The organism is Streptomyces smaragdinus (genome assembly GCF_009604385.1).
GTDB classification, from domain to species: Bacteria; Actinomycetota; Actinomycetes; order Streptomycetales; family Streptomycetaceae; genus Streptomyces; species Streptomyces smaragdinus.
The window spans coordinates 1-82278 of the sequence record NZ_WEGJ01000032.1 but is presented as its reverse complement, the minus strand read 5'-3'; the positions used below and the strand labels follow the sequence as shown (position 1 = coordinate 82278).

Sequence of the window (82278 nt, the reverse complement as noted above, 5' to 3'; positions counted from 1 at the left end):
GCGATTGGGAAACGCCCGGTTACATTCCGAACCCGGAAGCTAAGCCTTTCCGCGCCGATGGTACTGCAGGGGGGACCCTGTGGGAGAGTAGGTCGCCGCCGAACAATTTTTAGCCTCAACCCCCGGCCGTAGGTCGGGGGTTGAGGCATTTTTGCTTTCAGGTCAGTGAGGCGGTCCCAACCACATTGCACTTGGGGTATGATCAATCCCGCTGGCGCAGCGCCCCAATAGCTCAGTCGGCAGAGCGTCTCCATGGTAAGGAGAAGGTCAACGGTTCGATTCCGTTTTGGGGCTCAGAGAAACGAAGGCCCCCCGCCGTCCGGCGGGGGGCCTTCGTCATGTGCCGGGACGGCGTCAGCCGTTGCGCTGGGCCGGAACGCGCATCGCCAGGATCGCCATGTCGTCCGACGCCGGTTCGGCCGCGAAGCGTTCCACCGCGCGCATGATGCGGGCCGCGACCGCTCCGGCCGTCAGGCCCGTGCAGGTGGCCAGGACGTCGGTGAGGCCCTCGTCGCCCAGCATGCGCGTGCCCTCGCGGCGTTCGGTGACGCCGTCCGTGACGCACAGGAGGACGTCGCCCGGGTCGAGGGTGATGCGCTCCTCGTACAGCTCGAGGTCCTCGATCACGCCCAGCAGCGGCTGGGGTTCGGCGGCCGGGGTGACCGTGCCGTCGGGGCGCAGGCGCAGGGGGAGGGGGTGGCCGGCGCAGACGACCTTCAGGACCGCGCTGCCGTCCGGCTGGGGCCACAGCTCGCCGTACAGCAGGGTGAGGAAGCGGCTGCGGGAGCCCTCGTCGAGGATCGCGGAGTTCAGGCGCTCCAGGACCGCGGGGCCGCCGAAGCCCTCGCGGGCGAGCAGGCGCAGGGCGTGGCGGGCGAGGCCCGTCACGGCGGCGGCCTCGGGGCCGGTGCCGCAGACGTCGCCGATGGCGAAGCCGTACGCGCCGTCGCGGATGGGGAAGAGGTCGTAGAAGTCGCCGCCGACCTCGTTGCCCTCGCCGGCCGCGCGGTAGATGACGTCCACCTCGACGCCGTCGACCGTGGGCAGGCCCGGGGGGAGGAGGCTGCGCTGGAGGGACTGGCTGATCGCCGTGCGCTCGGAGTACAGGCGGGCGTTGTCCAGGGCCAGGGCGGCCCGGCGGGACATGTCCTCGGCCAGCTCCAGGATCTCCTGGCGGAAGTGCTCGTCCGCCGCCTTGCCGAGGACCAGCAGGCCGATGACGCGGTTGCGGGCGACCAGCGGGAGGACGACCGTCTCGCCGCCGACGGCCGCGGCCGTGGCGAGGGAGGGGACAGTCTCCGCGGCTGTGCCGAGGCTGAGGCTGCGGAACGAGGTGCGCAGGGCGGCGGCGTGGGCCGTGTCGGCGGGGGCGCTCCACTGGCGGGCGCCGGGGGACAGGACGGGCTCCGGCGGGGCGATGCGGGCGAGGAGGGCGCGCAGGTCGTCGATGCGGTCCTCGTCCTCGTGGAGTACGTACGACAGCTCGGGGTCCGCTCCCTCGGCCAGGGTGTAGACGGCGCACCAGCCGGCCAGTGTGGGCACCGTCATCTGGGCCATGAGGGCCAGCGTCTGATCGCGGTCCAGGGTGCCGGCGAGGAGGTCGGAGGCCTCGACGAGGAAGGAGAGGGAGCCGCGGCGCAGCCGCTCCAGCTCGCCCAGGCGGGCCGATTCGACGGCCAGGGCGATGCGGTCGGCGGCGAACTGCAGGCGCAGGGCCTCCTCGTTCGTGTAGCGGCCCGGGGACTCGGCGGCGACGCCCAGGGAGCCGGTGAGGCGGCCCTCGACCTTCAGCGGGACCGTGACGGCGGAGCGCATGCCGGTGGCGGCCAGCAGGGGGACGGCCATCGGGTCGGCGGTCAGGTCCTCGTGGACGGCGGGCATGCGGGCGGAGCCGTAGCGGCCGGTGCCGGTCTCGACGGGGACGCGGGCGAAGCGCTGGCGGGCGGAGGGGAGGCCGGTGGAGGCGCGGACCTCGAGCTCGGTCTCGTCGTCGGTGGCCAGCAGCAGGTAGGCGGCGTCGCCGTCCAGTATGTCGCGGGCGCGCTCCACCGTGCGCTGGAGGAGGCCGTCGAGGTCGTCGGGCGCGGGGGAGCCGATGAAGGCGTCGAACGGGTCGGCGCCGGCGCGGCCGCCCTCGCCCTGCGCCGGGGCGGCCGGGTCCTGGGCGGCGGGGCGGTTCGGGGTCTGGAGTACGGCGCGCTCGCGGTCGCGGACGAGCAGGCAGACGGTGGTGGGGTCACCGGCGGAGTCGCGCAGGCGCAGGTGGGAGGCGTACACGGGGATGACGCGGCCGTCGGAGCCGCGGATGCCGTACGAGCCCTCCCAGCGGGAGTGGCGCAGGGCGTCGGCCAGTCCGGTGCCCGTGCCGGGGGTGTGCGGCCAGGCGGCGAGTTCGCCCAGGGGCTTGCCGAGGACCTTCTCCGGGTCGTACCCGAACATCTCGCGGGCGTCGTCGTTCCAGCCGCTGACCGAGCCGCCGCGGTCGATCTGGACGACGGCGACGCGGACCTTGGACTCGGCGGCCAGCGGCAGGTCGTCGACCGGGAGGACGGGGCCCGCGGTGCGGGTGCCGGCCAGGGGCTCGTCGACGTCGAGCTGGAACCAGACCTGCTTGGCCGTCGAGGTGTACTCCACGCCCCAGCGGGACGCCAGCGCCGCGCACAGCATGAGACCGCGGCCGCCCTCGCGCTCGGGGGAGGAGGGGGCGTGCTCGGATTCGTCGAGCGGGAGTTCGCGTTCCGGATAGCGGTCGGACACCTCGACGCGTACGGCCGCGTCCGTACGCAGACAGCTGACCCGCACGGACGTGCCGGCGTGCACCACCGCGTTGGTGACCAGCTCGCTGGTCAGCACCACCGCGTCGTCCGTGATCTCCGTGGAACCCCAGCCCTGCAGGGTGTCCCGGACGAAGGCGCGCGCGGAGGCGACCGATCGTCCTACCGGCTCGAAGGTGGCCGTCGCCCGCGCCGCCAGCCTTGTTGTCACAGCACAGGACTCCTCTGGACGTCTCAACGGTCGGCCACCGGGTAGGTGCCCGATTCCGGCGGGGGCAACGCATCGGACACGGATCCGGCCGAAGCCGGTCCGACGGCCGGTGATCCCGGTGGGAAAAGGGCGGAGATGACAGGGTAACCGGGTGGTGCCTCCGTGAGAGGTGACTATGGGTCAACGAGCGAGGCTTTCGCCGGTCACGTGGCCCGTACCGGCCCTCGCGGTGCGCGGGGGTGAAAGACTGGGAAGGCTACGAGGGACCGTCAGGGGTCCGCCTCGGGCCGACGAAACCCGCGGGAGGGACAAGTGGACGCAGGCGCACCGGCGCGGGTGAGCAGCACGCGCACGAGGGGCGGCGCCCCCGCCCGAGGCTCCCGCAACGCGGGCACCACCGAGGTGGATACGGCGGCCCTGCACAAGCTGCTGACCTCGCTCGAAGCGATGCGGGACGGCAATTTCCGCCGGCGCGTACCGCCGGTGGGCGAAGGTGTCGTGGCGCAGATCGCGGTGGTGCTGAACGAGGTCGCCGAGCGCAATCTGCATCTGACGGGTGAGCTCGCGCGGGTCCGCCGGATGGTCGGGCGTGAGGGAAAACTCACAGAGCGGCTGGAGCTCGGTGCCTGCGAGGGTTCGTGGGCCGCGGCCATCGAAGGCTCCAACGCGCTGGTGGATGATCTCGTGCGCCCCCTGGCCGATGTGGGCCGGGTGCTGACGGCCGTCGCCGACGGTGATCTGGACCAGCGGATGGATCTGCGGCCGCAGGGCTCCGACGGGGTGCCCAGGCCCCTGCGCGGCGACTTCCTGCGGGTGGGCCGGACGGTGAACTCGCTGGTCGACCAGTTGTCGGCGTTCACGGACGAGGTGACGCGGGTCGCCAGCGAGGTGGGCACCGAGGGCAAGCTCGGCGGTCAGGCCAAGGTGCGCGGTATGTCCGGTTCGTGGAAGGACCTCACGGACTCCGTGAACACCATGGCGTCGCGGCTGACGGCGCAGGTGCGGGATATCGCGCTGGTGACGACGGCGGTGGCCGAGGGCGATCTGACGCGTAAGGTCACGGTCCATGTCGAGGGCGAGATGGCGGCGTTGAAGAACACCGTCAACACGATGGTCGACCAGTTGTCCGCGTTCTCCTTCGAGGTCACCCGCGTCGCCCGCGAGGTCGGTACGGAGGGGGAGCTCGGCGGCCAGGCCCGGGTGCCGGGCGCGGCGGGCACCTGGCGGGATCTCACGGACAACGTCAATCTGATGGCGTCGAACCTGACCTCGCAGGTCCGTAACATCGCGCAGGTCACGACGGCCGTGGCGAACGGCGACCTGTCGCAGAAGGTCACGGTCAGCGCGCGCGGCGAGGTCGCGCAGCTCGCGGACACGATCAACACGATGACGGAGACGCTGCGCACCTTCGCCGACGAGGTGACCCGGGTCGCCAGCGAGGTCGGTGCGGAGGGGCGGCTCGGCGGTCAGGCGCAGGTGCCCGGGGCGGCCGGGATCTGGAAGGACCTGACGGACTCCGTGAACACGGCGTTCCGTAACCTCACCGGGCAGGTGCGGGACATCGCGCAGGTGACGACGGCGGTGGCGAACGGCGATCTGTCGCAGAAGGTCACCGTGGACGTCGCCGGTGAGATGGCGGAGCTGAAGTACACCGTCAACACGATGGTGGACCAGCTCTCGGCGTTCGGTGCCGAAGTCACCCGCGTCGCCCGGGAGATCGGCGTGGAGGGCGAGCTCGGCGGACAGGCGCAGGTGTCGGGCGCCGCCGGTACGTGGAAGGACCTGACGGACTCCGTGAACACGGCGTTCCGTAACCTCACCGGGCAGGTCCGCAACATCGCGCAGGTGACGACGGCGGTGGCGAACGGCGATCTGTCGCAGAAGGTCACCGTGGACGTCTCGGGCGAGATGCTCCAGCTGAAGAACACCGTGAACACGATGGTGGACCAGCTGAGTTCCTTCGCCGACCAGGTGACCCGGATGGCCCGCGACGTGGGCACCGAGGGCCGCCTCGGTGGTCAGGCGCGGGTCGACGGGGTGTCGGGGACGTGGAAGGACCTCACGGACTCCGTGAACTTCATGGCGTCCAACCTGACCCTCCAGGTCCGCAACATCGCCGACGTGACCACCGCCGTCGCCAAGGGCGATCTGTCCAAGAAGATCGAGGTCGACGCCCGCGGCGAGATCCTCGAGCTGAAGAACACCATCAACACGATGGTCGACCAGCTGTCCGCCTTCGCCGAGCAGGTCACCCGCGTCGCCCGCGACGTGGGCACCGAGGGCCGCCTCGGCGGTCAGGCTCAGGTGCAGGGTGTTTCCGGGGTGTGGCGCGACCTCACCGACTCCGTGAACGGCATGGCGGGCAATCTCACCGCCCAGGTCCGCAATATCGCGCAGGTGGCGACGGCCGTGGCGCGCGGCGATCTGTCGCAGAAGATCGATGTGGCCGCCCGGGGCGAGATCCTCGAGTTGAAGAACACCCTGAACACGATGGTGGACCAGCTGTCGTCGTTCGCCGAGCAGGTCACCCGGGTTGCCCGCGAGGTGGGCACGGAGGGTCAGCTGGGCGGCCAGGCCGAGGTGCAGGGTGTGTCGGGTACCTGGAAGGACCTGACGCAGTCGGTGAACTTCATGGCGAACAACCTGACCATCCAGGTCCGCAACATCGCCGAGGTCACGACCGCGGTCGCCAACGGCGACCTGTCCAAGAAGATCACCGTCGACGCGCGCGGCGAGATCCTCGAGCTGGTCACCACGGTCAACACGATGGTGGACCAGCTGTCGTCGTTCGCCGAGCAGGTCACCCGGGTCGCCCGCGAGGTCGGTACGGAGGGTCAGCTGGGCGGCCAGGCGCAGGTGCGCGGCGTCTCGGGCATCTGGAAGGACCTCACGGAGAACGTGAACCTGATGGCGGTCAATCTGACCTCCCAGGTCCGCAACATCTCCCAGGTCGCCACCGCCGTCGCCAACGGCGACCTGACGAAGAAGGTCACCGTCGAGGCCCGCGGCGAGGTCGCCCAGCTGGCCGACACGGTCAACGCGATGGTGACGACGCTGTCGTCGTTCGCCGACGAGGTCACCCGGGTCGCCCGCGAGGTCGGCACCGAGGGTGTCCTGGGCGGCCAGGCGCGCGTCCCCGGGGTGTCGGGGACGTGGAAGGACCTGACGGAGTCCGTGAACTACATGGCCTCCAACCTCACCAACCAGGTCCGCAACATCGCGCAGGTGACCACGGCGGTCGCCAACGGCGACCTGACGAAGAAGATCGACGTCGCCGCGCAGGGCGAGATCCTGGAGCTGAAGAACACCATCAACACGATGGTCACCCAGCTCTCCGCCTTCGGTGACGAGGTGACCCGGGTCGCCCGCGAGGTGGGCACGGAGGGCCGCCTCGGCGGTCAGGCCCGGGTGCCCGGGGTCTCGGGCATCTGGAAGGACCTCACCGAGTCGGTGAACCTGATGGCGAACAACCTGACTTCCCAGGTGCGCAACATCGCCCAGGTCGCCACCGCCGTGACCCGCGGCGACCTCAGCCTCAAGATCGACGCGGACGCCGCGGGCGAGATCCTGGGGCTGCAGGAGTACATCAACACGATGATCGTGAAGCTCCGCGAGACGACCCTGGCCAACAAGGAGCAGGACTGGCTGAAGGGCAATCTGGCCCGGATCTCCGGTCTGCTGCAGGGCCGTCGCGATCTGGAGGATGTGGCCCGGCTCATCATGAGCGAGCTCACCCCGGTCGTCGCCGCCCAGCACGGCGCGTTCTTCATCGCCCGGCCCGTCGGCCCCCGCCCCGGTCCCGCCGGGGAGGGCGATCGGGAGGACTCGTACGAGCTGCGGATGATCGGTTCGTACGGGCATCAGCGCGGCGCCATGCCGACCGTGCTGCGGCCCGGGGAGACGCTCATCGGGACGGCGGCGCAGGAGAAGCGGACGATCCTGGTCGAGAATGTGCCGGAGGGCTATCTGAAGATCGCCTCCGGGCTCGGCGAGGCGCCGCCGGCGCATGTCATCGTCGTTCCGCTGGTCTTCGAGGACAAGGTCCTCGGGGTGGTGGAGCTGGCCGCGTTCCAGACGTTCACCCAGATCCAGAAGGACTTCCTGAGTCAGCTCGCCGAGATGATCGCGACGAGCGTCAACACCATCTCCGTCAACTCCAAGACCGAGATGCTGCTCGAGCAGTCGCAGGAGCTCGCCGCGCAGCTGCGGGACCGCTCGCAGGAGCTGGAGAACCGGCAGAAGGCGCTGGAGGACTCCAACACGGAGCTGGAGGAGAAGGCCGAGCTGCTGGCCCGGCAGAACCGCGACATCGAGATCAAGAACGTCGAGATCGAGGACGCCCGGCAGGGGTTGGAGGAGCGCGCCGAGCAGCTCGCCGTCTCCATGCGCTACAAGTCGGAGTTCCTGGCGAACATGTCGCACGAGCTGCGCACCCCGCTCAACTCGCTGCTGATCCTCGCAAAGCTGCTCGCCGACAACGCGGAGTCCAACCTCACGCCCAAGCAGGTCGAGTTCGCGGAGACCATCCACGGCGCCGGCTCGGACCTGCTCCAGCTCATCAACGACATCCTCGACCTGTCGAAGGTCGAGGCGGGCAAGATGGACGTCAGCCCGACGAAGATCGCGCTGGTGCAGCTGGTGGACTATGTGGAGGCGACGTTCCGGCCGCTGACCGCGGAGAAGGGGCTCGACTTCTCCGTGACGGTCTCGCCGGATCTGCCGGCCACGCTCAACACCGACGAGCAGCGGCTGCTGCAGGTGCTGCGCAATCTGCTGTCGAACGCGGTGAAGTTCACCGACAGCGGGGCGGTGGAGCTGGTGATCCGGTCCGCCGGGAGCGAGGTGCCGGTGGCGATCAAGGAGCAGTTGCTGGAGAACGGCTCGCTGCGCGATCCCGACGGGGCGATGATGGCGTTCTCGGTGACGGACACCGGGATCGGGATCGCGTCGTCGAAGATGCGGGTGATCTTCGAGGCGTTCAAGCAGGCCGACGGGACGACGAGCCGGAAGTACGGCGGTACGGGGCTGGGGCTGTCGATCAGCCGGGAGATCGCGCGGCTGCTGGGCGGGGAGATCCACGCCGACAGCGAGCCGGGGCGCGGGTCCACGTTCACGCTGTATCTGCCGTTGCAGCCCGTGGAGCTGACGCCCGGTCAGCTGATGGCCGAGGCCGCGCATCCGGGAGCGGCCGCGGCCGCTGCTTCCGCCGCCTCCCTCTCCGCCGAGCAGGCGGTGGCCGGGACGGACGCGGACGGGGCGGCGTCGGGTGAGGGTGACGGGGCGCATGTCCTGGTGCCCGGGCAGCCGATCGCGTACGGCGGGCGGCGGGAGCAGCGGGGCGAGGCCGTGCCGCAGTTCAGGGGTGGGTTCAAGGGCGACAAGGTGCTGATCGTCGACGACGACATCCGTAACGTCTTCGCGCTCACCAGCGTGCTGGAGCAGCACGGGCTGGCCGTGCTGTACGCGGAGAACGGGCGGGAGGGCGTCGAGGTGCTCGAGCAGCACGACGACGTCGCCGTGGTGCTGATGGACATCATGATGCCGGAGATGGACGGGTACGCCACGACGTCGGCGATCCGGCGGATGCCGCAGTTCACCGGGCTGCCGATCATCGCGCTCACCGCGAAGGCGATGAAGGGGGACCGGGAGAAGGCCATCGAGTCCGGGGCTTCCGACTATGTCACCAAGCCGGTTGATACTGATCACTTGCTGACCGTCATGCGTCAGTGGATGCACGGAGAGCGATAGCCCGCGGTAGCAATTTCGTACGAACGATGACTCAGTGTGGTCAAGTTGGTGTGAGGACACGAGAAACCGGGAACCTTCTGGTCCCGGAAGGCGTTCCTGCATCATGCACCGTGTCAATCCGGTGACAGGGTGTATCGATGCGGTGGGGTGCGGCTACCATGACGGCCACAAGGGCGGGCGGCGCTACGGGGACGTCCCCAGGGGCGACACCCGGCAGGCTGCCGGGGCGAGGAGGACGGGCCATGGTGCAGAAGGCCAAGATTCTCCTGGTCGACGACCGGCCGGAGAATCTGCTGGCGCTGGAGGCCATCCTTTCCGCGCTCGATCAGACGCTGGTGCGGGCGTCGTCCGGGGAAGAGGCGCTGAAGGCGCTGCTCACGGATGATTTCGCGGTGATCCTCCTCGATGTGCAGATGCCGGGGATGGACGGGTTCGAGACCGCCGCGCACATCAAGCGGCGGGAGCGGACGCGGGACATCCCGATCATCTTCCTGACGGCGATCAACCACGGGCCGCATCACACCTTCCGGGGGTATGCGGCGGGGGCGGTCGACTACATCTCCAAGCCCTTCGATCCGTGGGTGCTGCGGGCCAAGGTGTCTGTTTTCGTCGAGCTGTACATGAAGAACGTGCAGCTTCGGGAGCAGGCGGGACTGCTGCGGATGCAGCTCGAGGGGACCCGGGCCGGGCACAACGGGGGGCGGGCCAAGGACGCCGTCGGGGTGCTGGCCGAGCTGTCGGCCCGGCTGGCCGCGGCCGAGGAGCAGGCCGAGGCGTTGTCGAAGCAGCTGGACGAGTCCGCGGACGCGGCGGCGGTCGCCACGGCGGCCCATCTCGAGCGGAAGCTGTCGGCGTTGCGCAAGGCCCTCGACGCGCTGGAGCCCGGGGCTCCGGGGGTCTGACCCTCCGGTGCGGGAACGGGGCTCCCCGCGCTGTCGGATGTCGGGTGGTCGTGAGCGGAAGCTGCAGGTCCTCCGTGTGATGGACGCGCGCGGACGGTAACCTCGCTCCCATGGCCTCTCGTACCTCTGGCAACGGCAACTCCCGGCAGCGAGCCGGGGGTAGTGGTGCGGGCAAGAAGGCCGTGAAGAAGGCGCCCGCCAAGAAGGCCGCCGCCAAGAAGGCTCCCGCGAAGAAGGCCGCTCCCGCCAAGAAAGCCGCGCCCAAGGCCGCGCCCAATCCGACGCGGCCCGTGCTGCGGGGCGTGCGGGTGCTGGGCGTGGGGGGCGCTCGCGCCGTGGGGGTGCTCTTCCGGGGAATAGGGCGGGGGGCCAAGGGGCTTGATCCCGCGCATCGCAAGGACGGGGTGGCGCTGCTGCTGCTCGGTCTGGCGCTGGTGGTCGCCGCCGGGACCTGGTCCAGTCTGCAGGGGCCGGTCGGGGGACTGGTCGACATGCTCGTCACCGGGGCCTTCGGGCGGCTCGATCTGCTGGTGCCGATTCTGCTGGGCGTCGTCGCCGTACGGCTCTTCCGGCACCCCGATCGGGCCGAGGCCAACGGGCGTATCGTCATCGGGCTTTCGGCCCTCGTGGTCGGCGTCCTCGGCCTCGTCCACGTCGGGTGCGGCGCGCCCGGGCGCGAGGAGGGCACCGAGGCCATAAGCGATGCCGGGGGGCTGATCGGGTGGGCCGCGTCGCGGCCGCTCGTCGTCACCGTCGGGGACGTGCTCGCCGTACCGCTGCTGCTGCTCGTCACCGTCTTCGGGCTGCTCGTCGTGACCGCCACACCCGTGAACGCCGTGCCGCAGCGCCTGCGGCTGCTCGGCGTGCGGCTGGGCGTCGTGCACGAGGGCGGGGCGGAGCCCCCGGAGGACGGGGCGTACGAGGACGACGGCGTCGACAAGGAGGACTTCGCCGAGGACTGGCGCGGCGGCCTCGTCCGCATCGCCGAGGACGCCGACGAGGCCCGCCGCACCCGCCGCCGGCGCACGCCCGCCGGGGACCCCGTGGACATCGCCGCCGCGGCCGCCGCGGACCTCGACGGGGCCGTGCTGCACGGCGTCCAGCCGACCCCGCTGCTCGCCGACCTCGGCAGCGAGGTGACCGAGAAGACCGGCAACGTACCCGTGGCGCGCGGCGGCGAGCGGTCGCTGACCGCGTCGAAGCTCCCCGACCTCCAGCCCTCCGTCCCGGACCTCACGCGCAGCGCCCCCGAGCCCGGGGAGGCCGGCGCCCTGCCGGCCCGGGCCGAGCAGCTCCAGCTCTCCGGGGACATCACCTACGCCCTGCCCTCCCTCGACCTGCTCGAGCGCGGCGGGCCGGGCCGTACCCGCAGCGCCGCCAACGACGCCGTGGTGGCCTCCCTGACCAACGTCTTCACCGAGTTCAAGGTGGACGCCGCCGTCACCGGCTTCACCCGCGGCCCGACGGTCACCCGCTACGAGGTGGAGCTCGGCGCCGCCGTGAAGGTCGAGCGGATCACGGCGCTGGCCAAGAACATCGCGTACGCCGTGGCCAGCCCCGACGTCCGGATCATCAGCCCCATTCCCGGCAAGTCGGCCATCGGCATCGAGATCCCCAACAGCGACCGCGAGATGGTCAACCTCGGCGACGTGCTGCGCCTCGCCGGCGCGGCGGGAGACGACCACCCGATGCTCGTGGGCCTCGGCAAGGACGTCGAGGGCGGCTACGTGATGGCCAACCTGGCCAAGATGCCGCACATCCTGGTCGCCGGCGCCACCGGCTCCGGCAAGTCGTCGAACATCAACTGTCTGATCACGTCGGTCATGATGCGCGCGACCCCCGAGGACGTACGCCTGGTGCTGGTCGACCCCAAGCGCGTCGAGCTGACCGCGTACGAGGGCATCCCGCACCTCATCACCCCGATCATCACCAACCCCAAGCGCGCCGCCGAGGCGCTGCAGTGGGTCGTACGCGAGATGGACCTGCGCTACGACGACCTGGCCGCGTACGGCTTCCGGCACATCGACGACTTCAACGAGGCCGTACGCGGCGGCAAGGTCGAGGCGCCGGCCGGCAGCGAGCGGGAGCTGACCCCGTACCCGTATCTGCTGGTGATCGTCGACGAGCTGGCCGACCTGATGATGGTCGCGCCGCGCGACGTCGAGGACTCGATCGTACGCATCACCCAGCTGGCGCGGGCCGCCGGCATCCATCTGGTGCTGGCCACCCAGCGGCCCAGCGTCGACGTGGTCACCGGTCTGATCAAGGCGAACGTGCCGTCGCGGCTGGCGTTCGCCACCTCGTCCCTGGCCGACAGCCGGGTCATCCTCGACCAGCCCGGCGCCGAGAAGCTGATCGGCAAGGGCGACGGGCTGTTCCTGCCGATGGGGGCGAACAAGCCCGTCCGGATGCAGGGCGCGTTCGTCACCGAGCAGGAGGTCCAGGCGATCGTCCGGCACTGCAAGGAGCAGATGGCGCCGGTCTTCCGCGACGACGTGACCGTCGGGTCGGGGAAGAAGAAGGAGATCGACGAGGAGATCGGCGACGACCTCGAGCTGCTGCTCGCGGCGGCGGAGCTGGTCGTGAGCACCCAGTTCGGCTCGACGTCGATGCTCCAGCGCAAGCTGCGCGTGGGCTTCGCCAAGGCCGGCCGGCTGATGGACCTGATGGAGTCGCGCGGCGTCGTCGGTCCGAGCGAGGGTTCGAAGGCCCGGGACGTCCTGGTCAAACCGGACGAGCTGGAGGGCGTGCTGGCGCTGATCCGGGGGCAGGATCACCCGTGAGGCGCGGGCGGGCAACCGTCGCGCCCCCTCATGCGTCACATGAATACGGCAGACGGGTGTCACCCCTTCGGCCGTGGAACAACCTGATGGCCCATTAAGTCATACCGCCCGGTTGCCCGACGCTTTTACAAGACCTCTAGACTGAACATCCGGCAGGTGGCTCACGCTCGAAAGGCGCCCCCGTGTCCCTCGGCAACTCCCCCACAGACGACCGCCCGTCCGTCGGGCGGACGCTTCAGCTCGCCCGGATCGACGCGAAGCTGACCGTTGATCAGATCAGCTCACAGACACGTGTACGCGTTCCCATCGTCCAGGCGATCGAACAGGACGACTTCTCGCGCTGCGGCGGCGATGTCTACGCCCGCGGGCATGTACGGAACATCGCGCGGGCCGTGGGCCTGGACCCGGCGGAGCTCGTCGCCCAGTTCGACGCCGAACACGGCGGCAAGCCGGCTCCCACCCCGGCGGCCCCGATGTTCGAGGCCGAGCGGATCCGTTCCGACCCGCGCCGGCCGAACTGGACCGGTGCGATGATCGCCGCGATCGTGGCGCTGATCGGCTTCGTCGGCTTCACGGTCTTCAGCGGCGGCGACAGCAAGGACGACACCCCCACCGCCGTGGACGCCACCGCGGACGACAAGGGGTCTGGGGGCGCCACGTCCGAGGCGCCCAGCGCCGAGCCGACGGAGTCCGCGATCGCCCAGGCGCCGGCCGACAAGGTGACGGTGAAGATCGTCGCGTCGGACGGCAAGAGCTGGATCTCCGCCAAGGGCCACGACGGCAGCACGCTGGAGGAGACGGTCCTGCAGCAGGGCGGCTCCGTCACGGTCCAGGACGACGAGCGGATCAACCTGATCCTGGGCAATGCGGGCGCCGTCCAGCTGTTCGTGAACGGCAGGGAAGTGGACAACGACTTCCAGCTCGGTCAGGTCGAACGGATCTCCTACACCAAGGGTGATCCCGAGGTCGGCTGAGTGCGGGGGGCGAGGCCCCCCTTTTCACCTGGTCGGCAGCAGGACCGGGTGTCGCGACGAAGTACCCTGTGGGCATGCCGCACCCCCCAGAAACCCGTACCGTCGCACTGGTCACGCTCGGCTGCGCCCGTAACGAAGTGGACTCCGAGGAGCTCGCGGGCCGGCTGGCGGCGGACGGGTGGGAGCTCGTCGACAACGCCGCCGAGGCCGATGTGGCCGTCGTGAACACCTGCGGCTTCGTCGAGGCCGCGAAGAAGGACTCCGTCGACGCCCTCCTCGAGGCCAACGACCTCAAGGACCATGGCCGCACCCAGGCCGTGGTCGCCGTGGGCTGCATGGCCGAGCGGTACGGCAAGGAGCTGGCCGACGCGCTGCCCGAGGCGGACGGGGTGCTGGGCTTCGACGACTACGCCGACATCTCCGACCGGCTGCGGACGATTCTGTCCGGCGGCGTGCACGCCTCGCACACGCCCCGTGACCGGCGGAAGCTGCTGCCGCTGGCCCCCGCGGAGCGCCAGGACGCCGCCGTGGCGCTTCCCGGGCACGGGCAGGGACCGGTGGACCTGCCCGCGGGCGTCGCCCCCGCGTCGGGGCCCCGGGCGCCGCTGCGGGTGCGTATCGGGAGCGGACCGGTGGCTTCCGTGAAGCTGGCCTCCGGCTGCGACCGGCGGTGCTCGTTCTGCGCCATCCCCTCCTTCCGCGGGTCGTTCGTCTCGCGGCGGCCCGCCGACGTGCTCGGGGAGACGCGGTGGCTGGCGGGGCAGGGTGTGAAGGAGGTGATGCTGGTCTCCGAGAACAACACCTCGTACGGCAAGGACCTGGGTGACATCCGGCTGCTGGAGGGGCTGCTGCCCTCGCTCGCCGAGGTGGACGGCATCGAGCGGGTCCGGGTCAGCTATCTGCAGCCCGCCGAGATGCGCCCCGGCCTCATCGACGTGCTGACGTCGACGCCGAAGATCGCCCCGTACTTCGACCTGTCCTTCCAGCACTCCGCGCCGGACGTGCTGCGCGCCATGCGCCGCTTCGGCGACACCGACCGCTTCCTGGGCCTGCTGGAGCAGATCCGGGCCCAGGCCCCCGAGGCCGGGGTGCGGTCCAACTTCATCGTCGGCTTCCCCGGCGAGACCGAGGCGGACGTGGCGGAGCTGGAGCGCTTCCTGACCGCCGCGCGGCTGGACGCCATCGGCGTCTTCGGGTACTCCGACGAGGAGGGCACCGAGGCGGCGGGCTACGAACACAAGCTCGACCCGGACGAGGTCGCCGAGCGGCTGGCGCGGGTTTCCCGGCTGGCCGAGGAGCTCACCGCGCAGCGGGCCGAGGAGCGGGTGGGCGAGACGCTGTCGGTGCTGGTGGAGTCGCTGGAGGAGGGCGAGCTCGTGGGCCGGGCCGCGCACCAGGCGCCCGAGACGGACGGTCAGGTCCAGCTCACGTCGAGTGCGGGTCTGGCACCCGGGATGTTCGTCACCGCGAAGGCCGTGGGCAGCCGCGGGGTCGATCTTGTCGCCGAGCCGCTGGATGCCTTGGGGGCGGCGAGATGAGCGCCGCCCGTCCGATGCCGCGTCACGTCAGCCTCTGGAACGTCGCGAATCTGCTGACCATGGCGCGGCTGCTGCTGGTGCCGGCGTTCCTTGTGCTGATGTTCGGTGCGGGCGGGCACGATCCGGCCTGGCGGTCCTTCGCCTGGGCGGCGTTCGCCGTCGCCATGATCACGGACCTCTTCGACGGTGAGCTGGCCCGGCGGTACAACCTGGTCACCGACTTCGGGAAGATCGCCGACCCGATCGCCGACAAGGCCATAATGGGCGCCGCCCTGATCAGCCTGTCGGTGCTCGGCGATCTGCCGTGGTGGGTGACCGGTGTGATCCTCTTCCGCGAGCTCGGCATCACCCTGTTGCGCTTCTGGGTGATCAAGCACGGGGTCATCCCGGCGAGCCGTGGCGGAAAGCTGAAGACGCTCGCCCAAGGTGTAGCGGTGGGTATGTACATTCTGGCGCTGACCGGGCCGCTGGCCTCGCTGCGCTTTTGGATCATGGGCGTCGCGGTGGTGCTGACCGTCGTGACGGGTCTGGACTACGTCAGGCAGGCCGTCGTACTGCGGCGCCGGGGCCTGGCGGCCGAACGGGCAAAGGCACAGGTGGTGGGTCGGTGAGCGGTCGCGGCGAGAGCCCCGGGAGCGCCCGGGCGGCGCTGGAGCTGCTGGAGAAGAACGGCTGGTCGCTGGCCGTCGCGGAGTCCCTGACGGGCGGACTGGTGGCCGCGGCGCTGACCGCCGTCCCCGGGGCCTCGCGGACGTTCCGCGGCTCGGTCACGGCGTACGCGACGGACCTGAAGCGGGATCTGCTGGGCGTACCGGGCGATCTGCTGGCCGACCGCGGGGCCGTGGACGGGGAGGTCGCGCGGCAGATGGCGGCCGGGGTGCGGTGGCGGCTCGGGGCGGACTGGGGGCTGTCGACCACGGGCGTGGCCGGGCCGGAGCCGCAGGACGGGCAGCCGGTCGGGACGGTGTTCCTGGCGGCCGCGGGGCCCGGCGGGCAGAACGAGCAGGTACGGCTGAGTCTGGAGGGGGACCGGGACGAGATCCGGGCGGCCACCGTGCTCGCGGCGCTGGAGCTGCTGCAGCGGGTGGTGAATGCCGCGGGTGGCGCGGACGCCATGGAGTCCCCCGCCGGGGAACAAACCGAGGAGAACCAGCGTTCCCATCCCTGAGCCGGGACATCCGGCCACTGCCCCCACCGTCGCGCGTTTTCCCGGCGGACATCCCCGAGGCGCCCGGACGTAAGACGGGAGCGCCCGGGAATTCCGGTGTAAACCCGGGCCGCTTCCTCGCTGGGCGAACGCCGAAGATGACATCGCCCGACGCACTGTCGTGGTTCGAGAGGGTACGGTGGAGGGCAGAGGATCCGATACCGAGGTCCGCGGAGGAGGGAGCCACGCATGATTCTGCTCCGTCGCCTGCTGGGTGACGTGCTGCGTCGGCAGCGCCAGCGTCAGGGCCGTACTCTGCGCGAGGTTTCCTCGTCAGCCCGGGTCTCCCTCGGATATCTCTCCGAGGTGGAACGGGGGCAGAAGGAGGCCTCGTCCGAGCTGCTGTCCGCCATCTGTGATGCGCTGGAGATGCGGATGTCGGAGCTGATGCGCGAGGTCAGCGATGAGCTGGCGCTCGCCGAGCTGGCCCAGTCGGCCGCGTCCGACACCATTCCGGCCCCGGTCCGGACGTTCACTGTGACGTCCGTCACGGGCATCCCGGAGGAGCGTGTCACGATCAAGGCGCCGAAGGAGACGGTGGGCGTCGCCGCGGCGTGAGTTTTCGTCGGAGCCCGGTTCCCCGTGCGGGGGAGCCGGGCTTTTTCTTGCGCGGAACTTAAGCGTCGGATGCCGCCGGCGGCTGGCAGGTGGGGCACCAGTACGTGACGCGGTCCTGGCCGGGTTCTCCTTCGCGGACGGGGGTGCGGCAGCGCAGGCACGGCTTTCCGGTGCGGCCGTAGACCCACAGGCGGCGGTCGGGGCGGGCGCCGGGGGTGGTGATGCGGGCGGGGCGGTCCTTGTTCGCCTCGAGGAGCTTCTTCGCCAGGCCGACGAGCCGGGCGGGGTCCGGGACGGCGGAGACCGGGGCGTACGGGTGCGTCTGCGCCAGGAAACACAGCTCGGACTTGTACACGTTGCCGATGCCGGCGAGGGTGCGCTGGTCCAGCAGGGCTTCGCCGAGCGGTCTGTCCGGTCGGGCCAGCAGGCGGCGTTCGGCCTCGGCGGGGTCCCAGTCGGGGCCGAGCAGGTCGGGGCCCAGGTGGCCGACGGCCTTGTCCTCCTCGGCGGTGCGCAGCAGCTCGAGTACGGGGAGCCGGTAGCCGACGGCGGTCGGGCCGGCGGTGCCGAGGATCGCGCGGATCTGGTGGCCGGGGCCGCCGCGCCAGCGCTCGCCGTCGGCGTAGATGTGCCAGGCGCCGTCCATGCGCAGATGGGAGTGGAGGGTCAGGCCGCCCTCGACGCGGGTCAGCAGATGCTTGCCGCGGGGGACGACCTCGCGGACGACGCGTCCGGTGAGATCGGCGGTCGCCAGCCTGGGGACGCGCAGGTCGCAGCGGGTGAGGACCTGTCCGGCCAGCGCTTCGTGCAGCGTGCGCGCGGCGCGGTAGACGGTGTCACCTTCGGGCATGGGGCCATTGTGCCTCGTCCCGTGGGTCAGCTCCGCAGGCGCAGGCCCCTCGGGGTCGCCGTGAAGCCGGCCATCTCGAGGGCGTGGCCGTACGGGGAGTCCAGGGCCGGGGTGCCGTTGATGCGCTCCAGGGTCACCGTGGTGCCCAGGACGCCGTCCTTCGCCGCCGAGGCCAGGGCGTCCGCCGCCGCCGTGAAGCGGGGGTCGGCGGGGGGCGGCCAGACCAGGAGGGTCTTGCCGCCGCGCTCGACGTACATGGTCAGGTCGCCGTCGACCAGGACGACCAGGGCGCCCGCCTTGCGGCCCGGCTTGTGCGTCGAGCCCTGGGGCGGGTCGGGCCAGCCGAGCGCGGCCCCGTAGACGTTGGCCGGGTCGGCAGCGGCCAGGACGAGGGCGCGGGGGCCTGTCGCGGGGCCGGGGGCGCCGTCGCCGGCGCGCTCGCGGGAGGCGGCGACCGCGCGCAGGCGGTCCACGGCGCCGTCCATGGCGAACTGGGCGGCGCCCAGGCCCTCGACCACGTATCCGCGCCGGGCCTGGCCGGACTCCTCGAAGACCGACAGCACCCGGTACGCCGCCGAGAAGCCGCCCTCCACCCCCTCCGCCGCCACCGCGCCGCGCGTCACCACGCCGTGGCGGTCGAGGAGCGTACGGGCCAGGGCGTGCGCCCGGACCGTCGGGTCCGGCTCCCGCCCGGGGAGCAGCGACCAGCGTCCGGCGACGGTCGGCGGGCCCTGGCGGGAGGCGGCGCCCAGGGCGCCGGCGCCGTAACGCCCGCGGGGGACGGGGCGCTTCGCCCGGTGGGCCGTCGCGCCGGCCGTGCGACCCGAGCCGAGCAGGGCGCGCAGCGGGGCGAGGGTGTCGTTGGTGAGCCGGCCGGACCAGGCCAGGTCCCAGACGGCCCCGGCCAGTTCGACGTCGGTGACCTCGGGGTGGGTCGCCCGCGTCTGGTCCGCGATCTGGCGGAAGAACAGTCCGTAGCCGCCCCGCAGGGCGTCCAGCACCGCCTGGTGCAGCGGCGACAGCTCCAGCGGACGGGGGTCGGCCAGCAACAGCGGCGCGGCGTCCGCCAGATGCAGACAGACCCAGCCGTCCTTGCCGGGGAGCGCGCCGGCACCCGCCCAGACGACCTCCCCGGAGGCGGTGAGTTCGTCGAGCATCGACGGGGTGTACCCCGAGACGCGGGACGGCAGGACGAGCTTCTCCAGCGCCGAGGCCGGCACCGGCGCGCCCTGGAGCTGCTCGATCGCCCGCAGCAGCCCGTCGGGGCCGCGCAGGCTGTGCGTCCCCAGCTGCTGCCACTGGGGGAGGAAGGAGGCGAGCGCCGCCGGCGGCACCGGCTCCAGCTCCTCCCGCAGCGCGGCGAGCGACCGCCGCCGCAGCCGGCGCAGCACCGCGGCGTCGCACCACTCCTGCCCGATGCCCGCCGGATGGAACTCCCCCTGCACCACCCGCCCGGCCGCCGCCAGCCGCTGCAGCGCGCCCTCGGTGACGGCCGCCCCCAGCCCGAACCGGGCCGCGGCCCCGCCCGAGGTGAACGGCCCGTGCGTACGGGCGTACCGCGCCAGCAGATCCCCCAGCGGATCCGCCACGGGCTCGGTGAACGCCTCCGGCACGCCCACCGGCAGCGCCGTCCCCAGCGCGTCCCGCAGCCGCCCGGCGTCCTCGACCGCCGCCCAGTGCTCCGCCCCCGCGATCCGCACCCGGATCGCCCGCCGGGCCCGCTCCAGCTCACCGGCCCATCCCGGCCCCGCACCCCGCTCGGCGAGCTCGGCCGGGGTCAGCGGCCCCAGCATCCGCAGCAGATCGGCCACCCCCTCGGCGTCCTTGATCCGCCGGTCCTCCGTCAGCCACTGGAGCTCCGCCTCCAGCTCGCGCAGCACGTCGGCGTCGAGCAGCTCGCGCAGCTCCGCCTGGCCGAGGAGCTCCGCCAGCAGCCGCGAGTCCAGCGACAGCGCGGCGGCGCGCCGCTCGGCCAGCGGCGAGTCCCCCTCGTACAGGAACTGCGCCACGTAGCCGAAGAGGAGCGAGCGGGCGAACGGGGACGGCTCCGGGGTCGTCACCTCGACCAGCCGCACCCGGCGGGCCTCGATGTCGCCCATCAGCTCCACCAGGCCGGGCACGTCGAAGACGTCCTGCAGACACTCGCGGACCGCCTCCAGGACGATCGGGAACGAGCCGAACTCGCTCGCGACCTGCAGCAGCTGGGCGGCGCGCTGGCGCTGCTGCCACAGCGGGGTGCGCTTGCCAGGGTTGCGCCGGGGCAGCAGCAGGGCGCGGGCGGCGCACTCGCGGAACCGGGAGGCGAAGAGCGCCGAGCCGCCCACCTGGTCCGTGACGATCCGTTCGACCTCGCCCTTGTCGAACAGGACGTCCGCGGCGCCCACCGGCGACTGCTCCGTGTCGTATGCCGTGCCGACCGACGTGGGGTCGAAGTCCAGCAGGTCCATGCCCAGCAGATCGGCGTCCGGCAGCCGCAGCACGATGCCGTCGTCGGCGTGCATGACCTGGGCGTCCATCCCGTACCGCTCGGCCAGCCGGGCGCCGACCGCGAGCGCCCAGGGGGCGTGCACCTGGGCGCCGAAGGGGGAGTGGACGACGATCCGCCAGTCGCCCAGCTCGTCGCGGAAGCGCTCCACGACGATCGTCCGGTCGTCCGGGACATGGCCGCAGGCGGTGCGCTGCTCGTCGAGATAGGCGATGACGTTGTCCGCGGCCCAGGCGTCCAGTCCGGCGGCGGACAGCCGCTCGCGGGCTGCCGGCGGCTTCAGCCCGCCCAGCTCGCGGAGGAACGCGCCCAGCGCACGGCCCAGCTCGAGCGGGCGGCCCAGCTGGTCGCCCTTCCAGAACGGCAGCCGGCCGGGGACGCCGGGGGCGGGGGAGACGATCACCCGGTCGCGGGTGATGTCCTCGATCCGCCAGGACGTCGTGCCGAGGGTGAAGACGTCGCCCACCCGCGACTCGTACACCATCTCCTCGTCCAGCTCGCCGACCCGGCCGCCGCCCTTCTTCGGGTCGGAGCCGGCGAGGAACACGCCGAACAGCCCGCGGTCGGGGATCGTGCCGCCCGAGGTCACCGCGAGCCGCTGGGCGCCGGGGCGGCCCCGTACGGTGTTCGCCACGCGGTCCCACACCACGCGGGGCCGCAGCTCGGCGAACGCGTCGGAGGGATAGCGGCCGGCGAGCATGTCGAGCACCGCCGTGTACGCCGACTCGGGGAGGGAGGCGAAGGGCGCGGCGCGGCGGACCAGGGCCAGCAGCTCGTCCACGTCCCAGGGGTCCATCGCGGTCATGGCGACGATCTGCTGGGCCAGCACGTCCAGCGGGTTCGCCGGGATGCGCAGCGACTCGATCAGTCCCTCGCGCATCCGCTCCGTCACGACCGCCGACTGCACCAGATCACCGCGGTACTTGGGGAAGACCACCCCCCGGGACACCGCCCCCACCTGATGTCCCGCGCGGCCCACCCGCTGCAGTCCGGAGGCGACCGACGGGGGCGACTCGACCTGGACGACGAGGTCCACCGAGCCCATGTCGATGCCCAGCTCCAGGCTCGACGTCGCGACGACGGCGGGCAGCCGGCCGGCCTTCAGGTCCTCCTCCACCAGCGCCCGCTGCTCCTTGGACACCGAGCCGTGGTGCGCCCGGGCGAGCAGCGGGGCGGCGCCCTTGGCGGCGCCGGACTGGGCCATGATCTCCGCCGGCGGGGGAGAGTCGTCGGGCAGCGGCTCACCCGTCGCCCGCTCGTACGCGATCTCGTTCAGCCGGTTGCACAGGCGCTCCGCCAGGCGGCGGGAGTTGGCGAAGACGATCGTCGACCGGTGCTCGCGCACCAGGTCCGCGATCCGCTCCTCCACATGCGGCCAGATCGACGGCTTGTCGGCCGCCCCCTCCTCCCGCACGGGGGAGCCGGCGAGCTCGCCCATGTCCTCGACGGGGACCACCACCGACAGGTCGAACTCCTTGGCGGACGGCGGCTGTACCACCTCGACCCGGCGGCCGGGGGACAGGAACCGCGCCACCTCGTCCACCGGGCGCACCGTCGCCGACAGTCCGATCCGGCGGGCCGGGCGCGGCAGCAGCTCGTCCAGCCGCTCCAGGGAGAGCGCCAGATGCGCGCCCCGCTTGGTGCCCGCCACCGCGTGCACCTCGTCCAGGATCACCGTCTCCACGCCGGCCAGGGCGTCGCGGGAGGCGGACGTCAGCATCAGGAACAGGGACTCGGGCGTCGTGATCAGGATGTCCGGCGGACGCGTCGCGATGGCCCGGCGCTCGGCCGGCGGGGTGTCGCCGGAGCGGATGGCCACCCGGATGTCCGGCTCGGGCAGCCCGAGGCGCACCGACTCGTGCCGGATCCCGGTCAGCGGCGAGCGGAGATTGCGCTCCACGTCCACCGCGAGGGCCTTCAGCGGCGACACGTACAGCACCCGGCAGCGCTTGCGGGCCTCCGCGGGCGGCGGCGCGGCCGCCAGGCCGTCCAGCGCGGAGAGGAACGCCGCCAGGGTCTTCCCGGACCCGGTGGGCGCCACCACCAGCACGTCCGCCCCCTCGCCGAGGGCCCGCCAGGCGCCCTCCTGGGCCGCCGTGGGCGCGCTGAACGCCCCCGTGAACCAGGCCCTGGTCGCGGGGGAGAACATGGGCAGCGCGGTCGCCGCCGACGGATCCGTCATGCCCCCATCGTGCACCGACCCACTGACATTGGTCAGAATGGGCCGTATGAGCCGGGGGCAGAACGGCACGGACGGGGCGGCGCGCGACGCCGTGACGGACCTGGGACGGACGCATGTCCAGGCCGGTGCCGGGCCTGTGACCAGTGAGAACGAGCACGCGCGGCACTGGACAGACCCCGCCCTGCCGGGGGTTGACCTGCTGCGTGCCCGGTATGTGGAGAAACGGTTCGTCAGACACACCCACGCGAGCTTCGTGATCGGCGCGATCACCCGGGGCGTCGAGGCGTACGAGGTGTACGGCGGTCTGGTGCGGGTCGGCCCCGGCGGGCTGGCGCTGGTCAACCCCGACACCGTGCACACCGGGCACGCGGGTGTGCCGGAGGGCTGGTCGTACAGCGTGCTCTACCCCTCGGTCGACGTGGTGCGGGAGATCGCCGCCGAGCTGACGACCCTGCGCGGCACGCCCCGCTTCGCCGAGTCGGCGGTGCACGATCCCGAGACGGCGGGGGTGATCGCCCGGGTGCACGCGGCGCTCGAGGGCGGCAACGCGCTGGCCGCCGACTCGCTGTTCCGCGTCGGCGTCGCGCAGGTCCTGCGCCGGCACGGCGGTGTGCTGCCCGCCCGCACCCGCACGGAGGCCGGCGCCGCGGTGGCCCGGCTGGCGCGGGAGGTGCTGGAGGGGGATCTGGTGGACCCGCCGTCGCTGGAGCGGCTGGCGGCCGGGCTCGGGGTCAGCCCCTTCGCGCTGCTGCGGGCGTTCCGCAAGGAGTACGGGATGCCGCCGCACACCTGGCTCACCGACGCCCGCGTGCGCCGGGCGCGCGCGCTGCTCGACGCGGGCACGCCGCCGGCCGAGGCGGCGCTGGCCGTCGGGTTCACGGACCAGCCGCACCTCAACCGCCACTTCAGCCGGATCATCGGCGTACCCCCGGGGGCCTACCGGCGCGAGCGGCTCTGACCGCCCGCCGCGCAAGAACGTACAAGACACCCCCCGCGCACCCGGCCTACCGTGCGTCCCATGGCACAGGAGACCGCACCGCCCCTCGAGGAGGCACCACCGTCCCCGGACGCCGACCGCCGCGCGATACGTGGCGCGCTCGGCGTCGGGATCGCCGTCGGACTCAGCGGATTCGCCTTCGGCGTGACCGCCGCCGGCTCGGGGATCAGCCTCACCCAGACCTGTCTGCTCAGCCTGCTGGTGTTCACCGGCTCCAGCCAGTTCGCGCTCGTCGGGGCGCTCGCGGCGGGCGGCAACCCGTTCACCGCCGCGGCGGGCGCCTTCTTCCTCGGCGTACGGAACTGCTTCTACGGGCTGCGCCTGGCACCGCTGCTCCGGCTGCCCGCCCGGGTGCGGCCGCTCGCCGCCCAGTGGGTCATCGACGAGACCACCGCCGTCACGATCTCCCAGCCCACCCGGCGCACCGCGCGGATCGGCTTCGTCGTCACCGGCCTCACGCTGTACGTCCTGTGGAACCTCACCACCCTCCTCGGCGCCCTCGGCGCCTCCGCGCTGGGCGACCCGGCCGCCTGGGGGCTGGACGCGGCCGGCCCGGCGTCGTTCCTGGCGCTGCTCGCCCCCATGCTGCGCACCGGCACCGAGCGGGCCGTCGCGGGGCTCGCCGTCCTCCTCGGCCTCGGTTTCCTGCCGGTGCTGCCCGCCGGCGTCCCGGTGCTGGTCGCGGCCCTCGCGGCGCCCGCCGTGCTGTACGCGCAGGGGCGCCGCACGGGGCGGAAGGAGGTCCGCCGGTGAACGCCTGGATCGCGATCGCGCTGACCGTCGCCGGCTGCTACGGCGTGAAGCTCCTCGGCCTGTCGGTGCCCGCCGGGGTGCTGGAGCGGCCGGTGGTCCGCAGGCTCGCCACCCTGCTGCCCGTCGCGCTGCTGGCGGCGCTCACCGCCCAGCAGACGTTCGCCTCGCGGCAGGACCTCGTCCTCGACGCCCGCGCCGCCGGGCTGGCCGCGGCCGCCGTCGCGCTGGTGCTGCGGGCGCCCTTCCTCGTCGTGATCGCCGTCGCGGTCGTCGTCACGGCCGCCCTGCGCGCGGTGACCGGCTGACGGCCGCCCCTCAGCCCGCCAGCCGGCCGAACGCCCGCAGGGTGAGCAGCGCCTCCAGCGTGAGGATCGGACGCCACTCCAGGGCGGAGCCGGGGGCGCGGGCCCGCCACCGCAGCGGCCAGCCGCCGTCCGGCTGCTGCTCGGCGGCGAGGAAGTCCAGGCCCGCCGTCAGCTCCGCGTCGGTGAACCAGCGCCGGGCCAGGGAGTCGGGGCCGTGGGCGAAGTCGGGCACGTAGAACTGCTCGCCGGGCGCGTACCCCTCGGTGCGCGGCCAGGACTCCGCCCGCTCGGGGTCCAGGACGGCGAGCCGCTGGACGCGCACCAGCCGGCCCAGCCGGGCGGCGGCCGCCTCCGCGCGGGCGCGGTCGGGGGCGGTGTCGAGGAACGCCACGGCGGCCTGCACCTCGTACGGATGGGTCGCCTCCAGCGACTCGACGGCCTGCCAGCAGAAGTCCGCCGCCCGGAACAGCCACGCGTGCCACACACCGTTCGCGTTCAGTGTCCCGACCACCGGTCCGGTCGTCAGCAGACTGCCCGACCCGCCCGGGGGAGAATCGTTCACCGCGGCCAGGAGGGAGGCGTGCGGATAGCCCACCGGTGCCGGGTGGACGGCGGGCAGCGCGCCGTCCGGGGTGGAGATTTCCGTCAGATAGCCGCAGACGCGCTCCGCCCGCCGTCCCTCGCAGCGGCCGACGGCGTCCAGCACCCGCAGCGCCAGCACGGTGTGCAGCGGCTGGCTGACCGGTCCGCGCAGATCGGGCTCCAGCGCGTGCCCGTACCCGCCGTCCGGATTGCGGTACGCCTCCAGCGCCGCCTCCACCGCGTCGGCGGCGGTGCTGGTCGCGGTCCGGAAGTGATAGGCGTACCGGCGCTGTTCGAGTACGCGGGCGGTGAGCCACATGAATCGTTCGGCACGGGCGAGCTGGGTGGAGGCTGGAGCCATGGGAGGAACCTAAGCCCGCTCATGCACGGTGGGCGCATCGATGGATGCGGGAGCACTCTAAGTAGCTGCCGCGGCGCGCGATAATGGACGCGTCCGGTTGACGGTTTCGGGGAAGGGCGGGTTCGTACGGCGATGGCACTCTGGCGGAGCGTGTTCTGGCAGCGGATGGCGGCGTACTTCGGTGAGTCGTACGTCGACTCCTTCGCGCGCGACCATGTGATGGCCGAACTCGGCGGGCGCACGGTGAACGAGGCGCTCGAGGCGGGCTGGGACACCGCGGACGTGTGGCGCGCGGTGTGCGAGGCGATGGCCGTACCGGCGGACCAGCGGTGAGGCCCGTGCGCTAGGACCAGGTGGCCACGTAGTACCCCACCCCGTACGGCGCGTCCTCGTGGAGCAGCTGCCCGCTCAGGTCCGCGCCCTGTGCGGCGCCCGCCAGCACCTGCCAGCAGGCCCGGCCGCTCGCCTGGAGGTCGAACGCCAGCTCGGGGTCCAGCGCGGCGACCGCGTTCAGGTCGGCGGCGCCCAGCGCGCGGGCGGCCGCCTCGTCGAAGGCCTGTGCCCGCTCGTCGAAGTAGCCGGGCGCCTTGTGCGTACGGCAGGCCGTACCGTCGCCCATCACCAGCAGCGCGACCCGGCCCGCGCCCGCGGCGAGCTCCCGCCCGACCTCCAGACAGCGCGCGGTGGGCAGCGGCTCCCCCACCCCCAGCCCCTCGACGGGGGTGCCGGACCAGTCCGTCAGCCCCAGCAGCCAGGCGCCGACCGTCAGCGACAGCGGCAGCGTCCGGGCCCCCTCCAGGGCGGTGTCCACCGCGCCGAGGCGCACGTCCTTGTCCACGCCGAAACCGCGGAACGAACCGACGGCCCCCTGCGGATGCGGCCCCCGGCCCTCCTGCTCGGCGGGCCCGAGCACCATCAGCCGGTCCGGACGGGACGCCGCCAGCACCCCGATCGCGTCCGTACAGGCGGCACGCAGCGCGTCCAGCTCCGCGGCGGCGCCCGCGGCGACCTCCGGCACGAGCAGCGGCGGGCAGGGGCAGCAGGCGGCGGCGATCAGCATGGCCCGCAGCCTACTGCGGGCCCGCCCGGCGGGGCGCGGTCAGGGCGCCGGGGCGCGTCCGCGGGGGGTTAACCCCCGTACGAAAGCGCCTGCCCGCCGCACTGCACAGACCCCTGTGCACAGGGGATTGTGGACCGCATGGCCACAGAGATCACCGACCTCGCGGCGCTCCGGGCGCTCGCCCATCCGCGCCGCCAGCGGATGCTGCAACAGCTGTCGCTGCACGGCCCCGCCACCTCCGCCGGCCTCGCCCGGGCCCTCGGCCTGAACACCGGCGCCACCAGCTACCACCTGCGGGAGCTGGCCGCGCACGGCTTCGTCGAGGAGGATCACCGGCGCGGCCGCGAACGGTGGTGGCGGGCCGTCGCCGGCGACATCCGCTTCCCCCGGCGCAGCGCGCAGAGCGCCGGGATGCGGCCCGTCGTCGACGAGATGAACCGTCTGGCGTACGCGGCCGACCTCGCGCTCTTCGAACAGCTGCAGCGGGAGAGCGACGGCCTCGGCGCGTGGATGGACGCCTTCCCCTACTCGCGCGGCACCATCCGGCTCACCCTCGGCGAACTCCGTGAGTTCTTCGAGGAGTACATCGCCCTCCTCAACCGCTACAAGCGCCCCGACGACGACACCCCGGCGGACGCGCGCACCGTCCTCACCCGGCTGCTGGCCTTCCCCGCCCCCGACGACCACCTGGACGAATCATGATGCTGCGTCTCGCCCTCAGAACCCTCCGCGCCCGGCTGGCGGGCTTCCTTGGCTCCTTCGTCGCCCTCCTGTGCGCCGCCGCCCTGACCGCCGCCTGCGGTGTGCTGCTCGAGACGGGACTGCGGGGGACGATCGCTCCCGAACGGCTCGCCGCCGCGCCGGTCGTCGTCTCCGCCGACCAGAACGTCCACCAGACGAAGATCAAGGAGAAGAAGGGCAAGCGGAAGGTCAAACACAAGGCGAAGCCCCTCGCCGAACGCGTCTGGCTCCCGGAGGAGCTCGCCGGACGGATCGCGCACGTACCAGGCGTCCGCGCCGCCGTCCCGGAACTCACCTTCCCCGCGCGTCCGGTGACCCCCGGCGGCCCGCCGTCGTACGGCCATGCCTGGCAGTCCGCCGCCCTCGCCCCGTACACCCTCGGCGACGGCCGCGCGCCGCGGACGGCCGGCGAGATCGTCGTCGACCGGGGGCTGGCCGAACGGGCGGGACTCACCGCCGGCGACCGGATCGAGGTCCAGTCGACGGGCGCACCCAAGCGGTACACCGTCACCGGCGTCACCACCACCGCCCTCGCCCACCAGAGCAGCCTGTTCTTCTCCGCCGAAGAGGCCCGGCGGCTGGCCGGGCACCCCGGGCAGGTCACCGCGATCGGCGTGCTCGCCCGGGACGGCGTCTCCGCCGCCGAGCTGGGCGGGCGGATCGACGCCGCCCTGGACGGCACCGGGGCGAAGGTCAGCACCGGTGCCGGGCGCGGGCCGGTGGAGTTCCTCGACGCGGCCGGCGCCCGGGTCAAGCTGGTCTCCATGGGCGGCGCCATCGCCGGTACGTCGCTGCTGGTTGCCGTGCTGGTCGTCGTCGGCACCTTCGCCCTGGGCATCCAGCAGCGGCACCGGGAGCTGGCGCTGCTGCGGGCCGTGGCGGCCACCTCCGGCCAGATCCGCAGGCTCATCGGCCGCGAGGCGCTGCTGATCGGGCTCGCCGCCGGTGTCCTGGGTGCCGCCGCGGGGCTGCCGCTGGGCACCTGGCTGCTGGGCCGGTTCGTGGACCTCGGCGCCGTACCGGCGACCCTCCACCCGGCCGTCAGCGTCTTCCCCGCCCTCGCCGCCGTCGCCCTCACGCTGCTCGGCGCCTGGGCCGCCGCCCGGATCTCCGCCCGCCGCATCTCGCGGATCGGTCCGGCGGAGGCACTGACGGAGGCCGCGACGGAGCGCCGCCCGGCCGCCGGGCGGATCGTTGCCGGGGTGCTGCTGCTGGCCGGCGGCGCCGTGCTCGTCGCCGTACTCGGCGGGCTGCGCACCGAGCCGGCCGCCACCCCGGTGACGTTCCTCGCCGTCGTGGTGCTGGCCACCGCCGTGTCACTCCTCGGGCCGCTGGTCGTACGGGCCGGGACGGCGCTCCTCGCGGGGCCGCTGCGGCTCGCCCGGTTCAGCGGACGGATGGCGCGGGCGAACCTGCGCGGACGGTCGGTCCGGATGGCCGCCGCGGTGACACCCCTCGCGCTGCTCATCGGAATGGCGTCGACGGTCCTGTTCGTCCAGCCGACGCTCTCCCACGCGGCGGACCGGCAGGCGGCCGAGGGGACGCTCGCCGACTACACCCTCGCGTCCACCTCGATCGGCGTCCCTCCGCAGGCCGCGGCGGCGGTCCGTTCGGTGACCGGAGTGACGGCCGCCACCGAGGTCGTACGGACGACGGTTCGCGTCGGACTCGACAAGTACCCGGCGCAGGGCGTGACGCCGTCCGGTCTGGACCGCACCTGGGACCCCGATGTGCGCGCCGGTTCACTGCGCGGCTTCGGGCCGGGGGACGTCGCGGTGAGCGAACTGGCCGCCGACCAGCTGGGGCTGAAGCCCGGCGGCACGCTGAAGCTGACCCTGGGCGACGGCACGAAGGTGTCGCTGGAGGTCGCGGCGGTGTACGCGAAGGGGCTGGGCTTCGGTGACCTGACGATGGCCCACGACCTGATCGCCCGGCACGTCGACAACCCCCTCGCGGTGGCGGTGAACGTCCGTACCGACGGCTCGGCCGCACGGGCGGACCTCGCCGCGGCGGTACGCGCCTTCCCCGGCGTCCAGGTCCTCGATCCCGGGCAGGCGCACGCCCGGACGGCCGGCGTCCAGCAGGCCAACGCGGAGGTCAACTTCCTCGCCATGGGCCTGGTGCTGGCGTTCACCGCGATCGCCGTCGTCAACACCCTGGCGATGACGACCGCCGAACGCGTACGGGAGTTCGCGCAGCTGCGGCTGGCCGGCGCCCAGCGGCGGCAGGTGCTGCGGATGCTGCGGCTGGAGGCCCTCTCCGTGGTGGCCATGGCCCTCGTCGCGGGCACCGGGATCGCCCTGGCGGTGCTCACCGCCTTCGCGGCCGGCATGACCGGCGGAGCCCCCGCCCTGGAGCCCCTGACGTACGCCCTCGTCGTCGGCGTCGCCACGCTGCTGGCCCTCGCGTCGACCGCGCTCCCCGGCCGCGTGGCCCTGGCCCCGCGCCCGGTGGACGTCGCCACGGCTCCCGAGTGACCCCGCGTGGAGCCGCCCGGGGCCTACCCGAGCGGCTCCACGCACGCCCGCAGCGCCGCCGCGTCCACCCCCGCCACGGCGGCCACCAGCCGCCCGTCCGGACGAATCACCAGCACCGCGTGCGCCGGCGCCCCCGGATACTCCTCGGCGACGACCAGCGACGCCCGCACCGGCAGCTCCTCCACCGTCCGCAGCAGCGCCGGCATCAGCCCCGCCTTGAGCCAGATCCGGTGGTCCCACACCCGCGTCCCCGGGGCCACGAACAGCAGCACCACCGACCGCCCCAGGCTCGCGTGCAGCGACGTCGCCGTCCCGTCCGGCGCCGTCACCGCCACGTCCGACACCGGAGCCCCCAGCGCCGTGCCGACGGTGAGCGAGGGAACCGGCGGGGCGGCGGCGTACACCGCGGCCCCGCCCACCGCCCCACGCCCCAGATGACCGTCCGCCAGCAGCGTCACCGCCTGCCCCCGCCGCCACTCCCCGGTGCGCCGGCGCACCAGCGGCAGTGCCTGATCGGCCGCCCGCAGCCGGCGCCGTATCACCCCCCGGCGCTCCGCCTCGTACGAGTCCAGCAGCGCCCCCGGAGCACCGGAGTGCACCGCGGCGGCCAGCTTCCACGCGAGGTTCTCCGCGTCCTGCAGCCCCTCGTCGAGCTGCTGCGTACCGAGCGCCCCCAGCAGATGCGCCGCGTCGCCCGCCAGCAGCCCCCGTCCCCGGCGGAAGGTCTGCGCCAGCCGGTGGTGCACGGTGTGCACGCCCGAGTCGAGCAGGTCGTACCACAGGGCCTCCGCGTCCGCGTGCCACCAGTCGGTGAGCGTCGACTCGACCCGCCGTACGACGTCCTGCGGCGTCACCAGCCCCGCCTCCGACGGCAGCAGCCAGTCGAACCGCCACACGCCGTCCGCCAGCGGTCGCGCGCACACCTCCGACGGAACACCGGAGACGACCGTCTCACTGCGCCACGGCAGCCGGGTACGGATCGCCGCCACCGCGTGCCGCTCGACGGCCGTCCGCCCCGCGAAACGGATGTCGAGCAGCTTGCGCACCACGGACCGCGCGCCGTCGCACCCGACGACGTAACTCCCCCGCCACCACGTGCCCTTGTCGTCGGCGGAACCCGAACCGGCACCGGCACCGGCACCGGAACCCGAAGCGGAAGCCTTCCCCCGGGTGTGCACCGAAACCGCGTCCCGCTCCATCTCCAGGGCGTCCACCCGGACCCCCGGCACGACGGTGACCAGATCGCAGGCGGCGACGGCGTGGCGCAGTTCGTCGACGAGCGCCTGCTGCGCGACGTGCCGCGGCGGCTGTTCCCCGTCGTACGACTCCTCCCGCAGCACCCGCTTGCCCCGGATGGCCCGCCACGCGGTCAGCGGCACCCCGGGCACCACGCAGCCCAGCCGCTCCAGAAACGCCACCGTCGGCGCCCGCAGCACGGCCGTACGGGCCGGACGCGCGGGCGAGGGGGTGGCGGGGGAGGAGGTCTCACCGTCGAGAACGAGGGTGGAGACGCCGCTGTGTGCCAACGCCAAGGACAGGGTGAGCCCGACGGGTCCTGCCCCGACGATGATCACCGGGTCCACGATCACAAGGCGTATGCAACCCACTCGCCGACCTGTGCGTCAAGCCGGGGGCACGGAGCGGGGGTTGGTCCCGCACACGCCGAAGGGCGGCGGTAGGATCACCGCCGCCCTTCGTACGCGTAAACGAGCGTCAGATCGCGCGTCCGGTCGCGAGGTCCTCGACCTCGTCGACGCCGACCACGGCGCCCGTGGTCCGCTTGCCGCGCCGGACCCGGCCCTCGATCCAGCTCGCGATGGTCGTGAGCAGGAAGTTCAGGATCACGAAGATCGCCGCGACGACGAGGAAGCTCGGGATCACGTTGGCGTAGTTGGCGGACAGCGTCTGCCGCGAGTTCAGCAGCTCGGTGAAGCCCAGCATCACACCGCCGAGGGCGGTGTCCTTCACGATGACGACGAGCTGGCTGACGATCGCCGGCAGCATCGCGGTCACCGCCTGCGGCAGCAGCACGATGGTCATCATCTGGCCCTTGCGCAGCCCGATCGCCTTCGCGGCCTCCGTCTGCCCCCGGGGCAGGGACAGGATGCCGGCCCGTACGATCTCGGCGAGCACCGAGGCGTTGTACAGCACCAGACCGGTGACCACGGCGTACAGCGGGCGCTGCTCGCTGCTGATGTCCGTGTACTTCACGTAGAACTGGCTGGCGAACAGCATGAGGAGCAGCACGGGGATCGCGCGGAAGAACTCCACGATCGTGCCGGCCACGGACCGCACCCACCGGTGGTCGGACAGGCGTGCGATACCGAACACCGCACCCAGCGGCAGCGCGATCACCATGGACAGCGCGGCGGCCTTCAGCGTGTTGGCGAGGCCGGGCAGCAGATACGTGGTCCAGGCCTCGGACGTCGTGAACGGCTTCCACATCACCGCCTCGAACTGGCCCTTGTCCTGCAGCTTGGCGATCGCCCACCAGCCGCCGAGGACCAGGAGGGCCAGGAAGACGACCGTATAGACGATGTTCCAGACCTTGGCCCGGGGCCCCGGTGTGTCGAACAGGACCGAACTCATCGCTTCACCGCCACTCGGTTGCTCAGCCAGCCGAGGAATAGCCCCAGCGGCATCGTCAGCACGATGAACCCGAAGGCGAACACGGCGCCGATGGCGACCAGCGCGGCCTCGTTCTCGATCATGCCCTTCATCAGGTACGCGGCCTCCGCGACACCGATCGTCGCCGCCACCGTGGTGTTCTTGGTGAGGGCGATCAGTACGTTGGCCAGCGGACCGACCACCGACCGGAACGCCTGCGGCAGCACGATCAGCGTGAGCACCTGGGTGAAGCTCAGCCCGATCGCCCGCGCCGCCTCCGCCTGGCCCTTGGGCACCGTGTTGATGCCCGAGCGCAGCGCCTCGCAGACGAACGCCGCCGTGTACGCCGACAGCCCGAAAACTGCCAGCCGGAAGTACTGCGACTTGACGTCGTCGGTGCCCGCGCCGAACGTCACCCCGTAGACATCGGCCAGCCCCAGTGCGCAGAACACGATGATCACCGTGAGCGGGGTGTTCCGCACGATGTTGACGTACACCGTGCCGAAGCCGCGCATCAGCGGGACGGGGCTCACCCGCATGCCGGCCAGGATCGTGCCCCAGACCAGCGAGAACAGGGCGGAGAACAGCGTGAGCTGCACCGTCACCCAGAATGCCCCGATCAGGTCGTAGCCTTCAAGGAAATCAAACACAAAACAGTCCGCATCCCGCGATCGCGCGTGTATGGATGGCAGGGCGCGCGGCCTCTTCGGCCGCGCGCCCCGGGCGGCCCGCCGAAAGCGGCGGGCGACGGATTACTTCAGCTGGCCGATCTGCGGCGCCGGCTCGAACTTGAAGTTCGCCGGGCCGAAGGCGTCGTCCATGACCTTCTGCCAGGTGCCGTCCGAGACCATCTTCTCGAGCGCAGTGTTGATCTGGGCCTTGAGGTCCGAGCCCTTCTTCACGCCGATGCCGTAGTTCTCGTTGGACAGGCTGAGGCCCGCCAGCTTGAACTTGCCCTTGTACTGCGACTGCGCGGCGTAGCCGGCGAGGATGGCGTTGTCGGTGGTCAGGGCGTCGACGACCTTGTTCTGCAGGGCGCCGATGCACTCCGAGTAGCCGCCGCGCTCGATGAGCTGCGCGTCCTTGGCGAAGTCGTTCTGCACGTTCTGCGCGGAGGTGGAACCGGTCACCGAGCACAGCTTCTTGGAGTTGAGGTCGGTGGCCTCGGTGATGCTGTTGTCGTCGGCGCGGATCAGCAGGTCCTGGTGGGCCAGGAAGTACGGGCCGGCGAAGTCGACCTTCTCCTCGCGCTCCGGGGTGATCGAGTAGGAGGCGACGATGAAGTCGACGTCACCGTTCGCCAGCGCGGTCTCGCGGTCCGCGCTCTTGGTCTCCTTGAACTCGATGTTCTTCTCGTCGTAGCCCAGCTGCTTGGCCACGTACTTGGCGGTCTCGACGTCGATACCGGAGAAGGAGCCGTCCGGCTCCTTCAGCCCGATGCCGGGCTGGTCGAACTTGATACCGACGGTGATCTTGCCCTTGCCGTCGCCGCCGGATCCCCCGGACCCGTTGTCGCCGTCGTCACCACCGCACGCACCGGCGGTGAGGGCGAGAACGGTCGCGATGGCGGCGGCGGCGCCGACCTTGCGGAAATTCATGGTGAACATCCCTTTGTCGTGAAGTTGACGTTGCCAGGCAGGTCAGTGGTGCAGGATCTTCGAGAGGAAGTCCCGAGCCCGGTCGCTGCGAGGGTTGGTGAAGAACTGGTCCGGCGTTGCCTCTTCGACGATCTGGCCATCAGCCATGAAGACGACGCGGTTGGCTGCCGAGCGGGCGAAGCCCATTTCGTGGGTGACGACGACCATGGTCATGCCGTCACGGGCGAGCTGCTGCATGACTTCCAGCACCTCGTTGATCATCTCCGGGTCCAGGGCCGAGGTGGGCTCGTCGAAGAGCATCACCTTCGGCTCCATCGCCAGCGCGCGGGCGATCGCCACACGCTGCTGCTGGCCGCCCGAGAGCTGCGCCGGGTACTTGTCGGCCTGGTTCCCGACACCGACCCGGTCGAGCAGTTGACGCGCCCGCTCCTCGACGGCGCGCTTGTCCGCCTTACGGACCTTGACCGGGCCCAGCATGACGTTCTGCAGCACCGTCTTGTGCGCGAAGAGGTTGAACGACTGGAACACCATGCCGACGTCGGCCCGCAGGTTCGCCAGGGCCTTGCCCTCCGCGGGGAGCGGCTTCCCGTCCAGCGTGATGGACCCGGAGTCGATCGTCTCCAGCCGGTTGATCGCACGGCACAGTGTCGACTTGCCCGAGCCCGAGGGACCGATCACCACGACGACCTCGCCGCGCGCGATCGACAGGTTGATGTCCTGGAGCACGTGCAGCGCGCCGAAATGCTTGTTGACGTTGTCCAGGACCACCAGCGGCTCGCCCACGGGTGCGGCGTCCTTGGTCACCGAAATCTCGGTCATCGGCCTAGCGCTCCATCCTCTTCGGTTGCCTGGACCTTAGTGACGCGCATTGAGGAGCGTCATTACATCTGAGGGGAAATTGAGCATAACGATCCGGCCGCAACCGGACACCAAGGGTCATTGGGGCACGCCTGAGAGTAGCGGTCACGTCATGGAAGCATGGGGGTAACGCGGAGGCACTTGACGGACGGGGCCGTACGGGGGCTGTATCACTGTCGGGTGTCCCGTGTACGCCGTACGTGTCCGCGTCAGGGATCCTTGGTGTGAGCCGCCGTCGCGGAAGGGAGAGCGGGTACGTGAAACTGTTGCTGGTCGAAGACGACGACCATGTCTCCGCCGCGCTCTCCGCCGTGCTGCGCCGGCACGGATTCGACGTCGGCACCGCCCGGGGCGGTGAGGAGGCGCTGCAGGAGCTGCTGCACGGCAGGCTCGCGCCGTTCGACGTCGTCCTCCTCGACCTCGGGCTGCCCGACCAGGACGGCTTCGAGGTGTGCGGACGGATCCGTAAGCTCACCAGCACCCCCGTGATCATGGTCACCGCCCGGGCGGACGTCCGGTCGCGGATCCACGGGCTCAACCTGGGGGCCGACGACTACGTAGTCAAGCCCTACGACACCGGAGAGCTGCTGGCGCGGATCCACGCCGTGGCCCGCCGGACGAGCGCCGAGGCCGAGCCGGACGGGCGGTCACCTGCGGATACGTACGAATCCCTGCGGCTCGGACCGCTCACCCTGCAGATTCCCACACGCCGGGTGCTGGTCAACGGCGAGGAGGTCGCGCTCACCCGAAAGGAGTTCGACCTTTTGGCCCTGCTGGCCCATCGCCCCGGTGTCGTCTTCCGGCGTGAGCAGATCATCAGCGAGGTCTGGCGCACCAGCTGGGAGGGCACCGGCCGCACCCTCGAGGTGCACGTCGCGTCGCTGCGCTCCAAGCTGCGCATGCCCGAACTGATCGAGACGGTACGGGGGGTCGGCTACCGGCTGGTCGCCCCGCCGCCCGCGGTCTGAGGGGCGAGAGTTTGCGCACCAGGCTTCTCCCGCTCCTCATCATGCTGATGGCGGGCATCCTGCTGGCCCTCGCCGTCCCGCTGGCCGAGCGGATCGCCCAGCAGGACCAGCAGCACGTGGTCGTCGACCGGATGGACGACATCGCCCGCTTCGCCTCGCTCGGGCTGTACGTCACCTCCCGCGAGGAGAGCGAGGCCAGCGCCGAGGAACGGGACCGGCGGCGCGCCCTGAAGCAGGAGCTGGAGAAGTACTACACCGTCTACGGCATCAAGGCGGGCGTCTTCTACCGCGACCGCGGGGAAATGGAGGCCGCCCCGACCTGGGACCCCACCGGCACCCCGGAGGGCGCCAGGGCCTTCGACGAGGCCCTGGCCAGCCGGCGCAGCCACGACCCCCGGCAGGTGTGGCCGTGGCAGTCGCGGCCGCTGACCGTCGCCTCCCCGATCGTGCGGGACGGCGACGTGGTCGCCGTGGTCGTCACCGAGTCGCCCACCGACAAGATGCGCCGGCGGATCCTCGTCGGCTGGCTGTGGCTGGCCGCCGGGATCGGCGCGGCCATGCTCGTCGGCGTCGCCGCCGCGTTCCGGCTCACCAGCTGGGTGCTGCGGCCGGTGCGCATCCTGGACAAGGCCACCCACGACATCGCCACCGGGCGGCTGAAGTCCCGGGTCGCGGCCTCCGGCGGGCCGCCGGAGCTGCAACGGCTGACGCGGTCCTTCAACGAGATGGCCGACAACGTCGAGGACGTGCTGGAGCAGCAGCGGGCGTTCGTCGCCGACGCCTCGCACCAGCTGCGCAACCCCCTGGCGGCGCTGCTGCTGCGGATCGAGCTGCTGAAGCTGGAGCTGCCGGAGGGCAACGAGGAGATCGCCTCCGTCCAGGCGGAGGGCAAGCGGCTGGCGGAGGTGCTGGACGATCTGCTCGGCCTGGCCCTCGCCGAGCACGCCACCGTCACCCCGCGGCTGACGGACGTCGCCGCCCTCGTCGACGAACGGATGGCCGCCTGGGGGCCGCTGGCGGCGGAGAAGGGCGTCGGTCTGGAGCGCGCGGGGAACGGCGCGGTCACCGGGTGGGCCGACGCGGTGGGGCTGTCCAGCGCGCTCGACGCGGTCATCGACAACGCGCTGAAGTTCACGCCCTCCGGCGGCACGGTCCAGGTCGCGGTCGCCGCCCGGGGGGACGAGGTCACGGTCGGCGTGGCGGACGGCGGACCGGGGCTGACGGAGGAGGAGCTGGCTCGCGTGGGGGACCGCTTCTGGCGCAGCGGGCGGCATCAGAACGTCAAGGGGTCGGGGCTGGGGCTGTCCATCGCGCGGTCCCTGCTGGCGGCCGGGGGCGGGCGGATCGCCTTTACGGCGAACGAGCCCCGCGGGCTGCGGGTGACCGTGACGGTGCCGCGGACGGAGCCCGCCGGGGACTGACGGTGCCGGCGGGAGGGACGTCGATTCACTCCTCCGTCGGAGTGCACCACCGCCGCGCCGCCCCGGCCCGCACACCGCCGGCTGGTACCCGTGTACCCCATGCGCGTACGCCCCCTCGCCCTCGTCGCCGCGGCCCTCGCCGTCCTCGCGGCCGCACCTCCCGCCGGCCGGCCCCTGGGCATCGGCGACACCCTCTTCCCCCAGCTGGGAAACCCCGGCTACGACGTCACCGCGTACGACCTGACGTTCCGCTACCCCGGGCGCAACGACACCCCCATGCAGGCCGACACCAAGATCACCGCACGGGCCACGGACACCCTGGAGCGGTTCAACCTCGACTTCACCCGGGGCGCCGTCCGCTCCCTCACCGTCGACGGCGAACCCGCCGCCTTCAGCACGGCGGGCGAGGACCTGGTCGTCCGCCCCGCGCACACCGTCGAACGCGGCGCCACGTTCCGGATCGACGTCCGCCACACCAGCGAGCCGGCGCGCGGGGAGGGCGCCGGCTGGGTCCGTACCGCCGACGGACTCGCCATGGCCAACCAGGCCGACGCCGCCCACCGCGTCTTCCCCTGCAACGACCATCCCTCCGACAAGGCCCTCTTCACCTTCCGGATCGACGCCCCCGCCGGCTACACGGTCGTCGCCAACGGCCTCCCCGCCGGCGAACCGTCGAACGGCCGCTGGACCTACCGCAGCCCCCACCCGATGGCGACCGAACTGGCGCAGATCTCCGTCGGCCGCTCCGCCGTGCTCACCGGCGAGGGCCCGCACGGACTGCCGCTGCGCCACGTCGTACCCGCCGCCGACCGCGAACGGCTGCGCGCGGCCGTCGACCTCACCGCCGGCCATCTGGAGTGGATGGAGGAGCGCGTGGGCCGCTACCCCTTCGAGACGTACGGGGTGCTCGCCGCCGACGCCGGCATCGGCTACGCCCTGGAGACCCAGACGCTGTCCCTCTTCGACCGCGGCCTGCTCGCCCGCGCCTCGGACGGGTCGTACGAGGCGAGCGTGATGGTGCACGAACTGGCCCACCAGTGGTTCGGCGACAGCGTCAGCCCCCGCCGCTGGACCGACCTGTGGCTCAACGAGGGCCACGCCACCTGGTACGAGGCCCTGTACGCCGACGACAAGGGCCAGGAGGACCTCGAGGAGCGGATGGCCGCGGCGTACCGCCAGTCGGACGCCTGGCGCGCCCAGGGCGGCCCCCCGGCGGCGATCAAGAGCCCCGGGAAGGGGAAGCTCGGCATCTTCCGGCCCAACGTGTACGACGGCAGCGCGCTCGTCCTGTACGCCCTGCGCCAGGAGATCGGCGACGACGCCTTCCAGCGCCTCGAACGGCAGTGGGTCACCCGCTACGCCGGGCGCACGGCCGGCACCGCCGACTTCACCGCCCTCGCGTCCGAGGTCGCCGGACGGGACCTGACGGCGTTCCTGCGCCCCTGGCTGTACGACACGAGGACCCCGCCCATGCCGGGGCACCCCGGCTGGCGGTCCGGCGCGTAATACGGGTGACGGCCGTGCGGCGGCATGGGACCATCGTCAGGTCGGCGGCGCGGCCGGCGGAGGGGAATCCTCCGCACCGGCGAAGCGTTTCATCCGACGGAGCAGCTTCGGCTGTACCCGAAGTATCCATTCCAACGTAAGGATCCGATTGACCTCCCCTTCTTCCCTTCCCCAGGACGACCAGCGCCTCGAGACGAACCGAGCCGACGCCCTGATGGAAGAGGACGCGGCCTGGAGTCTCGGAGACGACAGCAGGGACGGCGAGCAGTTCGAGCGCGAGGAGCGCGCGGCGCTGCGCCGCGTGGCCGGTCTGTCCACCGAGCTCGAGGACGTCACCGAGGTCGAGTACCGGCAGCTCCGCCTGGAGCGCGTCGTACTCGTCGGCGTGTGGACGTCCGGCACCGCACAGGACGCTGACAACTCCCTCGCGGAGCTCGCCGCGCTCGCCGAGACGGCCGGCGCGCTGGTCCTCGACGGCCTGGTCCAGCGGCGCGACAAGCCCGACCCGGCGACGTTCATCGGCTCCGGCAAGGCTGCCGAGCTGCGGGACATCGTCCTGGAGTCCGGCGCCGACACCGTCGTGTGCGACGGTGAGCTGAGCCCAGGCCAGCTCATCCACCTCGAGGACGTCGTCAAGGTCAAGGTGATCGACCGGACCGCCCTGATCCTCGACATCTTCGCCCAGCACGCCAAGTCCCGTGAGGGCAAGGCGCAGGTGGCGCTGGCCCAGATGCAGTACATGCTGCCGCGGCTGCGCGGCTGGGGTCAGTCCCTGTCCCGCCAGATGGGCGGCGGCAAGGGCGGCGGCCTGGCCACCCGTGGTCCCGGTGAGACCAAGATCGAGACGGACCGGCGGCGGATCCGCGAGAAGATGGCGAAGATGCGCCGGGAGATCGCGGACATGAAGACCGGCCGCGAGATCAAGCGCCAGGAGCGCCGGCGGCACAAGGTGCCCTCCGTCGCCATCGCCGGCTACACCAACGCGGGCAAGTCCTCGCTGCTCAACCGGCTCACCGGCGCGGGCGTTCTGGTGGAGAACGCGCTGTTCGCCACCCTCGACCCGACGGTCCGCCGGGCGGAGACGCCCACCGGGCGGGTCTACACCCTCGCCGACACCGTCGGATTCGTCCGGCATCTGCCGCACCACCTGGTCGAGGCGTTCCGCTCCACGATGGAGGAGGTCGGCGACTCCGACCTGATCCTGCACGTGGTCGACGGCTCGCACCCCGACCCGGAGGAGCAGCTCGCCGCCGTCCGTGAGGTGATCCGCGACGTCGGGGCGCAGGACGTGCCCGAGATCGTCGTGATCAACAAGGCGGACGCGGCCGACCCGCACGTCATGGCGCGGCTGCTGCGGATCGAGAAGCACGCGATCGCGGTGTCCGCCCGTACCGGCCAGGGGATCCCCGAGCTGCTCGCCATGATCGACGAGGAGCTGCCGCGGCCGCGGATCGAGCTGACGGCCGTCGTGCCGTACACGCACGGCGGTCTGGTCTCGCGGGTGCATGCCGAGGGCGAGGTCCTCTCCGAGGAGCACACCGCGGAGGGCACGATGCTGAAGGCCCGTGTCCACGAGGAACTGGCGGCGGAGCTGGAGCCGTTCGCCGCCTGAGCACCCTGTCCGGTTCGTTCGGTACGAGCCCCGCCCGCCGCGGGCGGGGCCTCGTCGTTGTGGAGACCCCATGAGCACCTTGCTGTCGCTGTACGACGCCCAGATGCGCCGCGAAGCCCCGCCGACCGCTCCCGGCGTGCGCGTGGACCGGAGCGCGACCGTGGTCCGCCAGACGGGCGGTCAGGGGGACTGGAACGGGGTGCTGTGGTCGGACCTCACGGCGGAGACCGCCGACGCGGAGATAGCCGCCCAGGTGGCGCACTACGCCGCGCGGGGCCTGCCGTTCGAGTGGAAGCTGTACGCCCACGACGCCCCGCGGGACCTCGCGAACCGGCTGCGGGCGGCGGGATTCGTCCCGGAGCCGGCGGAGGCCCTGCTGGTCGCGGAGACCTCGGCGCTGCCCACGGAGGTGCCGGTGCCGCCCGGCGTCGAGCTGCTTCCGGTCACCGACGCGGCGACCGTGGAGCTGGCCGTCAGGGTCCGCGAGGCTGCCTTCGGCACCCCGGGGGACGCCCTGCGCCACCAGCTCCTGACCCAGCTCGCCGAGTCCCCGTCCACACCGCCGGCGGTGGTCGCGGTGGCAGACGGCGTCCCGCTCAGCTCGGCTCGTCTGGAACTCCCCCCGGACCGCGACTTCGCGGGCCTGTGGGGAGGCGGCACGATCCCGGCCTGGCGGGGGAGGGGCCTCTACCGCGCACTGGTGGCGTACCGCACGCGGATCGCTTCCTCGCGGGGATACCGCTACCTGCAGGTGGACGCGCTCCCGACGAGCGAACCGATCCTGACGCGCCTGGGCTTCACCCGTCTGTCGACGACGACGCCGTACGTGTACGGGGAGGCGTAGACACGGGGCAGGGGTCCCTCCGGCAGAGTTGTCCGGCAAGTCCGGAGAAATCCCGGCATCCTGGCGCCAAAAGGACCCAATTCCAGCCCGTCCGGCGTTTGAGGACTTCGCGCGAAGCGCCGAAACGCGCCGCAGGCGCTGGCGCGACCGCACCTCCGTCAGGAGACGGAACACCCTCCGGCGGGCTCGGCGGATGCCGCAGGAACCCCCACGGTAGGCAACCCCAGCATCACGCCCTGCGACCGGGGCGCGGCCGTCCGCGCCTCCCAGGCGTCCCCCGACCGCGTCCGCCGCACGGCCAACGCCTCACCCTCCGCCAGGAGATGATGCGGCGCCGCATACGTCACCGCGACGGTGACCATGTCCCCGGGCCGCACCGGCGACGACGGCCGCGCGAAATGAACCAGCCGGTTGTCGGGCGCCCGCCCGGACAACCGCCGCGTCGCGTCGTCCTTGCGCCCCTCGCCCTCGGCGACCATCACCTCGACGACCCGCCCGACCTGCTTCTTGTTCTCCGCCCAGGAGATCTCCTCCTGCAGCGCCACCAGCCGGTCGTACCGCTCCTGCACGACGGCCTTCGGAATCTGACCGTCCATCGAGGCCGCCGGCGTCCCCGGCCGCTTCGAGTACTGGAAGGTGTACGCCTGCGCGAACCGGGCCTCCCGCACCACGTGCAGCGTCTGCTCGAAGTCCTCCTCGGTCTCCCCGGGGAAGCCCACGATGATGTCCGTCGAGATCGCGGCGTCCGGCATCGCCGCCCGCACCTTCTCGATGATCCCGAGATACCGCTCCTGCCGGTACGACCGCCGCATCGCCCTCAGCACGGTGTCGGAGCCCGACTGCAGCGGCATGTGCAGCTGATGCATCACGTTCGGCGTCTGCGCCATCGCCTCGATCACGTCGTCCGTGAAGTCCTTCGGATGCGGGGAGGTGAACCGCACCCGCTCGAGCCCCTCGACCGACCCGCACGCCCGCAGCAGCTTGCCGAACGCCTGCCGGTCACCGATGTCGGACCCGTACGCGTTGACGTTCTGCCCCAGCAGGGTGATCTCCGAGACGCCCTCGGCGACCAGCGCCTCGACCTCGGCGAGGATGTCGCCGGGCCGGCGGTCCTTCTCCTTGCCGCGCAGCGCCGGCACGATGCAGAACGTGCAGGTGTTGTTGCACCCCACGGAGATCGACACCCAGGCCGCGTACGCCGACTCGCGCCGCGTCGGCAGCGTGGAGGGGAACGCCTCCAGCGACTCGGCGATCTCGACCTGCGCCTCGCGCGCCAGGCGCGCCCGCTCCAGCAGGACGGGCAGCTTTCCCACGTTGTGCGTGCCGAACACCACGTCGACCCACGGCGCCCGCTTCACGATGGTGTCGCGGTCCTTCTGCGCGAGGCAGCCGCCCACCGCGATCTGCATCCCGGGGTGGGCGGCCTTCTGCGGCGCCAGCTGCCCCAGATTGCCGTACAGCTTGTTGTCGGCGTTCTCCCGCACCGCGCAGGTGTTGAAGACCACCACGTCCGCCACATCGGCGTCCTTCGGCGCGCGGACGTAGCCGGCGGCCTCCAGCAGGCCCGCCATCCGCTCGCTGTCATGAACGTTCATCTGACAGCCGTGGGTCTTGACCGTGTACGTGCGCTGGAGCTGCTCCGACATGCCAGTGATCATCCAAACGGGGTCAGGGTGCCTGAAGGCCGCGGGCTGACGTCAGAGGGCGGCCGAGTGTCCAGTTTAAGGCTCCGGGCGGCAGATCCATTCCGAACGGTCACCCCGCTTCCGGCGGCACCCGCATTACGATCCCTTGCATGCTTACGTCCCCGACCGGCACCGGCCGTCGTCGCGCGATCCGCGCGGTGGCGGCGGCCGTCGTCGCGCTCGCCCTGCTGCTGTGGTGGCTGCTGCCCGGCGGCGGCACCCGCCCCAGGGGGAAGGTGACCTTCGCCACGGGCGTGGGGCACGGGGTGTACGCCAAGTACGGCGAACTGCTCGAGGGGGGCATCAGCGAGGACTTCCCCGGGCTCGACGTCCGGCTGGTGTCCAGCGAGGGCTCCGTCGACAACGTGCAGAAGGTCGCGGGCGGCCGCGCGGACTTCGCGATCGCCGCCGCCGACGCCGTCGCCCAGTACCAGGCCGACGAGGAGCCCGGCTACGGCGACCTGCGGGCCCTCGCCCGGCTGTACGACGACTACATCCAGCTGGTGGTGCCCGCCGGCTCGGACATCCACCGGGCGCAGGACCTGGCGGGCAAGCGGGTCGGCGTGGGCCAGGACAAGTCCGGTGTGCAGCTCATCGCCCGCCGGCTGCTGCAGGCCGCCGAGCTCGACATGAACCGCGACCTCGACGCCGTACGGGTGCCCATCGGCACGATGACGGAGCAGCTGCAGGAGCGACGCCTCGACGCCTTCTTCTGGTCCGGGGGTCTTCCCACCGCGGCGGTGACGGAACTCGGCAATCGCACCCGGATCCGGTTCGTGCCGCTGAACAACCTCCTCGGCCCGCTGCACAAGCAGAGCGAGTCCGCGCACTATTACCGCTCCGCCGTGATGCCCGCCGACGCCTATCCGGCCCTGCGCAACGCGAAGGCGGTGTCGACGATCGCGGTGGCGAACCTGCTGATCACCACCGCCGGGGCCGACTCGGACATCACGGAGGCGATCACCCGCGAGGTGATAGGCCAGCGCGACGAGATCGCCCGGCGGGTCCACGCCGCCCAGCTGGTCGACCAGCGCACCGCCGTCTTCACCGACCCCCTGGAGCTGCACGAGGGCGCCCAGCGGTACTACCGCGACGAGAAGCCCTGACCCGCACTCACCGCAGCCGCGACCGCACCCCGCGCGGCGGCGCCCCCGGCCCGGCCGCGCACTGTGCCCGCGACACGTCGTACACCCCCGGGACCCGGCGCATGGCCCGCATGAGCGTCTGCAGCCGCGCCGGGTCGCGCAGCCGCACGGTGTACGTGTGCCGCACCCGCTGCTCGCGCGGCGGCTCGACGTCCGCCGCCACGATCGCCGCGCCCTCCGCCGCGATGGCCTCCGTCAGGTCCGCCAGCAGATGCGCGCGGACGAACGCCTCCGCGTACAGCGTCACCCGCAGGTCCGCCTCCCCGTCGCGCCACCGCACCGCCACCGGCTCACGGCCGGCCGTCGTCATCCGGGTCACCGTCGAGCACTGCACCCGGTGCACCGCCACCGCGCCGCCGCGCACCTCGAAACCGGTCACCGCGTCCGGCGGTACGGGCGTACAGCAGCGCGCGAGGCGGACGGCCGCCCCGGGGAGGTCCGCGACGGCGGGCTCCCGGCCGGCGGGGCCCGGGTCCGGGGGGACGGCGGCCGGCGGCGGGGGGATGCGGGTGGGGTGCCGGTCGGCGTCCGGCGCGGTGGGGTGAGCGGCGAGCCACCGGGTGATGGAGATCCGCGCGGCGGGCGTCTGGGCGTGCTCCAGCCACTCCGGGGAGGGACCCGAGGCGGGCTCGGGGGATCCCGGTTCGGATTCCGGCTCGGGGGACAGCAGCAGATGCAGGGTGTCGCCGTCCGCCAGCGCGGTCCCCATACCGGCGAGCCGGCCGTTCACGCGCGCGCCCACGCACGCGTGCGCGTCCTCCCCGTGCGCGGCGTACGCGGCGTCCACGCAGGTTGCCCCCTCCGCCAGCCGCAGCACCGTGCCGCGGTCGGAGAACACCGTGATCTCCCGGTCGGGCGCGAGGTCCTCGCGCAGCGCCGTCCAGAAGGTGTCCGGGTCGGGCGCCGCCCGCTGCCAGTCCAGCAGCCGCCGCAGCCACTCGCCGACCGGCCCGCCGCCGCCGTCGGGGCTGCCGAGGGCGATCACCCCCGCCTCCGCGACCCGGTGCATCCGGTGGGTGCGGACGAGCGTCTCCACGACCAGCCCGCGCGACTCGGCGACCGCTGTGTGCAGCGACTGGTACAGGTTGTACTTCGGCACGGCGATGAAGTCCTTGAACTCCGAGATCACCGGCGTGAAACAGGTGTGCAGCTCCCCCAGCACGGCGTAGCAGTCCGCGTCCTCCGGCACGAGCACGAGTAACCGCGCGTAGTCGGCGCCGCTCAGCGCGCCGCGCCGCAGCAGCGCCCGGTGCACGGACACCACGTGCCGGGGCCGCACCAGCACCTCGGCGGCGATGTCCGCCTCCCGCAGCAGCGTGCGCAGCTCGTCCGCCGTCCGCTCCAGCGGGTCGGGCGCGGCGTGGTGCGCCAGCACCAGGTCGCGGGTGGACGCGTACTCCTCGGGATGCAGGACGGCGAAGACCAGGTCCTCCAGCTCCGTCTTCAGCGTCTGTACGCCCAGCCGCTCGGCCAGCGGGATGAGCACGTCCCGGGTCACCGTCGCGATGCGCACCTGCTTCTCCCGGCGCATCACCCCCAGGGTGCGCATGTTGTGCAGCCGGTCGGCGAGCTTGATGGCCATCACCCGCACGTCGCTGCCGGTCGCCACCAGCATCTTGCGGAACGTCTCCGGCTCGGCCGCAGCCCCGTAGTCGACCTTCTCCAGCTTGGTGACGCCGTCGACGAGATAGCGCACCCCCGCGCCGAACTCCGCCTCGACCTGCTCCAGCGTGACGTCCGTGTCCTCGACCGTGTCGTGCAGCAGGGAGGCGGTCAACGTCATGGTTTCCGCGCCCAGTTCGGCGAGGATCAGGGTGACGGCGAGCGGATGGGTGATGAACGGGCCGCCGGCCTTGCGCGTCTGCCCCCGGTGCGACTCCTCCGCCAGCGCGTAGGCGCGGGCCAGGACGGCCGTGTCGGCGTCCGGGAAGTACGAGCGATGGGTCTTCGCCACATGCTCCAGGGCGTCCGGCAGCCGGTCACGCCCGCCGGTACCGATCAGCGCCGCCGCGCGGCCGATCCGCCGCAGATCGAGCCGGGGGAGTCCGCGTCTGCCGCCTCTGGACGGGGCGGGATCCACGGCGTCCGCGCTGGCCTCTGCGCTCAAGGGGGGCACCTCCGGCAGTCCGACCGGCCGATGCGGTCCGCGGCGGCGACGGCCGCCCGTTCCGCGGGGGACGACCCCGGTGCCGGTGATTGATGGTACCGACCTCATCACGCACGGCGACGGAGCTCCGGCGGAGCCCGGCGGCTGTCACCCGTTCGTGGGACGGCGGCCGGGGCGGACGACGGAGCGCGCCGCGAGGGCGCTACAGCCAGCCGGCGACCGTGGTGCCCTCGGCGAGGATCACCGCCGGTCCGGTCATCTCGACGGTGCCGTCCGGATGCTCGGTGACGACCAGACGTCCGCCCGGGACATCGACGGTGTACGTCTCGGGCCGCCCGGTGACCGCCGGGTCGACGCCGTCGCGGCGGGCGGCGGCGACCATCACCGCGCAGGCCCCCGTACCGCAGGAGCGGGTCTCGCCGGAGCCCCGTTCGTGCACCCGCATCGCCACGTGGCGCGGACCGCGGTCCACGACGAACTCCACGTTCACACCGTCCGGATAGGCGCCGGCGGGGGAGTACCCGGGGGCGTCGTACAGCTTCCCGGCGTCCGCCAGGTCCGCCACGAAGGCCACCGCGTGCGGATTGCCCATGCCCACGTTGCGGGCCGGCCACGAGCGGCCGTCCACCGACACGGTGACCTCACCGTCCGGCAGCGTCGCGGCGCCCATCCGCACGGTGACGTCGCCGTCCTTCGCCAGATGCACCCGCCGCACCCCGGCCCGGGTCGCGACCGCCAGCTCACCGGCCTCCGCATGGCCCGCCCGCTGCAGATAGCGGGCGAAGACCCGGACGCCGTTGCCGCACATCTCGGCGATCGATCCGTCGGCGTTGCGGTAGTCCATGAACCACTCGGCCTCGTCCGCCATCCCCCGCGCCTCGGGGTGCGCGGCGGAACGTACGACCCGCAGCACCCCGTCCGCGCCGATACCGGCCCGCCGGTCGCACAGCCGGGCGACGGCGGCGGGCGACAGGTCGATCAGGCCGTCGGGGTCGGGAACGATCACGAAGTCGTTCTCGGTGCCGTGGCCCTTGAGGAAACGCAGCGGGGGGGAGGTCGTGGAGGTCACGGACCCGATCGTACGGGGTCAGCGCAGCCGGGCGATGCGCCAGATCGCGAGGGCGGCCAGCAGGGCGACCGTAGCGGCGTACAGCAGCACGATCCGCCAGTCCGCGCGGCGGTCCGCCTCGTCCCGGCCCGGCAGCCCCGGCAGCGTGTAGCCGACCCGGCGGGCGGCCATCAGCGCCCAGCCGCCGGCGCTCAGGCTGATCAGCAGCCCCAGCATCGCGACCACCGCGCCGCCGTCGCCGAACTCGAAGGCGAGCGGGAAGGCGAACATGAGGGAGCCGACGACGGCGCAGCCGACGATCGGGGCGAGCTGCCAGACACGGAACAGCCGCGGCGGGCGGAGCTCGCGGAAGGACTCCTCGACGACGGGCAGCTCCGGCTCGGGCTCGTCCCGCGGCGCGTCGTGCAGCAGCTCCGCTGTGTCCCGCGGGCTGTCGTCGTGCGACGGCTTCGCGTCCGCGGGGTGCCCGTCACGCGCGTCGGACGATGGCGGAGGGTCCTGACGGCTGTCACGAGGGCCGGCTTCCATTGCCACGTGCCCTCCCAACCTTCCGGTGACCTGCACGACGCGGCTTCGCCGAACACGCTCACAGGGGCCGTGAAGCCTCTGGTGACACGGTTCGACCGGTCTCGATGATGGCATGCCGCCCCCGGCCACAAGCGCCGTCAGAGCGTCCCGATGCCATCACGTGATCAGGCTGTTATGACTCCCGGTAATCGTTTCTGCAGGCCGTACGCGGCGCTTCGGACGCCGCTTCACCAGGCGTTTTGATCATGCGCTCGACGAGGTGCCGGCACCGGTTCAGGTCACGGCCCGGCATCTTCCCGGCGATGGTGACCAACGGCACCCGAAACGGCGGGGATTGCTCCGGTCCGCCGCCGAAGTTCCGTCAGCCGGGCCGGTGTTCCGCCCGTACGGTCCCGAGGAGCTCCGCCGCGCGCTGTGCCAGCCCCGCGCGGTCCGGCGCCGAACCGCTCAGCCAGCGCACCCGCGGATCGCGCCGGAACCACGAGTCCTGGCGGCGGGCGAAGCGTTTGGTGGCGCGGACCGTCTCGGCGCGCGCCTCGTCCTGCGTGCACGCGCCGGCCAGGAACGCGAGTACCTGCTGGTACCCCAGCGCCCGGGAGGCGGTACGCCCCTCGCGCAGCCCCCGAGCCTCCAGCCCCCGTACCTCGTCGACCAGGCCGGCCTCCCACATCCGGTCGACCCGCAGCGCGATCCGCTCGTCCAGCTCCGGGCGGGGGACCTCCACGCCGATCTGTACGGTGTCGTAGACGGACTCGGGCCCGGGGAGGTTCGCCGTGAACGGCCGTCCGGTGATCTCGATCACCTCCAGGGCGCGCACCACGCGCCGGCCGTTGCTCGGCAGGATCGCCCGCGCCGCCGCCGGGTCGGCCGCGGCCAGCCGCCGGTGCAGCTCCCCGGGGCCCACCCGCTCCAGCTCCGCCTCCAGCGCCGCCCGCACCGCGGGATCGGTGCCGGGGAACTCCATCGCGTCGATCGCCCCCCGGACGTACAGTCCGGAGCCGCCCACCAGCACCGGGGTGCGGCCCTCGGCCAGCAGCCGGTCGATCTCGGTCCGGGCCAGCCGCTGGTACTCGGCGACGCTGGCGGTCTCGGTGACGTCCCAGACGTCCAGCAGCCGGTGCGGTACGCCCCGGCGCTCCGCCTCGGTCAGCTTCGCGGTGCCGATGTCCATGCCCCGGTAGAGCTGCATGGAGTCGGCGTTGACGACCTCGCCGTCCAGCGCGAGGGCGAGGGCGACGCCCAGATCGGACTTGCCGGCGGCGGTCGCGCCGACCACGGCGACGACCTGGGGGCGGTTGGGCTCGTTGGTCACGGGGGTCAGTCTCGCAAACGGCCCGGTCCGGCCACGAACGAGGGACGTGACGTGTCATCGGTGACGTCGTTGGCCGTTGCGAGGTTCGGCCGCCGGTCACGGGCGGCGCGACGGGATGCCCGGAGGGCCCGGGACGTCGCCCTCACGGTCGATACGGAGGAGATGGAGACATGGGCGTTTTTGCCAGGCTGCTCGGTCGCGGAGGCGGCGGGTCGGGCGACGGTGGCGCGGCGGCGGAGCCGGCGGAGGCCGCGGCGGCCGTTCCCGGGGCTCCGGTGACCGCAAAGGCCGATGATGCGGCACAGGTCACGGAGGACGCGGAGGTCACGGATGCCGCGGAGGCCGTGGACGCGGAGGCCGAGGACGTGGAGATCCCCAAGCAGCAGTCGCCGGACGAGGCGGCCGACAGCGAGGCGGGCGAGGGCGTCCGCGGTTAGCGCCCCGGAGCAAGGCCGCCCCCGCGCCGGCCGCGGCCGCGATCTCGCGGTGTCGTACGGCGCGGGGGGCGGGGTGGTGTTCCGCTTGACACGGAAATCGAACATCCATTCAGATGGAGTCTCCGGCCCGGTGATTTCCGGGTGGTGACCCACCTGGCAGCCGTGAGTTATCCACAGGCCGGAGCGACGCCCCGGCGGATTGTCAGTGGTACCCGCTAGCGTCGTGGACGTGAAGCGATCGACTCAGACATCCCGGGTGGAACCCATGGCAGCGACCGACCGCGAGAAGGCTCTCGACGCCGCTCTCGCCCAGATTGAACGGCAATTCGGCAAGGGCGCCGTGATGCGCCTCGGCGAGCGGCCCAACGAGCCCGTCGAGGTGATCCCCACCGGGTCGACCGCTCTCGACGTCGCCCTCGGCGTCGGCGGCCTCCCGCGCGGCCGCGTGGTGGAGGTGTACGGGCCGGAGTCCTCCGGCAAGACGACCCTCACGCTGCACGCCGTCGCCAACGCCCAGCGCGCCGGCGGCCAGGTGGCCTTCGTGGACGCCGAGCACGCCCTCGACCCCGAGTACGCGAAGAAGCTCGGCGTCGACATCGACAACCTGATCCTCTCCCAGCCGGACAACGGCGAGCAGGCGCTCGAGATCGTCGACATGCTGGTCCGCTCCGGCGCCCTCGACCTCATCGTCATCGACTCCGTCGCCGCGCTCGTCCCGCGCGCGGAGATCGAGGGCGAGATGGGCGACTCGCACGTGGGTCTCCAGGCCCGTCTGATGAGCCAGGCCCTGCGGAAGATCACCAGCGCGCTCAACCAGTCCAAGACCACCGCGATCTTCATCAACCAGCTCCGCGAGAAGATCGGCGTGATGTTCGGCTCCCCCGAGACCACCACGGGTGGCCGGGCGCTGAAGTTCTACGCCTCGGTGCGGCTGGACATCCGCCGGATCGAGACCCTGAAGGACGGCACGGACCCGGTGGGCAACCGCACCCGGGTCAAGGTCGTCAAGAACAAGGTCGCCCCGCCCTTCAAGCAGGCGGAGTTCGACATCCTCTACGGCCACGGCATCAGCCGCGAGGGCGGCCTGATCGACATGGGCGTGGAGCACGGCTTCATCCGCAAGTCCGGCGCCTGGTACACGTACGAGGGCGACCAGCTGGGGCAGGGCAAGGAGAACGCCCGCAACTTCCTCAAGGACAACCCGGACCTGGCCGACGAGATCGAGAAGAAGATCAAGGAGAAGCTGGGCATCGGCGTCAGGCCGGCCGCCGAGGGCGAGTCCGCCCCGGACGCGGCCGCTGCCCCCGCCGCTCCCGCGGCCGCCGGGACCGACGACAAGGCGAAGAAGTCCGTGCCGGCTCCCAAGACCACCGCGAAGACCACCAAGGCCGCGGCGGCCAAGGTCTGAGGCGGTGACCCGTCGTACGCAGTGGGCTCCGGCCGCGGGGGACGGCCCGGGGTCCGGGGACGGTGCCTCCCGCCCGCCGAGGGGACGGCGGCGGGAGCCGGGGGAGACGGCCGGCCGGACGGCCTCCGGGGCTCCGGCCGATCCCGCCGAGCGGGCGCGGGCCATCTGTCTGCGCCTGCTCACGGGCACGGCCCGGACGCGCAAGCAGCTGGCCGAGGCGCTGGCCAAGCGGGACATCCCCGAGGAGATCGCCGATCAGGTCCTCTCGCGTTTCGAGGAGGTGGGCCTGATCGACGACGCCGCGTTCGCCGCCGCCTGGGTCGAGTCCCGCCACCACGGCCGGGGTCTGGCCCGCCGCGCCCTCGCGGGGGAGCTGCGCACCAAGGGCGTGGACCCCGCGCTGATCGACGAGGCGGTCGAGCGACTCGACCCCGACCAGGAGCGGGCCACCGCCCGTGAGCTGGTCGACCGCAGACTCCGCGGCACCCGCGGCCTGGACCGCGACAAGCGTCTGCGCAGGCTGGCCGGGATGCTGGCCCGCAAGGGCTACTCCCAGGGCCTGGCCCTGCGGGTCGTCCGGGAGGCCCTGGAGGCGGAGGGTGAGGACACGGACGACCTCGGCGACCTCGACGACTGAGCGCCGGACACGCCGACGGGCGCCGTCCCCCAAGGGGAGCGGCGCCCGTCCTCGTCTCCGGTCAGCCCGCGCTGACCTGGTCGAACACACCCTTGGCCTCGGCCCCCAGATGCGGCCCGGCCAGCCACGCCTGGTTCAGGGAGCCGATCGACGTCACCGACACCAGCTTCCGCCCGTTCCCCTCGCCGGAGAACCAGCCGCCGCCCGAGGACCCGGCCGTCATCGAGCAGCCGATGCGGTACATCGTCGGCTGGTCGGGGTTGATCGACAGCCGCCCCGGGTCGTTCTCGCACGAGAAGATCCGCTGCCCGTCGTACGGCTTGGCCTCCGGATACCCCATCGCCGTCACATCGGGGGAGTCCGCCACGGCCGGCGCGTCGAACGCCACCGGCACCGCCGCGCCCGTCGTCTCCTCCAGCGACTTCGTCCCGCCGTCCTCCGGCTTCACGTGCAGCATCGCGAAGTCGTACGGCGCTCCCGCCCCGCCCTGCGACTTGCCCTCGGAGATCCACTGGTCGGTGGTACGGGCCTTGTCCGCCCACCACACACCGATCGGCGCGAGCTCCTCGCGCGGCGCGTCCCGCAGCTGGTCGGCCGGCTTCCCGGCGGAGTTGTAGGACGGCACGAACGCCACGTTGCGGTACCAGCCGCCGTCGTGACCGGCGTGCACGCAGTGCCCCGCCGTCGCCACCAGATTCGACTTGCCGGGGTTCGCCGGATCGGCGACCACCGTGCCGGAGCACACCATCGAGCCCTCGGGACCGTCGAAGAACAGCTTCCCCACCGGGGAGGCGTTCTGCCGGTACGGGGCGGTGATCTCCGCGGCGTCCAGCGGCTGCGGATCGGGGTCGCTCACGCCCTGATCGTCACCGGTGTCCGCGGGCACCTGCTCCTCCTTCGGCTCGTCCGCGTCGCGCATCCGCTCCGGGCCCCACAGGTCCTCGATGATCGGGTTGATGAAGTCCCCGGCCTCGCGCAGCCAGTCGTCCTGGTCCCAGTTCTTCCAGGCGCCGTCTTTCCAGTCGTCCAGGTTGATCCCGAGATCCTCCAGCGACGACTCGAGGTCGTCGGGCAGCTGGAACTCGTCCTGTGTGGGGGCCGACTTGGCGTCCGCCCCCTTGTCGTCGCCGCTCGAGCAGCCCGCGGCCGTCAGGGCCAGAGCAGTGACGAGAGCGACAGCGCCCGCGGCGCGCCGTGCAACACCCTTGCGCCGGCCACGCGTCGCGACGGCTCGGCGGTACCCAGAAACGGGCATGGAACGAACTCCCCCATACGTATGAAAACTTCGAACAATTGACCCCATTTTTCGGGGCCAAGTCCCCACTATGCCGGTGCTCATGGGGACGGCGCACATCCGTCCACGGTTCCCCGGCCCGGAAGGATCTTCGGACCGGCCGTGGCCCCCGGGCGCCCGCGTCGTTGGTACGGACGGGGGACACCCGGCCCCCGGGACCCGGAGGGAGAGCCCGTGCACGCAGCGGAGCGCGAGGCCGTCCTGCGGCGGCACTCGCTGCGCGAGGCGACCGCCCGTACCTACGCCCGTTCGCTGCCGGTCGTGCCCGTCCGCGCCCGCGGGCTGACCGTCGAGGGCGCCGACGGCCGCCGCTTCCTCGACTGCCATTCCGGCGCCGGCGCCCTCGCCCTCGGGCACAACCATCCGGTGGTGCGGGAGGCCGTCCGCGCCGTCCTCGACTCCGGCGCCCCGCTGCACGCCCCCGACCTGGCCACGCCGGTGCGGGACGCCTTCACGACCGAGCTGTTCCGTACCCTGCCCGCCGGGCTCGCCGACCGGGCCCGTATCCAGTTCTGCGGCCCCACCGGGACGGACGCCGTCGAGGCCGCCCTGCGGCTGACCCGGGCGGCCACCGGACGCGACGGCGTCCTCGCGTTCGCCGGGGCGCACCACGGCATGACCGCCGGCGCCCCCGGCGCCGGGGTGACCCGGCTGCCGTTCCCGTACGACTACCGCTGCCCCTTCGGCGTCGGCGGCGAGCAGGGCGCCGAGCTCGCCGCCCGCTGGACGGAGGGCGTGCTCGGCGACCCCCGGGGCGGCGTCGGACCGGCCGCCGCGATGATCGTCGAGCCCGTGCAGGGCGCGGGCGGCGTCCTCCCGGCCCCGGACGGCTGGCTGCGCCGGATGCGCCGGCTCACCGAGCGGCACGGCATCCCCCTGATCGCCGACGAGGTGCAGACCGGCGTCGGCCGCACCGGGACCCTCTGGGCCGTCGAGCACAGCGGCGTCGTCCCCGACGTGATGGTGCTCTCCCGCGCGATCGGCGGCGGCCTCCCGCTCGCCGCCGTCGTTTACGACCGGGACCTCGACCTCTGGCCGCCGGGCCCCGCCGCCGGCGGCTTCCGGGGCAATCAGCTCGCCATGGCCGCCGGCGCCGCCACCCTCCGGTTCGTCCGGGAGAACGGACTCGACCGGCGCGCCGCGGGCCTCGGCCGCCGGATGATCACCGCCCTGCGCGCCCTGGCCGCCGACCACCCCTGCGTCGGCGACGTCCGCGGCCGGGGCCTGATGCTGGGCCTGGAGCTCGTCGACCCCGACCGCGGCGATGCCCCCCATCCGCACGCCCCCGCGCTGGCCGCCGCCGTCCAGCGGGCATGCCTGGACCGCGGGCTGATCGTCGAGCTCGGCGGCCGGCACGACAGCGTCGTACGCCTCCTCCCCCCGCTGACCATCACGGAGGAGCAGACCGCCGCCGTCCTGGACCGCCTGGCCGACGCCCTCACGGCCGCCGGACGCGGCCACCCGGCCCCCGACGGCCGTCCCACCTCCGGCCACGCCCCGCAGCGCCGCCACCGCAGCCTGTCCGTGCTCCCCGGAGGCCGCCGGTGAGCCCGTCCCCGTACCGCAACCGTCCCCGGGAACCGCAGTGAACGCACCCCCCACCCAGATCGCCGAAGCCGACCCCGTGAACGACCCCGACCCCACCGCCGCCGCCGAAGCCGCCGCCACCGCCGCCCTCCTGCGCTGCTGGACCCGCGAGACCGCGCAGGAGCCCCCCGGCGACGGCACCCTGCGGCTGCCGCTGCCCGCCAGTGGTGCCGCGCTGCGGGTCCCCGTCCTGTACTGGTCGGCCACCGGCCACCACCGCTTCGGCCGCCCCGTGCTGCACGGCGCCCCCGCCGACGCCCCGCCGGTCGACGCCGTCACCCTCGCCGCGCTGCTCGGCCGCGAGGTCGCGTACACGAGCGCCGGCGGTGACGGTACCGACCTCGTCGCCCGCGTCGCCGACTCCACCCGCCGTACCGCCGCGTTCCTCGCCCGCCCGCCCGCGGAAGCGGACCGCGCGCGCTTCCTCACCGGTGAGCAGTCGCTCGTCCTCGGCCACCCCCTGCACCCCACGCCCAACAGCCGCGAGGGCCTGACCGACACCGAGGCCGCCGTCTGCTCCCCGGAGCTGCGCGGCTCCTTCCCCCTGCACTGGTACGCGGTGGACCCCGCCGTCCTCGCCGCCGACTCCCACTGGACCCAGGGCGGGCGCACCGTCGACGCCCCCGCCCTCGCCCGGCAGCTCGCCGGCGGGGACGGCGACGGCCTTCCCCTGCCGCCCGGCTCCGTACCCCTGCCGGTGCACCCCTGGCAGGCCCGCGAGGTGCGCGACCGCCCCGAGGTCGCCGCTCTGCTGGACGCCGGGCTGCTGCGTGACCTGGGTCCGTACGGACCGGCCTGGCACCCCACGGCCTCGGTGCGCACCGTGTTCCGCCCCGGCGCCCCCGCCATGCTCAAGCTGTCCCTGGGCATCCGCATCACCAACTCCCGCCGGGAGAACCTCCGCAAGGAGCTGCACCGCGGCGTCGAGGTGCACCGGCTGCTGCGCTCCGGCCTCGGCGAGCAGTGGGCGGCCGCCTGCCCCGCCGGCGCCGGGTTCGACATCGTCCGCGACCCCGCCTGGCTCGGCGTCGACACACCCGGCGGCGACCCGGTCCAGGGCCTCGACGTGGTGATCCGGCATCAGCCGTTCGCCGACACCGACGACGTCTGGTGCGTCGCCGCCCTCACCGCCCCCCGGCCGGTCGGCCGCGGCGGGACGCGGTCCCGGCTGCAGGAGATCGTGGCGGAGCTCGCCCACCGCACCGGACGGTCCACCGAGGTGGTCGGCGCGGAGTGGTTCCTGCGGTATCTGGAGACGGTCGTACGTCCCGTGCTGTGGCTCGACGCCGAAGCCGGCGTCGCCCTGGAGGCGCACCAGCAGAACACCCTGGTCGTCCTCGACGCCGACGGCTGGCCGGCCGGCGGCCGGTACCGGGACAACCAGGGCTACTACTTCCGCGACTCCCGCCGCGCGGACCTCGAGCGCCGGCTGCCCGGCATCGGCGCAAAGAGCGACACGTTCGTCGCCGACGAGGTCGCCGACGAGCGCTTCGCCTACTACCTGGGCATCAACAACGTCCTCGGCCTCATCGGCTCGTTCGGCGCCGCCGGCCTCGTCCCCGAGCCCATGCTGCTCGCCGCCTTCCGCGGCTTCCTCACGGAGACCGGCGCCGGCCCGCACCGCCTCGCCACACCGCTGCCGGGCCGGCTGCTGGGCAGCCCGACCCTGCGCTGCAAGGCCAATCTCCTCACCCGGCTGCACGGCCTGGACGAGCTCGTCGGCCCCGTCGACACCCAGTCCGTGTACGTCACCGTCCCCAACCCCCTCGTCACCTGACGCTCCCGAGAGGAGGCCGGCCGTGACCGACGACACCCTGGTCCTGCGGCTCCCCTTCCCCCACCCCGCCGGGAACCGGAAACCGGCGGACACCCCCGCCGGGCACTTCCGCCTCGACCCCGTCCGCCCCGCGCGCGACCTCCCGCTGCTGCACCGGTGGATGAACGACCCGCGGGTGAACGCCTACTGGGGGCTCGCGGGAGCGCCCGCGCGCGTCACCGCCCATCTGCGCGACCGGTACGCGGCCGGGTGCATCCCCTGTCTGGGGCTGCTCGACGGCCGCCCCATGAGCTACTGGGAGATCTACCGCGCCGATCTCGACCCCCTCTCCGCCCACTACGAGGCCCGGCCGTACGACATGGGCCTGCACCTGCTCATCGGCTCCCCGGCGGACCGGGGCCGCGGGCTGGGGTCCCTGCTGCTGCGGGTGGTCACCGGCCTCGTCCTGGACGCCCGGCCGCACTGCGAACGGGTCGTCGCGGAGCCCGACATCCGCAACGCCCCGTGCGTCGGGGCGCTCCTGGACGCGGGTTTCCGGCACCACGGGGAGCTCACGCTCCCGGACAAGCGGGCGGCGCTGATGGTCCGTGAGCGGGGGCCGGGGAGCCGGTGACCGATCCTGTACTCCCGGTGACGGCGGTCACTGTCAGTGGCGCGACGTAGGGTGTGGGCCCATGGGAGACGAGAGTCAGGGCCGACCTGAGATCACCGAGCTTTTGCACGCCGCCGTGACCGCCGTCGGCGGTGTGGAGCGGCCCGGTCAGGTGGCCATGGCCGAGGCGGTGACGGCGGCGATCCAGGACGGTTCGCATCTGCTGGTGCAGGCTGGGACGGGCACGGGCAAGTCGCTCGGTTATCTGGTGCCTGCGCTGGCCAGCGGGGATCATGTGGTGATCGCGACGGCGACGCTGGCGCTGCAGCGCCAGCTGGTGGAGCGGGACCTGCCGCGGACGGTGGAGGCGCTGCACCCGCTGCTGCGGCGCAAGCCCGAGTTCGCGATGCTCAAGGGCCGGTCCAACTATCTGTGCCTGCACCGGGTGCACGAGGGCGTGCCGCAGGAGGAAGAGGAGGGTCTCTTTGACCCCTTCGAGTCCGCCGGGCCCTCGAGCAAGCTGGGCAAGGACCTGCTGCGGCTGCGTGACTGGGCGGACGAGACGGAGACCGGCGACCGCGACTCCCTCACCCCGGGTGTCTCCGACCGTGCCTGGGGCCAGGTGTCGGTGTCCGCCCGCGAGTGCCTGGGCGCCTCGCGCTGCGCATACGGCGCCGAGTGCTTCGCGGAGGCCGCCCGGGAGCGGGCCAAGCTCGCCGAGGTGATCGTCACGAACCACGCGATGCTCGCCATCGACGCCCTGGAGGGCGCGCCGGTGCTGCCGGGCCACGAGGTGCTGATCGTCGACGAGGCGCACGAGCTGGTCTCCCGGGTGACGGGCGTCGCCACCGGCGAGCTCAGCCCCAGCCGGGTCGGCCGCGCGGTCAAGCTCGCGGCGAAGCTGGTCAACGAGAAGGCCGCCGACGACCTGCTGAGCGCCGGTGACAACTTCGAGCGGCTGATGGAGCTGGCCCTCCCCGGCCGGCTGGAGCCGGTCCCCGAGGACCTGGAGCACGCCCTTCGGCTGCTCCGCGACGCCTGCCGCACGGTGATCACGGCACTGGGCTCGACGCGGGACAAGAACGTCGCGGACGAGGACGCCGTCCGCAAACTCGCCCTGGCCTCCGTGGAGAACGTGCACGAGGTCGCCGAACGGATCACCCACGGCTCGGAGTACGACGTGGTGTGGTTCGAACGGCACGACCGGTACGGGGCGTCGCTGCGCGTCGCGCCGCTGTCGGTGTCGGGGCTGGTGCGGGAGAAGGTGTTCAGCGACCGGTCGGTGGTCCTCACCTCGGCCACGCTGAAGCTCGGCGGCGACTTCAACGGCGTCGGCGCCTCCCTCGGCCTGCCGCCGGAGGGCACCGTGGAGGAGGACGCGCCCCGCTGGCAGGGGCTCGACGTCGGCTCGCCGTTCGACTACGGCAAGCAGGGCATCCTGTACGTCGCCCGCCATCTGTCGCAGCCCGGGCGGGAGGGCAGCCGGGGTGACATGCTCGACGAGCTCGCGGAGCTGGTCGAGGCGGCCGGGGGGCGCACGCTCGGGCTGTTCTCGTCGATGCGCGGCGCCCAGGCGGCAGCGGAGGAGCTGCGCGGCAGGCTGGACCTGCCGATCCTGCTCCAGGGGGAGGAGACGCTCGGCGAGCTGATCTCCCGGTTCGCCGCCGATCCGCGGACCTGTCTGTTCGGGACGCTGTCGCTGTGGCAGGGCGTCGATGTGCCCGGGGCGAGCTGTCAGCTGGTGGTGATGGACCGGATTCCGTTCCCGCGGCCGGACGAGCCGCTGCAGAAGGCGCGGGAGGACGCGGTGAAGAAGGCCGGCGGCAACGGCTTCATGGCCGTCTCGGCGAATCACGCCGCCCTGCTGATGGCCCAGGGCGCCGGCCGGCTGATCCGGGCCGCCGACGACCGCGGCGTCGTGGCCGTCCTCGACCCCCGGCTGGCCACGGCCCGGTACGGCAGCTTCCTGCGGGCGTCGATGCCCGGCTTCTGGTACACCACGGACCGTAACCAGGTGCGCAAGTCCCTCGCGGCGATCGACGCCGCCGCGAAGAGCGCGGAGGGCTGAGCCCCCGCACCGCGTCGGGGCGGACCGTAGGGTACGGTCCGCCCCGGCATAACGGGAGAGAGGCGGGGCGGGTCAGACCCGCCGCAGCACCGCCACGACCTTGCCCAGGATCGTCGCCTCGTCACCGGGGATCGGCTGGTACGCCGCGTTGTGCGGCAGCAGCCAGACATGGCCGTCCTCGCGCTTGAAGCGCTTGACCGTGGCCTCGCCGTCCAGCATCGCGGCGACGATGTCGCCGTTCTCCGCCACGGGCTGACGCCGCACGGCCACCCAGTCGCCGTCACAGATCGCGGCCTCGATCATCGAGTCACCGACGACTTTCAGCACGAACAGCTCACCGTCACCGACCAGTTGGCGCGGCAGCGGGAAGACGTCCTCCACCGACTCCTCCGCCAGGATCGGCCCGCCGGCGGCGATCCGGCCGACCAGCGGCACGTACGACGCGGCCGGCTTGCCCGCCGTGTCCGTGGGCTGCACCGTGGGCGTCTCCGCCCCGCGCACCTCGTAGGCCCGGGGCCGGTGCGGGTCGCGGCGGAGGAAGCCCTTGCGCTCCAGTGCCATCAGCTGATGCGCCACCGAGGAGGTCGAGGACAGGCCGACGGCCTGGCCGATCTCGCGCATCGACGGCGGATAGCCCCGGCGCTGCACGGAGTCTCGGATCACCTCGATGACCCGGCGCTGCCGGTCGGTGAGCCCCGAGCTGTCCGCCCGGATGCCCGGTGGGCGGCCGGGGAGCGAGCGCTTGGGAGGTCGGTCCTGGCTGTTGTCGTCAGTCATGGGATGGTGCGCCTGCCGGTCGAGTGCCTGGGCGGCGATGGTCGCGGTGGTGGAAGACGGTGTGCCGGCTGCGTTCGCCGTGGCAGCCGTGTCTGCGGTCGTGGTCACGTCGGCCCCTCTCGATGTGGTTCTCCCTAGTTGGACAACGGTAGTTGGTTTCGAAAGGTTGCGCCAAACACACGTTCGAGTGAAAAATTCCGGTTTGGCTGACGCGATCAAACGACGGGGTGTAAAACAGCTCGTTTCGGCAGCCCGGAGGGGGTGCGGGCGCCCGGCCAGTCTGCCACCCCCGGCCCCCGCGCGACACCCGCCCGGTCGGCTCGCGTAGCCTTTTCGAGGCCGCGGCGCACCGCCCCACGGCCACCTCCCGTCCCGTTCCGGATGCCGGTGCGCGCGCCCCGCGAAGCCCGCTCCGTACGCCCGTCCGGGCGTCGTACGGAGTTCTTCCGGTTGCGTCCCGCGGGGTGTCGGCGCCGCCGGTCCGTACGACACGCGATCCGGCGAAGATGGCGACCTGACCCCAGATCTAGTGGTTAGATTGCGGACGCAGCCCACAAGTTGTGGTCCCCCCTCGAGCGACTCGAAGGGCGTCCCCTATGCTTGTGGACGTTCCGGGGGCGTCTCGCGCCCCGTGCGGACAATCAGCCATGCCAGGTGCGACAGAAGGAGGGTGGGACCTGTGCACTGCCCCTTCTGCAGGCACCCGGACAGCCGCGTCGTCGACAGCCGGACCACCGACGACGGCACCTCGATCCGGCGTCGCCGCCAGTGCCCCGACTGCTCCCGCCGCTTCACCACGGTGGAGACGGCGTCGCTCATGGTGATCAAGCGCAGCGGCGTCACCGAGCCCTTCAGCCGGGACAAGGTCATCGCCGGCGTGCGCAAGGCCTGCCAGGGCCGGCCCGTCACGGAGGACGCCCTGGCCCAGCTCGGGCAGCGCGTCGAGGAGGCGGTCCGCGCCACCGGCTGCGCCGAGCTCTCCACCCACGACGTGGGGCTGGCCATACTCGGTCCGCTCCAGGAGCTCGACGTCGTCGCCTACCTCCGCTTCGCCTCCGTCTACCGGGCCTTCGAATCGCTCGAGGACTTCGAGGGCGTCATCGCCGAGCTCCGGGCCGGGCAGGAGCCCCCCGGGGACGGCGCGGCGGTAGCGGCCGGCGACCGGCCCCCCGTCGAACCCGCCGAGGGCGCCGGCGGACCGGCGGTCCCCGCGCCCGCCGGCGCCGGATAGGCGCACCGCCCGCCCCGCCGCGGGCCCACGAGACCGCCGCGGCGCCCACCGGCGCCGGGCAGCAGCCGTACCAGGCCGTACGACACGTAGGGCCGCGTACAGACACGTAGCGCGACAACGTACGTGCTCACCCGGGGTGAGTGCGTTCGTCAACGTACCGAAAGACCGATTCAGAGTGCCCGGGAAGATGCGGGCACATCAGGACGTTTATGTCCTAAGAGGGAGGCGGAATGACCGAGACGACGAGCGGACCGGCGCGGGCCCGCAAGGGCGGCGGCAGGGCCAAGAGCGCGGGACTGCGGATCGAGCGCATCCACACCACTCCGGGCACGCACCCGTACGACGAGGTGGAGTGGGACCGGCGTGACGTCGTCATGACGAACTGGCGCGACGGCTCGGTCAACTTCGAGCAGCGCGGCGTCGAGTTCCCGGCGTTCTGGGAGACCAACGCCGTCAACATCGTCACCAGCAAGTACTTCCGCGGCGCCGTCGGCACCCCGCAGCGCGAGACCAGCCTGCGCCAGCTGATCGACCGCATCATCAAGACGTACCGCAAGGCCGGCGAGGAGCACGCGTACTTCGCTTCCCCCGCCGACGCCGAGATCTTCGAGCACGAGCTCGCGTACGCCCTCCTCCACCAGATCTTCAGCTTCAACAGCCCCGTCTGGTTCAACGTCGGCACCCCGCAGCCCCAGCAGGTCTCCGCCTGCTTCATCCTGTCGGTCGACGACTCCATGGAGTCGATCCTCGACTGGTACAAGGAAGAGGGGATGATCTTCAAGGGCGGCTCCGGCGCCGGGCTGAACCTGTCGCGTATCCGCTCCTCCAAGGAGCTCCTGTCCTCCGGCGGCAACGCCTCGGGCCCGGTGTCCTTCATGCGCGGCGCCGACGCCTCCGCCGGCACCATCAAGTCCGGCGGTGCCACCCGCCGGGCCGCCAAGATGGTCATCCTCGACGTCGATCACCCCGACATCGAGTCCTTCATCGACACCAAGATGAAGGAGGAGGAGAAGATCCGCGCCCTGCGCGACGCGGGCTTCGACATGGACCTGGGCGGCGACGACATCACGTCCGTCCAGTACCAGAACGCCAACAACAGCGTCCGGGTCAACGACGAGTTCATGAAGGCCGTCGAGTCCGGCGGGAAGTTCGGCCTGCGCGCCCGGATGACCGGCGAGGTCATCGAGGAGGCCGACGCCCGGCACATCTTCCGCAAGATGGCCGAGGCCGCCTGGGCCTGCGCCGACCCCGGCATCCAGTACGACGACACCATCAACCACTGGCACACCTGCCCGGAGTCCGGCCGGATCAACGGCTCGAACCCGTGCAGCGAGTACATGCACCTGGACAACACCTCGTGCAACCTGGCCAGCCTCAACCTGATGAAGTTCCTCAAGGACGACGGCGAGGGCACCCAGTCCTTCGACGTCGAGCGCTTCACCAAGGTCACCGAGCTCGTCATCACCGCGATGGACATCTCCATCTGCTTCGCCGACTTCCCCACGCAGAAGATCGGCGAGAACACCCGCGCCTTCCGCCAGCTCGGCATCGGCTACGCCAACCTCGGCGCCCTGCTGATGGCGACCGGCCACGCGTACGACTCCGACGGCGGCCGTGCCCTGGCCGGCGCGATCACGTCCCTGATGACCGGCACCTCCTACCGCCGCTCCGCCGAGCTCGCCGCGGTCGTCGGCCCGTACGACGGCTACGCCCGCAACGCCGACGCCCACCAGCGGGTGATGCGCCAGCACGCCGAGGCCAACACCACCGCCAAGCGGATGGACGACCTGGACACCCCGGTGTGGGCCGCGGCCACCGAGGCCTGGCAGGACGTGCAGCGCCTCGGCGAGAAGAACGGCTTCCGCAACGCGCAGGCCTCCGTCATCGCCCCGACCGGCACCATCGGTCTGGCCATGTCGTGCGACACCACCGGGCTCGAGCCGGACCTGGCCCTGGTCAAGTTCAAGAAGCTCGTCGGCGGCGGCTCCATGCAGATCGTGAACAACACGGTCCCGCAGGCCCTGCGCCGGCTGGGCTACCAGCAGGAGCAGATCGAGGCGATCGTCGCCCACATCTCCGAGCACGGCCACGTCATCGACGCGCCGGGGCTGAAGGAGGAGCACTACGAGGTGTTCGACTGCGCGATGGGCGAGCGGTCGATCTCCCCGATGGGCCACGTGCGGATGATGGCGGCCATCCAGCCGTGGGTCTCCGGCGCGCTCTCCAAGACCGTGAACCTGCCCGAGGGCGCCACGGTCGAGGACATCGAGAACGTGTACCTCCAGGGCTGGAAGCTCGGCCTGAAGGCCCTCGCCGTGTACCGCGACAACTGCAAGGTCGGCCAGCCCCTCTCCGCGAAGAAGAAGGAGAAGGAGAAGGTCACCGAGAAGGCCGAGGCGACGATCCGCGAGGCCGTCGAGAAGGTCGTGGAGTACCGTCCGGTCCGCCACCGCCTCCCCAAGGGCCGCCCGGGCATCACCACCTCGTTCACGGTGGGCGGTGCCGAGGGCTACATGACGGCGAACTCCTACCCCGACGACGGCCTGGGCGAGGTCTTCCTGAAGATGTCGAAGCAGGGCTCGACCCTCGCGGGCATGATGGACGCCTTCTCGATCGCGGTCTCCGTGGGCCTGCAGTACGGCGTGCCGCTGGAGACGTACGTCTCGAAGTTCACGAACATGCGCTTCGAGCCGGCCGGTATGACGGACGACCCGGACGTGCGGATGGCGCAGTCGATCGTCGACTACATCTTCCGCCGGCTGGCGCTGGACTTCCTGCCCTTCGAGACCCGCTCCGCGCTGGGCATCCACTCGGCGGAGGAGCGCCAGCGGCATCTGGAGACCGGTTCGTACGAGCCGACGGACGAGGAGCTGGACATCCAGGGCCTGGCGCAGTCGGCCCCGCGTGAGCCGCAGCCGGTGCTGAAGGCCGTGGTCGAGGCGCCGAAGCCGGCCGCCGAGGTCGCCGCGCCGCTGGAGGCCCACACCTCGGCGGAGCTGGCGGAGATGCGCCTGGGCGTGAGCGCCGACGCGCCGCTGTGCTTCTCCTGCGGTACGAAGATGCAGCGCGCCGGCAGCTGCTACATCTGCGAGGGCTGCGGCTCGACCAGCGGCTGCAGCTGACCCGGACACGCTGAGGGCGGTGGCATCGTTTCGGTGCCACCGCCCTCAGGCGTTCCGGCGGGGTTCAGGCCGCCACCGTGAGGGCGGACTTGGTCAGCGAGACCGGCAGGTGCGTGGTGCGGGTGACCGGGGTCGCCGGGCGGAACACCACGAGCTTCAGGGCCGCGAAGCGGGCGACGCCGGCCAGGGCGGAGGCCGTGAGGTAGACCGTCTGCTCGGTGAGCACCGAGGGGTCCGCCCGGAACATGTACAGCACGTACATCGCCACCGTGGTGAACGCCCAGCTCACGGCCGCCGTGCCCGCCGACTGGGTGTGCATCCGCCAGCCGCGGCGGTCGCTGCGGAACGTGAGGCGGGCGTGCAGCTCCGAGGCGAGGACCGTGGAGACCACGGTGATGATCGCGTTGGCCACGGCCAGCGGGACCGGGCCGGAGAGCAGGATCAGGGCCCCGCTGGAGGCCAGGCCGACCGAGCCGCCGCAGGCCACGAAACGGGCGAAGGATGCCAGAGTGGTGCGGACGGAGCTGGACACGGGGGCCTCCGGGGTCGAGGGACCGCGGTGTGCGGCCTGTCTTCGACGGTATTGACTCCGGCGCCCCGAAACGATCAGGGGTGCCCCCTAGATGGGTGGGGGATAACCCCCCATCCTTCCCGGGGGGTTCACCCCGAGACCGCCGTCTCAGTCCTCCGCCGGCCCGCCCATCACGCCGCCGAACGACGCCAGATCCGTGTCGTAACCCCGCTCCAGCATGCGGTAGCTCCACGTCCCGGAATCCTGGCGGGTGAACTCGGCGACCGTCACCGCCGTCGACTCCGCCAGCACCGTCAGATCATGGTCGGCCAGCTTCGTGTACCCCTCGTGCAGCGCCACCTTGGGCCGGGCGACCTCGCCGAACGTCAGCCGGCCGGAGTTCTGCTGGATGGCCACCCCGATCACCACTCGCGACAGCCGCTCCGAGATCCGGTACAGCTCCAGCGACATCTCCTCGTCGGCACCGAAGCCGCGGCCGTCCAGGCTCTCGCGGGTCAGGAAGATCGTCCCGTCGGGGGAGCGGCGGCCGGGGTGGACCAGATAGTCCGGCGGGCCGTACGGGGCGGCGGCCGGATACACCGCCGCCACCAGGTCCAGGTCGTGCGCCGGTCTGCCCAGGGGTGCGGGGTCCCAGCTGAGCTTCACGTCGACTTTCCGATGGCCTCTCGCCAGACCTGTCAACGCCCTGTCCCTCCCGTTGGGTTCACTGCGATCGGGTCATCGTAGCGGCGCTCTCAGTGAGGGATCACGCGTGGTGGCCGGCGGCGGGTCAGGCTGTCGCGGTAGTCCTCGACGGCGCGGCCGGCCTGGCGGACGAGCTGGGTGTGTTCGAGCCGGTCGAGGTAGTGGCAGCGGTCCGCCAGGCCCTGCAGCTCGAAGGCGAAGTACAGGGACATCAGCGGGTTGATGAACAGCTCCGACCCGGCCGTGCGCGAGGTGAAGTGCGTGTCGCCGAACTCCCCGCGCATCGCCGCCGCGACCGAGCCCTGCACGATGCTCGGATGGTCGGGCGTGCACTCGGCGGCGTGCCGGACGGCGTCCAGGTAGAGCACGCCCTCGGGGTGGTGGCGGGTCACGGAGAACGCGCCGAGGTAGGCGCCGGCCCGCTCGAGGGCGGCGATGTTCTCCAGCACCTGGGCGTGGTTGACGCCGTGGTAGGCGTCGATGCCGAACCCGAGGGAGAGCACCAGCCGCTGCGGGATCTCCGTCAGCCCGGCGACGGCGGCGAGGGACGTCATGTCCTCGTTGGGGGTGCCCAGTCCCGCCTCGTCGCCGCGGAGCAGGATGTCCGTACCGCCGTCCACGAGGACGATCGCGTCGATGCCGTACTCCGCGATCAGCGCCCGGTACCCGCGTACACGTCGAAGCCGCCGTCGGCTCCGGCGATCAGTATCCGTTCGGACTTCTCCAGGCGTGCCAGGACCGGGTTCACATGGAGGGGAGGCATTGCCCCATGGTGCGGTTCGCGGGGGCGGCGGGGCAACGCGGTTCTACGATTCCAGCTCCCGCGCCGCCTCCCGCAGCAGCGGCAGGAAGGCCCGTACGGCCGGCGGCCGCGACGTCCCGCGCGGTGTCGCCGCGAGCACCGTGCGTACGGGGGCGTCGTCGCGGTGCAGCGGACGCAGCACCAGCCCGGACGGCAGCGATCCGGCGGCCAGGGCCGGGACGAGGGTCAGCCCGAAACCGGCCGCCGCGAAGCCGAACTTGGCCAGCCACTCCCGCGCCACGACCTCGATCCGCGGCCGGAACCCGCGCCGCAGACAGGCGCTGATCAGCGTGTCCTCCGGCGACGCGCTCCCCGCGATCCACGGCTCGTCCGCCAGCTCGGCGAGCCGCAGCGTACGGCGCTCCGCCAGCCGGTGCCCCGCGGGCAGCGCCACCAGCACCGGCTCGTCGAGGAGCCGCGTCAGCTCCACCGCCTCGAACGCGTCCAGGTCCTCGGCGTACCCCGACACCACGGCGAGATCCAGCTCACCGGCCGCCAGCGCGGCGACGTGCGTACGGCTGAAGCCCTCGGTGTGGCTGACGGTGACTCCCGGATGCGCCTCGCGGAACGCCGCCAGCGTCCGGGGGACGAGCGCCGCCCCGGCGGTGGCGAAGGACCCCAGCCGCAGCCGCCCGGTGTGCACGTCCCGCAGCGCCGCCAGATCCCGGCGCGCGGCGCCCAGCCGGTCCAGGGCCGCCTCGGCGTGGGCCAGCGCGACCTGCCCCTGCTCGGTGAGCCGCACCCCGCGCGGCAGCCGGTCGAACAGCGGCGCCCCGAACTCCGCCTCCAGCGCCGCGATCTGACGCGACACGGCGGACTGCGTGAAGCCCAGCTCCGCCCCGGCGGCGGTGAACGAGCCGTGTCGGGCGACGGCCCGGAAGACCTCCAGCCAGCCGGTATCCATCCTGCCCCCTCCCGATATGCGCGAACAGCATGTCACGTATGCCAGACATTCGTTGGTCGAATGGCTGACCGCCTGCCTAGGTTGGCCGGGTGACAGAAATCGCCTTTCTCGGCCTGGGGTCCATGGGCCTCCCCATGGCACGCCGCCTGCTCGACGCGGGCCACCGGCTCACCGTCTGGAACCGCACCGCCGCCCGCGCCGACCCCCTGGTGGCGGCCGGCGCCCGATCGGCCCGCACCCCGGCGGAGGCCGTCGGCGGGGCCGGGGTGGTCATCACGATGCTGGCCGACGCGGCGGCCGTGGACGCCGTCCTGGCCGACGCGGCACCCGCGCTCGGGGCCGGCACGACCGTCGTCGATATGTCGACCATCGGCCCCGGCGCCGTACGTGATCTCGCCGCCCGGCTGCCCGCCGGGGTGGCGCTGGTGGACGCCCCCGTCATGGGCAGCACCCCCCGCGCCGCGGCCGGTGAGCTGACAATCCTGGCCGGCGGGGACGCGGACGCGGTGGAGCCGGTGCTCGCGGTGCTGGGCACGGTGACGCGCTGCGGCCCGCCGGGCAGCGGGGCGGCGCTGAAGCTGGTCGTCAACACCGCCGTCATCTCCGCCGTGACCGCCGTGGCCGAGGCCCTCGCGCTGGCCGACGTGCTGGGTGTCGGCGGGGAACAGGCGCGGGCGCTGCTCGGCGCCGGGCCGCTGTCCGGCGTGACGGCGCGGGCCACGGACACCGTGAGCCACTTCGGGCTCGCCCTCGCGGCGAAGGACCTGGGGCTGGCGGAGGACGCCGCCCGGGGGCTGCGTGTCGTGGCGGCCGCCCGCGAACAGCTGCTCGGCGCCGCCGGGGCCGAGGGATCCGACGCGGATCTGTCGGCCGTGGTCCGGCATCTCACGACAACCATCTGACGAAAAGGATTCACCGTGCTCAAGACCACCGACAACCCCGCCGCCGTCCCGCCGCCCGTGCCCGGCGCCTACTCCCACGTCGTCCGGCTCGACTCCGGCGACGGCAGCCTCCTCTTCCTCTCCGGCCAGATCGCGCTGGGCGACGACGGCGAGGTCGTCGGCCCCGACGACATGACGGCGCAGTCCCACCGCGTCATGGAGATCATCGAGGCGATCCTCGCCGCCCACGGCGCCGGCTGGGACGACGTCGTCAACATCCGTACCTTCCTCACCGACATGGACCGGCTCGCCGAGTACGGGGCGGTGCGCCGGCAGTACATCAAGGGCGATCCGCCGACCTCCACGACCGTCGAGGTGTCCCGGCTGTTCAAGCCCGGGGCGCTGCTGGAGGTCGAGGTGACCGCCGCCCTCGGCTGATGCGGCCGATCCCGTGATCAGGGAGAAATCAGGCCGTACGATGGCGCGGTGCTGGTCAAGTGGATGCGCTGCACCGTGGTGGACCGCCGCGGCTTCGAACGGGCGCAGCGCAAATGGGCGGGGCTGCTCGGCGAGCCCGGCTTCCGCGGGCAGGGGGGCGGCTGGAGCCGGTCCCGCGAGGGGGTGGCGCACGTCTTCGGGTTCTGGGAGAGCCGGGCGCTGTACGACTCGTTCATGGCCCGCTCCCACGACCGGCTCGCCGCCGCGCAGATCGGCACGTACCGCGATCTGCGCGTCCGGCTCTTCGAGAAGATGCACGACGTGAAGGTCGGGTTCGAGCCCCGGTTCTCCGACGCCGACGTGCTGCGGGTGGCCCATATGCGGGTCAAACCGGACCGGGTGGAGAACTTCACCCTGATGCAGGAGAAGGTCTGGAACCCGGCGATGGCCGGGTCGCCGGGCATGCTCCGGGGCGTGTTCGGGCAGGCGCCGGGGGACGAGTTCGTGGTCCTGTCCATGTGGGACTCCGCCGCCGAGCACGGCAAGTACCGGGTGGAGCGGATCGAGCGCCTGGGCCTGCGGGCGCAGACCGCCGCCGACGTGGCCGCGCTGGCCGGCGACGTGATCCGGGTCGAGCCCGGCTGGACGGTCTGAGCCCCCCCGGCCACCGGCGGCGGGCGGGCCCACTACGCTGGCACGCATGGCACGGCCCCGGCGCATCGTTCTCATCCGGCACGGCGAGTCGGAGGGCAACGTCGACGACACGATCTACGAGCACCGGCCCGACCACGCCCTGCGACTCACCGAACGCGGCAGGCAGCAGGCCCACGAGGCCGGCGCCCGGCTGCGGGAGATCTTCGGGGACCAGCCGGTCAGCGCGTACGTGTCCCCGTACCGGCGCACCCAGGAGACCCTCGTCCATATGCGGCTGGACCGGGCCCGGATGCGGATCCGCGAGGAGCCCCGGCTGCGGGAGCAGGACTGGGGGAACTGGCAGGACCCGGACGAGGTGCGGATGCAGAAGGTGTACCGGGACTCGTACGGGCACTTCTTCTTCCGCTTCCCGCAGGGCGAGTCCGGGGCCGACGTGTACGACCGGGTGGGGGCGTTCCTGGAGAGCCTGCACCGGAGCTTCGAGAAGCCGGACCATCCGGAGAACGTGCTGATCGTGACGCACGGGCTGACCATGCGGCTGTTCTGCATGCGGTGGTTCCACTGGACGGTGGCGGAGTTCGAGTCGCTGTCCAATCCGGGGAACGCCGAGACGCGGATGCTGCTGCTCGACGAGAGCACCGGGCGCTATCACCTCGACCGGCCGTTCGAGCGGTGGTGTACGCCGGACTCGTTCGTCTGAGTGCGTTTTTGTCCTGTCCGCGGTCGCTCAGGTGGGGCCGACGGGCGGCCAGCGGCTAGGCTGACCGGAAATGACCACTGATCCTTCCGATTCCGGGCGTCTGGAGCGCGCCCTCGACTCGCTGCGCGGCCTCAGTACGGGCGACGCGCTCGGCTCCCAGTTCTTCGTCCCCGACAACCGTCCGCTGCTGGACCGGCGCGCGCTGCCGGCCGGTCCCTGGCAGTGGACGGACGACACCGAGATGGCCTGCTCGGTGGTGTCCGTGCTGGCCGCGCACGGCCGCATCGACCAGGACGCGCTGGCCGCGTCCTTCGCCGAACGGCACGACTTCGACCGCGGCTACGGACCCGCCGTCAACCGGATGCTGCGGCTGATCCGCCAGGAGGGCGCCGACTGGCGCGAGCTGTCGGCGGCCCTGTTCGACGGGCGCGGGTCCTGGGGCAACGGCGCCGCGATGCGTGTCGCCCCGCTCGGCGCCTGGTACGCGGACGACCCGGAGCAGGCCGTCCACCAGGCGGAGATCTCCTCCTACGTCACCCACCAGCACCGTGAGGGTGTCGCCGGCTGTATGGCGGTGGCCGCCGCGGCCGCGCTGGTGGCCGGCCCGGACACCCCGCCCGGGCCCGACGAACTGCTGGCGGGAGTGAGCGACCTGATCCCGCGCAGCGCCGTGGGGCAGGGGGTGCGGCGGGCCCGTGACCTGCTGGACTACTCGGACGTGGCCACGGTCGCCGCGGTGCTCGGCAACGGGCGGCGGACCAGCGCGCACGACACGGTGCCGTTCGCGCTGTGGTCGGTGGCGCGGCATCTGGGGGAGTACGAGGAGGCCTTCTGGTCGACGGTACGGGCCGGGGGCGACGTCGACACCATGTGCGCGATCGTCGGCGGGGTGCTCGCCGGGCGCCGGGGGTGGGGGCCGCCACAGGGGTGGCTGGCGCGGACGGAGCCGCTGCCGGAGTGGATGCTCCCCTGACTGTCACCGCTTTGTCACGGGATCGTGCCAAGGCGGTACGGGAGGGTTGGGCCGGGTGGGAGGCTGCGGGGGAGCGCGCTTAACCTGTCGGCCACACCGGCGTGTTGATCTTGCCTGGGGAGGCAGGTGCGGCGGTGGTGGGGAGGATCGTATGTCCGACACTCCGATATCGGGACCCCAGGACGCCCTGCCGCCTCCGGCTCGCGCCTCCTCGCCGTGGAGCGCCCCCGGATCTCCGGCGCGGACGGTGTCCTATGCCCCCGCCGACCCCGAGTGGCTGAAAGCCGTGCGGCCCGGGCCTCTCGCGCCCATGGGGCTGGGCACGCTGGTGTCCGTGCTGGTCACCGGGGTGCTGACGGCGCTGCTGATGGGGGAGGGGGTGGGAGCGAACCTGCTGCTCGTCGCGGTGCCGGCGGCCGCCGCCGCGTACTTCGCCGCGCGGGGTGCGGGTCGGCGGCCGCGGGTGTGGACCGTGCTGTGGGCGTGCGGCGGGGTGGGGCTGCTGGTCGTACCGCTGCTGCGGGCGGCGCTGTGGCCCGTGACGCTGGCGATGTTCGCGGCGCTGGCGGCCGGGACGTGCGCCCTGGTCGGGGGGCGTGGGTGGCATGCGGTGCTGCTGGGGCCGACGGGGCTGTTCGCGGCGGCGCCGGCGTCGGTGGGGTGGCTGGTCGAAGGGGTGAAGCGGCGGGCGGCGGTCAACCGGCGGCGGTGGGTGTTCGTGCTGCGCACCGGGGGGATCGCGGTCGGGCTGCTGGTGGTGTTCGGGGCGCTGTTCGCGAGCGCCGACGCGGCGTTCGCGGATCTGCTGGGGTCGCTGGCGCCGGATATGACGGTGGGCGACAGTCCGTGGCGCTTCTTCCTCTTCCTGCTGGGCGCGCTGGGCGCGCTCGCCGCCGCCCGCACCGCCGCGGCGCCGCTGCGCTGGGACCGGATCCCGGCCGGGCAGGGCAAGGCGCGGGGCCGGCTGGAGTGGGCGCTGCCTCTGGCCGTCCTGAACGTGCTCTTCGCCGTCTTCATCGGCGTGCAGCTGGTGGTGCTCTTCGGCGGCTACGACACCGTGCTGCGCGAGACCGGGCTGACGTACGCCGAGTACGCGCGGCAGGGCTTCTGGCAGCTGCTCTGGGTGACGCTGCTGGTGCTGGTGGTCGTCGCCCTGGCCCTGCGCTGGGCGCCGCGCTCGGGGCACCGCGACCGGGTGCTGGTCCGGGGCGTGCTGGGCACGCTGTGCGTCCTCACGCTGGTCGTGGTCGTGTCCGCGCTGCGGCGGATGGACCTGTACGTCGAGGCGTACGGGCTGACCCGGCTGCGTATCTCCGTGTTCAGCGTGGAGGTGTGGCTGGGGCTGGTGATCGTGATGATCATGGCGGCCGGAGTGTTCGGCGCGCGCTGGCTGCCGCGCGCGGTCGCCGGCTCGGCCGCCGCGGCGGTGCTGGCGTTCGGCCTGGTCAACCCGGACGCGATGATCGCCGAGCGGAACACTCATCTGGCGGACCGGGGCATCGACACCGACTATCTGTCCCAGCTGTCCGCGGACGCCGTACCGGTCCTGGACCGGCTGGACGAGCCGTACCGCTCCTGCGCGCTGATCGACATCGCGGACGACCTCGAGGAGGACGGGGCCGCGCCCTGGTACGCGATCAGCCTGAGCGAGGCGCGGGCGCGGGACATCCTGGAGAGCCGGCCCGTGGACCGCACCGTGACCTGCGGCGGTTACAGCGGGCGCGGCAGCGACTGGTGAGCGGTCGCCCGGGACCGGTCGGCGCCGGTCCCGGGCGCGTCGTACCGCCGGCCGCTAGTGCGGAGCCCCGCCGCTGTTGCCGCTGAGGGCCTCCAGGTCGCTCTTGCGGACCTGGATCACGAAGAGGGCCGTCACCACCGCCACGGAGATCATCCAGACGGCCACCATGAGGCCGTGGGATATACCGGCCGCCAGCACCTCGCCGCCCCACTTGCCCGGCATCTGGTGGGTCCTGGCGAAGACCGCCTGCATCTTCTCCGGCGCGTGCGCCATGAAGTCCGGCAGCTGGGCCCTGGCCTCCTCGCGGCTGGCCGAGCCGAATGCCGTGGTCAGCAGGGCCAGCCCGATCGAACCGCCCACCTGCTGCGATACGTTCAGCAGGGCGGAGGCGGCGCCCGCCTCGTGCTGCGGCACACCGGAGACGGCCGTCAGGGTCAGGGTCACGAAGTTCAGCCCCATACCGAAGCCGAAGACCACGATCGGCCCGAGGACCCCGCTCGCGTAGCCGCTCCCGGAGTCGATCTGCGTCAGCCACAGCATCCCGGCCCCGGCGGCCAGCGTGCCCGTCACCATGAACGGCTTGGGCCCCAGCACCGGCAGGAAACGCTGCGAGAGCCCGGCCCCCACCGCGATCGCCACCGTCACCGGCAGGAACGCGACGCCGGCCTCCTTCGCGCTGTACCCCAGTACGTTCTGCACGAAGAGCACGATGTAGAAGAACATGCCGAACATCGCCGCGGCCAGGGTCGTCATGATGACGTACGTCCCGGCGCGGTTGCGGTCGCGGAACATCCGCAGCGGAGTGATCGGGTCGCGGGCGAACCGCTCGAGGACCAGGAACGCCGTCAGCAGCAGCGCCGCCAGCACGAAGCACAGCATCGCCCGGGCGTCGTCCCAGCCCTTGTCGGCCGCGCGGATGAACCCGTACACCAGGGAGGCCATGCCCAGCGTCGACGTCACGGCGCCGAGGATGTCGAACCGGCCCGGATGGCGCTCCGACTCGTTGATGTACAGCGGCACCAGGGCCACGATCAGCAGACCGATCGGCACGTTGACGAACAGCACCCAGCGCCAGTTCAGCAGGTCCGTGAGCAGACCGCCGGCCAGCAGGCCGACCGCGCCGCCGCCCGCGGAGACCGCGGCGAAGACACCGAACGCCCGGTTGCGCTCGGGTCCCTCCGGGAACGTGGTCGTCACCAGGGCCAGCGAGGTCGGCGAGGCTATGGCGCCGCCGACCCCCTGCAGCACCCGCGCGGCCAGCAGCTGCCAGGGCTCCTGGGCCAGGCCGCCGAGCAGCGAGGCGAGGATGAACAGCGAGATGCCGAGGACGAAGACCCGGCGCCGGCCGAGGATGTCGCCGGCCCGGCCGCCCAGGAGCAACAGTCCGCCGAAAGCCAGCGTGTAGGCGCTGACCACCCAGGTGAGACCGGTCGTCGAGAAGTCGAGGGCAGTCTGGATGTGCGGCAGCGCGATGTTCACGATCGTCGCGTCCAGGACCACCATGAGCTGACACGCGGCGATCAGGACCAGCGCGATGCCCCGTTTGTCCGCACGCGGGGCCGGACGTGGCCCTGTACGGTCTTTCAACACCTGAGAGGTTGTCACCATGCTCCCCTTGCATGTGAAATAGTGAACGGCAGCGTTCACTGTCCTCTCAGACACTAGTGACAATCGCTCAGTGAACGCAAGCGTTCACTAGGTCTCGACGGAGTGAAAAATATGGGTAGTTCGCACCGGACCGCTCCCGGCGCGCACCCCGCAGCCGTCCGCCGCAGAGGCAGCGTGCTCGAGAAGGCCATCCTCGACGCCACGATGGACCAGCTGGGCAGCGTCGGCTGGAACGGGCTGACGATCGAGGGCGTGGCCGCACGCGCCCAGACGGGCAAGGCCGCCGTGTACCGCCGCTGGTCGTCCAAGTCCGACCTGGTCGCCGACGCGCTCAAGGACGGTCTCCCCCCGCTGGACGGCCTCCCCGACGAGGGCAGCCTGCGCGAGGACCTCCTCGGTCTCGTACGGATGATGCGCTCGCGGATGTACTCGCGCTCGGGCCAGGCGCTGCGCACGCTGCTGGACGAATGCGACCGGGCCCAGGCCGAGGCCTTCATGGAGCTCATCGTCGGCCGCGTCGTGGAGCCCGGCAAGGCGCTGATGTGCGAGATCGTCCGGCGCGGCATCCGCCGCGGCGACGTCCGCCCGGACGCCACCAGCGAGCTGGTCGTCGACGTGGTCCCCGCCATGATGATGTACCGGCACAAGATCACCGGATCGGACGTGTGCGACGCCGATCTGGTGCGGGTGGTCGACGAGATCATGGTGCCGCTGCTCTGCCCCCGGCAGGGGGGCGCCCGCTGAAAAGGCGGGGTCAGAGCAGGCGCGTCACCCCGGGGGCGTAACCTGGAACTGCCATGACCTACACACCTCCCACCCACACCGTCGAGCGCTCCATCCGGGCGAAGACCGGCGCCAGGACCGTCGCCGGCATCGACGAGGTGGGACGTGGTGCCTGGGCCGGTCCGGTCACCGTGTGCGCGGCCGTGACCGGACTGCGCCGCTTCCCGGCGGGCCTGACGGACTCCAAGCTGCTCACGCCCAAGCGGCGCGCTGCCCTCGCGGTCGAGCTGCGCCGCTGGGTGACCGCCCATGCCATCGGCCAGGCCTCCCACCGGGAGATCGACGAACTCGGCATGACCGCCGCGCTGCGCCTCGCCGCCCAGCGGGCCCTCGAGGAGCTGCCCGTCCGCCCGGACGCCGTCATCCTCGACGGCAAGCACGACTACCTCGGGGCGCCCTGGCAGGTCCGTACGGTCATCAAGGGCGACCAGAGCTGCGTCGCCGTCGCCGCCGCGTCCGTGCTCGCCAAGGAGCACCGCGACGCGCTGATGGCCGAACTCGGCGCCGGCTGCCCCGCGTACGCCTTCGCCGACAACGCCGGCTACCCCTCGCCCGTCCACAAGGCCGCCCTGGAGGAACTGGGCCCCAGCGAACTCCACCGCCTGTCGTGGGCATATCTCGACGCCCTCCCGCGTTGGCAGCATCTGAAGCGCCCGCGGCTCTCCCCGGAGGCCGCGGCACTGGAAGCGGCCGGGCAGCTCGGCCTCGACATGTGACGGTTCACGGGGTGTTCGCGCCTTCGATATCCGATTGACGCCACCCCGCGTCTTGATCCCTACTCACGTTTGATAGACATCAGCTCATGCCTCTCTCTCCCGAGGAGCCTCAGATTCACGAGAGTGTTCCGGGCCGCGCCGTCGCGAGCCCGCGTCCCGTCCCAGGTCCCCGTCCCGCACGCCCCGGCCGTCCCGGCCCGCACCGTGCGCAGGCGACCCGTACCCCGCACAGCGAAGCCAAGTCCGCGGCCCCCGCGGGCCCGCAGCTGCAGCTGATCCCCAGCACCGCCCAGGGCGCGGTCGACGCCGCCGACGAGGCCGTCGACCTGCTGCTGGACTCCGGCCGCCCGCCGGGCGAGGTGCTGGTGCTGACCACCGGCGACCCGCATCCGTGGGCCGCGCACGAGCTGTCCTTCGGCGAGGAGCCCTACTGGGCCCAGCAGTCGGCCGCCGACGACGTGTTCTACGCCACCGCCGGTGCCGAGCGGCTCACCGCGCGCCCGGTGGTCGTGGTCGCCGTCGACGGGGGCGACGACACCGTCGTGGCCGCCGCCCTGGCCGGCGCCATGCGGCTGGCCGGCGCCCTGCTCGTCCTGTGCGGCGACCCGGCGCGGATCAACACGCTGGCGGGGGCCGGGGTCTGAGGCCCCGTCCGCCCGGCCTCCCGCGCCGCCCGGCGGCCGCGGGCGGCGGTCAGCGCGCCGCCGCGTGACGCAACGGCATCGCGGCGGCGCCGAGCGGCGGCGCCTTGTGCAGCCGGCCGACGGGCACCTCGTCCCGCTCGGCCGCCCGCGGCGCCGACGCCTGCGGGCTGCGGCCGCCGCGGTCCTCGCCCAGCACGTGCCAGCCCTGCGGCGTCAGCGTGATGTACGCGCCGCAGCGCAGCCCGTGCAGCGTGCACGCGTCGCGCAGCCCCCACATCCAGGCGCCGTCCTCCTCCGTCCACCCCATGCCGCCCTCCCGGCAGTACATCAGCACCGCCGTGCGCACCGGGGTGCGGCGGCGCAGGTCGTGCGGGATGACGCGGCGCAGATGGGCGAGCAGGGCGTTGCGGTGATGCCAGCCGTCGGCGAGCCCGCCGTCGCGGCTGAGCCGGCGGCCTGAGCCCGACGGGCCGAAGGAGGCGCTGGCGAGCAGACGTTCGTCCGGGTCGAGGACGGCGACGACGGCGGTCGCGGGGGCCGGCCGGTGGCGGTCGTGCAGTCCGCTCACCACGTCGCGCGGGCTGCGCAGCAGAGGGATCTTCGCGTCGGCCCACTCGGCGGGCTCGAGGACGCGACCGGACATGCCGGTGCTTGCGGGGGCGGAGCCAAAGTCCAAGGGGCTCCTCCCTTCATCTGCGCGCCCACGCCGGACGGCTGCGGGCAGGGGTGCGTGAGCCCCGGGCGAGGGCTGGGTCAGGGAGCGACTCCATTCTTCCCGGCCGACTGGCCTGCGGCAATGAGCAATTGCGGGCCGGGGGAGGTTTCGTACGGTGCGCCGGATAACTCCCCCGGGGCCGGCATGCGGGGCCTACGCCTGCACCGCCAGCACGAGCGGATACACCGCCGGGGCCCCCGCGCCGCGCAGCAGCCGGGCCGCGACCGCGAGGGTCCAGCCCGTCTCCGTGAAGTCGTCCACGAGCAGCACCGGCCCCGCCGCCTGGGCCACGGCCCGCGCCAGCTCCGGCGGCACGGACAGCGTGCCGGACAGCTCCGCCAGCCGCTGTGCGCTGTTGCTGCGCGCGTGCGGCCGGCCCGGGGCGGCGGCGATCTCACCGAGGTACGGCATCCGGCCCACGGACGCGATGTGTTCGCCCAGCGTACGGACCAGCCGCGGGCGGGTCCGGCTCGCCACCGTCACCACACCGGCCGGGCGCGCGGCGGCGCCGGGCGCCCCCGACGCCCAGCCGCCGGGGCCCTTCGCCCAGTCCGCCAGCACCGTCACCACCGCCGCCGCGACGTCCTGCGGCACCGGCGCGTCGCCCGCCCGCGGCGCCAGCAGCGGACGCAGCCGGTTGCCCCAGCCGATGTCCGACAGCCGGCCCAGCGCCCGGCCGGGCTCCGCCAGCTCGCCGGGCTTGATCCGCCCCTTCAGCTCCAGCCCGGCCGCCGCCAGGCCCGTCGGCCACATCCGCCGCGGCTCGACCTCCACCCCGGGCCGCCCCAGCTCACCGCGCGCCGCGTCCAGCAGCTCCGGGCGCACCTTCGGGGAGTGCCGTGGGCCCGCGCAGTTGTCGCAGCGGCCGCACGGCGCCGCCTGCTCGTCGTCCAGCTGCCGGCGCAGGAACTCCATCCGGCAGCCGCCCGTCGTGACGTACTCCCGCATCGCCTGCTGCTCGGCGGCGCGCTGCTTCGCCACCCAGGCGTAGCGGTCCGTGTCGTACGACCAGGGCTCACCCGTCGCCGTCCAGCCGCCCTTCACCCGGCGCACCGCACCGTCCACGTCGAGGACCTTGAGCATCGTCTCCAGCCGCGACCGGCGCAGCTCGACCAGCGGCTCCAGCGCGGGCAGCGACATCGGCCGCCCGGCGTCCGCGAGCACGGCGAGGGTCTGCCGCACCTGCTCCTCCGGCGGGAAGGCGAGCGACGCGAAGTACCGCCAGATCGCCTCGTCCTCGGGTCCCGGCAGCAGCAGCACCTCCGCGTGCTCCACGCCGCGGCCGGCCCGGCCCACCTGCTGGTAGTACGCGATGGGGGAGGACGGGGCACCGAGATGGACCACGAACCCCAGATCGGGCTTGTCGAATCCCATCCCCAGCGCGGACGTCGCGACCAGCGCCTTCACCCGGTTGGCGAGGAGGTCCTCCTCCGCCTGCAGCCGCTCCGCGTTCTCCGTGCGGCCCGTGTAGGAGGCCACCGGATGCCCGTGCTGCCGCAGGAACGCCGCGACCTCCTCGGCGGCGGCGACCGTGAGCGTGTAGACGATGCCGGAGCCGGGCAGCTCGTCCAGCGTCCCCGCGAGCCACGCCAGCCGGTGCGCCGCGTCCGGCAGCTCCAGCACACCCAGGCTCAGGCTCTCGCGGTCCAGCGACCCGCGCAGCACCAGGGCGTCGCTGCCGCCGCCCGTCCCGAGCTGCTCGGCCACGTCCGCCGTGACCCGGGCGTTCGCGGTCGCCGTCGTCGCCAGCACCGGAACGTCGGACGGCAGCTCGGCGAGCATCGTGCGCAGCCGCCGGTAGTCGGGCCGGAAGTCGTGCCCCCAGTCGGAGATGCAGTGCGCCTCGTCCACGACCAGCAGCCCCGTGGCCGCGGCCAGCTCGGGCAGCACCCGGTCGCGGAAGTCCGGATTGTTCAGCCGCTCCGGGCTGACGAGCAGCACGTCCACCTCGCCGGCCGCGATCTCGGCCTGGACCGAGTCCCACTCCTCGGGGTTGGCCGAGTTGATCGTACGGGCCCGGATACCGGCGCGGGCGGCCGCGTCCACCTGATTGCGCATCAGGGCCAGCAGCGGCGAGATGATCACCGTGGGGCCGCCGCCCCGGCTGCGGAGCAGCGCGGTCGCCACGAAGTACACGGCCGACTTGCCCCAGCCGGTGCGCTGCACCACCAGCGCCCGGCGCCGGTGCGCCACGAGCGCCTCGACGGCCCGCCACTGGTCCTCGCGCAGGCGGGCGTCCCCGCGGCCGACGAGTCGGGCGAGGACATGATCGGCTTCGGTCCTGAGGTCGCTGGTGTCCATGGGGTCATGGAACCGGACCACACCGACATCGGGCGAATCGATGCGGCTCAAAAATCCGCCTCTTGCGCGGGAAACGCCTGGTGAGGAGTCATGATCGCGAGTTATCCACAGGGGGATGCGAAAGCCGGGCGCGGTGCGGGACCGTAGTCGCATGACTTCACACAGCGACGCCCAGATCACGCTCCGCACACCTTCGGAGCTCGCGGACGCCCTGCCGTACCTCATGGGCTTCCACCCCAACGACAGCATTGTGATGGTCGCGCTCAAGGGCGAGCGCGGCACCTTCGGCGGACGGCTGCGGCTCGGCATCCCCGAGTCCCGGGAGGAGTGGTCGGACGTCAGCCTCCAGCTCGCCGAATGCCTGATCGACGGCAGCCGCAAACGGGGTGTCGATCCCGTGGGGATCATCGTGTTCCTCTGCCAGGACCCCGAGGGCGCCGAGACCCCGGGCGAGACGATGGAGCGGCTGCGCCCGCTCGCCCAGCGGCTGCGCACCGCGTGCGGCCGCTTCGACGTCCCGGTCGTCGAGGCGCTGTGCATCTCCGCCGGGCGGTACTGGTCGTACTGCTGCCCCGACGGGAGCTGTTGCCCCGCGGAGGGGACGCCGCTGGTGGAGCCGGGCACCTCGGCGATGGCGGCCGCCGCGGCCTACGCGGGGATCCAGGTCCGCGGCTCCATCCGGGAGATGGAGGCGCGCCTCACCCCGCGCGCCGAGCGCCCCCGCGATCCCCAGACCCGGGCCCTGGACGCCGCCGGCGCCGCGCTGGTGCCGCGCATCCTCGGCACCGCCGAGTGGACCGCGCCGGGGGCGGAGGCCGGTGAGGAGCCGGGCGGCGACCCGGTCCCGGCCGCGCCTCCCGCCGGGGCCCGGCCGCGGCGCAGCCCCGCCGCCGAACGGCGCGCGGTGCGGCGCGAGACGCTCACCCTGGCCGCGCGTGTGATGGACCGGCTGGCCGCCGCCCCGCCCCCGAAGGGCGCCGGGGACACGGCCGGTGACACCCACGACGACGACCGGATCACCGACGACGAGGCGGCCGCGCTGATCATGGGGCTGCAGGACCGGACCACCCGGGACCGCGCCGCGGAGTGGATGGAGGGCGCCGACGCCGGACCGGCGCTGCGGCTGTGGCGCGCGCTGGCCCGCCGGTGCGTCGGCGCCTACGGGGAGCACGCCGCGGCGCCGGTGACGCTCGCCGGGTGGGTGTCCTGGGCCGGCGGGGACGACACCGCCGCCCGGGTCTGCTTCGCCCGCGCCCTGCACCTGGACCCGGCGTACACGTTCGCGGCCCTGCTGCATCAGGCGGTGAACGAGGGCGTCGACCCCGAGCCGTTGCGCCGCTCGCTGCGCCGCCGCCACCGCACGGGACGGCTGCGCGGACGCCCGGACACACGCCGCACCCGCCCCGCGGGGGTACGCAGGCCGGCGGGGCCGACGGGGACGGCGCGGCGCCGGCGCCGGGACGACCGCGCGTCCGGCGCGGCGCCGGCCTCGTGACCGCCGCGCGGCCGGGGCGACGGGGATGGGGTCGGCGGCGGGTGGCTGGGGCGCGGGGAGGAGCCGGCGGCCGGGCGGCCGAGGCGACGGGTAGGGAACGGAAGCCAGGCGGCTGAGGCCGCCGGGGGAGGGGAACGGCGGCCGGGTGGCTGACCCAACGGCCTGATTATCGTCAGGCAGACGACTATGATCGCGCCATGCCACCCTACGACCCGTCGGCCTTCCCGCCGTTCGCCGTCACCGTCGACCTCGTGGTGCTCACCGTGCGGCACCACGCGCTGTGCGCGCTGGCCGTCCGCCGCGGCGAGTCCCCGTTCCAGGGGCGCTGGGCACTGCCCGGCGGATTCGTACGCCCCGACGAGGACCTCGAGCAAGCCGCCGCGCGGGAACTCGCCGAGGAGACCGGGCTGCAGCCCCAGCCGGACGACGCGGCGCCCGTGCCCGGGGCGCATCTGGAGCAGCTCGCGACCTACGGCGACCCCAAGCGGGATCCGCGGATGCGGGTGGTGAGCGTCGCGCATCTGGTCCTCGCCCCCGACCTGCCGGCGCCGCGGCCCGGCGGCGACGCGAGCGGCGTGCGCTGGGCGCCGGTGGAGACGCTGCTGAGCCGGGACGAGGATCAGTCGCCCCTGGCGTTCGACCACGCGGGGATCCTCGCGGACGGCGTCGAGCGGGCCCGGTCGAAGATCGAGTACTCGTCGCTGGCGACGGCGTTCTGCCCGCAGGAGTTCACGGTCGGCGAGCTGCGCCGGGTCTACGAGGCGGTGTGGGGGGTCGCCCTGGACCCCCGCAACTTCCACCGCAAGGTCACCGGCACGCCCGGCTTCCTCGTCCCCACCGGCGGTACGACGACCCGTCAGGGCGGCCGCCCCGCCCAGCTCTTCAGCGCCGGCGGCGCCACCCTGCTGAACCCGCCGATGCTGCGCCCGGAGGTCTGACACCCCGGCCCCGGGCGGTTCCGGGACGCCCGCGCCGGTCAACTCGCCCGTCCGCCCGGGCCGTCAGGAATCCGACGTCGCACACCGTGCCGGAGTAACGCGTCGTACCACGTAACGCCCCTTTCATCCCGATATCGTGTCGGCATTCCATACCTCGGGGCGTGCGAATGATCCAGGCCATCGGACTGACCAGCCGGCCCACCGCTCACCGTCCGGCTGCGGTCGACGACCTCACCTTCGAGGCCCACCCGGGCCGCCTCACCGCGCTGCTCGGCGACCGGGGCGCCGGAAAGACCACCGCGCTGCGCCTGATGCTCCGGCGCGAGACCGGCCGCGGCATCACCCTCTTCGACGGCCGGCCGCTCGACGCCGTCCCGCTCCCCGGCCGCGAGGTCGGCGTCCTCCTCGGCGACACCCCGGGCCACCCCGCCCGCACCGTCCGCGACCATCTGCGGATGCTTGCCGCCGCCGTCGGCGTTCCCGCCGGCCACGCCGACGACGTCCTGTACCTGACCGGCCTCGACCGCCTGGCCGGCGACCGCCTCGACACCCTCTCCCTCGGCGCGGACCGCCGCCTCGGCCTCGCCACCGCCCTGATCGGTGACCCGCACACCCTCGTCCTGGACGATCCCGTACGCGACCTCGCCCCCCGCGAAGTCACCTGGTTCCACGGCGTGCTCCGCGACCTCGCCGACGACGGGATCACCGTCTTCACCACGCTCACCGACCCCCGCGTCGCTGCCAGGTTCGCCGACCGCGTGCTCACCCTGGACGCGGGACGGCTGCACGCCGACCAGGACGGGGCGGAGTTCGCCGCGACCCGGCTGCGCCGCTGCGTCCTCGTCCGCACCCCCGAGGCCGCCCGCCTCGCCGCGCACCTCACCCGGACCGGAAGCACCCCCGACGGCCTCGTCGAGGTCGCCGAACGAGGCGGCACCGAACTGGCCGTGTACGGCACCCTCGCCCCCGCGGTCGGCGAGATCGCCCACCGCCACGGCATCCCCCTCCACCACCTCACCGACACCACGGACACCACGGACACCACCGACACCACGGACACCACCGAACCCGCGACACCCCCCACCCTCACCCCG

Annotated in this window: 63 protein-coding genes, 1 tRNA gene, 1 rRNA gene and 2 pseudogenes; 43 read left to right on the top strand and 24 right to left on the bottom strand. The window is 72.8% G+C overall.

Annotation, left to right across the window (positions count from 1 at the left end):
* Both rrf and SRB5_RS27955 read left to right on the top strand, forming a co-directional pair.
* Positions 1-104: ribosomal RNA gene (rrf, locus tag SRB5_RS27960) — 5S ribosomal RNA — on the top strand; the annotation flags it as partial.
* 117 nt (positions 105-221) lie between these two features.
* A tRNA-Thr gene (locus SRB5_RS27955) sits at positions 222-294 on the top strand.
* 60 nt (positions 295-354) lie between these two features.
* Here the strand turns inward: SRB5_RS27955 and SRB5_RS27950 are convergent.
* On the bottom strand, positions 355-2985 hold the full coding sequence (locus tag SRB5_RS27950) for a SpoIIE family protein phosphatase (protein WP_323378605.1): 2631 nt from the start codon (positions 2983-2985) through the stop codon (positions 355-357).
* A 447-nt stretch (positions 2986-3432) separates the two neighbouring features.
* On the opposite strand from SRB5_RS27950, the gene SRB5_RS27945 reads away from it, so the two are divergent.
* The 8 genes from SRB5_RS27945 (at position 3433) to SRB5_RS27910 (ending at position 16695) form a co-directional block, all read left to right on the top strand.
* A complete protein-coding gene (locus SRB5_RS27945; protein ID WP_153456237.1) occupies positions 3433-8733 on the top strand; it encodes a HAMP domain-containing protein in 5301 nt (1766 codons plus the stop codon).
* A 242-nt stretch (positions 8734-8975) separates the two neighbouring features.
* Positions 8976-9635, top strand: a complete 660-nt coding sequence (locus SRB5_RS27940) for a response regulator (RefSeq protein ID WP_153456223.1) — start codon at positions 8976-8978, stop codon at positions 9633-9635.
* 110 nt (positions 9636-9745) lie between these two features.
* The gene (locus SRB5_RS27935; RefSeq protein WP_153456222.1) at positions 9746-12418 is read left to right on the top strand and encodes a DNA translocase FtsK; all 2673 of its coding nucleotides are present in this window, start codon (positions 9746-9748) and stop codon (positions 12416-12418) included.
* A gap of 182 nt (positions 12419-12600) precedes the next feature.
* Positions 12601-13392 carry a helix-turn-helix domain-containing protein gene (locus SRB5_RS27930; RefSeq protein WP_323378602.1) on the top strand — a complete coding sequence of 264 codons (792 nt, stop codon included), beginning with the start codon at positions 12601-12603 and terminating at the stop codon, positions 13390-13392.
* 74 nt (positions 13393-13466) lie between these two features.
* Entirely contained in the window at positions 13467-14930 is a 1464-nt protein-coding gene (gene rimO / locus SRB5_RS27925; RefSeq protein ID WP_153456221.1) for a 30S ribosomal protein S12 methylthiotransferase RimO, read from the top strand.
* Entirely contained in the window at positions 14927-15541 is a 615-nt protein-coding gene (pgsA, locus tag SRB5_RS27920; RefSeq protein ID WP_153456220.1) for a CDP-diacylglycerol--glycerol-3-phosphate 3-phosphatidyltransferase, read from the top strand. The genes rimO and pgsA overlap by 4 nt, the downstream gene beginning before the upstream one ends.
* Positions 15538-16098, top strand: a complete 561-nt coding sequence (locus SRB5_RS27915) for a CinA family protein (RefSeq protein WP_407703992.1) — start codon at positions 15538-15540, stop codon at positions 16096-16098. Before pgsA ends, SRB5_RS27915 begins: the two co-directional genes overlap by 4 nt.
* A gap of 228 nt (positions 16099-16326) precedes the next feature.
* Entirely contained in the window at positions 16327-16695 is a 369-nt protein-coding gene (locus tag SRB5_RS27910) for a helix-turn-helix domain-containing protein (RefSeq protein ID WP_153456219.1), read from the top strand.
* Between the two features lie 58 nt (positions 16696-16753).
* Here the strand turns inward: SRB5_RS27910 and SRB5_RS27905 are convergent, their stop codons facing one another.
* Complete coding sequence (locus tag SRB5_RS27905; protein WP_153456218.1) at positions 16754-17545, bottom strand: Fpg/Nei family DNA glycosylase; 792 nt, start codon at positions 17543-17545, stop codon at positions 16754-16756.
* A 26-nt stretch (positions 17546-17571) separates the two neighbouring features.
* Positions 17572-22212 carry an ATP-dependent helicase gene (locus SRB5_RS27900; RefSeq protein ID WP_153456217.1) on the bottom strand — a complete coding sequence of 1547 codons (4641 nt, stop codon included), beginning with the start codon at positions 22210-22212 and terminating at the stop codon, positions 17572-17574.
* A 136-nt stretch (positions 22213-22348) separates the two neighbouring features.
* Between SRB5_RS27900 and SRB5_RS27895 the strand changes: the two genes are divergently transcribed.
* Genes SRB5_RS27895 through SRB5_RS27885 form a run of 3 tightly spaced genes read left to right on the top strand, consistent with a single transcriptional unit; the run spans position 22349 to position 24267 of the window.
* Positions 22349-23170, top strand: coding sequence for an AraC family transcriptional regulator (locus tag SRB5_RS27895; RefSeq protein ID WP_407703993.1), 822 nt, complete (start codon positions 22349-22351; stop codon positions 23168-23170).
* Positions 23171-23230: 60 nt separating this feature from the next.
* Positions 23231-23962 (top strand): AzlC family ABC transporter permease, encoded by a 732-nt coding sequence (locus SRB5_RS27890; protein ID WP_153456215.1) that lies wholly within the window; start codon positions 23231-23233, stop codon positions 23960-23962.
* Positions 23959-24267, top strand: coding sequence for an AzlD domain-containing protein (locus SRB5_RS27885; protein WP_323378601.1), 309 nt, complete (start codon positions 23959-23961; stop codon positions 24265-24267). Before SRB5_RS27890 ends, SRB5_RS27885 begins: the two co-directional genes overlap by 4 nt.
* Before the next feature lie 10 nt (positions 24268-24277).
* Here the strand turns inward: SRB5_RS27885 and SRB5_RS27880 are convergent, their stop codons facing one another.
* Positions 24278-25210 (bottom strand): hypothetical protein, encoded by a 933-nt coding sequence (locus SRB5_RS27880; RefSeq protein WP_153456214.1) that lies wholly within the window; start codon positions 25208-25210, stop codon positions 24278-24280.
* Between the two features lie 132 nt (positions 25211-25342).
* Between SRB5_RS27880 and SRB5_RS27875 the strand changes: the two genes are divergently transcribed.
* Entirely contained in the window at positions 25343-25543 is a 201-nt protein-coding gene (locus SRB5_RS27875) for a DUF3046 domain-containing protein (RefSeq protein WP_153456213.1), read from the top strand.
* Between the two features lie 10 nt (positions 25544-25553).
* Here the strand turns inward: SRB5_RS27875 and SRB5_RS27870 are convergent, their stop codons facing one another.
* Positions 25554-26270 (bottom strand): class III extradiol dioxygenase subunit B-like domain-containing protein, encoded by a 717-nt coding sequence (locus SRB5_RS27870; protein ID WP_153456212.1) that lies wholly within the window; start codon positions 26268-26270, stop codon positions 25554-25556.
* 138 nt (positions 26271-26408) lie between these two features.
* On the opposite strand from SRB5_RS27870, the gene SRB5_RS27865 reads away from it, so the two are divergent.
* Both SRB5_RS27865 and SRB5_RS27860 read left to right on the top strand, forming a co-directional pair.
* A complete protein-coding gene (locus tag SRB5_RS27865; protein WP_153456211.1) occupies positions 26409-26972 on the top strand; it encodes an ArsR/SmtB family transcription factor in 564 nt (187 codons plus the stop codon).
* On the top strand, positions 26969-29488 hold the full coding sequence (locus SRB5_RS27860) for an FtsX-like permease family protein (RefSeq protein WP_153456210.1): 2520 nt from the start codon (positions 26969-26971) through the stop codon (positions 29486-29488). Before SRB5_RS27865 ends, SRB5_RS27860 begins: the two co-directional genes overlap by 4 nt.
* A 23-nt stretch (positions 29489-29511) precedes the next feature.
* Here SRB5_RS27860 and SRB5_RS27855 read toward each other — a convergent pair whose 3' ends face one another.
* The 5 genes from SRB5_RS27855 to SRB5_RS27835 all read right to left on the bottom strand — a co-directional run bounded on the left by SRB5_RS27855 (position 29512) and on the right by SRB5_RS27835 (position 34512).
* Positions 29512-31077 carry an FAD-dependent oxidoreductase gene (locus tag SRB5_RS27855; RefSeq protein WP_323378600.1) on the bottom strand — a complete coding sequence of 522 codons (1566 nt, stop codon included), beginning with the start codon at positions 31075-31077 and terminating at the stop codon, positions 29512-29514.
* A gap of 124 nt (positions 31078-31201) precedes the next feature.
* Positions 31202-32077: an amino acid ABC transporter permease gene (locus SRB5_RS27850; RefSeq protein ID WP_153456209.1), complete on the bottom strand. Its 876-nt coding sequence runs from the start codon at positions 32075-32077 to the stop codon at positions 31202-31204.
* A complete protein-coding gene (locus SRB5_RS27845) occupies positions 32074-32745 on the bottom strand; it encodes an amino acid ABC transporter permease (protein ID WP_323378599.1) in 672 nt (223 codons plus the stop codon). The genes SRB5_RS27850 and SRB5_RS27845 overlap by 4 nt, the downstream gene beginning before the upstream one ends.
* A 102-nt stretch (positions 32746-32847) precedes the next feature.
* Positions 32848-33693, bottom strand: coding sequence for a glutamate ABC transporter substrate-binding protein (locus SRB5_RS27840; RefSeq protein WP_153456207.1), 846 nt, complete (start codon positions 33691-33693; stop codon positions 32848-32850).
* A gap of 42 nt (positions 33694-33735) precedes the next feature.
* Positions 33736-34512 carry an amino acid ABC transporter ATP-binding protein gene (locus SRB5_RS27835; RefSeq protein ID WP_153456206.1) on the bottom strand — a complete coding sequence of 259 codons (777 nt, stop codon included), beginning with the start codon at positions 34510-34512 and terminating at the stop codon, positions 33736-33738.
* Between the two features lie 296 nt (positions 34513-34808).
* Between SRB5_RS27835 and SRB5_RS27830 the strand changes: the two genes are divergently transcribed.
* The 5 genes from SRB5_RS27830 (at position 34809) to SRB5_RS27810 (ending at position 40902) form a co-directional block, all read left to right on the top strand.
* The gene (locus tag SRB5_RS27830) at positions 34809-35519 is read left to right on the top strand and encodes a response regulator transcription factor (RefSeq protein WP_323378598.1); all 711 of its coding nucleotides are present in this window, start codon (positions 34809-34811) and stop codon (positions 35517-35519) included.
* 11 nt (positions 35520-35530) lie between these two features.
* Positions 35531-36940, top strand: coding sequence for a sensor histidine kinase (locus tag SRB5_RS27825; protein WP_153456205.1), 1410 nt, complete (start codon positions 35531-35533; stop codon positions 36938-36940).
* Between the two features lie 99 nt (positions 36941-37039).
* Entirely contained in the window at positions 37040-38446 is a 1407-nt protein-coding gene (locus SRB5_RS27820; protein WP_153456204.1) for a M1 family metallopeptidase, read from the top strand.
* Positions 38447-38594: 148 nt separating this feature from the next.
* Positions 38595-40058, top strand: coding sequence for a GTPase HflX (hflX, locus tag SRB5_RS27815; protein WP_153456203.1), 1464 nt, complete (start codon positions 38595-38597; stop codon positions 40056-40058).
* A gap of 70 nt (positions 40059-40128) precedes the next feature.
* On the top strand, positions 40129-40902 hold the full coding sequence (locus tag SRB5_RS27810) for a GNAT family N-acetyltransferase (protein WP_153456202.1): 774 nt from the start codon (positions 40129-40131) through the stop codon (positions 40900-40902).
* A 158-nt stretch (positions 40903-41060) separates the two neighbouring features.
* Here SRB5_RS27810 and miaB read toward each other — a convergent pair whose 3' ends face one another.
* Positions 41061-42548, bottom strand: a complete 1488-nt coding sequence (gene miaB, locus SRB5_RS27805; RefSeq protein WP_153456201.1) for a tRNA (N6-isopentenyl adenosine(37)-C2)-methylthiotransferase MiaB — start codon at positions 42546-42548, stop codon at positions 41061-41063.
* Positions 42549-42697: 149 nt separating this feature from the next.
* Between miaB and SRB5_RS27800 the strand changes: the two genes are divergently transcribed.
* A complete protein-coding gene (locus SRB5_RS27800; protein ID WP_153456200.1) occupies positions 42698-43693 on the top strand; it encodes a TAXI family TRAP transporter solute-binding subunit in 996 nt (331 codons plus the stop codon).
* A gap of 7 nt (positions 43694-43700) precedes the next feature.
* Here SRB5_RS27800 and SRB5_RS27795 read toward each other — a convergent pair whose 3' ends face one another.
* The 4 genes from SRB5_RS27795 to miaA all read right to left on the bottom strand — a co-directional run bounded on the left by SRB5_RS27795 (position 43701) and on the right by miaA (position 48748).
* Positions 43701-45839, bottom strand: coding sequence for a RelA/SpoT family protein (locus SRB5_RS27795; protein ID WP_228390503.1), 2139 nt, complete (start codon positions 45837-45839; stop codon positions 43701-43703).
* 202 nt (positions 45840-46041) lie between these two features.
* Positions 46042-46908 (bottom strand): diaminopimelate epimerase, encoded by an 867-nt coding sequence (gene dapF, locus SRB5_RS27790; protein ID WP_323378597.1) that lies wholly within the window; start codon positions 46906-46908, stop codon positions 46042-46044.
* An 18-nt stretch (positions 46909-46926) separates the two neighbouring features.
* Entirely contained in the window at positions 46927-47436 is a 510-nt protein-coding gene (locus tag SRB5_RS27785) for a hypothetical protein (protein WP_153456230.1), read from the bottom strand.
* 361 nt (positions 47437-47797) lie between these two features.
* Complete coding sequence (gene miaA, locus SRB5_RS27780) at positions 47798-48748, bottom strand: tRNA (adenosine(37)-N6)-dimethylallyltransferase MiaA (protein WP_323378596.1); 951 nt, start codon at positions 48746-48748, stop codon at positions 47798-47800.
* A gap of 170 nt (positions 48749-48918) precedes the next feature.
* Here miaA and SRB5_RS27775 point away from each other — a divergent pair, with 170 nt between their 5' ends.
* The 3 genes from SRB5_RS27775 to recX all read left to right on the top strand — a co-directional run bounded on the left by SRB5_RS27775 (position 48919) and on the right by recX (position 51230).
* Positions 48919-49185 (top strand): hypothetical protein, encoded by a 267-nt coding sequence (locus tag SRB5_RS27775; protein WP_153456197.1) that lies wholly within the window; start codon positions 48919-48921, stop codon positions 49183-49185.
* Positions 49186-49450: 265 nt separating this feature from the next.
* A complete protein-coding gene (gene recA / locus SRB5_RS27770) occupies positions 49451-50593 on the top strand; it encodes a recombinase RecA (RefSeq protein WP_153456196.1) in 1143 nt (380 codons plus the stop codon).
* Positions 50594-50597: 4 nt separating this feature from the next.
* A complete protein-coding gene (recX, locus tag SRB5_RS27765; protein WP_323378594.1) occupies positions 50598-51230 on the top strand; it encodes a recombination regulator RecX in 633 nt (210 codons plus the stop codon).
* A gap of 61 nt (positions 51231-51291) precedes the next feature.
* Here recX and SRB5_RS27760 read toward each other — a convergent pair whose 3' ends face one another.
* Entirely contained in the window at positions 51292-52485 is a 1194-nt protein-coding gene (locus SRB5_RS27760) for a trypsin-like serine peptidase (RefSeq protein ID WP_153456194.1), read from the bottom strand.
* A 213-nt stretch (positions 52486-52698) separates the two neighbouring features.
* Here SRB5_RS27760 and SRB5_RS27755 point away from each other — a divergent pair, with 213 nt between their 5' ends.
* The 4 genes from SRB5_RS27755 (at position 52699) to SRB5_RS27740 (ending at position 58548) form a co-directional block, all read left to right on the top strand.
* Positions 52699-54072, top strand: coding sequence for a diaminobutyrate--2-oxoglutarate transaminase family protein (locus tag SRB5_RS27755; protein ID WP_323378592.1), 1374 nt, complete (start codon positions 52699-52701; stop codon positions 54070-54072).
* 37 nt (positions 54073-54109) lie between these two features.
* The gene (locus SRB5_RS27750) at positions 54110-55888 is read left to right on the top strand and encodes an IucA/IucC family protein (RefSeq protein ID WP_323378591.1); all 1779 of its coding nucleotides are present in this window, start codon (positions 54110-54112) and stop codon (positions 55886-55888) included.
* Between the two features lie 22 nt (positions 55889-55910).
* Positions 55911-56501: a GNAT family N-acetyltransferase gene (locus SRB5_RS27745; protein WP_407703990.1), complete on the top strand. Its 591-nt coding sequence runs from the start codon at positions 55911-55913 to the stop codon at positions 56499-56501.
* Between the two features lie 61 nt (positions 56502-56562).
* The gene (locus tag SRB5_RS27740) at positions 56563-58548 is read left to right on the top strand and encodes an ATP-dependent DNA helicase (RefSeq protein ID WP_153456193.1); all 1986 of its coding nucleotides are present in this window, start codon (positions 56563-56565) and stop codon (positions 58546-58548) included.
* Positions 58549-58620: 72 nt separating this feature from the next.
* Here SRB5_RS27740 and lexA read toward each other — a convergent pair whose 3' ends face one another.
* Positions 58621-59433 carry a transcriptional repressor LexA gene (gene lexA, locus SRB5_RS27735; protein ID WP_323378589.1) on the bottom strand — a complete coding sequence of 271 codons (813 nt, stop codon included), beginning with the start codon at positions 59431-59433 and terminating at the stop codon, positions 58621-58623.
* A gap of 571 nt (positions 59434-60004) precedes the next feature.
* Between lexA and nrdR the strand changes: the two genes are divergently transcribed.
* Positions 60005-60556, top strand: a complete 552-nt coding sequence (gene nrdR / locus SRB5_RS27730; RefSeq protein ID WP_323378587.1) for a transcriptional regulator NrdR — start codon at positions 60005-60007, stop codon at positions 60554-60556.
* A gap of 230 nt (positions 60557-60786) precedes the next feature.
* Positions 60787-63678, top strand: a complete 2892-nt coding sequence (locus tag SRB5_RS27725) for a vitamin B12-dependent ribonucleotide reductase (protein WP_153456192.1) — start codon at positions 60787-60789, stop codon at positions 63676-63678.
* 64 nt (positions 63679-63742) lie between these two features.
* Here SRB5_RS27725 and SRB5_RS27720 read toward each other — a convergent pair whose 3' ends face one another.
* The 4 genes and pseudogenes from SRB5_RS27720 to SRB5_RS27705 all read right to left on the bottom strand — a co-directional run bounded on the left by SRB5_RS27720 (position 63743) and on the right by SRB5_RS27705 (position 66600).
* The gene (locus SRB5_RS27720; RefSeq protein WP_153456191.1) at positions 63743-64210 is read right to left on the bottom strand and encodes a GtrA family protein; all 468 of its coding nucleotides are present in this window, start codon (positions 64208-64210) and stop codon (positions 63743-63745) included.
* A gap of 147 nt (positions 64211-64357) precedes the next feature.
* A pseudogene (locus SRB5_RS27715) lies at positions 64358-64894 on the bottom strand (TerD family protein); the annotation flags it as partial.
* A gap of 50 nt (positions 64895-64944) precedes the next feature.
* Positions 64945-65559 (bottom strand): annotated as a pseudogene (locus SRB5_RS27710) (DUF1152 domain-containing protein); the annotation flags it as partial.
* Between the two features lie 141 nt (positions 65560-65700).
* Complete coding sequence (locus SRB5_RS27705) at positions 65701-66600, bottom strand: LysR family transcriptional regulator (RefSeq protein ID WP_153456188.1); 900 nt, start codon at positions 66598-66600, stop codon at positions 65701-65703.
* 89 nt (positions 66601-66689) lie between these two features.
* Here SRB5_RS27705 and SRB5_RS36780 point away from each other — a divergent pair, with 89 nt between their 5' ends.
* The 6 genes from SRB5_RS36780 (at position 66690) to SRB5_RS27680 (ending at position 71984) form a co-directional block, all read left to right on the top strand.
* Positions 66690-67502 (top strand): NAD(P)-dependent oxidoreductase, encoded by an 813-nt coding sequence (locus tag SRB5_RS36780; protein ID WP_323378585.1) that lies wholly within the window; start codon positions 66690-66692, stop codon positions 67500-67502.
* A gap of 15 nt (positions 67503-67517) precedes the next feature.
* Positions 67518-67919 (top strand): RidA family protein, encoded by a 402-nt coding sequence (locus SRB5_RS36775; protein ID WP_323378584.1) that lies wholly within the window; start codon positions 67518-67520, stop codon positions 67917-67919.
* A 48-nt stretch (positions 67920-67967) separates the two neighbouring features.
* Positions 67968-68573 (top strand): YdbC family protein, encoded by a 606-nt coding sequence (locus SRB5_RS27695; protein ID WP_323378583.1) that lies wholly within the window; start codon positions 67968-67970, stop codon positions 68571-68573.
* A 46-nt stretch (positions 68574-68619) separates the two neighbouring features.
* Positions 68620-69273 carry a histidine phosphatase family protein gene (locus SRB5_RS27690; RefSeq protein WP_153456187.1) on the top strand — a complete coding sequence of 218 codons (654 nt, stop codon included), beginning with the start codon at positions 68620-68622 and terminating at the stop codon, positions 69271-69273.
* Positions 69274-69343: 70 nt separating this feature from the next.
* The gene (locus SRB5_RS27685) at positions 69344-70246 is read left to right on the top strand and encodes an ADP-ribosylglycohydrolase family protein (RefSeq protein WP_153456186.1); all 903 of its coding nucleotides are present in this window, start codon (positions 69344-69346) and stop codon (positions 70244-70246) included.
* 151 nt (positions 70247-70397) lie between these two features.
* Positions 70398-71984, top strand: a complete 1587-nt coding sequence (locus tag SRB5_RS27680; RefSeq protein WP_153456185.1) for a DUF4153 domain-containing protein — start codon at positions 70398-70400, stop codon at positions 71982-71984.
* 54 nt (positions 71985-72038) lie between these two features.
* Here SRB5_RS27680 and SRB5_RS27675 read toward each other — a convergent pair whose 3' ends face one another.
* A complete protein-coding gene (locus SRB5_RS27675; protein WP_323378606.1) occupies positions 72039-73589 on the bottom strand; it encodes an MFS transporter in 1551 nt (516 codons plus the stop codon).
* A 114-nt stretch (positions 73590-73703) separates the two neighbouring features.
* Here SRB5_RS27675 and SRB5_RS27670 point away from each other — a divergent pair, with 114 nt between their 5' ends.
* From SRB5_RS27670 to SRB5_RS27660, 3 genes are all read left to right on the top strand, one after another.
* Positions 73704-74336, top strand: coding sequence for a TetR/AcrR family transcriptional regulator (locus SRB5_RS27670; protein WP_153456183.1), 633 nt, complete (start codon positions 73704-73706; stop codon positions 74334-74336).
* 53 nt (positions 74337-74389) lie between these two features.
* Positions 74390-75091, top strand: coding sequence for a ribonuclease HII (locus SRB5_RS27665; protein ID WP_153456182.1), 702 nt, complete (start codon positions 74390-74392; stop codon positions 75089-75091).
* An 86-nt stretch (positions 75092-75177) separates the two neighbouring features.
* Positions 75178-75735, top strand: a complete 558-nt coding sequence (locus SRB5_RS27660; RefSeq protein WP_153456181.1) for a hypothetical protein — start codon at positions 75178-75180, stop codon at positions 75733-75735.
* Positions 75736-75784: 49 nt separating this feature from the next.
* Here the strand turns inward: SRB5_RS27660 and SRB5_RS27655 are convergent, their stop codons facing one another.
* Both SRB5_RS27655 and SRB5_RS27650 read right to left on the bottom strand, forming a co-directional pair.
* The gene (locus SRB5_RS27655) at positions 75785-76411 is read right to left on the bottom strand and encodes a hypothetical protein (protein ID WP_407703989.1); all 627 of its coding nucleotides are present in this window, start codon (positions 76409-76411) and stop codon (positions 75785-75787) included.
* Positions 76412-76603: 192 nt separating this feature from the next.
* Positions 76604-78751, bottom strand: a complete 2148-nt coding sequence (locus tag SRB5_RS27650; protein WP_153456180.1) for a RecQ family ATP-dependent DNA helicase — start codon at positions 78749-78751, stop codon at positions 76604-76606.
* A gap of 151 nt (positions 78752-78902) precedes the next feature.
* Here SRB5_RS27650 and SRB5_RS27645 point away from each other — a divergent pair, with 151 nt between their 5' ends.
* The 3 genes from SRB5_RS27645 to SRB5_RS27635 all read left to right on the top strand — a co-directional run.
* A complete protein-coding gene (locus SRB5_RS27645; RefSeq protein ID WP_153456179.1) occupies positions 78903-80246 on the top strand; it encodes a DUF4192 domain-containing protein in 1344 nt (447 codons plus the stop codon).
* A 197-nt stretch (positions 80247-80443) separates the two neighbouring features.
* Complete coding sequence (locus SRB5_RS27640) at positions 80444-81184, top strand: NUDIX hydrolase (protein ID WP_153456178.1); 741 nt, start codon at positions 80444-80446, stop codon at positions 81182-81184.
* A gap of 167 nt (positions 81185-81351) precedes the next feature.
* The coding region (locus SRB5_RS27635; protein ID WP_153456225.1) for an ATP-binding cassette domain-containing protein at positions 81352-82278 on the top strand (927 nt) is incomplete at its 3' end.

Bases quoted from the DNA above. Each gene is read 5' to 3' on its own strand.
- SRB5_RS27760 (WP_153456194.1), bottom strand. From the start codon at position 52,485: ATGCCCGTTTCTGGGTACCGCCGAGCCGTCGCGACGCGTGGCCGGCGC.
- SRB5_RS27875 (WP_153456213.1), top strand. From the start codon at position 25,343: ATGGCACTCTGGCGGAGCGTGTTCTGGCAGCGGATGGCGGCGTACTTC.
- SRB5_RS27890 (WP_153456215.1), top strand. From the start codon at position 23,231: ATGGCACAGGAGACCGCACCGCCCCTCGAGGAGGCACCACCGTCCCCG.
- SRB5_RS27670 (WP_153456183.1), top strand. From the start codon at position 73,704: ATGGGTAGTTCGCACCGGACCGCTCCCGGCGCGCACCCCGCAGCCGTC.
- SRB5_RS27810 (WP_153456202.1), top strand. From the start codon at position 40,129: ATGAGCACCTTGCTGTCGCTGTACGACGCCCAGATGCGCCGCGAAGCC.
- SRB5_RS27945 (WP_153456237.1), top strand. From the start codon at position 3,433: ATGCGGGACGGCAATTTCCGCCGGCGCGTACCGCCGGTGGGCGAAGGT.
- SRB5_RS27850 (WP_153456209.1), bottom strand. From the start codon at position 32,077: ATGAGTTCGGTCCTGTTCGACACACCGGGGCCCCGGGCCAAGGTCTGG.
- SRB5_RS27840 (WP_153456207.1), bottom strand. From the start codon at position 33,693: ATGAATTTCCGCAAGGTCGGCGCCGCCGCCGCCATCGCGACCGTTCTC.
- recA (WP_153456196.1), top strand. From the start codon at position 49,451: ATGGCAGCGACCGACCGCGAGAAGGCTCTCGACGCCGCTCTCGCCCAG.
- miaB (WP_153456201.1), bottom strand. From the start codon at position 42,548: ATGTCGGAGCAGCTCCAGCGCACGTACACGGTCAAGACCCACGGCTGT.
- SRB5_RS27640 (WP_153456178.1), top strand. From the start codon at position 80,444: ATGCCACCCTACGACCCGTCGGCCTTCCCGCCGTTCGCCGTCACCGTC.
- SRB5_RS27685 (WP_153456186.1), top strand. From the start codon at position 69,344: ATGACCACTGATCCTTCCGATTCCGGGCGTCTGGAGCGCGCCCTCGAC.
- SRB5_RS27940 (WP_153456223.1), top strand. From the start codon at position 8,976: ATGGTGCAGAAGGCCAAGATTCTCCTGGTCGACGACCGGCCGGAGAAT.
- SRB5_RS27905 (WP_153456218.1), bottom strand. From the start codon at position 17,545: ATGCCCGAAGGTGACACCGTCTACCGCGCCGCGCGCACGCTGCACGAA.
- SRB5_RS27650 (WP_153456180.1), bottom strand. From the start codon at position 78,751: ATGGACACCAGCGACCTCAGGACCGAAGCCGATCATGTCCTCGCCCGA.
- pgsA (WP_153456220.1), top strand. From the start codon at position 14,927: ATGAGCGCCGCCCGTCCGATGCCGCGTCACGTCAGCCTCTGGAACGTC.
- SRB5_RS27870 (WP_153456212.1), bottom strand. From the start codon at position 26,270: ATGCTGATCGCCGCCGCCTGCTGCCCCTGCCCGCCGCTGCTCGTGCCG.
- SRB5_RS27935 (WP_153456222.1), top strand. From the start codon at position 9,746: ATGGCCTCTCGTACCTCTGGCAACGGCAACTCCCGGCAGCGAGCCGGG.
- SRB5_RS27880 (WP_153456214.1), bottom strand. From the start codon at position 25,210: ATGGCTCCAGCCTCCACCCAGCTCGCCCGTGCCGAACGATTCATGTGG.
- SRB5_RS27785 (WP_153456230.1), bottom strand. From the start codon at position 47,436: ATGGAAGCCGGCCCTCGTGACAGCCGTCAGGACCCTCCGCCATCGTCC.
- SRB5_RS27705 (WP_153456188.1), bottom strand. From the start codon at position 66,600: ATGGATACCGGCTGGCTGGAGGTCTTCCGGGCCGTCGCCCGACACGGC.
- SRB5_RS27690 (WP_153456187.1), top strand. From the start codon at position 68,620: ATGGCACGGCCCCGGCGCATCGTTCTCATCCGGCACGGCGAGTCGGAG.
- SRB5_RS27660 (WP_153456181.1), top strand. From the start codon at position 75,178: ATGCCTCTCTCTCCCGAGGAGCCTCAGATTCACGAGAGTGTTCCGGGC.
- SRB5_RS27725 (WP_153456192.1), top strand. From the start codon at position 60,787: ATGACCGAGACGACGAGCGGACCGGCGCGGGCCCGCAAGGGCGGCGGC.
- SRB5_RS27740 (WP_153456193.1), top strand. From the start codon at position 56,563: ATGGGAGACGAGAGTCAGGGCCGACCTGAGATCACCGAGCTTTTGCAC.
- SRB5_RS27820 (WP_153456204.1), top strand. From the start codon at position 37,040: ATGCGCGTACGCCCCCTCGCCCTCGTCGCCGCGGCCCTCGCCGTCCTC.
- SRB5_RS27645 (WP_153456179.1), top strand. From the start codon at position 78,903: ATGACTTCACACAGCGACGCCCAGATCACGCTCCGCACACCTTCGGAG.
- SRB5_RS27900 (WP_153456217.1), bottom strand. From the start codon at position 22,212: ATGACGGATCCGTCGGCGGCGACCGCGCTGCCCATGTTCTCCCCCGCG.
- SRB5_RS27800 (WP_153456200.1), top strand. From the start codon at position 42,698: ATGCTTACGTCCCCGACCGGCACCGGCCGTCGTCGCGCGATCCGCGCG.
- SRB5_RS27865 (WP_153456211.1), top strand. From the start codon at position 26,409: ATGGCCACAGAGATCACCGACCTCGCGGCGCTCCGGGCGCTCGCCCAT.
- SRB5_RS27835 (WP_153456206.1), bottom strand. From the start codon at position 34,512: ATGACCGAGATTTCGGTGACCAAGGACGCCGCACCCGTGGGCGAGCCG.
- SRB5_RS27910 (WP_153456219.1), top strand. From the start codon at position 16,327: ATGATTCTGCTCCGTCGCCTGCTGGGTGACGTGCTGCGTCGGCAGCGC.
- SRB5_RS27665 (WP_153456182.1), top strand. From the start codon at position 74,390: ATGACCTACACACCTCCCACCCACACCGTCGAGCGCTCCATCCGGGCG.
- SRB5_RS27860 (WP_153456210.1), top strand. From the start codon at position 26,969: ATGATGCTGCGTCTCGCCCTCAGAACCCTCCGCGCCCGGCTGGCGGGC.
- SRB5_RS27680 (WP_153456185.1), top strand. From the start codon at position 70,398: ATGTCCGACACTCCGATATCGGGACCCCAGGACGCCCTGCCGCCTCCG.
- rimO (WP_153456221.1), top strand. From the start codon at position 13,467: ATGCCGCACCCCCCAGAAACCCGTACCGTCGCACTGGTCACGCTCGGC.
- SRB5_RS27775 (WP_153456197.1), top strand. From the start codon at position 48,919: ATGGGCGTTTTTGCCAGGCTGCTCGGTCGCGGAGGCGGCGGGTCGGGC.